Source organism: Pseudomonas sp. AC463 (genome assembly GCF_979253585.1).
The window spans coordinates 1-86,693 of the sequence record NZ_CEEDDZ010000002.1 but is presented as its reverse complement, the minus strand read 5'-3'; the positions used below and the strand labels follow the sequence as shown (position 1 = coordinate 86,693).

87 protein-coding genes, 1 tRNA gene, 3 pseudogenes and 1 riboswitch are annotated in these 86,693 nt (G+C 60.1%); of the genes and pseudogenes, 43 read left to right on the top strand and 48 right to left on the bottom strand.

All coding sequences use genetic code 11. From position 1 onward, the window contains the following. Positions 1-109: 109 nt before the first annotated feature. The 5 genes from AC0IYH_RS02540 to ltaE all read right to left on the bottom strand — a co-directional run bounded on the left by AC0IYH_RS02540 (position 110) and on the right by ltaE (position 5,735). A tRNA-Ser gene (locus tag AC0IYH_RS02540) sits at positions 110-200 on the bottom strand. A gap of 62 nt (positions 201-262) precedes the next feature. Beyond that, positions 263-451 carry a carbon storage regulator CsrA gene (gene csrA, locus AC0IYH_RS02535; protein WP_003175645.1) on the bottom strand — a complete coding sequence of 63 codons (189 nt, stop codon included), beginning with the start codon at positions 449-451 and terminating at the stop codon, positions 263-265. A gap of 175 nt (positions 452-626) precedes the next feature. After that, the gene (locus tag AC0IYH_RS02530; RefSeq protein WP_056861669.1) at positions 627-1,868 is read right to left on the bottom strand and encodes an aspartate kinase; all 1,242 of its coding nucleotides are present in this window, start codon (positions 1,866-1,868) and stop codon (positions 627-629) included. A gap of 97 nt (positions 1,869-1,965) precedes the next feature. After that, entirely contained in the window at positions 1,966-4,584 is a 2,619-nt protein-coding gene (alaS, locus tag AC0IYH_RS02525; protein ID WP_471832891.1) for an alanine--tRNA ligase, read from the bottom strand. A gap of 146 nt (positions 4,585-4,730) precedes the next feature. Then, positions 4,731-5,735, bottom strand: a complete 1,005-nt coding sequence (ltaE, locus tag AC0IYH_RS02520; RefSeq protein WP_471832890.1) for a low-specificity L-threonine aldolase — start codon at positions 5,733-5,735, stop codon at positions 4,731-4,733. Between the two features lie 183 nt (positions 5,736-5,918). Next, positions 5,919-6,088: riboswitch (FMN riboswitch) on the top strand. 96 nt (positions 6,089-6,184) lie between these two features. On the opposite strand from ltaE, the gene AC0IYH_RS02515 reads away from it, so the two are divergent. After that, positions 6,185-6,694, top strand: coding sequence for a 6,7-dimethyl-8-ribityllumazine synthase (locus tag AC0IYH_RS02515; RefSeq protein ID WP_471832889.1), 510 nt, complete (start codon positions 6,185-6,187; stop codon positions 6,692-6,694). A gap of 130 nt (positions 6,695-6,824) precedes the next feature. Here AC0IYH_RS02515 and astE read toward each other — a convergent pair whose 3' ends face one another. The 14 genes from astE to acs all read right to left on the bottom strand — a co-directional run bounded on the left by astE (position 6,825) and on the right by acs (position 23,186). Next, positions 6,825-7,829, bottom strand: coding sequence for a succinylglutamate desuccinylase (gene astE, locus AC0IYH_RS02510; RefSeq protein ID WP_116625904.1), 1,005 nt, complete (start codon positions 7,827-7,829; stop codon positions 6,825-6,827). Between the two features lie 11 nt (positions 7,830-7,840). Beyond that, complete coding sequence (locus AC0IYH_RS02505) at positions 7,841-8,131, bottom strand: hypothetical protein (RefSeq protein WP_003214319.1); 291 nt, start codon at positions 8,129-8,131, stop codon at positions 7,841-7,843. A gap of 24 nt (positions 8,132-8,155) precedes the next feature. Continuing rightward, positions 8,156-9,502 (bottom strand): N-succinylarginine dihydrolase, encoded by a 1,347-nt coding sequence (gene astB / locus AC0IYH_RS02500; RefSeq protein WP_116625903.1) that lies wholly within the window; start codon positions 9,500-9,502, stop codon positions 8,156-8,158. Positions 9,503-9,688: 186 nt separating this feature from the next. Beyond that, positions 9,689-11,158, bottom strand: a complete 1,470-nt coding sequence (gene astD, locus AC0IYH_RS02495) for a succinylglutamate-semialdehyde dehydrogenase (RefSeq protein ID WP_471833016.1) — start codon at positions 11,156-11,158, stop codon at positions 9,689-9,691. Beyond that, a complete protein-coding gene (astA, locus tag AC0IYH_RS02490) occupies positions 11,155-12,180 on the bottom strand; it encodes an arginine N-succinyltransferase (RefSeq protein WP_116625901.1) in 1,026 nt (341 codons plus the stop codon). The genes astD and astA overlap by 4 nt, the downstream gene beginning before the upstream one ends. Before the next feature lie 50 nt (positions 12,181-12,230). Beyond that, a complete protein-coding gene (gene aruF / locus AC0IYH_RS02485; protein WP_116625900.1) occupies positions 12,231-13,250 on the bottom strand; it encodes an arginine/ornithine succinyltransferase subunit alpha in 1,020 nt (339 codons plus the stop codon). Between the two features lie 197 nt (positions 13,251-13,447). Beyond that, positions 13,448-14,668: an aspartate aminotransferase family protein gene (locus AC0IYH_RS02480; RefSeq protein ID WP_471832888.1), complete on the bottom strand. Its 1,221-nt coding sequence runs from the start codon at positions 14,666-14,668 to the stop codon at positions 13,448-13,450. Positions 14,669-15,238: 570 nt separating this feature from the next. Then, positions 15,239-16,219 (bottom strand): transcriptional regulator ArgR, encoded by a 981-nt coding sequence (gene argR, locus AC0IYH_RS02475; protein ID WP_116625898.1) that lies wholly within the window; start codon positions 16,217-16,219, stop codon positions 15,239-15,241. Positions 16,220-16,451: 232 nt separating this feature from the next. Beyond that, on the bottom strand, positions 16,452-17,216 hold the full coding sequence (locus AC0IYH_RS02470; protein ID WP_003214336.1) for an ABC transporter ATP-binding protein: 765 nt from the start codon (positions 17,214-17,216) through the stop codon (positions 16,452-16,454). 27 nt (positions 17,217-17,243) lie between these two features. Next, entirely contained in the window at positions 17,244-18,356 is a 1,113-nt protein-coding gene (locus AC0IYH_RS02465; protein WP_471832887.1) for a succinylglutamate desuccinylase/aspartoacylase family protein, read from the bottom strand. A gap of 1 nt (position 18,357) precedes the next feature. Continuing rightward, positions 18,358-19,056, bottom strand: coding sequence for an ABC transporter permease (locus tag AC0IYH_RS02460; protein ID WP_116625896.1), 699 nt, complete (start codon positions 19,054-19,056; stop codon positions 18,358-18,360). Continuing rightward, positions 19,053-19,742 carry an ABC transporter permease gene (locus AC0IYH_RS02455; RefSeq protein WP_032886746.1) on the bottom strand — a complete coding sequence of 230 codons (690 nt, stop codon included), beginning with the start codon at positions 19,740-19,742 and terminating at the stop codon, positions 19,053-19,055. Before AC0IYH_RS02455 ends, AC0IYH_RS02460 begins: the two co-directional genes overlap by 4 nt. A 91-nt stretch (positions 19,743-19,833) precedes the next feature. Then, positions 19,834-20,619, bottom strand: coding sequence for an ABC transporter substrate-binding protein (locus AC0IYH_RS02450; protein ID WP_116625895.1), 786 nt, complete (start codon positions 20,617-20,619; stop codon positions 19,834-19,836). Between the two features lie 611 nt (positions 20,620-21,230). Further along, a complete protein-coding gene (gene acs, locus AC0IYH_RS02445) occupies positions 21,231-23,186 on the bottom strand; it encodes an acetate--CoA ligase (RefSeq protein WP_116625894.1) in 1,956 nt (651 codons plus the stop codon). Between the two features lie 396 nt (positions 23,187-23,582). Here acs and AC0IYH_RS02440 point away from each other — a divergent pair, with 396 nt between their 5' ends. The 3 genes from AC0IYH_RS02440 (at position 23,583) to AC0IYH_RS02430 (ending at position 27,333) form a co-directional block, all read left to right on the top strand. Next, a complete protein-coding gene (locus AC0IYH_RS02440; RefSeq protein WP_116625893.1) occupies positions 23,583-23,852 on the top strand; it encodes a DUF2790 domain-containing protein in 270 nt (89 codons plus the stop codon). Positions 23,853-24,325: 473 nt separating this feature from the next. After that, positions 24,326-25,576 carry a ribonucleotide-diphosphate reductase subunit beta gene (locus AC0IYH_RS02435; RefSeq protein WP_032879817.1) on the top strand — a complete coding sequence of 417 codons (1,251 nt, stop codon included), beginning with the start codon at positions 24,326-24,328 and terminating at the stop codon, positions 25,574-25,576. A gap of 62 nt (positions 25,577-25,638) precedes the next feature. Continuing rightward, positions 25,639-27,333, top strand: coding sequence for a P-loop ATPase, Sll1717 family (locus AC0IYH_RS02430; protein WP_471832886.1), 1,695 nt, complete (start codon positions 25,639-25,641; stop codon positions 27,331-27,333). Here AC0IYH_RS02430 and AC0IYH_RS02425 read toward each other — a convergent pair. Then, positions 27,330-28,025 carry a hypothetical protein gene (locus AC0IYH_RS02425; RefSeq protein ID WP_471832885.1) on the bottom strand — a complete coding sequence of 232 codons (696 nt, stop codon included), beginning with the start codon at positions 28,023-28,025 and terminating at the stop codon, positions 27,330-27,332. The genes AC0IYH_RS02430 and AC0IYH_RS02425 overlap by 4 nt on opposite strands. A gap of 428 nt (positions 28,026-28,453) precedes the next feature. Between AC0IYH_RS02425 and AC0IYH_RS02420 the strand changes: the two genes are divergently transcribed. The 3 genes from AC0IYH_RS02420 (at position 28,454) to AC0IYH_RS02410 (ending at position 30,514) form a co-directional block, all read left to right on the top strand. Further along, on the top strand, positions 28,454-28,984 hold the full coding sequence (locus AC0IYH_RS02420) for a BRO-N domain-containing protein (RefSeq protein WP_471832884.1): 531 nt from the start codon (positions 28,454-28,456) through the stop codon (positions 28,982-28,984). Between the two features lie 99 nt (positions 28,985-29,083). After that, positions 29,084-29,797 (top strand): HNH endonuclease, encoded by a 714-nt coding sequence (locus AC0IYH_RS02415; protein WP_471832883.1) that lies wholly within the window; start codon positions 29,084-29,086, stop codon positions 29,795-29,797. Between the two features lie 72 nt (positions 29,798-29,869). Next, positions 29,870-30,514: an HAD-IB family hydrolase gene (locus AC0IYH_RS02410; RefSeq protein ID WP_471833015.1), complete on the top strand. Its 645-nt coding sequence runs from the start codon at positions 29,870-29,872 to the stop codon at positions 30,512-30,514. 116 nt (positions 30,515-30,630) lie between these two features. On the opposite strand, the gene AC0IYH_RS02405 is transcribed toward AC0IYH_RS02410, so the two are convergent. After that, positions 30,631-31,590 (bottom strand): LysR family transcriptional regulator, encoded by a 960-nt coding sequence (locus tag AC0IYH_RS02405; protein ID WP_471832882.1) that lies wholly within the window; start codon positions 31,588-31,590, stop codon positions 30,631-30,633. 193 nt (positions 31,591-31,783) lie between these two features. Between AC0IYH_RS02405 and argH the strand changes: the two genes are divergently transcribed. The 7 genes from argH to AC0IYH_RS02370 all read left to right on the top strand — a co-directional run bounded on the left by argH (position 31,784) and on the right by AC0IYH_RS02370 (position 38,664). After that, positions 31,784-33,211 (top strand): argininosuccinate lyase, encoded by a 1,428-nt coding sequence (gene argH, locus AC0IYH_RS02400; protein WP_471832881.1) that lies wholly within the window; start codon positions 31,784-31,786, stop codon positions 33,209-33,211. A 97-nt stretch (positions 33,212-33,308) separates the two neighbouring features. Then, entirely contained in the window at positions 33,309-34,187 is an 879-nt protein-coding gene (locus tag AC0IYH_RS02395; protein ID WP_016979819.1) for an amino acid ABC transporter permease, read from the top strand. Between the two features lie 24 nt (positions 34,188-34,211). Continuing rightward, positions 34,212-34,976, top strand: a complete 765-nt coding sequence (locus AC0IYH_RS02390) for an amino acid ABC transporter ATP-binding protein (protein ID WP_116628549.1) — start codon at positions 34,212-34,214, stop codon at positions 34,974-34,976. 25 nt (positions 34,977-35,001) lie between these two features. Continuing rightward, positions 35,002-35,823: an ABC transporter substrate-binding protein gene (locus tag AC0IYH_RS02385; protein ID WP_116628550.1), complete on the top strand. Its 822-nt coding sequence runs from the start codon at positions 35,002-35,004 to the stop codon at positions 35,821-35,823. A gap of 183 nt (positions 35,824-36,006) precedes the next feature. Then, entirely contained in the window at positions 36,007-37,176 is a 1,170-nt protein-coding gene (locus AC0IYH_RS02380; RefSeq protein WP_471832880.1) for an MFS transporter, read from the top strand. A gap of 54 nt (positions 37,177-37,230) precedes the next feature. Then, positions 37,231-38,178, top strand: coding sequence for a hypothetical protein (locus tag AC0IYH_RS02375; protein WP_471832879.1), 948 nt, complete (start codon positions 37,231-37,233; stop codon positions 38,176-38,178). A 105-nt stretch (positions 38,179-38,283) separates the two neighbouring features. Continuing rightward, positions 38,284-38,664, top strand: a complete 381-nt coding sequence (locus tag AC0IYH_RS02370; protein WP_471832878.1) for a helix-turn-helix domain-containing protein — start codon at positions 38,284-38,286, stop codon at positions 38,662-38,664. Here the strand turns inward: AC0IYH_RS02370 and AC0IYH_RS02365 are convergent. From AC0IYH_RS02365 to AC0IYH_RS02355, 3 genes are all read right to left on the bottom strand, one after another. Continuing rightward, a complete protein-coding gene (locus AC0IYH_RS02365) occupies positions 38,594-39,151 on the bottom strand; it encodes an AAA family ATPase (protein ID WP_471832877.1) in 558 nt (185 codons plus the stop codon). The genes AC0IYH_RS02370 and AC0IYH_RS02365 overlap by 71 nt on opposite strands. Before the next feature lie 39 nt (positions 39,152-39,190). Then, positions 39,191-39,970, bottom strand: coding sequence for a hypothetical protein (locus AC0IYH_RS02360; RefSeq protein WP_241092265.1), 780 nt, complete (start codon positions 39,968-39,970; stop codon positions 39,191-39,193). Positions 39,971-40,077: 107 nt separating this feature from the next. Beyond that, positions 40,078-41,136 (bottom strand): MBL fold metallo-hydrolase, encoded by a 1,059-nt coding sequence (locus tag AC0IYH_RS02355; protein WP_471832876.1) that lies wholly within the window; start codon positions 41,134-41,136, stop codon positions 40,078-40,080. A 123-nt stretch (positions 41,137-41,259) separates the two neighbouring features. Between AC0IYH_RS02355 and AC0IYH_RS02350 the strand changes: the two genes are divergently transcribed. The 5 genes and pseudogenes from AC0IYH_RS02350 to AC0IYH_RS02330 all read left to right on the top strand — a co-directional run bounded on the left by AC0IYH_RS02350 (position 41,260) and on the right by AC0IYH_RS02330 (position 45,325). After that, positions 41,260-41,886 (top strand): TetR/AcrR family transcriptional regulator, encoded by a 627-nt coding sequence (locus AC0IYH_RS02350; RefSeq protein WP_122772480.1) that lies wholly within the window; start codon positions 41,260-41,262, stop codon positions 41,884-41,886. 191 nt (positions 41,887-42,077) lie between these two features. Beyond that, on the top strand, positions 42,078-43,136 hold the full coding sequence (locus AC0IYH_RS02345; RefSeq protein WP_471832875.1) for a diguanylate cyclase: 1,059 nt from the start codon (positions 42,078-42,080) through the stop codon (positions 43,134-43,136). A 263-nt stretch (positions 43,137-43,399) separates the two neighbouring features. After that, positions 43,400-44,167 (top strand): annotated as a pseudogene (locus AC0IYH_RS02340) (PAS domain-containing protein); the annotation flags it as partial. A 117-nt stretch (positions 44,168-44,284) separates the two neighbouring features. After that, positions 44,285-44,719: a methyl-accepting chemotaxis protein gene (locus tag AC0IYH_RS02335; protein WP_471833014.1), complete on the top strand. Its 435-nt coding sequence runs from the start codon at positions 44,285-44,287 to the stop codon at positions 44,717-44,719. Between the two features lie 84 nt (positions 44,720-44,803). Beyond that, positions 44,804-45,325: a DUF1003 domain-containing protein gene (locus AC0IYH_RS02330; protein ID WP_116628559.1), complete on the top strand. Its 522-nt coding sequence runs from the start codon at positions 44,804-44,806 to the stop codon at positions 45,323-45,325. A gap of 58 nt (positions 45,326-45,383) precedes the next feature. Here AC0IYH_RS02330 and AC0IYH_RS02325 read toward each other — a convergent pair whose 3' ends face one another. Next, positions 45,384-46,301: a LysR substrate-binding domain-containing protein gene (locus AC0IYH_RS02325; protein ID WP_471832874.1), complete on the bottom strand. Its 918-nt coding sequence runs from the start codon at positions 46,299-46,301 to the stop codon at positions 45,384-45,386. Positions 46,302-46,345: 44 nt separating this feature from the next. Between AC0IYH_RS02325 and AC0IYH_RS02320 the strand changes: the two genes are divergently transcribed. Then, positions 46,346-47,053: a CTP synthase C-terminal region-related (seleno)protein gene (locus AC0IYH_RS02320; RefSeq protein ID WP_471832873.1), complete on the top strand. Its 708-nt coding sequence runs from the start codon at positions 46,346-46,348 to the stop codon at positions 47,051-47,053. Continuing rightward, positions 47,050-47,373: an antibiotic biosynthesis monooxygenase family protein gene (locus AC0IYH_RS02315; protein ID WP_471832872.1), complete on the top strand. Its 324-nt coding sequence runs from the start codon at positions 47,050-47,052 to the stop codon at positions 47,371-47,373. The genes AC0IYH_RS02320 and AC0IYH_RS02315 overlap by 4 nt, the downstream gene beginning before the upstream one ends. Positions 47,374-47,388: 15 nt before the next feature. On the opposite strand, the gene AC0IYH_RS02310 is transcribed toward AC0IYH_RS02315, so the two are convergent. Continuing rightward, on the bottom strand, positions 47,389-47,712 hold the full coding sequence (locus AC0IYH_RS02310; RefSeq protein ID WP_116628563.1) for a DUF2025 family protein: 324 nt from the start codon (positions 47,710-47,712) through the stop codon (positions 47,389-47,391). 232 nt (positions 47,713-47,944) lie between these two features. On the opposite strand from AC0IYH_RS02310, the gene AC0IYH_RS02305 reads away from it, so the two are divergent. From AC0IYH_RS02305 to AC0IYH_RS02295, 3 genes are all read left to right on the top strand, one after another. Continuing rightward, a complete protein-coding gene (locus AC0IYH_RS02305) occupies positions 47,945-49,072 on the top strand; it encodes a glycerophosphodiester phosphodiesterase family protein (RefSeq protein ID WP_116628564.1) in 1,128 nt (375 codons plus the stop codon). 125 nt (positions 49,073-49,197) lie between these two features. Further along, positions 49,198-49,503 carry a PepSY domain-containing protein gene (locus tag AC0IYH_RS02300; protein ID WP_122772485.1) on the top strand — a complete coding sequence of 102 codons (306 nt, stop codon included), beginning with the start codon at positions 49,198-49,200 and terminating at the stop codon, positions 49,501-49,503. 141 nt (positions 49,504-49,644) lie between these two features. Next, positions 49,645-50,817 (top strand): GAF domain-containing sensor histidine kinase, encoded by a 1,173-nt coding sequence (locus AC0IYH_RS02295; RefSeq protein WP_116628566.1) that lies wholly within the window; start codon positions 49,645-49,647, stop codon positions 50,815-50,817. On the opposite strand, the gene AC0IYH_RS02290 is transcribed toward AC0IYH_RS02295, so the two are convergent. Continuing rightward, on the bottom strand, positions 50,818-52,446 hold the full coding sequence (locus AC0IYH_RS02290; RefSeq protein ID WP_122772487.1) for a methyl-accepting chemotaxis protein: 1,629 nt from the start codon (positions 52,444-52,446) through the stop codon (positions 50,818-50,820). A 261-nt stretch (positions 52,447-52,707) separates the two neighbouring features. On the opposite strand from AC0IYH_RS02290, the gene AC0IYH_RS02285 reads away from it, so the two are divergent. Both AC0IYH_RS02285 and AC0IYH_RS02280 read left to right on the top strand, forming a co-directional pair. Beyond that, on the top strand, positions 52,708-53,730 hold the full coding sequence (locus AC0IYH_RS02285; RefSeq protein ID WP_122772488.1) for a transporter: 1,023 nt from the start codon (positions 52,708-52,710) through the stop codon (positions 53,728-53,730). Positions 53,731-53,903: 173 nt separating this feature from the next. Further along, the gene (locus AC0IYH_RS02280) at positions 53,904-55,520 is read left to right on the top strand and encodes an inorganic phosphate transporter (protein WP_116628570.1); all 1,617 of its coding nucleotides are present in this window, start codon (positions 53,904-53,906) and stop codon (positions 55,518-55,520) included. Between the two features lie 48 nt (positions 55,521-55,568). Here AC0IYH_RS02280 and AC0IYH_RS02275 read toward each other — a convergent pair whose 3' ends face one another. The 3 genes from AC0IYH_RS02275 to AC0IYH_RS02265 are packed head-to-tail and all read right to left on the bottom strand — an operon-like array spanning position 55,569 to position 58,233. Then, positions 55,569-56,543: a 5-oxoprolinase subunit C family protein gene (locus AC0IYH_RS02275; RefSeq protein ID WP_471832871.1), complete on the bottom strand. Its 975-nt coding sequence runs from the start codon at positions 56,541-56,543 to the stop codon at positions 55,569-55,571. Then, complete coding sequence (locus AC0IYH_RS02270) at positions 56,540-57,418, bottom strand: 5-oxoprolinase subunit B family protein (protein WP_116628572.1); 879 nt, start codon at positions 57,416-57,418, stop codon at positions 56,540-56,542. Before AC0IYH_RS02270 ends, AC0IYH_RS02275 begins: the two co-directional genes overlap by 4 nt. A gap of 56 nt (positions 57,419-57,474) precedes the next feature. Continuing rightward, a complete protein-coding gene (locus AC0IYH_RS02265) occupies positions 57,475-58,233 on the bottom strand; it encodes a 5-oxoprolinase subunit PxpA (RefSeq protein ID WP_471832870.1) in 759 nt (252 codons plus the stop codon). A gap of 104 nt (positions 58,234-58,337) precedes the next feature. Here AC0IYH_RS02265 and AC0IYH_RS02260 point away from each other — a divergent pair, with 104 nt between their 5' ends. Beyond that, entirely contained in the window at positions 58,338-59,255 is a 918-nt protein-coding gene (locus AC0IYH_RS02260) for a LysR family transcriptional regulator (RefSeq protein WP_101272636.1), read from the top strand. Here AC0IYH_RS02260 and AC0IYH_RS02255 read toward each other — a convergent pair. Further along, positions 59,252-60,148: a LysR family transcriptional regulator gene (locus AC0IYH_RS02255; RefSeq protein WP_471832869.1), complete on the bottom strand. Its 897-nt coding sequence runs from the start codon at positions 60,146-60,148 to the stop codon at positions 59,252-59,254. The genes AC0IYH_RS02260 and AC0IYH_RS02255 overlap by 4 nt on opposite strands. A 108-nt stretch (positions 60,149-60,256) precedes the next feature. Between AC0IYH_RS02255 and AC0IYH_RS02250 the strand changes: the two genes are divergently transcribed. After that, positions 60,257-61,015: an SDR family NAD(P)-dependent oxidoreductase gene (locus tag AC0IYH_RS02250; protein WP_471832868.1), complete on the top strand. Its 759-nt coding sequence runs from the start codon at positions 60,257-60,259 to the stop codon at positions 61,013-61,015. Here the strand turns inward: AC0IYH_RS02250 and AC0IYH_RS02245 are convergent. Then, on the bottom strand, positions 60,914-61,426 hold the full coding sequence (locus AC0IYH_RS02245; protein WP_471832867.1) for a multidrug/biocide efflux PACE transporter: 513 nt from the start codon (positions 61,424-61,426) through the stop codon (positions 60,914-60,916). The genes AC0IYH_RS02250 and AC0IYH_RS02245 overlap by 102 nt on opposite strands. Positions 61,427-61,514: 88 nt before the next feature. On the opposite strand from AC0IYH_RS02245, the gene AC0IYH_RS02240 reads away from it, so the two are divergent. Further along, positions 61,515-62,369, top strand: coding sequence for a LysR family transcriptional regulator (locus AC0IYH_RS02240; RefSeq protein WP_116628578.1), 855 nt, complete (start codon positions 61,515-61,517; stop codon positions 62,367-62,369). A gap of 21 nt (positions 62,370-62,390) precedes the next feature. Here the strand turns inward: AC0IYH_RS02240 and AC0IYH_RS02235 are convergent, their stop codons facing one another. The 4 genes from AC0IYH_RS02235 to AC0IYH_RS02220 are packed head-to-tail and all read right to left on the bottom strand — an operon-like array spanning position 62,391 to position 64,931. Beyond that, the gene (locus AC0IYH_RS02235) at positions 62,391-63,614 is read right to left on the bottom strand and encodes an RNA polymerase sigma factor (RefSeq protein WP_471832866.1); all 1,224 of its coding nucleotides are present in this window, start codon (positions 63,612-63,614) and stop codon (positions 62,391-62,393) included. Then, positions 63,611-64,090 carry an SRPBCC family protein gene (locus tag AC0IYH_RS02230; RefSeq protein ID WP_116628580.1) on the bottom strand — a complete coding sequence of 160 codons (480 nt, stop codon included), beginning with the start codon at positions 64,088-64,090 and terminating at the stop codon, positions 63,611-63,613. The genes AC0IYH_RS02235 and AC0IYH_RS02230 overlap by 4 nt, the downstream gene beginning before the upstream one ends. 34 nt (positions 64,091-64,124) lie before the next feature. After that, positions 64,125-64,469 carry a YciI family protein gene (locus tag AC0IYH_RS02225; RefSeq protein WP_116628581.1) on the bottom strand — a complete coding sequence of 115 codons (345 nt, stop codon included), beginning with the start codon at positions 64,467-64,469 and terminating at the stop codon, positions 64,125-64,127. A gap of 42 nt (positions 64,470-64,511) precedes the next feature. Then, positions 64,512-64,931 (bottom strand): nuclear transport factor 2 family protein, encoded by a 420-nt coding sequence (locus AC0IYH_RS02220; RefSeq protein ID WP_122772500.1) that lies wholly within the window; start codon positions 64,929-64,931, stop codon positions 64,512-64,514. A gap of 147 nt (positions 64,932-65,078) precedes the next feature. Between AC0IYH_RS02220 and AC0IYH_RS02215 the strand changes: the two genes are divergently transcribed. Beyond that, positions 65,079-65,573: a GNAT family N-acetyltransferase gene (locus AC0IYH_RS02215; protein WP_116628583.1), complete on the top strand. Its 495-nt coding sequence runs from the start codon at positions 65,079-65,081 to the stop codon at positions 65,571-65,573. A 67-nt stretch (positions 65,574-65,640) separates the two neighbouring features. Here AC0IYH_RS02215 and AC0IYH_RS02210 read toward each other — a convergent pair whose 3' ends face one another. After that, entirely contained in the window at positions 65,641-66,123 is a 483-nt protein-coding gene (locus AC0IYH_RS02210) for a GyrI-like domain-containing protein (protein WP_116628584.1), read from the bottom strand. 195 nt (positions 66,124-66,318) lie between these two features. Between AC0IYH_RS02210 and alaC the strand changes: the two genes are divergently transcribed. Continuing rightward, positions 66,319-67,530, top strand: coding sequence for an alanine transaminase (gene alaC, locus AC0IYH_RS02205; RefSeq protein WP_122772501.1), 1,212 nt, complete (start codon positions 66,319-66,321; stop codon positions 67,528-67,530). A 148-nt stretch (positions 67,531-67,678) separates the two neighbouring features. On the opposite strand, the gene AC0IYH_RS02200 is transcribed toward alaC, so the two are convergent. Together AC0IYH_RS02200 and AC0IYH_RS02195 are read right to left on the bottom strand one after the other, a co-directional pair. After that, positions 67,679-69,031, bottom strand: a complete 1,353-nt coding sequence (locus AC0IYH_RS02200; protein WP_116628585.1) for a GntP family permease — start codon at positions 69,029-69,031, stop codon at positions 67,679-67,681. A gap of 84 nt (positions 69,032-69,115) precedes the next feature. Beyond that, positions 69,116-69,649 carry a gluconokinase gene (locus AC0IYH_RS02195; RefSeq protein ID WP_116628586.1) on the bottom strand — a complete coding sequence of 178 codons (534 nt, stop codon included), beginning with the start codon at positions 69,647-69,649 and terminating at the stop codon, positions 69,116-69,118. 213 nt (positions 69,650-69,862) lie between these two features. On the opposite strand from AC0IYH_RS02195, the gene gntR reads away from it, so the two are divergent. Beyond that, positions 69,863-70,894, top strand: coding sequence for an HTH-type transcriptional regulator GntR (gene gntR / locus AC0IYH_RS02190; RefSeq protein ID WP_163821343.1), 1,032 nt, complete (start codon positions 69,863-69,865; stop codon positions 70,892-70,894). 407 nt (positions 70,895-71,301) lie between these two features. Continuing rightward, positions 71,302-71,541 carry a DUF6124 family protein gene (locus AC0IYH_RS02185; protein WP_471832865.1) on the top strand — a complete coding sequence of 80 codons (240 nt, stop codon included), beginning with the start codon at positions 71,302-71,304 and terminating at the stop codon, positions 71,539-71,541. A gap of 53 nt (positions 71,542-71,594) precedes the next feature. Here AC0IYH_RS02185 and AC0IYH_RS02180 read toward each other — a convergent pair whose 3' ends face one another. Further along, entirely contained in the window at positions 71,595-72,950 is a 1,356-nt protein-coding gene (locus AC0IYH_RS02180; RefSeq protein ID WP_471832864.1) for an ATP-binding protein, read from the bottom strand. Further along, complete coding sequence (locus AC0IYH_RS02175) at positions 72,947-73,657, bottom strand: response regulator (protein ID WP_471832863.1); 711 nt, start codon at positions 73,655-73,657, stop codon at positions 72,947-72,949. Before AC0IYH_RS02175 ends, AC0IYH_RS02180 begins: the two co-directional genes overlap by 4 nt. Positions 73,658-73,827: 170 nt before the next feature. Between AC0IYH_RS02175 and AC0IYH_RS02170 the strand changes: the two genes are divergently transcribed. The 6 genes from AC0IYH_RS02170 (at position 73,828) to AC0IYH_RS02145 (ending at position 78,353) form a co-directional block, all read left to right on the top strand. After that, the gene (locus AC0IYH_RS02170) at positions 73,828-74,586 is read left to right on the top strand and encodes an MlaA family lipoprotein (protein ID WP_471832862.1); all 759 of its coding nucleotides are present in this window, start codon (positions 73,828-73,830) and stop codon (positions 74,584-74,586) included. Continuing rightward, complete coding sequence (locus AC0IYH_RS02165) at positions 74,576-74,842, top strand: hypothetical protein (RefSeq protein ID WP_116628591.1); 267 nt, start codon at positions 74,576-74,578, stop codon at positions 74,840-74,842. The genes AC0IYH_RS02170 and AC0IYH_RS02165 overlap by 11 nt, the downstream gene beginning before the upstream one ends. Before the next feature lie 62 nt (positions 74,843-74,904). Next, complete coding sequence (locus tag AC0IYH_RS02160; protein ID WP_471832861.1) at positions 74,905-75,537, top strand: glutathione S-transferase family protein; 633 nt, start codon at positions 74,905-74,907, stop codon at positions 75,535-75,537. A gap of 14 nt (positions 75,538-75,551) precedes the next feature. Then, on the top strand, positions 75,552-76,289 hold the full coding sequence (locus AC0IYH_RS02155; protein WP_471832860.1) for an NAD-dependent epimerase/dehydratase family protein: 738 nt from the start codon (positions 75,552-75,554) through the stop codon (positions 76,287-76,289). A gap of 11 nt (positions 76,290-76,300) precedes the next feature. Beyond that, on the top strand, positions 76,301-77,710 hold the full coding sequence (locus AC0IYH_RS02150) for an MFS transporter (protein WP_471832859.1): 1,410 nt from the start codon (positions 76,301-76,303) through the stop codon (positions 77,708-77,710). Between the two features lie 133 nt (positions 77,711-77,843). Further along, positions 77,844-78,353 (top strand): hypothetical protein, encoded by a 510-nt coding sequence (locus AC0IYH_RS02145; RefSeq protein ID WP_471832858.1) that lies wholly within the window; start codon positions 77,844-77,846, stop codon positions 78,351-78,353. A 152-nt stretch (positions 78,354-78,505) separates the two neighbouring features. Here the strand turns inward: AC0IYH_RS02145 and AC0IYH_RS02140 are convergent. The 3 genes and pseudogenes from AC0IYH_RS02140 to AC0IYH_RS02130 form a co-directional block, all read right to left on the bottom strand. Continuing rightward, a pseudogene (locus tag AC0IYH_RS02140) lies at positions 78,506-78,934 on the bottom strand (methyl-accepting chemotaxis protein); the annotation flags it as partial. Between the two features lie 120 nt (positions 78,935-79,054). Continuing rightward, a pseudogene (locus tag AC0IYH_RS02135) lies at positions 79,055-79,825 on the bottom strand (PAS domain-containing protein); the annotation flags it as partial. 171 nt (positions 79,826-79,996) lie between these two features. Then, positions 79,997-80,197 carry a hypothetical protein gene (locus AC0IYH_RS02130; protein WP_116628596.1) on the bottom strand — a complete coding sequence of 67 codons (201 nt, stop codon included), beginning with the start codon at positions 80,195-80,197 and terminating at the stop codon, positions 79,997-79,999. Positions 80,198-80,513: 316 nt separating this feature from the next. Between AC0IYH_RS02130 and AC0IYH_RS02125 the strand changes: the two genes are divergently transcribed. Together AC0IYH_RS02125 and AC0IYH_RS02120 are read left to right on the top strand one after the other, a co-directional pair. Then, on the top strand, positions 80,514-80,951 hold the full coding sequence (locus AC0IYH_RS02125; protein ID WP_471832857.1) for a GNAT family N-acetyltransferase: 438 nt from the start codon (positions 80,514-80,516) through the stop codon (positions 80,949-80,951). Positions 80,952-81,010: 59 nt separating this feature from the next. Further along, positions 81,011-81,829, top strand: a complete 819-nt coding sequence (locus tag AC0IYH_RS02120) for a class I SAM-dependent methyltransferase (RefSeq protein ID WP_471832856.1) — start codon at positions 81,011-81,013, stop codon at positions 81,827-81,829. Between the two features lie 71 nt (positions 81,830-81,900). Here the strand turns inward: AC0IYH_RS02120 and def are convergent, their stop codons facing one another. The 3 genes from def to AC0IYH_RS02105 all read right to left on the bottom strand — a co-directional run bounded on the left by def (position 81,901) and on the right by AC0IYH_RS02105 (position 83,749). Then, positions 81,901-82,440 carry a peptide deformylase gene (gene def, locus AC0IYH_RS02115; RefSeq protein WP_116628599.1) on the bottom strand — a complete coding sequence of 180 codons (540 nt, stop codon included), beginning with the start codon at positions 82,438-82,440 and terminating at the stop codon, positions 81,901-81,903. 3 nt (positions 82,441-82,443) lie between these two features. Next, a complete protein-coding gene (locus tag AC0IYH_RS02110) occupies positions 82,444-83,394 on the bottom strand; it encodes a YihY/virulence factor BrkB family protein (protein ID WP_471832855.1) in 951 nt (316 codons plus the stop codon). A 169-nt stretch (positions 83,395-83,563) separates the two neighbouring features. Then, a complete protein-coding gene (locus tag AC0IYH_RS02105; RefSeq protein WP_116628601.1) occupies positions 83,564-83,749 on the bottom strand; it encodes a CsbD family protein in 186 nt (61 codons plus the stop codon). 200 nt (positions 83,750-83,949) lie between these two features. Between AC0IYH_RS02105 and AC0IYH_RS02100 the strand changes: the two genes are divergently transcribed. Continuing rightward, the gene (locus tag AC0IYH_RS02100; RefSeq protein WP_116628602.1) at positions 83,950-84,327 is read left to right on the top strand and encodes a hypothetical protein; all 378 of its coding nucleotides are present in this window, start codon (positions 83,950-83,952) and stop codon (positions 84,325-84,327) included. A 55-nt stretch (positions 84,328-84,382) separates the two neighbouring features. Here the strand turns inward: AC0IYH_RS02100 and fadD1 are convergent, their stop codons facing one another. Then, positions 84,383-86,074: a long-chain-fatty-acid--CoA ligase FadD1 gene (gene fadD1, locus AC0IYH_RS02095; RefSeq protein ID WP_471832854.1), complete on the bottom strand. Its 1,692-nt coding sequence runs from the start codon at positions 86,072-86,074 to the stop codon at positions 84,383-84,385. Between the two features lie 389 nt (positions 86,075-86,463). Between fadD1 and AC0IYH_RS02090 the strand changes: the two genes are divergently transcribed. After that, positions 86,464-86,693 (top strand): helix-turn-helix domain-containing protein (locus AC0IYH_RS02090; protein ID WP_471832853.1); only part of this gene is annotated, 230 nt, incomplete at its 3' end.

The window sequence follows — 86,693 nt, the reverse complement described above, 5'->3', positions numbered from 1 at the left end:
CATTTGTTGCCGCGCATTATAGGCCGTTCAATCTCTATGTAAAGCTATTTTTTCGTTTAATTTCAACAACTTAGCGAAAAAACCAGATTGCAACGTACTAAGCAAATAATGGCGGAGAACGGGGGATTCGAACCCCCGACACCCTTTTGAGGTGTACTCCCTTAGCAGGGGAGCGCCTTCGGCCACTCGGCCAGCTCTCCGCAACACGGGGCGTATATTAACCACGTTCATCCCCGTTTGCAAACATAAAAAACGATAAAAATTAAAGGCTTGGTTCTTCGTCCTTCTCTTTCTTGATCCGCAGGTAGATTTCCTCGCGGTGGACCGCTACCTCTTTCGGAGCGTTAACCCCGATACGTACTTGATTGCCTTTGACGCCGAGCACGGTCACGGTGATTTCGCCATCACCGATAATCAGGCTTTCTGCGCACCGACGAGTCAGAATCAGCATACCTTTCTCCTCACGCATTTCAGTTCAGGAACAACAGTCTGCAAAAAAAAGGCGCTCGACCTACGACCTGACGGCCATAGCCCTAACGGCCTAAGTATTGTCGAGCACACGTAAAAGACCATGCGCCCTACAAAAAATGAAAGGCGCGGTAAACCGCGCCTTCCTGGCATTGCTATCACTCGCCCTGTCGGGCCGGAGCGTCCAGCTCAAAAGCGGTGTGCAGCGCGCGTACAGCCAGTTCCAGGTACTTCTCTTCGATCACCACCGAGACTTTGATTTCCGAGGTGGAGATCATCTGGATGTTGATGCTTTCCTTGGCCAGCGCCTCGAACATGCGGCTGGCAACGCCGGCATGGGAACGCATGCCCACACCCACGATCGACACCTTGGCAATTTTGGTATCGCCGACCACTTCACGGGCGCCAATCTCGCTCGCGGTGTTCTGCAGGATACGTTCGGCTGCATCGTACTCGTTGCGGTGCACGGTGAAGGTGAAATCGGTGGTGTTATCGTGCGAAACGTTCTGCACGATCATGTCGACTTCAATGTTCGCGCCGCTGATAGGGCCCAGGATCTTGAACGCCACGCCCGGGGTGTCTGGCACGCCACGGATCGTCAGCTTGGCTTCATCGCGGTTGAAAGCGATGCCGGAAATGATCGGCTGTTCCATGGATTCCTCTTCATCAATAGTAATGAGGGTGCCCGGACCCTCTTTGAAGCTGTGCAATACGCGCAGCGGAACGTTGTACTTGCCGGCGAACTCCACCGCGCGGATCTGCAACACCTTGGAACCGAGGCTGGCCATTTCCAGCATCTCTTCGAAGGTGATCTTGTCCAGGCGCTGAGCCACAGACACCACACGCGGGTCGGTGGTGTACACGCCGTCCACGTCGGTATAGATCTGGCATTCATCGGCCTTGAGAGCCGCTGCCAGCGCCACGCCGGTGGTGTCCGAACCGCCACGCCCGAGGGTCGTGATGTTGCCCTGCTCGTCCACACCCTGGAACCCTGCTACAACTACCACGCGACCGGCTTTCAGATCTGTGCGGATTTTCTGATCATCGATCTGCAGGATGCGCGCCTTGGTATGCGCACTGTCAGTCAGGATGCGCACCTGGCTACCAGTGTAGGACACGGCCGGCACGCCACGCTTGTTCAGGGCCATGGCCAACAGGGCAATGGTCACCTGCTCGCCGGTGGACACAATCACATCCAGCTCACGCGGCAGCGGTTGCTGGTCGCCACTGATTGCCTTGGCCAGATCGATCAGGCGATTGGTCTCGCCGCTCATGGCCGACAGCACCACCACCAGGTCGTCGCCGGCATCGCGGAATTTCTTAACCTTGTCGGCCACCTGCTCGATTCTTTCGACAGAGCCGACCGAGGTGCCTCCAAATTTCTGTACGATCAAAGCCATTTCTAAGCCGCCTCAGCCCGTAAAGGGGCGCCCAATAAACAAATCTTCAAGCAGCCAGGCGAGCCCATGACTAGACCATGGGCTCATCCACAGCGCCTTAAATGCCCGCCTCGACAAACGGTACGGTCAGGGCCAGGGCCGCGTCCAGGGCACCGGCGTCTACACCACCGCCTTGTGCCATGTCCGGACGACCACCGCCCTTCCCGCCCACTGCCGCGGCGGCTTGCTTCATCAAATCACCGGCCTTGAGTTGGCCAGTCAGGTCCTTGGTTACACCGGCAACCAGAACGACCTTATCCTCATGGACACTGCCGAGCAGGATCACTGCGCGGCCGAGCTTGTTCTTCAACTGATCGACCAGGGCCAACAGCGCCTTGCCGTCCTGACCGTCCAGGCGTGCGGCCAGGACTTTCACGTCCTTGACGTCCACCGCAGCAGCCGACAGATCGTCGCCTGCCGCGCTGGCTGCCTTGGCTTGCAACTGCTCCAACTGTTTCTCCAGCGCGCGGTTGCGCTCCAGCACAGCGGACAGCTTGTCGATCAGGTTGTCGCGGCTGCCCTTGACCAGGCTGGCCGCTTCCTTGAGTTGTTCTTCGGCTGCATTGAGGTAGTCCAGGGCCGCAGCACCGGTCACTGCCTCGATACGGCGCACACCGGAGGCCACGCCACCTTCGCTGATGATCTTCAGCAGGGCAATGTCGCCGGTACGGTTGGCGTGGATACCGCCACACAGTTCTACCGAGAAATCGCCACCCATGCTCAGCACGCGCACGCTGTCACCGTACTTCTCGCCGAACAGCGCCATGGCGCCCTTGGCCTTGGCGGTCTCGATGTCGGTTTCTTCGGTTTGCACCGGGGTGTTCTTGCGGATTTCGGCGTTGACGATATCTTCCAGGGCCTTGATCTGCGCAGGCTTGATCGCTTCAAAGTGGCTGAAGTCGAAACGCAGGCGCTGGCTGTCGACCAACGAACCCTTCTGCTGGACGTGCTCGCCGAGTACCTGACGCAGCGCAGCGTGCAGCAAGTGCGTGGCCGAGTGGTTCAGCGCAGTCGCGTTACGCACGTCGGCATCGACCTGGGTGTCAACCGGCGCACCGACGGTCAGGTTGCCCAGCACCAGCACACCGTGGTGCAGGAACGCGCCGCCGGTCTTGGTGGTGTCGCGCACTTCAAAACGGCCGGAGGTCGAGCTCAGGAAGCCACAGTCGCCGATCTGGCCACCGGACTCGGCGTAGAACGGCGTCTGGTCCAGGACCACAACCGCCTCGTCGCCTTCGTTCAACACGTCGACCGACTTGCCGTCTTTATAGAGGGCGACGATCTTGGCCGAGCCCACGGTGGCACTGTAACCAATGAATTCGGTCGGTACGTCGACCTTGACCAGGGTGTTGTAGTCCAGGCCAAAGGAGCTGGCGGAACGCGCACGCACGCGCTGGGCTTCCATCTCACGTTCGAAACCGGCCTCATCGATGGTGAGCTCACGCTCACGGGCGATGTCGGCGGTCAGGTCCATCGGGAAGCCGTAGGTGTCGTACAGCTTGAACACCACATCACCCGGCACCACGGTGCCTTTAAGTTCGGCCAGGTCCTGCTCCAGAATCTTCAGGCCGTGTTCCAGGGTCTTGGAGAATTGCTCCTCCTCGGCCTTGAGCACGCGCTCGATGTTGCCTTGCTGCTGCTTGAGTTCCGGGAAGGCTTCGCCCATCTCGGCAACCAGTGCGGCCACAATCTTGTAGAAAAAGCTGCCGGTGGCGCCCAGCTTGTTACCGTGACGGCAGGCGCGACGGATGATGCGACGCAGCACGTAGCCACGGCCTTCGTTGGACGGCAGTACGCCGTCGGCAATCAGGAAGCCGCAGGCACGGATGTGGTCCGACACCACCTTGAGCGAAGACTGGCTTTCATTGGCGCAGCCAATGGCCGCCGCCGAGGCGCTCAGCAGGTTGGTGAACAGGTCGATTTCGTAGTTGGAGTGCACGTGCTGCATCACCGCACTGATCCGCTCCAGGCCCATGCCGGTATCCACCGACGGCGCCGGCAGCGGATGCAACACGCCGTCGGCGGTGCGGTTGAACTGCATGAACACGTTGTTCCAGATCTCGATGTAACGGTCGCCGTCTTCTTCCGGCGAGCCCGGCGGGCCACCCCAGATGTCGGCGCCGTGATCGTAGAAAATTTCGGTGCACGGGCCGCACGGGCCGGTATCGCCCATGGTCCAGAAGTTGTCGGAGGCGTACGGCGCGCCCTTGTTGTCGCCGATGCGGATCATGCGCTCGGCGGGCACACCGATTTGTTGGGTCCAGATGTCATACGCTTCGTCGTCCGTCGCATAGACGGTGACCCAGAGTTTTTCCTTCGGCAGCTTCAACACGCCGGTCAGGAAGGTCCAGGCGAAGGTAATCGCGTCTTTCTTGAAATAGTCACCGAAGCTGAAGTTACCCAGCATTTCGAAGAAGGTGTGGTGGCGTGCGGTGTAACCGACGTTTTCCAGGTCGCTGTTCTTACCGCCGGCGCGTACGCACTTCTGGCTGCTGGTGGCGCGGGTGTACGCGCGCTTTTCCTGGCCCAGGAAGCAGTCCTTGAACTGGTTCATGCCCGCGTTAGTGAACAGCAGGGTTGGGTCATTGCCCGGGATCAAGGAGCTGGAGGCGACACGGGTGTGCCCTTGCTCCTCGAAGAAGCGAAGGAAGGCTTCACGGATTTCTGCGCTTTTCATTAGGTTCTTCCACGGAGGCTGCGGCCAAAGGCCAGTGCGCAACATCATCAGACGGAGCGACGGCAAAGGGCCGCATTATATCGGCCCTTTGCCGGTGGTACAGCGTGTTTATGCGATAGAGACAGTCAATTAGACGGTCTGCACGGTCATTTTCGGGAAAAGTCGACGAATGTCTGCACGACTTGCTCGATCTGCGCACGGCTCACATCCAAATGCGTGACCATGCGCAGGCGTGGCGCGGCGCTCAGCTTGATCCCGCGTTCGGCGGCAAAGGCCTTCAAGGCCTGGGCCCGGTCGCCGACCTGCACGTAGACCATGTTGGTCTGCATTGGCTCCACGCTGTAGCCGGCCTTGCGCAATTCATCGCCCAGCCATTGAGCGTTGGCGTGGTCGTCGGCCAGGCGCTGCACCTGGTGATCCAGCGCATACAGCCCCGCCGCCGCCAGCGAGCCGGCCTGGCGCATACCGCCGCCGACCATCTTGCGCAAACGCCGCGCCTTGGCGATCAACGCCTTGGAGCCGCACAGCACCGAGCCGATCGGCGCGCCGAGGCCCTTGGACAGGCACACCGACACCGAATCGAAATGCTGGGCAATCTCCCGCGCATCCACCCCCAGCTTGACTGCAGCGTTGTAGAGCCGCGCGCCGTCCAAGTGCAGGGCCAGGCCATGCTCACGGGTAAACGCGCGCGCCTTGGCCAGGTAGTCCAATGGCAGCACCTTGCCCTGCATGGTGTTTTCCAACGCGAGCAAGCGGGTGCGGGCGAAGTGGAAATCATCCGGCTTGATCGCCTCAAGCACTTGATTCAGGTCGAGCGAACCGTCCGCCTGCACTTCCAGCGGCTGCGGCTGGATCGAGCCCAGCACCGCCGCCCCGCCACCTTCGTATTTGTAGGTGTGGGCCTGCTGGCCGACGATGTATTCCTCGCCCCGCTCACAGTGAGCCATCAACGCCAGAAGGTTGCTCATGGTGCCGGTGGGCACGAACAACGCCGCGGCGAACCCCAGGCGCTTGGCCAGTTCGGCCTCCAGGTGGTTAACGCTGGGGTCTTCGCCGTAGACGTCATCGCCGCTGGCGGCAGTGGCCATGGCGTCGAGCATGCCGGGGGTGGGTTGGGTCACGGTGTCGCTGCGCAGGTCTATGGCGGTCATGCGGGGGGCCTTTAATCATTGTTGGCGTATAAACGATTACTGCGGGCAAACCCGCGGAATATCAAGCCCCACCTGCATTCAATCGAATACCAACCAAACAAACCGATATAGGTTATCGATACGGCGCTCGTGCAGTTTTTGAAAAACCATGTTAAAAACTCTCCGCCGCCAGGGTTCTGGCGGCAACGTTCTCAGGGCGGGGTGCAATTCCCCACCGGCGGTAATTGCACGCAATGTGTATAGCCCGCGAGCGCTTGGCGCCTCGAACTGCTCACGCAGGACGGCGACAAGGTCAGCAGACCCGGTGTGATCCCGGGGCCGACGGTCATAGTCCGGATGAAGAGAGAACGGGATTGGCACCTAAGGGCCGCACACCCCGTGTGTTTGCGTACCCTTAAATCCCATTCGATTCATAACGCCCTGTTTTTTTCTTAAACAGGAGTCAGAACATGCAACCCACCGCAATCGACAGCAAAAGCAAAAACCACCACGGCGAGCGCGTCGCGTTTATCCAGGCCTGCTGGCACAAGGATATTGTCGACCAATCCCGCAAAGGCTTCCTCGCCGAAATGCTCGCCCAGGGCTACCAGGAATCGGACATCGATTTCTTCGAAGTCGGCGGCGCCTTTGAAATGCCCCTGCACGCCAAACTGCTGGCCAAGACCGGCCGTTACGCCGGTATCGTCGCTGCCGCGCTGGTGGTGGACGGCGGCATCTACCGTCACGAATTCGTCGCCCAATCGGTGGTCAGCGGCCTGATGCAGGTGCAGCTGGAAACTGAAGTACCGGTGTTCTCGGTGTCCCTGACCCCGCACCACTTCCACGCCGGCAGCGAGCACCATGCGTTCTTCCATGACCACTTTGTGCACAAGGGCCAGGAAGCTGCGCGCACCTGCGCCGACACCCTGCACAAAGTCCGCGCGATCCGCCGCAGCGAGCCACGCGCGGTAGCGGTCTAAGCAACAACTCAAAACCAATGTGGGAGGGGGCTTGCCCCCGATAGCGGTGTGTCAGCTACAGATAAGCTGGCTGACACACTGCTATCGGGGGCAAGCCCCCTCCCACATTTGACCGTGTGAATCTCGGGGTCTATGCCAGGCCAGCGTCCGTGGTTGGCACAATCAGTATCCCGGCCCGTAAGCCATTCTTCACCTTCGGGTTGGGGAAGATGATGCGCGCGCCCTCCTCCTCGATCACCCAGCGGGTCTTGGCCACATCTTCGGCCAGCAGATAGCCCTGCGCCAACGGCGAGAAGTTTTCCACGTCTGCCGGCAGGTGCATCAGGAAGGCATCGCTGTGCTTGATGACTTCACGGGACACGGCAAACAGTTGCAAGCCTTCCAGGCTCTCGGTGGCCGGCTCGCTGCCCTCGATGATCTGCTTGAGGCGGGTTTCCAGGCGGGACACGTCCACGCCCTGGTTCTGCCCGAACGGCCGCGCCTTGCCCAGCTCCAACGTGAAGGCTTCGGCCTGCAGTTGCTCGTAGGTAAACGCGGTGAAAGTAATCGAGGTTTTGTTCTGCAGCAGCACGGCCTGCATGCCGGCGGCGTTCAGGCGTGCCAGTTCGTGGCGTGAGTGCTGGCGCCCTTCTTTCCACGGGTACAAGGCAAACTGCTCGATCTTCGAGCCGCGAATGGCGGTGTGCAGGTCGTAATGCAGACGCGAACGGTCGGGCTGGCTGAAGAAGCTGCGTGCCAGTTGCTCAAGCTCGGCGGCGCGCATGGCTTCGGGGCCGATGTTTTGTTCATGCCGGCCGTTGAACAGCCGGTTGACGTCCAGCTCAAGGTAACGCTCGCCGCGGCGCATGGCCTCGGGGTTACCGAACAGGAACAGAATTCGGGCGCGGGGTTTGATCTCCCCACGGGCAATGCCATGCAACAGGCGGTCGAGCAGTTCGATCGGCGCGGTTTCGTTGCCATGGATGCCGGACGACAGCAGCAGGTCGCTGCCGTTGTCCAAGGCCTGCGGCGGGCGCACTTCCAGCGCGCCCTCGCTGAGCCAGCGCATCTGCACGCCGTCGACAGTCAGTTGAATTTTTTGCGCCGGTTCACGACCGGCGAGGGTCAGTTCAAGCAGTTTGCCGAGGGCGAGCATAAGCAGCTTCCTTAGTGGTTGCAGCCTGGGCCGTGGACGTGATCGTCGTCGTCACCTTCAACGTCGGCCGGTTCCATTTCCAGTTGCAGGCTCATCAGGTTGGTGGCCAATGGGCGCATCAGCAGGTTGGCGTACTCGGCGTCGCCTTCTTCCACGTCCACGCCGATCAGCAATTGGCCACGGCCGTCGTGCTGGATCCAGATTTCCTTGCCCTGCCAGACCACGGCGACGCGGGTGCAGGAAGTTTCCAGCTGGGTGCCGTCGGTGTCTTCAAGAATCAGTTTCAGGGTGTCGGTGGTCATAAAATAACTCTCAGCCGTATGGCGTTAATTAATCTGGAAAGGATAAACCGAGCCCAGTTTAAGGATTTGCGTCAGTTCATCCAATGCCGTCCGGCACTCCAGCAACAATTGCGGGTCAGCCAGGTCGGTTTCGCGCAGGCTGTCGCGGTAGTGCTTGTCGACCCACTGGGTCAAGGTGTCGTACAACGGCGCGGTCATGATAACGCCTGGGTTTACCGCCGCCAGCTCGGTTTCGTTCAAGGCAACACGCAGGCGCAGGCACGCCGGGCCGCCGCCGTTCTGCATGCTTTGCTTGAGGTCGAAGACTTTCACTTCGCGGATCAACCCACCGGCAGCCGTGAGGTTTTGCAGGTACTGCCACACGCGCTCATTGGCGCGGCATTCTTCCGGCACGATCAGCAGCATCGAGCCGTCAGGGCGCGTCAGCAACTGGCTGTTGAACAGGTAGGAACGCACCGCGTCTTCGACACTGACCTGGGCGCGCGGCACGCACACCGACTGGAAATTACCGCCCAGCTTGCCCAACTTGGCCTGCAGCTCGCCGAGCATCTGCTCGGTATGGAGGAAAGCGTCTTCGTGATAGAACAGCACCTCGCCATTGCCCACGGCGATGACGTCGTTGTGGAACACACCGGCATCGATCACTGCCGGGTTCTGCTGGGCGTAGACCACGCCGTCGTCCTTCAAACCGTGCAGGCGCGCGACGGCCTGGGAGGCTTCGAGGGTCTGGCGCGCCGGGTATTTCTGCGGCGCGGCGTAACGCGGGTCGAACGCGCTGCGGCCGAACACGAAAAACTCCACGCCCGCCTCACCGTACTCACGGCAGAAACGCGTGTGGTTGGCCGCGCCTTCGTCGCCGAACTGCGCCACCGCCGGCAACGCGGCGTGGTGGGCAAAGTGTTTGTCGTCGGCGAACATCGCCCCCAGCACGCGGCTGGTGGTCGGGTGTTCGATGCTGCGGTGGTATTTGCAGTTGAGGTTGGCGGCGGTGAAGTGCACGCGGCCGTCAAAGGTGTCGGCGCTCGGGCTGACAGTGGCGGCGTTGGCCACCCACATGCTCGATGCCGAGCAGCTGGCGACCAGCAAAGGCATGGCCTGCTTGGCGGCTTGCTGGATGACTTGGGCATCACTGCCGCTGAAACCGAGGCTGCGCAAGGCCGCTACATCAGGACGTTCCTGGGGCGCCAATACGCCTTGCACAAAGCCCATATCCATCAGGGCCTTCATTTTCTGCAGGCCCTGCAACGCCGCTTCCTTGGGGTTGGAATGCTGCTGGCTGTTGCTCTGGGACGCGACGTTGCCGAAGGACAAACCGCCGTAGTTATGGGTCGGCCCCACTAGACCGTCAAAATTGACTTCATAGGATTTCATCGGCGAGGCTCCACGAACATCTGTTTTTATAGGCTTCAAAAGTCTGCAACACACCACAAATCCAATGTGGGAGGAGGCTTGCCTCCGATAGCAGTCTGCCAGTTAATCAATAGGTGACTGACACAGCGCCATCGGGGGCAAGTCGAATCGTCGCACCGCCCCTCCCAGATTAAATCACTGTCACCTTCACTTCAGCGTAATACCGGGCGTCAGTGTGGCCGGAACCACCAGGCTCGGGGTTTCCAGCGAGGCCACCGGATACGCACAATAATCCGCCGCGTAATACGCACTCGCGCGATGGTTGCCCGAGGCCCCTACCCCGCCAAATGGCGCGGTGCTGGCGGCGCCGGTCAGCTGTTTGTTCCAGTTGACGATGCCGGCGCGGCTTTCCAGCCAGAACTGCTGGAAACGCGCTTCGGAGTCCGACAGCAAGCCGGCGGCCAGGCCATATTGAGTGTTGTTGGCCTCGGCAATCGCGCCGGCAAAATCAGCGTAGCGGATCACTTGCAGCAGCGGGCCGAACAGTTCTTCGTCTTCGCGCTCGGTCACGCCGGTCACGTCGATGATGCCCGGGGTCAGCAGTGCGGCCTGGTCCTGGGGTTGAGTCATTTCCAGCAGCGCCACCGCGCCATTGGCCAGCATCAGTTCCTGGGCGTCCATCAAGGCTTTGGCCGCCGCCAGGGAAATCACCGAGCCCATGAACGGCGCCGGTTGCTGGTCGAATGGACCCACTGCAATCGTCGCGCTCACCGCCACCAGACGCGCGAGCAGCGCATCACCCCAGGCGCCTTCCGGCACCAGCAGGCGACGGGCACAGGTGCAGCGCTGGCCGGCCGAGATAAACGCCGATTGAATAATGGTGTAGACCGCCGCATCCACGTCGGCCACTTCGTCCACGACCAGCGGGTTGTTGCCGCCCATTTCCAGGGCCAGGATCTTGTCCGGGCGCCCCGAGAACTGCTGGTGCAGGTGATTGCCGGTACGGCTGGAGCCGGTAAAGAACAAGCCATCGATGCCCGGGTTGGCCGCCAGCGCGATACCGGTTTCCCGCGCGCCTTGCAGCAGGTTCAGCACGCCCGCCGGCAAACCGGCTTCGATCCAGCATTGCACGGTCAGCTCGGCGACTTTGGGGGTCAGCTCGCTCGGCTTGAACAGCACGGTGTTCCCCGCCAACAAGGCCGGGACAATATGCCCGTTGGGCAAATGGCCAGGGAAGTTGTACGGGCCAAACACCGCCACCACCCCGTGGGGCTTGTGGCGCAGCACGGCAGTGGCGTCGCCCAGTGGGCCGCTCTTTTCGCCGGTACGCTCACGGTAGCTTTGCACCGAGATGGCAATCTTGTTGGCCATGCTGGTGACTTCGGTAGCCGATTCCCACAGTGGCTTACCGGTTTCCTCACCAATGCAACGGGCGATTTCGTCGGCGCGGCTTTTCAGGGTGTTGGCAAAGGTTTCCAGCACGCTGATGCGTTCCTCGAGCGGGCGTCGGGCCCAGTCCGGAAACGCCTGACGCGCAGCCTGCACGGCGGACTCGACCTGCTCGACAGTGGCGCCATTGCCGGCCCACAACACCTGCTGGGTCACCGGGTTGCGCGATTCAAACAGTTCACCCTGGCCAGCCAGCCAGCTACCTGCGATATACAGCGAATTCATTATTTCGACTCCCGGGCAGCAGACAACGGTACGGCACGCACTTGATCACCGACCACCAGTTGCAGGCGCTTGGCGGTCTGTGGATCGACCACCAGAGTGCCTGCCGCCAGTCGGGCCGGCGCGGCAGTGATGCGGCAGTCTTCGCGCTTGCGGTTATGGATCAGGAACGGCGTGGCGTCGTCCCCCGGTGTGCCGATGGCCAACACCAGCGACTGGCTGTCACGCACCGCACGGATCTTGCTGGTTTCACACTCTACCGCCGGGCCGGCGTCGAAGATGTCGACATAACCCTGGTAGCTGAAGCCTTCGCTCTTGAGCATGCTCAGCGCCGGCTCGGTGTCGGGGTGAACCTTGCCGATCACGTTGCGCGCGTCCTCGGACAGGAAGCAGCTGTACAACGGAAATTTCGGCATCAGCTCGGCGATAAACGCCTTGTTGCCCACACCCGTGAGGTAGTCGGCCTGGCTGAACTCCATCTTGAAGAAGTGCCGGCCCAGGCTTTCCCAGAACGGCGAACGCCCGGCCTCGTTGGACACGCCGCGCATCTCGGCAATGATCTTGTTGCCGAACAGCTGCGGGAACTCGGCGATAAACAGCATGCGCGCCTTGGCCAGCATGCGGCCGTTGAGGCCGGTGCGGTAATCGGCGTGCAGGAACAACGAACACAGCTCGGAATTGCCGGTGAGGTCGTTGGCCAAAAACAGCGTCGGAATCTCGCGGTAGATATTCAGCTCCTGGGAGGCGCTGACGGTCAGCCCAACCCGGAAGTTGTACCAGGGCTCGCGCAGGCCAACGGCGCCGGCGATGGCGGAAATGCCCACCACGCGGCCCTCGTCGTTTTCCAGCACGAACAGGTAGTCGGCATCCCCGCGCCCGGCGTCGCCGCGAAAGGTTTTTTCGGCCCAGCCAACCCGGTGAGTCAGGCGCTCTTCGTTGGCCGGCAAGGTGGTGAGGCCGGTGCCGGTGCTGCGCGCCAGATCAATCAGGGCCGGTAAATCGCTGCTGCGTACGGGACGAACGATCATGCTATCTCCTCAGACGGGCCGCCTTGCAGCCACCCGCGACACTCAATTCTTTAAACCGCTACCAAACGCACGCTTGCGCCTTCGCCTACACCCAGCGCTTCGGCGGCGGCCAGGTCCAGGGTTACCGGTTTACCCGGCGCGTAGTCCAGTTCCAGCATCACCGCGCGGTAATCCTGCAACTGGCCATTGCTGACCAGGTACTGGCGCCCTGCCCCTTTGATCATCTCGCCGATCTTCACCGGCACCACGCGGCTCTGGGCAATCGAGCGAATGCCCGAGACCCGTGCGTGCAGCGTCGGGCCACCGTCGAAGATGTCGATGTAATGGTCGGTCTCGAAGCCTTCGCGCATGAGGATGTCGAAGGTGATCTGCGCACGCGGGTGCACCTGGCCCATCGCCTCTTGGGCTTCGTCCGGCAGCAGCGGCACGTAGATCGGGTAATGCGGCATCAGCTCGGCGAGGAAGGTGCGGCTTTTCAGCCCACACAGGCGCTCGGCGGCGGCGTAATTGAGGTCGAAGAAGTTGCGACCGATGGCGTCCCAGAACGGCGAATCACCGTTCTCGTCGCTGTAGCCGACAATCTCGGTTACCACCGAGTCGGCAAAGCGCTCGGGGTGGCCGGCGACAAACAGCAGGCGGCCACGGGAATTGAGCTCCGACCATGGCGACCCGACCAGCTCGGGCACCACGTAGAAACTGGTGAGCAGGCTGTTGCCGGTGAGGTCGTGGCACTGGGAAAGCACGTGAATCTTGTTGTGGATCTTCAGTTCGCGGGAAGCGTGCACGAAGGTTTCGTTACGGAAGCTGTAGAACGGCTCCGAGTAACCCGCCGAGGCGACGATGGCCGAGCAGCCGGCGAGCTTGCCGGTCTCGGTGTCTTCGAGCACGAAGAAATAGCTTTCTTCACCGTTGAAACTGACCTCGGCCGCGAAGGACGCTTCGCTGGCGGCGATCTTGTCGCTCAGGCGTTCCACATCATCCGGCAAGGAGGTGACACCAATCGGGCTGTCCGCAGCCAGACGCTGTACCTCGCCCAGATCAGCCATTTGCGCGGGGCGCATCACCAGCATGGTGTCACTCCTTAACTCGAAAACTCATAGGAAAAAATACCGGACAGGCCTCAAAACAACACCTATCCCCTTGTAGAGCACATTCCAATGTGGGAGGGGGCTTGCCCCCGATCGCAGTCTGTCAGTTGATAAATCAGGTGACTGATCCACCGCTATCGGGGGCAAGCCCCCTCCCACATTTGATCCCGGCTAGCCGATCAGGCTTGGGTCAGGGTCTTCACGGCACGCTCAAAACGGTCCAGACCTTCCTGGATATCCGCCTCTTCCACCACCAGACTCGGCGCAAAACGCACCACGTCCGGGCCGGCTTGCAGGATCATCAGGTTTTCTTTTTCGGCTGCGTTGAACACGTCCTTGGCACGGCCTTTGAACGCGTCGCTCAGCACGCAACCGATCAGCAGGCCCATGCCACGCACTTCGGTGAAGATGCCGTATTGCTTGCCGATCTGCTCCAGGCGCGCCTTGAACTGGTCGTGCTTGGCGTTGACGCCGGCCAGCACCTCGGGGGTGTTGATCACGTCGATCACAGCTTCAGCCACCGCGCACGCCAGCGGGTTGCCGCCGTAGGTGGTGCCGTGGGTGCCGACCACCAGGTGCTTGGCCAGCGCTTCAGTGGTGAGCATCGCCGCGATCGGGAAACCGCCGCCCAGGCTCTTGGCGCTGGTGAGGATATCCGGCACCACGCCGTAATGCTGGTAGGCAAACAGGTGGCCGCTGCGACCCATGCCGGTTTGCACTTCGTCGAACACCAGCAGCGCGTTGTTGGCGTCGCACAGCTCGCGGGCACCTTGCAGGTAGGCCAGTTCGGCCGGCAGCACGCCGCCTTCGCCCTGGATCGGCTCCAGCACCACGGCGCAGGTCTTGTCCGACACGGCGGCTTTCAGCGCTTGCAGGTCGTTATAAGGGACGTGGGTGATGCCGGTGATTTTAGGCCCGAAACCATCGGAGTACTTCGACTGGCCACCGACGTTGACGGTGAACAGGGTACGGCCGTGGAAGCTGTTCAGCGCGGCGATGATCTCGTACTTCTCGGTACCAAAGCGGTCGAACGCCACGCGACGGGCCAGCTTGAACGCGGCCTCGTTGGCTTCGGCGCCGGAGTTGCAGAAGAACACACGCTCGGCAAACGTGGCGTCGATCAGCTTATGCGCCAGGCGCAGGGCCGGCTCATTGGTGAAGACGTTGGACACGTGCCACAGCTTGTTGGCCTGTTCGGTCAGTGCGCCGACCAGCGCCGGGTGGGCGTGGCCCAATACGTTGACCGCGATGCCGCCGGCAAAGTCGATCAGCTCGCGACCCGCCTGGTCCCATACGCGCGAACCTTCGCCGCGCACAGGAATAAAGGCGGCAGGTGCATAGTTGGGCACCATCACCTGGTCGAAATCGGCACGTTGCACCGGGGCTTGCTCAACGGACATCGGAGTCTCCTGAAGAGGAACGCCTGCCTGGAACTGGCGGGCGATGCAGGGATTGTAAGGACAGTTTTGAGTGCGGCCTTGCCGCCAAGCGACAACTTCTTATAGCGCCAACCCGCGATTTTCGCGGGTTTACGCCAATGCGACAAATACCGTCGCAATGGCGCAGTTTAAACGCTGGCGCGGGGTTTGCGGCATCGGCACGCGGATTTGTCTCGGCCCTGGCAAAAACCATCTATGCACCGCCTGCGTCCTGCCCGGTCTTGGTCCCCTTGGCTGTCATTCCCGTTGGAATCCAAGCCATGAGCAATCCCTCTCCAAGCCGTCGCGACACGCTACCGACCCTGAACCTGCGCATGCCGCGCGTCACCTTCCTGGCGTTCAGGGGCGACAGCAGCACCACCAGCGTCGAGGCGTTCCTCAATAGCTACTCCAGATTGCGGCAACTGCGTATTCACAAGGCCGGGCTGGAGAATATCCCGCAGGCGGTTTTCCCATCAGCGAGATGCCCGACCTCACCCGGCCGCTGGCCGATATCGATATACCGCCCCTGCTCGCGATTGACTGGGAGGACTAACCGCGCTCGGACGGCACCGACGACAACTCGAACGGGCTGCTGCTGCGCCGTTGGTTGCGGTCTTCGCGGGGAGTGGCGCCAAAGAAGTTGCGGTAGGCGCTGGAGAAGTGCGGCCCCGAGGAGAAGCCGCAGGACAGGCCGATCTGGATGATCGACTTGCTGGTTTGCATCAACATCTGGCGGGCCTTGTTCAGGCGCAATTCCAGGTAGTACTGGCTGGGGACGCGGTTGAGGTATTGCTTGAAGATCCGTTCCAGTTGTCGTCGCGACACGCACACGTGCTGGGCGATTTCATCGGTGGTCAGCGGTTCTTCGATATTGGCCTCCATCAGCAGCACCGCCTGGGTGAGCTTCGGATGGCTGGAACCCAAGCGGTTTTGCAGCGGGATGCGCTGGCGCTCGCCGCCTTCGCGGATGCGCTCTACCACCAGTTCTTCGGAGACTGCACCGGCCAGTTCGGCGCCGTGGTCGCGGGCCAGCACGGCCAGCAACAGGTCGAGCACCGACATACCGCCGCAGGCGGTCAGGCGGTCACGGTCCCAGTCGAACAAATGGCTGGTGGCGATTACCTTGGGGAAGCGCTCGGCAAAGTCGTCCTGCCAGCGCCAGTGCACGGCGGCGCGGTAGCCGTCGAGCAGGCCGAGCTGGGCCAGCGGATACACACCGGCCGACAGGCCGCCGATCACACACCCGGCGCGCACCAATTGCTTGAGCGCGGTGCTGAGTTGGGAGGCGATCGCCGTGGGCGGCTCGTCTGCGAGCAGGAACAGTTTCTGGAAGCCTTCGAGCTTGCCGGCCCATGGCTCGCCGGGCAACGTCCATGCACCTTCGGTAGCCGGCTCCGCGAGCAGGAACGACAGCTCGTAGACCACGTCCGGATGCACCCGCTGAGCAACGCGCAAGGCCTCCTCAGCCAGCGCAAGCGTCAGTGCTTTTGTGCTGGGCCAAATGAGAAAACCAATTTTGTGGGCGGTCATGGAGTGCTATCCGAAGCGAAGAACGGTGATGAAGACAAAGGCCAATGCTAGCCCGTAAACCAACACAAAGCTTAAAAACGATAAAGATCCACTATGGAGATCTAATGTGGGAGGGGGCTTGCCCCCGATGGCGGTGTATCAGCCAGTACATGTGAACCTGATTCACCGCTATCGGGGGCAAGCCCCCTCCCACATAAAGCAAAAAGCCAAAAGCAGCTCAAGCAGGTAAAGGCTATTTCAAGCTGCCGGAGAGGAACTGCTGCAAACGCTCGGACTGCGGGTTCACCAGCACTTCACGCGGGTTGCCACGTTCTTCAACAATGCCTTTGTGCAAAAACACCAACTGGTTCGACACTTCACGGGCAAAGCCCATTTCGTGGGTCACCACCACCATGGTGCGGCCTTCCTGGGCCAGGTCCTGCATCACCTTGAGCACTTCGCCGACCAGTTCCGGGTCGAGCGCCGAGGTGGGTTCGTCAAACAGCATCACCTCCGGTTCCATCGCCAGGGCGCGGGCGATGGCCACGCGCTGCTGCTCGCCGCCGGACATGTGGCCGGGGAACGCATCCTTACGATGGCCCACGCCAACCTTGGCCAGGTAGTGCTCGGCCTTTTCACGCGCGTCTTTTTTCGACATGCCCAGCACGTGCACCGGAGCTTCCATCACGTTTTCCAGCGCGGTCATGTGCGACCACAGGTTGAAATGCTGGAACACCATGGACAGACGCGAACGCATGCGCTGCAGCTGTTTAGGGTCGGCAGCCTTCATGGCGCCGTCCTTGTTGGCCACCAGTTTCAGCTCTTCGTTATTGAGCAAAATCTTGCCGGCGTGGGGTTGCTCCAACAGGTTGATGCAGCGCAAAAAGGTACTTTTGCCCGAACCGCTGGAACCGATGATGCTGATCACATCACCGGCCGCGGCGGCCAGGGATACACCTTTGAGCACTTCATGACTGCCATAGCGTTTATGCAGGTCTTGGACTTCAAGTTTGTACATGCGGTCGGTTCTCACAAAAACAGGTGGTCAGTCGTTGAGCAAGCGCCCGTGACGCAGCGCTTCGCGCCCCGCCACCTTGGCCAGCCAGAAACCCGCTTGGGCATAACGTAGCCGTTCAACGGCAAACAACACCCCCGAGGTGCCCGCGCAGATGGTGCTCACGCGGTCTTCCAGGGGGTCAATCACTTCAAAAATCGCTTCGCCGGTGTCCACCCAGTCACCGGCTTTACGCAAGTAACTGATCACCCCGGCGTGGGGCGCAAACAACAACTCGGTGCCTTCGAACGGCACGCCTTCGCAGGGTTCGTGCTGCGGCGCCGGCCATTCGCCGGTGATCAGCCCCTGCTCGGCGAGGAACGCCAGGATGCCTTCGGCGTGGAAGATCGCTTCGTCACGGCCGGTGTCGGCCTGGCCGCCCAGCTCCAGGGTGGTCGCCAGGCACGCCAGCGGGATCTGCGCCTCGGGGAATGCCCGGGCCAGACGCAACCACGGCAACGAGCAGGCTTCGTCAAACGAACTGCCGCCGGAGTCTTCCGCCAGCAGGCCGACTTTCACATTCAAATGCGCCGACAGCGAACGCCACTGCGGCCAGTGCTGGGGCAGCGCATACATATGCAGCGCGGCTTCAGCATCACAATGCAGGTCGAGGACCACATCGGCGGTGCACGCGTGGCTCAGCAGGATGCGTTGCATGCCTTGCAGCTGGCTGGCGGGCTCGGGCAGTGCGTTGAGTGCGTCGCTCATGGCCTGGCGAATCAGGCGCACGTTAGCGTGGGGGTCATCGCCGAGTTTGCCTTGCAACTGCGCAGACACCGGCTCGCTCAGCTCAACGAAATCACGGTTGAAATTCTTGCCGCTGCCGACCTCGAAACGCCCCTGGTGGCTGCCTTGCAGCAACTGGCCGAGGCCCATCGGGTTGGCCACCGGCACCAGCTCGATCACGCCGTTGAGGGCGCCTTGTTGCTCCAGTTCGGTGAGGCGTTTTTTCAGCTCCCACGCGGCGCGCATCCCCGGCAATTCGTCGGCGTGCAGGCTGGCCTGGATATAGGCCTTGCGCTCGCCTTTGCCGAAACGGAACACGCTCAGCTGGCGTTCACAGCCCAGGTGCCCCCAGGGCAACAGGTGGTCGATACGTTCCATCTCAGTGCTTCCGTGGAGCCAGGTAGCTCAGCCAGCGGCGCTCGGCCAACTTGAACAGGCGCACCAGGATGAAGGTCAGGCACAGGTAGAACACGCCGGCGGTGATATAGGCTTCGAACGGCAGGTAGAACTGTGCGTTCACGGTGCGCGCGGCGCCGGTGATGTCGATCAGGGTGACGATGGAGGCCAGGCTGGTGGTCTGCAACATCATGATCACTTCGTTGCTGTACTGCGGCAGCGCGCGGCGCAGGGCCGACGGCAGCAGGATGCGGCGGTACAGCTTGTAACGCGACATGCCCATGGCCTTGGCCGCTTCGATCTCGCCGTTCGGCGTGGCCTTGAGGCTGCCGGCGATGATTTCGGCGGTGTAGGCGCTGGTGTTGATCGCAAAGGCCAGGCACGCGCAGAAGGTGGCGCTGGACAGCAGTGGCCACATAAAGCTTTCGCGCACGGCTTCGAATTGCGCCAGCCCGTAGTAGATCAGGAACAGCTGCACCAGCATCGGCGTGCCACGGATCACGTAGGTGTAGAGCCACGCCACGCCATTGATGATCGGCTGCTTGGACACACGCATCAGGCCCAGGGGCAAAGCGGCAAGCAAGCCGAAGAACAGCGAAATGGCCAGCAGTTTCAGGGTGGTCAGCAGGCCGCCAAGGTACAGCGGCATGGCCTCCCAGATGACGTTGTAGTCGAAGATCATAGATCAGCCGCCCTTACGCCTACCGAGTAGCGCTTCTCAAGATAGCGCAGGGCCAGCAACGACACGCTGGTGATCACCAGGTACATCGCCGCCACTGCGAGGAAGAAGGTAAAAGGCTCGCGGGTGGCATCTGCCGCCTGCTTGGCCTTGAACATCATGTCTTGCAGGCCCACCACCGAAATCAGCGCGGTGGCCTTGGTGAGTACCAGCCAGTTGTTGGTAAACCCGGGGATCGCCAGCCGGATCATCTGCGGCACCATCACCCGGAAAAACACCTGGAAACTGCTCATGCCATACGCAAGGCCGGCTTCGGCCTGGCCCTTGGGAATGGCCATGAAGGCGCCGCGGAAAGTTTCCGACAGGTAGGCGCCAAAGATGAAACCCAGGGTGCCAATACCGGCAGCCAAGGGGTTCAAGTCGATATAGTCGTCATAGCCGAGCATCGGCGCGACGCGGTTAAGCAGGTCCTGACCGCCGTAGAAAATCAGCAGAATCAGCACCAGGTCGGGGATCCCGCGGATCACCGTGGAGTACAAGTCACCCAGCCAGGCCAACCAGCGCACCGGCGACAGGCGTAACGCGACCCCGATCAGACCCAGAACAATGGCCAAGGCCATGGACGACAAGGCGAGCTGAAGCGTCAACCATGCGCCATCGAGGATGACGGCCCCGTAGCCTTTCAACATGATTCAGGTCCTCGAAAAGGGGGATGAAAAAATGGCGCAAACCTCAGGAATTCTGTTGCTTGCGCCATTTCGGACAGACAGCTAAGACGATTTACTTGGTTTCAGGACCGTAAATGTCGAAGTTGAAGTACTTTTTCTCGATTTCTTTGTATTTGCCGTTGGCACGGATCGCGGCAATGGCTGCGTTGATGCGGTCCAGGTTTTCCTTGTCGCCTTTACGTACAGCGATGCCGATGCCGTCGCCGAAGTATTTGGCGTCGGTGAAGGCCGGGCCGGTGAACGCGTAGCCTTTACCGGCTGGGGTGTCGAGGAAACCTTCCTGCAGCAGGGTGGCGTCGGCCACGGTGCCGTCGAGGCGACCGGCTTCTACGTCCAGGTAGATTTCGTTCTGCGAGCTGTAAGGCACGATGGTGGCGCCTTTGGCCGCCAACACTTCCTTGGCGAAACGGTCGTGGATCGAACCACGCTGCACGCCGATTTTCTTGCCTTTGAGTTCGTCCAGGCTGTCGGTCACCGCAACGCCTTCCTTCAACACCAGGCGCGCTGGGGTCAGGTAGTAGCGGTTGGTGAAGTCCACGGACTTCTTGCGGTCTTCGGTGATGGACATGGACGACAGGATCGCGTCGATCTTGCGCACTTTGAGCGCAGGGATCAGGCCGTCGAACTCTTGCTCAACCCAGGTACATTTAACCTGCATCTCTTCGCACAGGGCGTTGCCGATGTCGTAGTCAAAGCCGACGATGCTGCCATCCGGCGCCTTCGAGGCAAACGGCGGGTAAGCCGCTTCGATACCAATTTTCAACGGCTTGCCTTCAGCGAAAGCCTGCATGGACAGCACGGACAGCGCCAGGGCGCCCAACAGCACGAGTTTCTTCATCTTGGGACTCCATCGGTATAGGGCAAAACAGCAGTATGAGCCATGGCCCACGATGCGACGTAAAGGAACCGAATTGCGGTGCTGCGTCCTACGCCAGTTCAACACCGGAGACGACGAGCGAGTGATCGGCATTCTAACGACAGGCCGGAAGCCGATATTTCCTCAATGCGACAACTATTTACAGAAGCACCGAGAAAGCGGTTTCAGCACATTGACAGCCCCTGAATTTTATGCAGAGACAAAAGATATTAAACCTGTTGATGCTGCAAATTGCGGGCCTATTATTCGCAAACCCTTCTAGCACGGCAAGTCTGGCGTTTAATCTTCTTTCGGCGGGTGTCTGGAATGCGGCTTTAAGGGGCGCAGGCGTAGCACTTTGCCTCATGTTTGGGCGCGGGGTTACACATTTAGGTTCAGCGGTAACATTCGGAAACGGCCTACTGCATAAACCGATATTTATTGGGCTGAAGGTGATGCACAACCTGGAATGCAATCCAAATGTGGGAGGGGGCTTGCCCCCTCCCACATTTTTGATCTCCATTGGTTTCAATACTTCATAAAAAAGCCCCACCTGGCTTACACCAGACAGGGCTCTGTCCTACCAACCTGCCTTACGCCACATTCATCGTCTTGTGCGTCTCAATCAAATGCGCCACCACACCCGGGTCTGCCAGCGTCGAGATATCCCCCAACCCGTCATACTCAGCCGTAGCAATCTTGCGCAAAATCCGCCGCATGATTTTCCCCGAGCGCGTCTTCGGCAAGCCCGGTGCCCACTGGATCACGTCCGGCGAAGCAATCGGCCCGATTTCCTTGCGCACCCAGTTTTTCAGCTCCAGGCGCAGCGCTTCGTTCGGCTCTTCGCCATTCTTGAGCGTGACATACACATAGATGCCCTGCCCCTTGATGTCATGCGGCACGCCGACCACCGCCGCTTCCGCGACTTTAGGGTGAGCGACCATCGCGCTTTCAATCTCGGCGGTGCCCATGCGGTGGCCGGACACGTTCAGCACGTCATCCACACGCCCGGTGATCCAGTAGTAGCCGTCCTCGTCACGGCGCGCGCCGTCGCCGGTGAAGTACATGCCCCGGAAGGTCTTGAAGTAGGTGTCGACGAAACGGTCATGGTCACCATACAGCGTGCGCGCCTGGCCTGGCCATGAATCGAGGATCACCAGGTTGCCTTCGGCGACGCCCTCGATCAGGTTACCGAGGTTATCCACCAGCGCCGGCACCACGCCAAAGAACGGGCGTGCCGCCGAACCCGGCTTGAGCGCATGCGCGCCCGGCAACGGGCTCATCATGTTGCCGCCGGTTTCGGTCTGCCACCAGGTGTCGACGATCGGGCAACGGGATTGGCCAACGTTCTTGTAGTACCAGTCCCAGGCTTCCGGGTTGATTGGCTCGCCTACCGAACCGAGCAAACGCAGGCTGCTGCCATCGGCGCCTTCTACAGCAGCGGTGCCGGAAGCCATCATCGCGCGGATCGCGGTCGGGGCGGTGTAGAGGATATTGACCTTGTGCTTGTCGACGATCTTCGCCACCCGCGTGATATCCGGGTAGTTCGGCACGCCTTCGAACAGCAGCGTGGTCGCGCCATTCGCCAACGGGCCGTAGACGATATAGGTGTGGCCAGTGACCCAACCGACGTCGGCGGTGCACCAGTAGATTTCACCCGGGCGGTAGTCGAAAACGCGCTCGTGGGTCAGGGCTGCGTAGAGCAGATAGCCGCCGGTGGTGTGCTGCACACCTTTAGGCTTGCCGGTGGAACCGGAGGTATAAAGGATGAACAGCGCTTCTTCAGCGCCCATCTCTTTGGGCGCACACACGGTGCCGGCCACTTTCATCAGGTCTTCGTACCAGATGTCGCGATGCTGGTTCCACTTGATCGCGCCATTGGTGCGCTTGCACACGATGACTTTCTGAATGCTGTTGGTTTCCGGGTTGGTCAGCGCGTCGTCGACGTTGGCCTTCAGCGGAATTTTCTTACCGGCACGGATGCCTTCGTCGGCAGTGATCACCACCTTCGACTTACAGTCGATGATGCGACCGGCCAGGGCTTCCGGCGAAAAGCCGCCGAATACAACGGAGTGGATCGCACCGATGCGGGTACACGCCAGCATGGCGACCACGGCTTCGGGGATCATCGGCATATAGATAGTCACCACGTCGCCGCGGTGCACATCCTGGCCACGCAGGGCGTTGGCGAACTTGCAGACTTCTTCATGCAGCTCGCGGTAGGTGATGGTGCGGCTTTCGGAAGGGTCATCGCCTTCCCAGATGATCGCCGCCTGGTCGCCGCGCTCGGCGAGGTGACGGTCCAGGCAGTTGTAGGAAACGTTCAGGGTGCCATCGGCAAACCATTTGATATCGACATGGTGATCGTCGAACGAGGTCTGCTTCACCGCGGTGAAAGGCTTGACCCAGTCAAGGCGCTTGGCTTGCTCACGCCAGAAGCCATCGGGGTTGACCACCGACTGCTGGTACATGGCCTTGTAGGTCGCCTCGTCGGTCAGCGTGTTGGCTGCTACTTCGGGGCGAACGGGGTACAGGGAAGCCGCACTCATCTTTCTTACCTCGGTGACAATAGTTGTTTTTGTATGCCCTGTTGTAGCCGGGGCAGCCCCATAGAACCATTCGACGATGGTAGTAACAAGCCCCTACAAATTGCCCTGCTATCCCCGTTCGCCGCTCTGGCCCGCGCCCCGTGGCGCTTTGCGGCTTTGTGAAAAAACCTTTACCACGGGATTGTTACAAAAACCGCCAATAGTGTTTATCAAAAGCACGGGTATATGAATATAACTCGCAGGCCTAAAATCAACTCCGCCAACAAGGCACTGTGATTAACAACGCAACAGCCCCCACGAAGGCATCGTTAATCCGAACTAACCAACCCTAAGTTACACACGTGGCCTCACAAGGGCCCCGTGACCCCTTTCGCCCAAAAGAAGGTAAGTAAACAAATGAAAGCTCTCGTAGTTATGGCCCTCAGCAGCTTGTGCGCCACCGCCGCCCTGGCCGACGAGGCCCCGACCGAGCTGGCCGGCCAGAATGCCCCGATAGTTGAGGACTACACCTATAGCACCCACTTGGACGTTGCCAAAGTAGTGTCCATGAGCAATATCCCGGAAGTTTGCGAAGTTGTACCGGTGAAGATGGAATATGAAGACTCACAAGGTCAGCGCCATATTCTTAATTACCATGTCATGGGCAATGGTTGCTCTAACGGGTAATTAACTTTCCCTGCTGGATTCTTACTCGCCGCAAGAAATCGTTCTTGCGGCAAAGAGCCGGCCCTCCCTCCCCTCGTCGCCCCCTCGAAAAAAATCCTGCCGCTCGTCCCCTCAACCAACCCCAACAAACTCGCGCCTTGGCCCGAAAAGCAGGCTTTTTGTCTGCGATCCGAGACCATCCGCCGCAACACAAAGCCGAATTTTTCCCTATAATGCGCGGGTAAATCGGGCCTGCAATATCCCTTTACACAGGGATGAAGAGCCAGACCTGAGGCCTCCGCTGGAGCATGCACCTAGCGCTCCGCACCTCAAGCCTCACGCAGAACCCGTAACCCAATTCCGTTTATTTGCCTGCGCGAGCTGCTGCAACAAACGATTCCTTAAGATCCACCGCGGCCTTTGGGCCGTGTGAACACCCAACCATCCGGTTTCACACGGGCACCTTTGAGCCCTCACGCAGGAGACGACACGTCATGCTGAGCTGGGACGAATTCGACAAAGAAGAAGAAGGCGAAGTAGCCGCTAAAGGCGCCAACGCCGGCCACGCCACCGAAGCCAACATGGACCGCCTCGACGGCGCCGGCGCTGCCGCCGCCATCGAAGCCCGCGCCGTCACCGCCAGTGACTCCGCCGCCATCGTGCGCGCCAAGGCTGCCTTGGACAAACTCGACGTCGCCGAAGGCCTCGCCGAACTCGAAGGCTCCGCCGCCCGCGTCGCCGTTGACGAAAAGCGCATGATCAACTGCCGCGCCGACCTCAACCAACTCGTGCCTTTCAAGTACGACTGGGCCTGGCAAAAATACCTCGACGGCTGCGCCAACCACTGGATGCCGCAGGAGGTCAACATGACCGCCGACATCGCCCTGTGGAAGAACCCCGAAGGCCTCACCGACGACGAACGCCGCATCGTTATGCGCAACCTCGGTTTCTTCTCCACTGCGGATTCATTGGTCGCGAACAACCTGGTCCTGGCCGTGTACCGCCTGATCACCAACCCCGAGTGCCGCCAGTACATCCTGCGCCAGGCCTTCGAAGAAGCGATCCACACTCACGCCTACCAGTACTGCATCGAATCCCTGGCCATGGATGAAGGCGAAATCTTCAACATGTACCACGAGATTCCATCGGTCGCCAAAAAGGCCGCCTGGGGCCTCAAGTACACCCGATCAATCTCCGATCCGAAGTTTGAAACCGGCACCGTCGAGACTGATAAAGAGTTGCTGCGCAACCTGGTCGCCTACTACTGCGTGCTGGAAGGCATCTTCTTCTACTGCGGCTTCACCCAGATTTTGTCCATGGGCCGCCGCAACAAAATGACCGGCGTGGCGGAACAGTTCCAGTACATCCTGCGCGATGAGTCGATGCACCTGAACTTCGGTATCGATGTGATCAACCAGATCAAAATCGAAAACCCACACTTGTGGGATGCCGAGATGAAGGAAGAAGCGACCCAGATGATTCTGCAAGGGACTCAGTTGGAGATTGAATATGCTCGCGATACCATGCCGCGTGGGGTGTTGGGCATGAATGCGGCGATGATGGAGGATTATCTGAAGTTCATCGCTAACCGTCGTTTGTCGCAGATTGGCTTGAAAGAAGAATACCCAGGGACCACTAACCCGTTCCCGTGGATGAGTGAAATCATGGACTTGAAGAAAGAGAAAAACTTCTTCGAAACCCGTGTGATTGAGTACCAGACTGGCGGGGCGCTGAGCTGGGATTGATGGCAATCCGACCTCATGCTATAAAAAGCTCCGCATTGCGGAGCTTTTTTTTGGAGGATGTAATGGGCAACGGAAAGAAACCCGCTCTCCCGCTTTTTAAGTACAAGAAGCATATGTCTGTCGGCGCTATGAGCGCAGAGGATGACTATCGTTTTCTCCAAGATTGCTTTCTAGATACAGGAGACTTTGAAGTACTTACAGACATTTATAATCCTAAATGCATAGTACTCGGCAGAACAGGTGCAGGAAAAAGCGCTCTCCTAGAAAAAATCAAGCAAAAAGAAGAGCACGTTATTGAGCTCCTTCCAGAAGAATTGTCAATTAGCTATATTTCAAACTCCAATATCTTATCGTTTTTTGAAACCATCGGGGTAAATTTAGATCTATTCTATCAGCTTCTATGGCGACATGTACTTTCAGTGGAGCTAATAAAGAATAAGTTTAAAATAACCAACGAGTACTCAAATAGAACTTTCTCCGAGCGCCTTTCTGAGATATTTCGAAGGGATCAAAAAAAAGAAAAAGCCATTAACTATCTTAGGCAGTGGGGTGATAAATTTTGGCTGGAAACGGATACAAGAATTAAAGAACTTACGACAAAACTGGAGAACGAGCTAAAAGGTGACATCGATCTATCAAACTTAGGAATTCCAATCACCGCTTCAGGAGCAGAAAGGCTGACAAGAGAGTCGAAGCAAGAAATCTGTAACCGCGCGCAGGCTGTAGTAAACAAGGTACAAGTACAAGATCTCAACAACGTCATAAATCTGCTAGCTCAAGATATTTTTACCGACCCTCAGCAAAAATTCTTCATCGTCATCGACAAACTAGACGACAATTGGGTCGAAGATGAAATGCGATACAGATTAATAAGAGCATTAATCGAGACCATCAAAACTTTTAGAAGAGTTACCCCAGTTAAAATCATAATCGCACTACGACTAGATCTACTTGGAAGAGTTTTCGACAAAACTAGAGATGCAGGCTTTCAAGAAGAGAAATATGAAGATATTTTACTTAGAATTAAATGGAGCAAAGATCAAATAGAAGAAATGCTAGACAAACGAACAGCACTAATGATTCGACAAGCATATACTCATGAAAAGGTAAACTCGACAGATATACTTCCCCCACACGTAGGAAGCGATACTTCTCTAGACTTCATATTGGACAGAACGCTTATGCGACCTCGAGACGCGATACTATTCATGAATGAATGTTTAGAGCAAGCTCAAGGCCAACCAAAAATAACTGCAAAAATAATCAGAGATGCCGAAATAACTTACTCTAAAAAAAGATTTAACTCTCTATGCCACGAATGGTTTGCTGACTTCCCACTACTGGGAAATTACTGCGAAATTTTGAAAAAGAAAAAAGACGGCTTCAAACACTCAGAAATAACCAGAGACCAAATAGAAGAGATTGCAATCGAGCTAGCAATAAATGAAAAATCACCAAATGATCGAATGGCTGTACTCGCACGATCACTAATACAAGACAATACCATCTCCAGATCAACTTTCTTAAATCAACTGCTTAGAAACCTTTACAAGGTAGGTATTTTAGGTGTGAAGCGCGATAGCTTTTCTTCTACTATTTGGAGCCAGAACAATGATCCTGAAATATCAGAAAGCGAAGTAAAGAGATCTTCTTTTTTTCATGTCCACCCAATGCTATGGAGATACTTAGGGATAAATGGCGAAAACTCAAAGAAAACATACACCCCCTCCAAGTCAGGCCCCTCAAACCTAACTTAATCGCTAGTCCCTTTAGCCAAATAACGCAGTTTGCCATCAACCAATACTTCTCTATACCCATCAACCAACTTTTTCAATTCCGCCTCTGACAAACCTAAGAACTCTTTAATCACTAAAACAACATACTGTCCGCGCTCAATTATTGCCACTATCAAATCTTGATCCACCTCATTTATAGCAACCTCCGGATTCATCATTGCCAAAGATTCAAAATCAGACTTTAACATCGGTAACATCCCCAAAACTGATGCCAGCTTTTCAGCTTGCGTTGCCGGCAGAACATATAGAGCGCCGAGCACGTATTGAACATCAACCCTTATGTCTTGGCGGACTACGAGAGAGGAAAATTTGAAATGCTCATATGGTCTATATTGACCCAACCGGGCAGCACGATGCCTTTCGATCACGCCTACAGCGCAAGCTATACGTTTCAAAATAAGTTCCAACACCTGACGATGATATGCAACAAAACAAGCTGCATTACGTGCCCGCTCATACCTTCTTTTAACCGCATCGTCCAACGCAACACTCAAGGCGACGACGACTGCTAAAAAGGTCGCGACGGACGAAATGTCCACCTTAGTGTCAAACACCCATGGGGCATTATGAAAAAAACCAAATATCACCAACACTATCAATATCAGCACCAGTGTTAAAAAAACCCATCCACCAGTTAGATCCTTAATATTCATCCCCCCTCCCCTAGTATAATTATATTTAAAAACCCGCAGGCTCCTGATGTTCACACAGATTGCAATGCTATAGAAGAGCCCCAGATATTCCTACCAACAGATAACGATAATCCTTGAGCTTGACCTACGCTCATATGCCCCATAAGCTTGAACGTCAGGTGCCTAAGAAACGCCTCAAGTAGCGGCCTGACCGCTCCCGAAAGATGTGGTTTTTTTGCGCCTACGGTTTTTTCGTGGGTGTAGGAAAAACTCTGCTATGTCGGGAGTGGGCGAATACAAGACCCGAAAGGGGAATATGTCCGGCCTTCTACTTGGGGTTTCTTAACTCCCGGCGCCTTAGCCCTAAGAAAGCTATCAAGTAGAGGTAATGGAAATGCCTGTATCTGTTTGTGTCACCTCACAAGCGCTCCTCCTCGCGGAGGTGTGCCATGTCTGACCCTCTTTATCCCATCGTTTTTACTCGTTTAAACCTCCCTTTACACGCCCTCCTCCTGGAAAACCAACCCTGGTTTTGCGCTCGCGATCTTGGGCGTTTGATGGGCTGGTTCCTGGATGAGCGAACCACTCGCAAGCTCGATGAAGACCAACGAAAAACGGTAAAACTGCTGTTCCACGGTCAGCCGCAAGAAATGCTGATGATCAGCGAATCCGGGGCTTATGCACTGCTGGTTTATCACTACACGCCAGGGAACCGCCTGCTGCGCAGTTGGCTCACTCATGAGGTCGTACCTACTTTACGGGATGAGCGCCAGTCCCGGACGGTGGATCGCCCACTGTTGAGCATGCTGGACTGGCCAGAGATGTCGTTGAACCTGCTGCATTGGCAGGATGAAGGCTGGATACGGCTCCGGGATATGCCGTATTTGTTGGTGAATCGAACTTATCGAAGGGACTCAACAAGAACGCCATGGTGGCGAAAGCTAACTCATGCTTTCCGAATGAAGCAGCGAATTAGCTAACTCGGACTACCGTCAAATCCCACCATTCCGTAGGAAATTTCGTAGACGCCATAATGGCTACTCAGTATCGTCCGAGGGTTTTCTACCCTCGGCGGCTGTATGGATATTACGAAAGACAAAACGGACTGGGACGACGCAGAGCTAGCAGCGGCGGTCGAGGCATACTTGAAGATGTTGGCCTGGGAAAAAAGCGGCCAACCTTTTAACAAAGCCCTCGAAAACCGTCTTCTGCGCGAAGGCCCGGTGGCAGGTCGAGCGAAGGGCTCCATCGAATTTCGCATGCAAAATATCTCCACTGTGCTCGTCCGTATGGGCTGGGACCGCATTGAGGGCTATAAGCCTGCGAAGAACGTGGGCACAGGCGTTGAGCAACGCATCCGCCAAGCGCTCGCCGCGCAGGGTGTATTCGAATCCGAGGACGCTGCCCAGACCGCAGATGAGCGAACGCTTATTCGCCGTGCCGCCAAACTGCAGCAACAGGCTTTCCCTAAGTTACCGGATGGCATTGCGCAGCCCCAGAAAGTATCGACCGTCAGCACCACCTTTGTTCGCGACCCGAAGGTACGCGCCTGGGTACTAAAAGAAGCCAACGGCATCTGCGAAGGCTGCGGCTCAAACGCGCCGTTCGAGGTCGATGGTTTGCCATTTCTTGAAGTACATCACGTCAAGCACCTCGCCCAGAAGGGTTCGGATCGCATCACCAATGCTGTAGCCTTGTGCCCCAATTGCCATCAGCGTTGTCACCGGTCGAGTGACCGGGATGCTTTCACCGAGGGGCTTTACGCCAAAGTCGGAAGATTGGCACGGGAGTAAACTCCTGCTGTCACACCTGATGCACGCTTAAAAAATACTAGATAGGACCGAGGCCAACCCGTGAACCCAGACATGCTCGAAGCCGGCCCCATCGACGCCAAAGTACTCTCCGTCTTTGACTTCGACGGCACCCTGACCCATCACGACAGTTTCGTGCCCTTCCTCAAATTCGCCTTTGGTCCCGCCGAGTTCTACGGGCGAATAGTCAAGCTGGCCGTGCCTGGGCTGCGCTTTTTGTTGCAGCAGATCAGTAGGGATGAGTTGAAGGCGCAGTTGATTCGCACCTTTATGACCGGGGTGGAGAAGGCGTGGGTGCAGCAGAAGGCCGAGGAGTATTGCCAGCGCAATTGGGCGCGGTTGATGCGCCCGGCGGGGGTGTTGTCGGTGGAGCAGGAGTTGGGCTCGGGCGCGGTGGTTACGCTGTGTTCGGCGTCGCCGGCGTTGGTGTTGCAGCCGTTTGCGGACCGGCTGGGGATCAAGTTGATTGGCACTGAGCTTGAGGTGGTCGACGGGGTGTTGACGGGCAAGCTCACCGGGAATAATTGCCGCTGTGAGAACAAGGTGCTGCGGCTTGAGGCGGTGTATGGGGATTTGGGCGAGTATCGGCTGCGGGCTTGGGGCGATACGCGGGGGGATCGGGAGTTGTTGGCGGCGGCGCAGGATGCGCATTTTCGGCATTTTCATGCGAAGAAGAAGCGGGCTCGGTTGCAGCGGTGATGCGTGTAGATGGGGTAGGCGCATGGACCCAGGCGATCCCATCGGAGCCTCGCTGAAGCTCGACACCTCCCACATTTGATCTTTGTGGCCTAGGGGAATGGGGGTTGGCGGGAGTTTTATGTCGTGGCTTTGAGGTCTACGCCGAGCGCGGCGGCGAAGGCTTTTACCATCGGGCTTCTTGGGGCGTTGTGACGCAGGATCAGGTTGAATACGGTGCTCAGGTGAACCTGCTCCGGGCACAGTGCGCGCAGGCGCCCTTCCCTTACCAGCGGTGCGGCGTAGTGTTCCGGCAGGAAGCCGAGGAAGCGGCCGGTGAGGACCAGGATGGCGACGGCTTCAACCTGTGAGGCCGAGGCGGATTGGCTGTCGTAGGTGACGAAGTTGGCTTTGTCGCGGTGGATCGCGTACCGATGGTTGACCACTTCGTATTGGCGCAGCACGTCTGGCGAGATGTCGCTCGCATTGAACAGTGGATGTCCTACGGCGCAGTAGGCGTGGGCTTTTTCTTCGTAGAGGGGGAAGTAGTCGAATTCTTCGCGGCGTTGGTACACCGGCACGATGCCGACGATCAGTCGCCCTTCCACCACGCCGCGTTCAACTTCGTCCAATTGCGAGGCGTGCAGGCGCAATCTGATTTTTGGCGATTCACTATGTAATTTCCCCAGCGCGGCAACTAGCGGGGAATTAACGTCGGACACGGTGTTATCAATAACCCCCACACTAAGGTCGCCGATCAGTTCGTTTTGCGCCGAACTAAGCTTGTCGCGAAAACTGTCTACCGAGGTAAATAACTCGATGGACGCCTGATACACCAACTTGCCCTCTTCGGTCAGGCCAAAGCCTTCCCGTCCCCGTGTACACAGGCGCATGCCGATGCGAATTTCGAGGTCGGAGATCTGTTTGCTGATGGCCGCCAGGCCCACGTTCAGCTCGTTTTGCGCGGCACTGAAGCCGCCGGCTTCGACCACGGCCATGAACACGCGGAGCAATTTGAAGTCCAGCCCGCTCAGTTGCAAGGGCGGTCTTGTGCCGGGTTTTGGCGGCAGGTTTCCAGAAGTGGAAAGTGGAGTTTCCATAATACGCGTTGACCTCAAGTGCCATATTCAACAGGCTTCAACCCAGTCCTTGAACATAGCCAGGCGGCGATAATGAACATAAACAACCGCCCTTGGCAACCTTGAATACGGCGCGTCAGACGCTGGTTCAGTCTAGTTGAAAACTTATTTTTACTGCCTCCGACTCTTCTAAAAACAAGCGTGAGGAATACCGATGTCCCAGCCCACCGACCGCCTTTGGGGTGCTCGTTTCAAGACCGGCCCGTCTGCTGCATTGGCCGCGTTGTCGCGTTGCCCTGAGCGCTATTTTCGCCTCACGCCCTACGACCTGGCCGGCTCCCGTGCCCATGCCCGCGAGTTGCAGCGCGCCGGTTTGCTGGACGAGTCGGAGACCCTGCGCACCCTCGAAGCCCTCGACCATATCGGCGATGATTTCGCCGCCGGCCGCCTGCATCCCACCCTGGATGACGAGGACGTACACACCTTTATCGAACGCGTACTGACCGAGCGCCTGGGCGCCTTGGGTGGCAAGCTGCGCGCCGGGCGTTCGCGCAACGATCAGACGGCCAACGACCTGCGCCTTTTCCTACGTGACCATGCGCGCACCATCGCCACCGAGGTGCTGGGTTTGCAGCAGGCGTTGGTGGAACAGGCCGAGCAACATGTGGAAAGCATCTGCCCCGGCTTTACCCACTTGCAGCAGGCGCAACCGATTGTGTTCGCCCACCACTTGCTGGCTCATGCACAGTCGATGCTGCGTGATGTGCAGCGCCTGGTGGATTGGGATGCGCGTACGGCGTTGTCGCCACTCGGTGCAGCGGCCATGGCCGGTTCGGCGATTGCGCGACAGCCGGAGCATTCGGCCAAGGAAATGGGCTACACCGGGCCGTGCGAAAACTCGATCGACGCCGTAGCCAGCCGCGACCATGTGGCCGAGTTTCTGTTTGTGGCGGGCATGCTCGGGGTGAATATTTCGCGGCTGTCGGAAGAGTTTTGCCTGTGGTCGTCGCGCCAATTTCGCTGGGTGGTGCTGGACGATGCCTACGCCACCGGCAGCTCGATCATGCCGCAGAAAAAGAACCCGGACATTGCCGAACTGGCGCGGGGCAAGGCTGGGCGTTTGATCGGCAACCTGACCGGGTTGATGTCGACGCTCAAGTCGTTGCCGCTGTCGTACAACCGCGATTTGAGTGAAGACAAGCACAGCGTGTTGGACAGCGTCGACACCTTGCTGCTGGTGTTGCCGGCGATGGCCGGGATGGTCGCGACCATGCAGGTGCAGGTGCAAGAACTGCGGCGCCAGGCACCGATGGGTTTTACCTTGGCGACCGAGGTGGCGGATTGGTTGGCGACCCGTGGTGTGCCGTTCAAGGAAGCCCATGAGATTACCGGCGCGTTGGTGCAGGCCTGTGAGAAGCACGAGATTGAGTTGTGGGAAGCCTCGCCGGCGATGTTGGCGGAGGTAGATGCTCGGCTGCTGCCTGAAGTGCGCGACTGCTTGACCCTGGAAGCGGCGATTGCGGCGCGCAGTGGGTGGGGTGGGACGGCGCCGGAGCGGGTTCGCGAGCAGATTGGGCGGTTGAAGGTGGCATTGGCTGAACAGCAGAAATGGGCTGAGAGTTATCAGGGTTTCAGGATTTAAATCTGTGGTGAGTGGGCTGGCGCTATCGCAGGCAAGCCAGCTCCCACATTTGGATCGCGTGTATCAGTTAGAGCGTCATTAGTTTTGGAGTAACACCATGAACCAAACCCCGGCGGAGCGCTTGGAAGCCGAGCGCAAGTTGTCCGAGAACCAGTTCGATATCACGCAGTACGAGCATGTGCCGCGGCGTTATTACGGGCGGATGTTTTTTGCCACGCTGATCGTGATCGTGTTGGCCGCGCTGTTGCGCGCGTTTGCCAATGGCCAGATCGAATGGTCCTACATTGGGCAGTTCCTTACGTCTGAGGCCATCCTCTGGGGCCTGGTGAATACCATCGTCATGTCGATCCTGGCGATGGCGCTGGGGGTGGTGATCGGGGTGATCACGGCGATCATGCGCATGTCGGCCAACCCGATCCTGCGCTACGTGGCCATCACCTACACCTGGTTGTTCCGGGGTACGCCGCTGATTTTGCAGCTGCTGTTGTGGTTCAACCTGGCGCTGATTTTCCCGGTGATCGCGATTCCCGGCCTGTTCAGCATCGACACGGTCGACCTGATGACCCCGTTCGTCGCCGCCCTGCTCGGCCTGAGCATCAACCAGGGTGCCTACACCGCCGAGGTGGTGCGCGCCGGCCTGCTGTCGGTAGACACCGGCCAGTACGAGGCCGCCAAGTCCATCGGCATGCCGAGCCTGCAGGCGCTGCGTAGGATCATTCTTCCGCAGGCCATGCGCGTGATCATTCCGCCTGTAGGCAACGAGTTCATCAGCATGGTGAAAATGACCAGCCTGGCCAGTGTGATCCAGTACTCCGAGCTGCTGCACAACGCGCAAAACATCTACTACGCCAACGCCCGGGTCATGGAGCTGCTGATTGTCGCCGGCATCTGGTACCTGGCGGTGGTGACTGTTCTTTCATTTGGTCAAAGCCGCCTTGAGCGTCGTTTTGCCCGCGGCGCCGGCAAGCGTTCGTAAGTTTGGGTTGAGGAGATTTGCCCCATGAGAAGCATCGTCAAGGCCGTCAACCTGAACAAGTATTACGACCAGTACCACGCGCTGCGTGACATCAATATTGAGGTCGAGCAAGGCGAGGTCATGTGCATCATCGGCCCGTCCGGGTCGGGTAAAAGCACCCTGCTGCGCTGCGTCAACCAGCTGGAAAAAATCGACAAGGGCGGCCTGTGGGTCGACGGCGAGCTGGTGGGTTACCGCGTGGTCGGCAACAAGCTGCATGAAATGAACGAAGCGCAGATCGCCCGCCAGCGCCTGGCCACCGGCATGGTGTTCCAGCGCTTCAATTTGTTCCCGCATATGACTGTGTTGCAAAACATCATCGAAGGCCCGGTCCAGGTGCTCAAGCGCTCGCCCAAGGAAGCCATCGAAGATGCGTTGGAACTGCTGGCCCGCGTCGGCCTGGCAGACAAGCGCAATGCCTACCCGGTGGAGTTGTCCGGCGGCCAGCAACAGCGTGTGGCAATTGCCCGTGCGCTGGCGATGCGCCCGAAGTTGATGCTGTTTGACGAACCCACATCAGCTCTCGACCCGGAGCTGGTAGGAGAAGTGCTGTCGGTGATGCGCGATTTGGCCACCACCGGCATGACCATGATCGTGGTCACCCATGAGTTGGGCTTCGCCCGCGAAGTATCCAACCGCATGGTGTTTATGGATGCCGGCCAGATTGTGGAAGCCGGCAGCCCTGAAGAAATTCTAATAAGCCCACAAAACCCACGTACCCAAAGCTTTATTTCTGCCGTTCGCACTTAACTAAAAAACAAACGAGAACGCCCCCATGAAAAAATTGTTTATCCCCACGTTGCTCGCAGGCCTGATGGCCTCCTCCGCTGTTTTCGCGGCATTGCCGGCGGCAATCAAGGACAAGGGTGAGATCAGCGCGGCCATCGTGCCGAACTACCCGCCGATGGACTTCAAGGACCCAGCCACCAACAAGCTCACCGGCTTTGACTTCGACCTGGGCAATGCCCTGGCCGAGCGGCTGGGCGTGAAGATCAAGTGGCAGGAAACCGGCTTCGAGCAAATGCTCAGCGGCCTGACCACCAAGCGCGTGGACATCGTGCTGTCGGGCATGTCCGACACCGCCGAGCGCCAGAAGTCCGTGACCTTTATCGACTACTTCACCAGCGGCCCACAGCTGTACACGCTGGCCAAGCGTGAAGAGATCAAGGAATTGACTGACCTGTGCGGTAAAAAAGTCGGCACCAGCCGCCGGACTACCTGGCCGTCGGAAATTGCCGCGTGGAGCAAGGAAAACTGCGAAGCCGCAGGTAAGCCGGCGATCGTGGTGATCGGTACCGAAGGCTCGGCGGATGCCCGCGCGCAGTTGCAGCAGAACCGTCTGGATGCAGCGATGCAGGGCAGCGAAACGATTCCTTACCTGATGTCGCTGGACAAGGGTAAGTACAAGCCGGTTGGGCTGGCGATTTCCAAGCAGTTCACGGGGCTGGGGATTGAGAAGAGCAACACAGAGCTGGTCACGGCGATCAGTGAAGCGTTGCAGGGCATGATTGATGATGGGACGTACGGCAAGATTTTGCAGAAGTGGGAGCTGGAGCAGGGTGCGGTTGAGAAAATCAGCATCAATGCCGGCCAATGATTCGGGCTTGGTAAATGTGGGAGGGGGCTTGCCCCCGATAACGGTGTATCAGTACCGGATGTTTGTCTGACACTCCGCTATCGGGAGCAAGTCGAATCGTCGCACCGCCCCTCTCACATTTGAACTGTGTTCACATTTGAATTGTGTTGATTTGGAAAAACGATAAGGACGCTCGCCCCCACCGTGACCACCTACTCCCTGGTAATCCGCCGCCTGATGATCTGCTCGCTGACCATCGTCATCAGCCGAGCCATGACCAGCCCATTGATGACCTTGCTGCTGAGTAAGCGCCTGGGCCTCAACCAACAGGACATCGGCTTGCTGATGGGCATCGCGGTATTCACCGCCACCCTGATGGGCCTGTACGGCGGCTACGTTATCGACCGCATGGAAAAGCGCAAACTGCTGATCCTGGCCATGCTCTCCAGCTCCATCGGTTTTCTGTTACTGACCTTTGCCACCAACCTCTACCTCACCACCTTGACCCTGGTGATCACCGAGTCGGCGTCGGCGCTGTTCCTGATCGGCTCCAAGGCGATCATCAGCGAGAACCTGCCGGTGGACCAGCGCGCCAAGGTGTTTTCCCTGCGCTACACCCTCACCAATATCGGCTACGCCACAGGCCCAATGGTCGGTGTGGTGATCGCCGGGCAGATGCCGCTGCTGCCGTTCATGCTATCCAGCGCCATCGCGTTTATCAGCGTGTTCCTGATGATCGGCATCCCGCCCACCCAGCGCGATGAAAGTACCAAGCCCTTGAGCTTTTTGACCACCCTGAAGACCCTGCGCAACGACCGCAGCCTGGTGCTGTTCACCGGCGGCAGCCTGTTGAGCACCATCGTGCATGGCCGCTACACCTTGTATCTGTCGCAATTTTTGTTGGTGATTCACAACTCGGATGACGCGCTGAAGATTCTTTCCGCCGTGCTGGCGTGCAACGCGATCACGGTGATGTTGCTGCAATACCAGATCGGCCGGTTCCTCAAGCGTGAGCAATTGCGTTACTGGATCTTGCTGGGCACCGCGCTGTTCATCGCGGGCCTGATCGGGTTCAGCCAGGCCGACAGCCTGTTGTCGTGGTGCGTGGCGATGTTCGTGTTTACCTTGGGCGAGATGATTATCTTCCCGTCCGAATTCCTGTTTATCGACACCCTCGCCCCCGAGGCGCTGCGGGGCAGTTACTACGGCGCACAGAACCTGGCGGCCTTTGGCGGCGCCCTGAGCCCGGTGATCTGCGGTTACCTGCTGATCAACTCGGCGCCGAACACCATGTTTTTTGCGTTGGCCGGTTTGACCGCGGTGGGCGGCACCCTGTGCTTCCTGAGTGGGCGACGGGTTGCAGGTTCTTGCTGATATTTGCGCAGGTTCCGGCTATTAATAGCGAAACTTCTCACGGACCCGAGCCCCATGAAATTCGACACGGCCTACAGCCTGAGTCTCGATGACAAGCTGTCGATCTATGACGTACGAGACCTGAATTTCGACGAAACGGCTACCTACGATTCCGACCAGGACAGCTTCCTGTGCCCCAACGACGCATGCCGTGCGGCGTCCGGCACGGGTAACACGTTGAGCACCTTCAACGCGAAGAACGTCAACTATCAGCGCACGCCGCATTTCAAGAACAAGACCAGCACCGGCCATATCGACGGTTGCCGCTATGCCAGTACCCATAAGCCTGCCGCCGGTGAAAGTGACTACGAGCGCGAGGACAATTTCCCATCGGAGTTTGTGCTCACGCGACGTGAGTACCCCGCCAAAACAGCCGCCGCCGGTAACGACGCAACCGTCCCACAAGCTCCAGCGAAAGCGCCTTCGAACCGTGCCGCCACACCCCACAACCACAGCGACACCACCCCGGAAAAAACCAGCGTGTTTGCCCACCCGGTGGAATGCTATGTGTCGAACATCGACAACAAGGACACGCTCAAGGGCATGCCGCTGAAGATCGGCGACCATACCGCGACCTACTGGACGTTTTTCAAGAAGATCGAATACCTGCAAGACAACAAGGGCCTGATCTACTGGGGCAAGATCAAGGCGATCAAGGATTACACCAGCAGCTTTCGCATCGACTTCGAAAAGAAAGTGTGGCTCGACAAGAAGCCCTACTCGGTCAACGTCTACCTGAATAAAAAACTCATCGACACCTACCGTAAACGCACCGCATTCCTGGAGCAGATCAAGGCTGCGGTAGATAGTGAACGGCCGTTGTATTGCTTCTTCTACGGGGTAACGCCGGAGCTGAAACAGGTGCCCAGCAAAAAGAATCCAGAGCAGACCTTCGGCGTGTTCAGCGCGAATATCGAGAACCTCGACCACCTGATTATTCGGGAGGCGCCGGGGGTGGAATAACGATGGACTGAAAAACCATCAAAAAATCCAGTTGATGAACGGTCAAAACAACTGTACAAAAACACAGTATAGTTTGCCTTCCCCGTCGAATCCTGGAGAAACCCCATGTCCTCTCTGGCAATGCGCTCTTTCGTAGATCAGCAGATCGTCCTGCACCAATTCACCGCCAAACACAGCGTACAGGCCCGCGCGATGCTGGGTTGGAGCCGCGAAGAGCTGGCCCGCCAGGCCGGCGTGACGGTGGAGGCCCTGCAACAGTTTGAAAGCCACGGCGACGTGGGGGATGAGACCCAACTGGCCGTGGCGTTTCGCCTGGAGGCCGAGGGGTTGGTGTTCTTCCCGGGGTTTGCACCAGGGTGGGGGATGAGTGTGCGCAGGTTTGACACCCAACCCACCGAACCCGTCGCACAAACCATTATGTCTCGGCTCCTGGGCTCAACAGCGGCATCAATTGATTCATCAACGCCTCAACCGAATGGTGCGTAGAGTCCAGCCGGATCACCGGGCACGTCAGCGCTTTCAACCAGGTTTCATGCCGGCGCAGGCTGCGTAGGCTGTGGTTGCCATCGTCGTAACGTGCGGCCCAGGCCAGGAAGGCGATGCTGTTTGCATGGCGGCTGCCACCTTCCAGAATCTGATTGCCATAGCGTTGCACTTCCCGCAGGCGCAGGCGGTGCAGCCGGATGTCGGGGGCAAGACGCAGAAATACCACGTGGGTGAAGTTCGCGATCATCGGGTCGCCCCAGCCACACAGTGAACCGGAGAGCACCCAGCCTTCAAGGCCGGCGGTCTGTTCTTGCAGGAGGCGGATGCGCTCCTCCTTTGGCCGTGCGACGCTGAAAGGCGTTTGAATCTGTTGCCAGTAGAAGTAGTCGGAGTCGAAATAGGCGATGTTCAGGCGCTTGGCCAAGGCCATGCCCAGGGTTGTGGTGCCGGCACCCGCCGCACCGAGGATATGAATTCTGTAGGCCATGGCGTTTCTCCACACAGGGGCGGCCCCTACACTGACGGCTCACACACCTGGATATTCGTGGCGCCGGGCGTTATCTCTTGCCGTTGCACCGCGGCTTCGGCACAGCAGGTTACGATATTCCCGCACCAGTGCCGCCAGCGAATCCCCCGCCCAGCGCGCGCCGTAGAACCATAGCGTGGCGCCCTCCTCAAGGTGCTCGCCCAGGCCTGGGTAACCGCTCCAGCACGCCGCATGAAACGCAGCCGTACGGCTGTCGGACACCAAGGCGTCCAGCCGATAGTCGCTGATGTGTTCATCGATTTCATTACGGGTATGCAGGTTGAACTGCAGGCGGGTATCGCACCACTGCGCAGGCACGGGCACCAATTGCGCGCCGGCCTGCCGCAAGGTGATCAGCGCTTGCAGGAAGGCCGCGCGGTGTTCGATAGGTTCGCGCCGATTGCCCTGCACAAGCAGTTCAGCGAACCCCACACGCCTGCCGGCCAGTGCCTGGTCGGGGGAGTGGATGCTGTTGTTCTGCACCAGCGGTACTTCCACCTTGACCTCGCCCGACGGGTCGACTCCGCTCAAGGCCACCAATGACAGCGACGGATCACGCAGGGGTTTGAGCGGCAGAGCCGGGGCGTCATAACCGGGAATCGGCACGCCGGCCTTGGCGTGAAGATCCGCGCGCGGATCGGTACCAAAGTTGATACCGCGCAGGCCCGCATCATCGCTGGGAGGTTGCGCCCGCGTTGCCGGCTCCTGGAGCGCCGCCGGCGGATGCTCCGAGGGACAGGGCAGGCCCGCGAGCCAAAGCTTCTTACATTTAATGTCCATCAGAGCGCCCCCCGAAACATGAAATTTCGCGGATCATCGCACCCTTGATGGTCGCCTGTCGCAGCTTCGAAACAGCTTGAAACTTCCTTTTTCGCCGACCTCTGCCGTCAGCTCACAAGACGCTCTTGCGCCCCCTGGGTTTCAACTTCCAGCCACCACGCATACCCGCGCTCAGGCTGGTTCAAACTGAACGCCTGGCCCATCGGCGGTGTGGTGATCGACACATTGCGCTCCCAGGCCAGGGCCATGATGCGGTCAAAGGGTTCGTGCCAGGCATGGAACGCCAGGTCGAACGTGCCGTTGTGAATCGGCAGCAGCCAGCGCCCCCTGAGGTCGAGATGCGCTTGCAGGGTTTGTTCGGGCTGCATGTGCACGTGCGGCCAGTCGACGTTGTAAGCGCCGGTTTCCATCAGTGTCAGGTCGAACGGGCCGTACTGTTCGCCGATGCGTTTGAAGCCGTCGAAGTAGCCGGTGTCGCCGCTGAAAAAGATCCGGCGCGCGCCGTCGATCATCACCCAGGAACACCACAGGGTCTGGTTGCCATCAAACAGGCCGCGCCCGGAAAAATGCTGCGCAGGCGTGGCGACAAACCGGATGCCATCCACGTCGGTGCCCTGCCACCAATCCAGTTGCCGTACCTTGTCGGTATCTACGCCCCATTTGATCAACAGGTCGCCCACGCCCAGCGGCGCCAGAAAGTAGCGGGTCTTGGCGGCCAATTGGATGACAGCGTTACGGTCAAGGTGGTCGTAATGATTGTGGGAAAGAATCACCGCCTCCAGGGGCGGCAGCTCTTCAAGGCTGATGGGCGGCTGGTGGAAGCGCTTGGGACCGGCCCAACTGAAGGGCGAGGCGCGTTCGGCAAACACCGGGTCGGTGACCCAGAACTTGCCGCGCATTTTCAGCAACACGGTGGAATGCCCGAGGCGGAACACGCTGTGATCGGGCGCGGCAAACAATTGTTCCCGCGTGAGAGGTTGCACGGGAATATTGCCCACCGGCCGCGTGCTTCGCGGCTTGTTGAACAACATGTTCCAGAAAATACGCAAGGTCTTGCCAAAGCCGCCGTGCTGCACCGGGGCATCATTGCTGAAATGCTCCTGGCCCTGTTCGGCAGGCTTGAGCGCCGCAGGCGACGGCTTGAGACGGGATGAGATGGTGGCCATTACAGAGTGACTCCTACGGTCCGCTCATAAATTACACTGCACAGTGTAGTTTCAAGATTGCAACAAAATCCGGAACAAGTAAACTACCCAGTGTAATTTTCCCTGAAGAGCCGAACGCCACCCATGACTGCCCCTCAACGCCTCACCGACCGTAAACGCGAAGCCATCGTGGCTGCGGCTATCGCCGAGTTTCGGGCGAACGGGTTCGAGGTCACCAGCATGGACAAGATCGCCGCCACCGCCGGCGTTTCCAAGCGCACGGTGTACAACCACTTCCCCAGCAAGGAAGAGCTGTTCGCCGAAATACTCCACCAACTCTGGGCCAGCACCGTCGCGCAGCTTGATATTGGCTACGCCAGTGACCGCCCGTTACGCGAACAATTGCGCGGGTTGCTGGAAGCGAAGATGAAGATGATGTCGGACGCAAACTTCCTCGACCTCGCCAGGGTTGCCATCGCCGCCACCATCCATTCACCCGAGCGCGCGCAGGACATGGTCAACCGCCTGAGCCAGCGTGAAGAAGGCTTTACCCAATGGGTTCGCGCCGCCCAGGCAGACGGCCGCTTATCCTGCAGCGACCCGGCATTTGCCGCTCATCAGATACAAAGCCTGCTCAAGGCTTTCGCGTTCTGGCCACAGATCACCCTCGGCCAGCCCATCCTCGATGCCACCCAGCAGGCCAGTGTGATCGAGTCGGCCATCGACCTATTCCTGGCGGGCTACGAAGTCACCGCACGGCGCCAGCCGTAAAAGCCGTTGTGTGAGCGACATTCCGAGTCGTTTTTGACGCATTCGCCCTCTGTTTTGCGCAAATGGCCTGGAAGGACACTGATTATTCCCACGTGAATAACTGACAATATTCACCGGCATTATCCGATCAACGGTTAATCCAGCGAACGCGCACGGCCGTATCTGTAAAAAAGCAGCAGAATCAGGAATCTATGGAAAACAGACAAGGCAAAGGGCTTTCGTTTGCCAGGCGTATCTACAGGCCACGGATCATCGGCACAGCCATGTGCTGTCTGAGTGTGATCGCGGCCCTGTACCCGCTGGCCATGCCTGGCTGGATCTGGGCATTGCTGCTGGCCAATGGTTTTGTCTGGCCGCACCTGGCGTATCAGCTGGCAACCCGCGCCAAATTCCCCTACGACGCCGAGCAACGCAACCTGGTATTCGACGCCCTGTTCAGCGGCTTCTGGGCGGCGACACTGCAGTTCACGCCCCTGACCACCGTGACCCTGCTGTCGATGGTCGCCATGAACAATGTCGCCGCCGGCGGCAAACGCTTGTTGATACGCGGGGCCGTGGCACAGGCAGTCGGCGTGGCACTGGCGGGGTTGCTGTTCGGGCTGCAGTTCAATCCCAGTGTCAGCCTGGTTCAGGTCTACGCCTGCCTGCCGATGCTGACCCTCTACCCCATGGCCATTGGCATGGTCTGCTATCAGTTGGCGATCAAACTCTCGGAACACAAACGTGCCCTCAGTGCTTTGAGCCGCATCGACAGCCTGACCGGCCTGCTCAACCACGGCTCCTGGAAAGACCTGCTGCACCTCAAGTTTCACAAATGCCACCAACAGCAAAGCCACGCCACCATCGCGCTGATCGATATCGACCACTTCAAACAGATCAATGACTCACACGGCCACATCGTCGGTGACGCGGTGCTGCGTCAACTGAGCCTGGAACTGCGGCGCAACCTGAGGGAAAACGACCTGGCCGGGCGTTACGGGGGCGATGAGTTCTGCGTGATTCTTCCGAAAATGCCCTTGAAGCAGGCCGCGCAGGTCATGGAGCGCATGCGCGAAACCTTCAGTAATTACCGCAACCCGCAGATCCCGGAGCTGCGCGTAAGCCTCAGCATCGGCCTGGCGGATTTCCAGCCGTCCTTCACCGACGCGGCCATGTGGCTGAATGCGGCGGACCGCGCGCTGTATGCCGCCAAGGACACCGGGCGTAATCGGGTGAATATCAGCGACGAACTGATCGCCCATTCCGCCTGAAATTGTCCTACGACACCCTGTCTGAATTTTCCGCGCAGCGGGCAAATCAGCATCATAATGCCACCACTCGTCACCTACCCAGAAAAGGTCCTGCCCCTCAGGCGAACTTCTTGTCAGGCTGATCACTCTTAACCCGTTGTTCCAACCCGCTGTCAGCACATGGAGGCTGACAATGAGCACGTCAACCGTACCGCAAATGCCGTACGGGGGCAGGCGCATATACATGGATACTCCCTGCCGCTTGCTTGCCCGAGCCCCCGAACATGCTATTCAACGCCCACAAAAAAACCATCAGTACCCTGCAACACACCCTGGCCCAACAGACCAGCCTGCTGGACGCCATCGAGCGCTCCATGGCGGTGATCGAATTCGACCTGCAAGGCAACGTGCTGCGGGCCAATGACAACTTTCTCAATTGCATGCATTACCGCGCCGATCAGGTGGTGGGCCAGCCCCACCGGATGTTCTGCACGCCCGCCTTCGCCCGTAGCGCCGAGTACAACCAACTGTGGTCGAACCTGCGCAACGGCCAATTCCAATCGGGTACGTTCGAACGGGTAGCGGGTAATGGTCAGTCGGTATGGCTGGAAGCGAGCTACAACCCGGTGCGCGATGACGCAGGCCACGTGATCAAGGTCGTGAAGTACGCCATGGACGTCACGCCGCGCCTGCAAGCCGAGAGCGAATCTAACGCCAAGCTGGCAGCTATTGGCCGCGCAATGGCAGTGATCGAGTTCAACCTCGACGGCACCATCATCACGGCGAACGCGAACTTTTTGCAGCGCATGGGCTACAGCCTGGCGCAGATCCAGGGCAAGCATCATCGCCTGTTCTGTACACCCGAGCTGGCCAAGAGCACGGCCTACAGTGATTTCTGGCAGCGCCTGAACCAGGGCGAGCTGTTCAGTGGCCAATTCGAGCGTGTGGATAAAAATGGCCAGGCCGTGTGGCTCGAAGCCAACTACAACCCGGTTTACGACGCGAGCGGACGCCTGTGCAAGGTGGTCAAGTTTGCCTCGGATATCACCGCACAGGTGCAACAGCATGCGGCCGATGCGGCCAGCGCTGCCCAGGCGTATCACATTTCCCTGAATACCCGGGACATCGCCGAAAAAGGCGCCGACGTGATCCAGCAAAGCGCCAACGGCATGCGCGAAATTGCTGCCGATATCGACGGTTCCTCGCAACTGATCGCCAAGCTTGGCGAGCGTTCGCAGCAGATCACCACCATCGTCAACACCATTCGTGGCATCGCCGACCAGACCAATTTGCTGGCACTGAATGCGGCCATTGAGGCGGCGCGCGCGGGAGAGCAAGGGCGCGGGTTTGCCGTGGTGGCCGATGAAGTCCGGCAACTGGCCGCCCGCACCAGTGGCTCGACGGCGGAAATTTCCAGCATGATCGCGAAGATCCAGGACGAAACCCGCCAGGCCATCGACAGCATGGACGGCACCCGCGACCGCGCCGCGCAGGGCGTGGACCTGGCCAACCGCGCCGGTACAGTGATCCTGCAGATTCGCGAAGGCACCAGCGAAGCCGTGCAGGCAGTGAGTGCGTTTGCCAACGAGCGTGCCGGCCGATAAGTAGGCCCCGGGTTATTCATGTGTAAGACAGGTCGCCAGGACTATAGTGATTCACTGTCTTAACGTTAATGACCCGAGCCCACCATGACCCCAGACAAGCCCGAAGCCGCCCCCGTCGACCACTTGCGTTTCCACCGTGGCCACGCCCACCTGGCGCCGACCTTCGGCAATGACACCTTTGCCCTCAAGGCTGAAGCCTTTGCACGCTTCTTTGGCACACCGACGTTTCTCGGCGCGCAAACCGCGATCGTGATTTTGTGGGTGGTGCTGAACATGACCGGCATCACGCATTTCGACGTGTACCCGTTCATCTTGCTCAACCTGGCCTTCAGCCTGCAATCGGCCTACGCCGCGCCGTTGATCCTGCTGGCCCAAACCCGCCAGGCCGCGCGGGACAAAGCCCAATCGGACGCCGATGCGCAGCACCGCGAAGCGTTGGCCGTGGCCAACACCGAGCGCCAGGCCCAGGCGGCGCAAACCACCAAACAGCTGCTGGAACTGCTGGAGCAGAACACCCGGCTCACGGAAATGACCAAGCAACTGACAGAACACATCGAAACCCTCACATGCGAAATGCATGAGCACTACGTACGAAAAACTCAATAACAACGCAGGACCCATGTGGGAGGGGGCTTGCCCCCTCCCACATGGGTTTTGTGTTGTCTTAAAGCCTCGTTCGTAAGTGCCGGCCCAGCTCTTCAAACAGCGTGACCACCGAGCGCAGCGCCCGGCAATCCGGCCGCGTCAGCAACCACAGCGCCGTGTCGTGCCCTGCCAATGCGGGGCCCAGTGGTTGCAACGTCCCGTCCAACAGAAAATCCGGCAACGCCGCCACACCCAACCCTGCCCGCACCAACTCAGTCACCGACAACATGCTGTTGCAGCGATAACTGGGGCGCACGCCGGGCAAGTGTTCACGGCGCCAGGCGACGGTGGGGTGGTCGGGCAGAAAATCGTCCGGGGCAATCCAGGCCAGGTCGGCCAACTCAGCATCTGGGTGGCGGCGAACATACTCACTACTGGCGCAGACCTGGTACGACACAGTGCCCAGGCAGCGTCCTACGAGATGTTCCGGCGGCGCCGTGGTCAGGCGCAGGGCGATGTCCGCATCGCGGCGGCTGAGGTTGGCAAAATCATTCGACGTGCTCAGTTCCAGGGTCAGCGCCGGGTACGCCGGCATGAAGTGCGCCAGGGCCGGCAGGAGCAAGCCCTGCAACACCGAATCGGTGCAGGTGAGGCGCACCGTGCCGCTGATCACCTCACCGCCCTGCTCCACTCCAACCCGCGCGGCTTCCAGTGCCTGCTCCGCCTGTTCTGCCTGCTGCGCCAGGGTGCTGGCCAAGCCGGTGGGCAGGTAGCCCGCGCGGCTTTTTTCAAACAGCGTCTGGCCGAGCGCCGCCTCCAGGCGCCGCACCGCACGGAACACTGTGGAGACGTCCACCCGCAACAACGCCGCCGCCCGCGCCAGGGTGCCTCCGCGCACCAGTGCGAGGATCAACGACAGGTCGGGATAATCGATTTGATAGTGCGCCACTGCATTGATCCTATGCTTAAACGCCAATATTGATTGCGCGAACGCCAATCTATAGTGCCCGCCAGGACACAACAAGCCATGGGATGCCTTTGATGAACGCCACTGCGCTGCACCTCGCCCTGATCGGCGACTACAACCCCGATGTAACCGCGCACCAGGCGATTCCCATTGCCGTGCAACAGGCCGCCGACCACCTCGCCCTGAAGGTTCACCTGCACTGGCTCGACACCGACACCCTCACACCCGCCACCGAGCTGCACGGCTTCGACGGTTTCTGGTGCGTGCCCGCCAGCCCCTACCGCGACACCGAGGGCGCCCTGCGCGCCATCCGTTTTGCCCGCGAGCAACGGCGACCTTTCCTCGGTACCTGCGGCGGGTTTCAACACGCGATGCTGGAATATGCCCGCAATGTATTGAGTTGGGCCGACGCCGAACACGGCGAACTCGCCCCGCAGGCCACGCGCGCAATCATCACCCCCCTGAGTTGCTCCCTGGTGGAAGCGACCGGCACCCTGCGTTTAGTGCCTTACACGCGCATCGCCGACGCCTACGGCACCTTGGACCTGCACGAAGGTTATCGCTGCAGCTACGGCGTCAACCCGCAGTTCCAGGAGGCGCTGCTGGCGGGTGACCTGATCCCCAGCGGCCACGACGCGGCGGGCGAGCTGCGCGCAGCGGAATTGCTGGACCATCCGTTTTTCGTCACCACCTTGTTCCAACCCGAACGCGCCGCGCTCAAGGGCATTACCCCGCCCCTGGTGATCGCCCTGCTCAAGGCCTGCCAGGAGCAATCGCTGTGATCGCGCGCACACCTGCCCCGCCTTACTACGCGGTGATTTTCAGCTCCCTGCGCACCGAGGGCGACCAAGGCTACGGCGAGGCCGCCACCCGCATGCTCGAACTGGCGCGCGAGCAACCGGGGTTTCTCGGGGTCGAATCGGCGCGCGAGGATGGTCTGGGCATCACCGTGTCGTACTGGAGCAGCGAGGCCGCGATCCTGGCCTGGAAACAGCAGGCCGAGCACCGTGCGGTGCGCGAGCAAGGGCGCGCCAGCTGGTATTCGGCGTTTCAGACGCGGGTGTGCAAGGTGGAGCGGGCTTACGCCTTCACAAGCGAGTGACCGCTCCTGTGTGGCTCAGCTCACCAAACTGCGCAACGCACTGATCTGCGGGATCTCCACCCGGCGCATATACGCGCGCAGCGGTTCGGTGATGTTGATGCGCTCGTCGATATTCTGGTCGAGCAGCAACTGAATACGCTCGCGCGACAGGGTCATGGTTTGCTCGGGGGCCGGCAGCCAGACGAATTCGGCGGTGGGGATGATGCCGTCGTCGGCCACATCCATGCCGAAGGAGTCTTCGCTGAAACGCACGATGTACTGGCCGGTCTTGCGGTTCAGGCCAACAAAACCGTGGAGTTGGTCGGCAGCCTGGCAGATAAGTGCGGACGTGATGCGCATGGTAAACCTCACTGAAAAGTCCCACAGGGACTGGAAAGATGGTTTACACGCGTGGCAGAAAGTCCTGTCCTCTAACGGAACAGCTGCGGGCAAGAGTACTGCAATGCATCGAAAAAAAACCGAGAAAATTGGCGCGTGCGCACGTTAATGTCGGTTTGGTGATAGCGCCTTTCGCAATCAATTGTTAAAAAGGAGGCCTTCTCAAAGCTACCTCCACGAAAGGACTTCGCATATGCCTGTCACGTTTACCAAGAGCGCCTTGCTGCTGGCCCTGATGCTCGGCCTCGGCCAGGCGCAGGCTGCCGACCCGATCAGCCCGGCTGAATTGGCAACAAACGAAGGCATTCCCTACCCTGCCGTGATCGCGCACCGAGGTGCGTCCTACGACGCGCCCGAGTCCACCGCCGCTGCCTACAAGGTCGCTCGCGACCTGGGCGCCGACTACCTGGAAATGGACCTGCAGCGCAGCAAGGACGGCGTCCTCTTCGCCCTGCATGACAACAACCTGCAGCGCACCACCGACGTGGCCACCAAGTTCCCCGAGCGCAAAGACGCGCCGGCCAACGAGTTCACCTGGAAAGAACTGCAAACCCTCGACGCCGGCAGCTGGTTCAACGCCGCCTACCCGGACCGTGCGCGCCCAGGCTTCGTCGGCCTGAAAATCCAGAGCCTGGACGACATCATCAAGATCGCCGAAGGCAACCCGCAGCACAAACCCGGCCTGTACATCGAAACCAAAGAGCCCAAGCAATTCCCGGGCATCGAAGCCGACCTGAAAAACAAGCTGCTGGACAAAGGCTGGTTGAGCTCCGCCGGCTCCAAGCTGGGCAAGAGCAACACCGGCGTCGGCCAGGGCAAGGGCCGCGTGGTGCTGCAAACCTTCGAAACTGCGAGCTTGAAAGAGCTGCAGAAAGAAATGCCAAACACGCCGAAAATCCTGCTGCTGTGGGTAGGCGAAGGCAGCATCGAGCCGAAATCCAAGCAGACCTTCGCCGAATCCGGCGAACCGACCAAGGCCGCCTACTACGCCAAGCAAGAGCCGAAAGACCCCGCCGAGTTCGAAAAATGGGTGGACGAAGCCAAGAGCCTCGGCGCCATCGGCACCGGCCCCTCGGCTGAGCTGACCGATCATGGCGACCAGAGCTACACCGACCTGGTGAAGCCGGAAATGAATCAGCTGACCCACGACAAGGGCCTGCTGGTGCACGTCTACACCGTGGACGAGCCGGTGGATTTCGACAAGGTGATGAAAGCCGGCGTCGACGGCATCTTCACCAACCGTGCGGCCGAACTGCTGAAGTTCTACAAACGCTGGCCGTCGTCCAGCGTGCAAGACCTGCTGAACGACCATAAGTACTGAGTGCCAGGGCTTTTTGTGGGCGAAGGGAACGAACGGCGCAACTGCTTGAACTAATTAAGCATGAATTAAGTTGCACTGAATAACCTGAGCCCACTTAAACAGCTCACCGAAAAAGGAAAAGCACCATGAAAACCTTGACCACTCTGTTCGCCGCTGCCGCCCTGACCGTTACTGCCGGCCTGGCCCAGGCTGACGTTCGCCCAGACCAGATCGAAGGTCTGCTCAAGTCCGGCGCCGTGATGCCTTTCGAGAAGCTCAACGCCGCCGCACTGGCCAAACACGCCGGCGCCACCATCAACGACACCGAGCTGGACCACAAAAACGGTGTGCTGGTGTACGAAGTCGACCTGACCGACACCGCCGGCAAGAAGTTTGAAGTCAAGCTCGACGCCAAGACCGGCGCTGTGCTGGAAGACAAGCAAGACACTTGATTTGACCCTTTAAAAAACGCGCCACCTTAGGGTGGCGCGTTTTTTTATGGCCGTTTTAATGGGCGTCGTGCGACCGCAGCGCTACTATTGGCCCATTGGCGGGGGCATAACGCTCAGCACCTGACGGATCGAGACTGCTGCATGGGCCAAAAAGCCGCCGACATCGCCACCATTGGCCGAATCAGCGCCGTACCCGCGATGCTCCAAGTCATCAACGACATGACCGGCCTGCGCTTTGCTGCCGTCGCCCGGGTAACCGACGACACCTGGACCGCGTGTGCCGTCCTCGACCAGCTGAACTTCGGCCTCGGCGTGGGCGGCGAGCTGGACCTGACCACCACAATTTGTCACGAAATTCGCGGCTCCCACGTGTCGGTAGTAATCGACAAAGCCAGCGAAGACCCGCTGTACCACGACCACCACACCCCGCGTCTCTACCAATTCGAAAGCTACATCTCGGTGCCAGTGTTCCGCACCGACGGGCGTTTCTTCGGCACCATTTGCGCCCTCGACCCCAACCCCGCCAACCTGCGCAGTAGCGCGATCCAGTCGACCATGGAGTCGTTCGCGCGGGTGCTGTCGTTGCAGATCGAAGCCGAAGAAGCCGCACAGCAGACCCACGCGCAATTGCAGGAAGAACGCGGCACTGCCGAACTGCGCGAGCAATTTATTGCCGTGCTCGGCCATGACCTGCGCAACCCGCTGCACGCCATCAATTTTGGTGCCGAGCGACTGCTGCGCAAGCACCCGGACCCGGCCACCGACACGCTGCTCAGGCATATGCTTGCCAGCGGGCGCCGCGCCGCGCAGTTGGTCGAAGACGTGCTGGATTTCGCCCGTGGCCGCATGGGCAGCGGTATCCCGCTGAACATCAGCGACTGCCAGGGTTTGCAAGCCGCATTGCAACAGGTGGTGTCGGAAGTCCAGGGCGTGCATCCGCAACGCGTCATCCACGCCGAGATCGGCGAGCTGCGAGGCGTGAGCGGCGACCGCGACCGCCTGGCGCAATTGCTCTCCAATCTGGTGGCCAACGCCATCCACCACGGCAGCCATGATGGGCCGGTGGTGGTCACGGCAAATATCGAACAAGGCCGCTTCAACCTGACCGTCAAAAACCCCGGGCAAATCAACGCGCAAGCCTTGCCGCGATTGTTCGAACCTTACTCGCGACCGGCCACGGATACGCCTCAGGCCGGCCTGGGCCTGGGCTTGTATATCGTCAAGCAGATTGCCGAGGCCCATGGCGGCGAACTGAGCGTGTCCACCGGCGAGGAGCACGGCACCGTGTTCACGTTCAGCCTGCCGACCGTTTGATCAGGCGCCCAGGCGCGCCGTCACCTCATTGAGCTCACCGGACAACCCGCGCAGGTTGTGGCTCGCCGCTTCGGTGCGCTGCACATTGTCGAGGTTGGCCGTGGCCACCTGGGTGATCTGCGTGATATTGCGCGAAATATCCTCGGCCACCGAGGTCTGCTCCTCGGCCGCCGTGGCGATCTGGCGGTTCATGTCGCGGATCGCCTCCACCGCCTGGGTGATGTGCGCCAGCATGGCGCCGGCCTGGGTGACTTTTTCCACACTGTCATCACTGCATGACTGACCGGACACAATCGCCTCGGCCGCATCCACCGCGCCGGTTTGCACCGCCTGGATAATCTGGTTGATCTCGATGATCGACGCCGCCGTGCGTTGCGCCAGGCTGCGGACTTCATCGGCCACCACGGCAAAACCACGGCCGGCTTCGCCTGCACGCGCGGCCTCGATGGCGGCATTGAGCGCCAGCAGGTTGGTCTGCTCGGCGATGCCACGAATCACTTCGAGCACTTTGCCGATGCGCACGCTGTCGGTTTCCAGGCGACGGATGATGGTGCCGGTGTTGAGGATTTCATTGCGCATCTGGCCGATGGTGGCGATGGTGACTTTCATCACCTCGCCGCCTTCGCGGGCCGAATGATCCGCTTCATCGGCAGCGCGCGAGGCACTGGCGGCGTGGCGCGCGACTTCCTGGGCGGTGGCCGACATTTCGGTCATTGCCGTGGCCACCTGGTCGGTGCGGTTGAATTGCTCATGGGTGCCGGTAGCCATCTGCCCGGCGATCGAATTCAATTCGCCGCTGGCGCTCACCAGATCGGTAGCGCTGCGTTGCAGGCGGTTGAAGGTCTCGGCCAGGAAGTCGCGCAGGGTATTGGCGGCGGCCGCCAGATGCCCCAATTCATCCTGGCGACGGCTGGCGACGCGCTCGGCGAACCGCCCATGGCTCAATTGCGTCACGTAGTCGATCAGGCCACGGATCGGCAGGATCAGGTTGCGGTTGATCAACCACAGGCTGAACAAGCCGATCAGCACACCCGACAGCAGCATGATCGCCAGGCCCACCATCACGGTGCGCTCGGCATAGGCGCTGATGGCCACGGATTTCTGGCTGCCTTGTTCACGCAGGTCAGCGACCAACGCGCTCATCTGCTCACTGGTGGCGCGGTCCACGCCCTTCACGGCGATGTCACCGGCCGTAGGATCAGCGCCTGCGGCCACGTAGGCATCACGCCCGCGCTGGTAGGCCGCGCCCAGTTGCAGGTGTTCCTGGCGCAGGGTGTCGATGCGCCGGCTCAAGGTCGGGTCGCTGCTGGTCTGGGTGACCAGGCGCGCAAGAATGCCTTGCACATCGCGCTGCCGGTCCTGGAACTGGCCCCAGTATTTCTCCATGTCCTGGGGCTGTTTGCCGCGCAACAAGACGTTTTTCCATTCCTGCACCTGCACCTTGAACTGCAGGTTGGCCTCGTCGATCAGTTGCGAGGTGAGCAATGGCCCGTCAATCAAACTGCGATAACTCTGCACCCCGTTGGAGAGGAAGTTGAAACACGCCAGGGCGATCAACAGGATCGCCAGCAGGCTGCCACCGAGCAGCGACAGGATTTGTGCTCTCAAAGAGGTTCGCAAAATATTCATCGGGGAAAAGCCTCGATACAGGTAAGTGGCGTGCACACGCCTTGACCTCCCTGTCGACAAAGGCACCGCTCATCCCTGACGGTTGTTAACGCGCTGAATCGGCCGGTTTAGAGCCTTCTTGAACGAATCCTGACAAGTGGTCAATAAAATGTCACTAAAGCGAAATAAACAAAAAATTGTCATAAAACTGTCAAACAAGCCTGTGATCATTCGCCACGCGACCTGTGAAATGTCCTACAGGCCTTTTCTCTGCGAGCCTCCATGAACCACAGCATCGACCACAGCCACCAGGACTCCGACCTGTTTGGCTTGCTTTACGGTTTCCGTTTTCGCCCCGGTGAAAAAGCCGAACAGATCGACTCGGCCACGGCCCTGCGGGCCTTGCAGCAACCGGCCGACCCTGAAGAATTCCTGTGGCTGCACCTGAACCTGGCCCACGCCGCGTGTGAGCGCTGGATGCAGGCGAACCTGGACCTGCCCGAGGAGTTCTTCGAAGCCCTGCACGAAGGCTCGCGTTCCACGCGTATCGAACACGTCGACTCGGCCTTGCTGGCGGTGGTCAACGACGTGGTGTTCAACTTCAGCAGCATGGTTTCGTCGGATATTTCCACGCTGTGGGTGTGCGCGCGCAGCCGCTTGTTGATCAGCGCGCGCCTGCAACCCTTGCACTCGGTGGATAAATTGCGCTCGTCGGTAAAAGCCGGTGAACACTTTCGCTCGCCGCTGGAGCTGCTGGTGCACCTGCTGCGTGACCAGGGCGAAGTGCTGACGCAGATCGTGCGCAAGACCAGCATCAGCGTCGACCATATCGAAGACCAGTTATTGTCCTCGCGCCTGTCTACCAACCGCGCCGAGCTGGGTGCCGCACGCCGGGTGCTGGTGCGCCTGCAACGCCTGCTCGCGCTGGAGCCCGGCTCGCTGTTGCGCCTGCTCAACCGCCCGCCACAATGGCTGCAAAAGGAAGACGTGAAGGAATTGCGCAAGTCCACCGAGGAGTTTGCGCTGATCATCAACGACCTGACGGCCCTGGGTGAGCGCATCAAGCTGTTGCAGGAAGAGATCGCCGCCAACCTCAACGAGCAAAGCAACCGCACGCTGTTCACCCTTACCGTGGTGACGGTGCTGGCGCTGCCGATCAACATCATTGCCGGTTTTTTTGGCATGAACGTCGGTGGAGTGCCGCTTTCACAGGACCCGGAGGGGTTTTGGATTCTGGTGGCGTTGGTGGCGACGTTTACCCTGATTGCCGGGCGCTGGGCGTTCCGCAAACGCAGAGATTACTGAATCTGAAATGCACTTCAAATGTGGGAGGGGGCTTGCCCCCTCCCACATTTGATTTATGCAGGCTGTTAGACCGACGGCCAACTCGATTCCTGTAAACACTGATCCACGGCAGCATCTCTGTAACATCTTGCAATGATCATGAAAGGCATCCTCCCCACACTGGATGCTCCGGCATGGCCACCCCTTCCCTGACTGCTTCCTCCCACGCGTCACCCGCGGCCCCCAAACCCCGGCTGGACAAGAAACCCAGCCTGATCACGGTAATCATGTTTTTCGCCATCCTCGCCATGGGCCTGTTGTTTACCGCCTACAGCCTGATGCACGACATGCACGAACTGGGCACGGTGGTCACCACCTGGACGCCCTTCCTGCTGCTGGGTGTGGCACTGCTGATCGCCCTGGGTTTCGAGTTCGTCAACGGTTTCCACGACACCGCCAACGCGGTCGCGACGGTGATCTATACCAACTCGCTGCCGCCGCATTTTGCGGTGGTGTGGTCGGGCTTTTTCAACTTCCTCGGCGTGCTGCTGTCCAGCGGCGCCGTGGCGTTCGGCATCATTGCGCTGCTGCCGGTAGAGCTGATTTTGCAGGTCGGTTCATCGGCCGGTTTCGCGATGATCTTCGCCCTGCTGATCGCCGCCATCCTGTGGAACCTCGGCACCTGGTGGCTGGGCTTGCCGGCGTCGTCTTCCCACACGCTGATCGGCTCGATCATCGGCGTGGGCGTGGCGAATGCCTTGATGCACGGGCGTGACGGCACCAGTGGGGTGGACTGGAGCCAGGCGATCAAGATCGGTTACGCGCTGCTGCTGTCGCCGCTGATCGGCTTCGCCTTCGCCGCCTTGCTGTTGCTGGCCCTGCGCGCCTTCGTGAAAAACCGCGCGCTGTACAAGGCGCCAAAGGGCGACACCCCGCCGCCGTGGTGGATTCGCGGCATGCTGATCGCCACCTGCACCGGCGTGTCCTTCGCCCATGGTTCCAACGATGGCCAGAAGGGCATGGGCCTGATCATGCTGATTCTGGTCGGCACCCTGCCGATGGCCTACGCGCTGAACCGTACCATGCCGGCCGAGCAGTCGTTGCAGTTCGCCGCCGTGGCCGAAGTGACCCAGGCGGCGCTGGTGAAAAGCGCGCCGCAACCGCTGGCAGGCGACCCGCGCCCGATCCTCTCGACCTACGTGCGCACCAAGGAAGCCACGCCGGAACTGGTGCCGGCCCTCGCCGCCCTGGCCGGGCATATCGGTGACGAAGTAAAAGGCTACGGCTCCCTGGCCAAAGTCCCCGTCGAAGCCGTCGGCAACGTGCGTAACGACATGTACCTGACCAGCGAAACCATTCGCTTGATGGACAAGGGCAAAGTCGGCAATTTCGACGCCGACACCCAGGGCAAACTGAAACTGTTCAAGGACCAGATCGACGCGTCCACGCGCTTTATTCCACTGTGGGTCAAGATCGCCGTGGCCATCGCGCTGGGGCTGGGCACCATGGTCGGCTGGAAGCGCATCGTGGTGACGGTGGGCGAGAAGATCGGCAAGACCCACCTGACTTACGCCCAAGGCGCGTCGGCGGAAATGGTGGCGATGCTGACCATCGGCGCGGCGGATATGTATGGCTTGCCGGTGTCGACCACTCATGTGTTGTCGTCCGGTGTGGCGGGGACCATGGTGGCAAATGGGGGTGGGTTGCAGATGCGCACGATCCGTAATCTGGCGATGGCGTGGGTGTTGACGTTGCCGGCGGCGATTCTCCTGTCAGGCAGTTTGTACTGGCTGTTCACCCAAATCTTCTGACACAACACTGTAAAAAATGTGGGAGGGGGCGAGCCCCCTCCCACATTTTTAGCCTGTGAACAAACTAGCCATCGCCTTGAGCCGCTTCTTGTAGATACGCCGCGCCTCCAGCGCCTCCTCCAACGTCACCGCAACAAACCCCGCACGCTGGTTCGGCTGCATCTGCCCGATCAAATCCAGGTCCGCGCTGATCACCGTACCAATCATCGCGTACCCTCCCCCCGACACCGCATCGCGATGCAGCACAATCGGCTCCAACCCCGCCGGTACCTGGATCGAACCGATGGGGTAGCAACTGTCGACGATATTCGACGGATCCGAACCTGCGCCAAACGGCTGCTCCCGCGGCTGAAAGCTCAACGCGCTGCCGCCCTTGAAGCGATAGCCGATGCGGTCCGCCTCGGAGCCCACGGTCCAGGGTTCGGCAAAAAAGCTGCTTTTGGCTGCATCCGTCAGGCGCTCGTAATACAGCCCCGGCACCACGCGCAGGGTCACGTCGCCACCGACGGAGCGGCGCAGCGCCATGGGCAAACTGTTGCCCGCACGGCCCTGGCCGCTGGCTGCGCCGATGGGCAATTCATCGCCCTCCTGCAAGCGCCGCCCATGAAACCCACCGAGCGCACCGAGGGTGTAGGTGGACCGGCTGCCAAGCACCAGCGGCACATCAATGCCACCGGCGACCGCGAGGTAGGTGCGCGCACCCGCGTGGGGAAATTCAAAGCGCAGTACCTGCCCGGCGCGCACCTGGAACGCGGTGTCCTGATGCACCACTTCACCGTCCAGGCGCGGCGACATCAACGCGCCGCTGAGGGCTACCAGCGCGTCCTGCTGGAACTCCAGTTCCGGCCCGATCAAGGTGCATTCCAGGCCCGCCGCGCCGATGGGGTTGCCCACCAGATGGTTGGCCGCACTCAACGCGTACTGGTCCAGCGCGCCGGAGGGCGGAATGCCCAGGTGGTAATAACCTTCGCGGCCAAGGTCTTGCACGGAGGTGGCGAGGCCGGGTTTGAGGACCTTAATCATGCCAGCGCCTCCTGCAGGGTTTTCGGGTAGCCGATGGGGTCGGCGAGAAACGCGTCGAGGGAAAATTCCACCGGGCGGATGCGCAGGTCGAAATGGCCCGCGTCCACGTCGGCAACAGCCCTGTCGTAGGCGTCGCGGTCGATGGGTTTGAACTGCACGATGTCACCGGGGCGGAAGAACACCATGTGTTCCTTGAGGTACGCCAACTGCTGCGCCGGGTCGTAGATCGGCGCCGGGGTCACGCCAAACATCTGGTAACCACCGGCACCGCGCACCGAGTAGATGCAGCCAAAGCAGCCGCCATGGCCGAGGGTGAGTTTCGGCGTGTCGGTGCGCGGGCGCAGGTATTTGGGCACCTGCAACTGCCGCGCGCGCTCGACCATCTGGAACATGAACGGCAGCCCCGCCACAAACCCGACCATCGACACAAACCACGGCGCGCCACTGTGGGCGGCGATAAACGCGTCCACGTCGGCCAGGCCATTGATGCGCGCGGCGTATTCCAGGTCGGTGCCGGTCGGGTCCTGGTGGCGGTCGCGAAAACGCATCAGGGTTTCGTGGGTCCAGGGGTCGTTGTAGAGCACCGGGATTTCGATGATGCGCGTGTGCAAGGTGCGTTCGGCCACGGCCTGGGCTTCGGCGGTTTGCACGGCGTCGAGCAGCACATGGGGCGCGATGCGGTCGGGGTCGAAGCGGATCTGGAACGACGCGTTGGCCAGGCATACGTCCAGCACACCGTCCAGGGCCAGGCGTTCCACCGCGCGGGTCACCGCCATGCCGGTGAAAAAGGCCTCCAGGGACATGCTGTCGCTGACCTCGGCAAACAGGTGTTCATCGCCGCCGAAGCTGTAGCGGATGGGGGACGTTTGAGCCATGTCTGTTCCTCTTGGAATCGTTATAGAAAGGCAGGCAAAAAAGTAAGGGGCAGTTCTTATTCTGGTGTTTTTACCGCGATACCCGCCCGGTCCAGGGCTTCGCGGGTGGCTTCGACCAACTCCAGCGCACCGGGGGTGTCGCTGTGCAGGCAGATGGAATCGAATTCGATAAACAGGTCTTCGCCTTCCACGGTACGCACCAACCCGGTCTGACACGCACGTAGGACCCGCGCCGCGACGGTAGCAGGATCGAGTGCGCGCACAGTGCGGGTAAACACGATGGAGCCGGTCAGATCGTACTCACGGTCGGCATAAAACTCGCGTACCACCGGTTGGCCCAACTCCTTGGCTACGCGCCAGATTACCGAGTTGGGCATGCAGTACAGCAACAGCGTCGGCTCGATGATTTGCAGGTTCTGCACCAGCAGCCGCGCGGCTTCTTCGTCGCGGGCCAGGTGCATGTAGAGTGCGCCGTGGGGCTTGATATGTTGCAGGCTTAGGCCTTGGGCGCGGGCGATTTCACGCAGGGCGCCGAGCTGGTAGAGCATGTCGTCTACCAGTTCCTGGGCCGGTGCATTGATGTGCCGACGGCCGAAACCCACCAGGTCACGAAAGCCCGGGTGCGCGCCGATGGCCACGCCCAGTTGCTTGGCGCGCTCCACGGTGCGGCGCATGGTGCCGGGGTCGCCGGCGTGGAAGCCGGTGGCGATATTGGCCGAGCTGATGTAGGCCATCAGCTCCGCGTCGACGCCATCGCCGATGGTCCAGGGGCCGAAGCCTTCGCCCATGTCCGAGTTGAAATCCACTGCCTGCATCGCGGTTGCTCCAGCCAAGTTGATGCTGGAAAAGTAGGCTTCCGCTTGACCCCTTGGGAAGATCTATTATCAGATGGCCCATCTTCTGAAAAACAGATAAAGCCATGTCCCTGACTTTGCGCCAAGTTCGCTACTTCGTCGCCACTGCCGAAATCGGCCAGATCTCCCAGGCGGCGATCCACCTGAACATTTCCCAGTCGGCGGTGACCACGGCGATCAAGGAGCTGGAAGCCATGCTCGGCGTGCAGCTGTTTGTGCGTTCGGCCCAGGGCATGAACCTGACCGACGCCGGGCGGCATTTTCTCAACCGCGCCTACGTGATCGTGCGCAGCGTCGACGACGCGCTCAACAGCCCGCTGCCCGACTACCGCGCCAGCGGCGTGTTGCGCCTGGCGGCCAGCTACACGGTGTTGGGGTATTTCCTGCCCCACCACTTGCAACGCATGGAGCACTGGCACCCGGACGTGACCATCGAGGTGTTCGAGCAGGAGCGCCAGGCCATCGAACAGGGCCTGCTCGACGGCCAGTTCGACATGGCCGTGGTGCTCACCGCCAACCTCACCCACCCGGATATCGTCTCGGAAATCCTCTTCAACTCGGAACGCCGCTTGTGGCTGCCCAGCCATCACCCACTGTGCGAACGCGGCGCCGTGAGCCTGGCGGACGTGGCGCAGGAACCCTACATCCTGCTTACCGTGGACGAGGCCGAACACAGCGCCATGCGCTACTGGGAACAGGCCGGGCAGACGCCCCAGGTGCGGCTGCGCACCAGTTCGGTGGAGGCGGTGCGCAGCATGGTCGCCAATGGCAGCGGCGTGGCGATCCTCTCCGACCTGGTGCACCGGCCCTGGTCCCTGGAGGGCAAGCGCATCGAGACCTTGACCGTGACCGACCCGGTGACACCCATGAGCGTCGGCCTCGCCTGGCACCGCGAGCGCGCGTTCACCCCGGCGATGCAGGCGGTGCGCGACTACTTCCACGATGCGTTCCTGGCCCCGCAACAGTTGTCGGCGCGGCGTTAAAGATGGGTTTGCAGGGTAGCGGCCAGCCAATCCATAAACACCCGGACCCGCAACGGCAAATGCCGCTGCCCCGCGTAGAGCAACGACACATCCAGCGCGGGTGCCTGAAAATCCGCCAGCACCGCCACCAACTCGCCGCTGGCCAGCAAGCTTCGAACCCCCGGCAGCGGCACCTGAGTGATACCGAAACCACCCAGGCACGCGGCCTGGTAGGCGTCGGTACTGTTGACCGTCACGCGCCCGGCCATTGCGACGTAATGCACCTTGTTGCCTTGCAGGTATTCAAACCCGGAGGAACGCGCACCCAACGGCCGCACGTAGTGCACCAGTTGATGCTGCGCCAGGTCGGCTAGGGTCTGGGGCACGCCATAACGTTGCAGGTACGCCGGGCTCGCGCAGTTGACCACCGGCATGCTGCAGACCTTGCGGGCCACCACGCTTTGGTCCGGCTGGGCGCCGACGCGCAACACACAATCAAAGCCTTCGGCGATCAGATCCACCTGGCGGTCCGAGCTGCTGATTTCCATCTCGATCAGCGGGTGGCGCGCCATGAACGCCGGCAGGTGCGGCAGGACCATGCCGCGCGCCATCACGTTCGGCATGTCCACCCGAATACGCCCGGCCAATTGGGTTTCATCCTGGCGGAACAAGCCTTCGAGTTCCTCCATGTGCGCCAGCAAATCCTTGCTGCGCTCATATAAAACCCGGCCGTCCTGGGTCGCCTGCACCTTGCGCGTGGTGCGCTGCAACAGGCGCGCGCCCAGCAACTCCTCCAGCGCCTGCACGTGCTCGGATACGGTGGAGCGCGGCAGGCCCAGGCTCTCGCCGGCTTGGGTGAAACTCGACAATTCGGTGACGCGCACGAAGGTGCGCAGCAGTTCAAGTTTGTTCATGGGATTGTTCGCCTTATCCGGCCAGTGATTCCGCTTTCACTGTGTTTATCACGTTATGGCCGGACAAATACACTCAGTCCCACGATCACATCAGAAGAGGACTGCACCATGACCCGTAAAATCGCACTGATCACCGGCGCCAGCCGTGGCCTGGGTAAAAGCGCCGCGCTGCACCTGGCGGCACAGGGCGTCGACATCATCGGCACCTACCACAGCAAGGCCGACGAGGCGCAGGCCGTTGTCGCACAGATCGAACAACTGGGCGGCCGCGCCGCGATGCTCAAGCTGGACGTAAGCCAGAGTGCGACCTTCAGCGATTTCGTCGGCGAAGTGGCCGGCGTACTCAAGGATGTATTCGCACAGGATCAGTTGGATTTTCTGGTCAACAACGCCGGCATCGGCGTGCATGCAAGCTTTGCCGAGACCACCGAAGCGCAGTTCGACCAACTGGTGGCGATCCAATTCAAGGGGCCATTCTTCCTGACCCAGCAGCTGCTGCCGCTGATCCGCGACGGCGGGCGCATCCTCAATATCTCCAGCGGCCTGGCGCGTTTCAGCCTGCCTGGCTACGCCGCCTATGCCGCGATGAAAGGCGCGATGGAAGTGCTGACCCGCTACCAGGCCAAGGAGCTGGGTGGGCGCGGCATCAGCGTCAACATCCTCGCCCCCGGCGCGATTGAAACCGACTTCGGCGGCGGCGCCGTGCGCGACAATGCCAACCTCAACGCCATGGTCGCCAACAACACCGCCCTGGGCCGGGCCGGCTTACCGGACGATATCGGCGGCGCGATTGCGGCGTTGCTGGCCGACGGCAGCCACTGGATCACCGGGCAGCGCATCGAGGCCTCGGGCGGCATGTTTCTGTAGGAACCTGGCGCGCAACACGTCATACCCCCAGTGATACACATAGGTGTACGGCAGGAAAAACAGCAGTACGCCGATGTCGAGCATGAACGCCTGCAGCAGGCTGATGTTGAGCCATGCCGCAATCAGTGGCACGGCGACAATAATCAGCCCGCCTTCGAACATCAGCGCATGCAGCACCCGGGTCCACGCGCCACCGGACAGCTGCAGGAGAACTTTGAGACGGTCGAACAGGCTGTTGAAAATGATGTTCCAGGTCAACGCCAACAGGCTGAGCCCCAAGGTCACCGCGCCCATTTCCAGGGCCGGGCGACCGGTGATCCAGACCAGCAGCGGTGTGCAGATCAATAGCGCCAGGCCTTCAAAGCCCAGGGCCTGGCAAACGCGTTCAGTAATCGACTTGGTAGGGTTCATGACCCGGCTCCGTGAGTGACGATGGTTGCCATCATTACCCTTGGGGCCGATACTTCATAACCAATAACCATCGATCAAGGCGATAGTCATGGCGTCTCACGAAGTGCTGCAGGCATTTGTCCAGGCGGCTACCGAGGGCTCGTTTTCAGCGGCGGCGCGTAAGTTGGGCAAGAGCCAGTCCACCGTCAGCGCGGCCGTGGCGAGCCTGGAGATTGACCTTGATGTGGTGCTGTTCGACCGCAGCAGCCGCAAGCCGACGCTCACTCCGGCCGGCCATGTGTTGCTGCAACGCGCCGAGCAGGTGCTGGAAGCCAGCAGCCGCCTGGAGTTGGCGGCGAGCCAGTTGGCCCAGGGGTTGGAGGCGAAAGTCAGTATCGCCATGTCCGATACCTACCAGTCGGAGCGCTTCGAACTGGCGCTCAAAGCCTTTGAGCAACGCTACCCGGACCTGGAGCTGGAATGGTTGATCGCCGAGTGTGAAGACTTGATCGCCCTGGTGCAAAGCGGCCGCGCGCAGATGGCGTTTATCGAAGCCCAGGATGTTTACCCGCCGGACCTCAGCCGGGCGCCGGTGGAGGAACGCGCGGAAATCGCGCTGTTCGTCGCCCCGAGCCATCCCCTGGCCCAGCTTAAACACATCGACCAACAGGCCTTGCAGCAACACCGCGAGCTGCGCCTGGCGAGCGTCATCAACCCGAACGAAACGCGCCCCACCGGCCGTGTGTGGTCGGCGCCGAGTTTCCTGATGTTGATGGAAATGGCCCAGCTCGGTTTCGGCTGGGCGGCACTGCCGCGCTGGCTGGTGGAACGCTTTGGCAATGCCGGGCTGGTTGAACTCAACGTGCGCAGCTGGCCGCGCTCGGTGGCGGTGGATGCGCTGTGGTCGCGCCAGCACCCACCGGGGCCGGCGGGGAGCTGGATGTTGAAGCAGATGCTCGAGTGAGCCCGCCGAGGCAATGCAAAACTAAAATGTGGGGAGGTTTAGTTGGGCCAGGCGGTTCTCGAGGAAGCGTTTTTCCGGGGTTTGCTGGGTCAGCGACAGGGCTTTTTCGTACGCCTCACAGGCTTCGGCTACCCGCCCCAACTGCCGACAAAACTCCCCGCGCGCCGAATGCGCCAAGTGGTAGTCCAGCAGCTCGCCCCGCGCCAGAATGCCCTCGACCTGCTGCAAGCCTGCCAAGGGCCCATCGCGCATGGCAACCGCCACGGCGCGGTTCAACTCGATCACCGGCGACGGCACGTGCCTGAGCAACACATCGTAAAGCCCGACGATCTGCGGCCAATCCGTTTCCCCCGCGTTGGGCGCTTCGGCGTGTACCGCCGCAATTGCCGCTTGCAGGCAATAGGCACCAAAACGCCCGGTGGTCAGGGCCCGCTCCACCAGCGCGCAGCCTTCAACAATCAAGGACGCATCCCACAGCGAGCGGTCCTGTTCATCCAACAGCACCAGTTCGCCGCCCGCCGAGGTACGCGCCGCGCGGCGCGCCTCATGCAACAGCATCAGCGCCAGCAACCCCAGCACTTCCGGCTCCGGCAGCAGCTCCAGCAGCAAACGGCCGAGGCGGATGGCTTCACGGGTCAAGTCATCGCGCGTGAGGTCGGCGCCCGTGGACGCCGAATAGCCCTCGTTGAACACCAGGTAAACCACGCGCAACACACTGTCCAGACGCTCGGGCAGCTCGGCCAGGGACGGCACCTGATACGGGATTTTCGCCTCGCGGATCTTGCCCTTGGCGCGCACGATGCGTTGGGCGATGGTGGTGGGCGTGGTCAGAAATGCGCGGGCGATTTCCTCCGTGGTGAGGTCGCAGATCTCACGCAAGGTCAGCGCCGCCTGGGCATCGGGCGCCAGCGCCGGGTGGCAGCAGGTGAAGATCAGGCGCAGGCGGTCGTCTTCCACGTCTTCGTCACTCCACTCCACCGCTTCCAGCGCGTCAGCTTGGGCCTGCAACAACGGGGTAAACCGCGCCTGGCGACGCAGGCGGTCGATGGCCTTGAAGCGGCCGGTGGACACCAGCCACGCCCGAGGATTGTTCGGCACGCCGTCCTGCGGCCAGCGTTCAAGCGCAACGAAAAAAGCGTCGTGCAAGGCCTCTTCCGCCAGCGCGAAGTCACCCAGCAGGCGAATCAACGTGGCGAGCACCCGTCGCGATTCACTGCGATAAATGACCTCGACCGCTGGCCTCAATCGCGCATGCCTTCTGTCACCAGTGTCACCAGGCGGTCCAGGCTCTGGCCCCAGCCATCGTGAAAACCCATGGCTTCGTGGGCCTGTTTGTCCTCGGCACTCCAGTGCATGGCGCGAGCGGTGTAGAGGGTCTTGTTACCGTCGACTTCCTGCAAAGTCACTTCGGCGGTCATGAACGGCTTGCCCGAGGGGATCCAGCCCGGCGTAAAGGCGTCGGTAAACACCAGCCGCCGTGGCGCGACGATTTCCAGGAATACGCCCTGAGTCGGGTATTCGGCGCCATCGGGTGCGCGCATCAGGGTGCGAAACAGGCCGCCGACCCACAGGTTCATTTCGCATTCGGGGGTGGTCATGCCGTGGGGCCCCCACCATTGTTGCAGCAGGGCGGGCTCGGTCCAGGCGCGAAATACTCGGCTGCGCGGCGCGTCGATCACGCGGCTGATGGACAGTTCAAATTCGGCAGGTTGCGTAGACATGGGGTAAACCTCCTGAGTTTTATGCTTGTTGTCTTCAGAGATTCAATTCGCGCACGGGGCGCACTTCCACACTGCCGACCCGGGCGGCCGGGATGCCACCGGCCACCTGGATCGCTTCATTCAAGTCGCGGGCTTCGATCAGGTAGAACCCGGCGAGTTGTTCCTTGGTTTCGGCAAACGGCCCGTCGGTGATCGACAGCTTGCCATTGCGCATGCGCACGGTGGTGGCGGTGCTCACCGACTCCAGCGGCTCGGCGGCCAGCATGCGCCCGCTGGCCTGTACGGCCTGGGCGTAGGCGAAGCACTCCGGGTCGGCCGGGCTGTCGGGCGAGGTGTGCAGCACCTGCTCGTTGCTGTAGATCAGGCACAGGTATTTCATGGCGCTCTCCGTTTTCGGACTACTGACTATAGTTCGCGGCGGTCAAGGTTTCAGGTCGAACAGACCAGCGCCGGTTTCCATGTCAAAGGGCGCCGACCAATGCTCATGCACCACTTTCCATTGGCCGTCGATGCGCTGGTAACCGGCGGTGACGCGCATCCAGCAGGTCTTGAGTACGCCGTCCGGCCCGGTGCCACCGCAATGGGCCAGCCAGTGGGCAAAAGCGCTGTTTTCTCCGGCGACGATATGCAGCTCATGGAAATCAAACACGCCGGGGCCGGGGCAGAACTCCATGCACGCCTGCCAGTGCGCCTGGTAGGCGGCCTTGCCTTTGAATTGCAGAGCGTTAACGGCGTCGAACGCGACGATATCGTCGGCGTAAAAGCTGACAATCTTCGCGACATCCTTGGCGCTGACGGCGTGCTTCCATTGCTCGATCAGGGTATTGATGGCGGTGCTCATGGTGATACTCCTTCGGGTTGAAAAACACGGAAGACACCCTTAGTCGAATGTCCCTCAAGCAAATCGACAGCCGACTGAAAAATAATCTAGCCCCCGGCAAACCCGCTAGAATCCCCGCCTCTTTGTAGGAATTGGGATGCGCCCCCGATGGAAACCCGCCTCGTCCCCTATGAGACGCTGAGCCTTGTGCAAAAACAGCAGCTCGACACCCTGCACGTGCATCCCGAGCAACTGGCGTATTCCGGGGATATCTACTGCGCGCTGAACAGCCTGCTGGTGAACCCCAGCCCCAACGCGATCAAGGGTTTTGCGCTACTGGCCGACGAGATGCCGGTGGCGTTCCTGCTGCTAAAACGCCCGCCGTGCCTGCCCCATTGGGCGGATGAACACAGCGCTACGTTGCATGCCTTGCAGGTGGATCGCCAGCAGCAGGGGCGCGGGTTTGGCAAGGCATGCTTGCTGGCGCTGCCGGCGGTGGCGCTGCAGGCGTGGCCAGAAATCCAAGGGCTGGAGTTGTCGGTGGACGCGGACAATGTGGCGGCGATGGGGCTTTATCTGTCGGCTGGGTGGGTGGACAGCGGGGAGGCGTATAAGGGGCGGATTGGGTATGAGCGCAGGTTGCGGCTCGCACTAGGCGAGTGAGCGAAGCCTCCCCTGTGGCGAGCGGGCACGCCCGTTCGCCACAAAAAGCCTGGGTGTACCAGGTCTGTCAGCCCTTCTCACCCACCGGCAGCCAGATCTCCACCGACCCCGTGCCCTTGCGCGCATCAAAATCGGCGCTGTAACGCTCGAAATCCGCGCCCATCACCTTGTAGCCCGAGTGCGGCAACCATTCGAACATGATGCGCTCGTAGGTCTGCTCCAGCGCCTGCACCGGGCCGTAATGCGCGAACACGGCGTAGTTGAGCGGTGGAATCTCGATGAACTCGAAGTTGCCGGGTACATCGCCCTTTGACGGGACTTCGACACCGGCCATGTAGTCGAACTCGCCGTGATGGGGGTTATGGCAAACGCCATAGGTCACGCCACCGACGCGCTTCTTGATGTCCTTGCTGCAGGTGTCGAACAACTCCCACAGCTTGGGAATATCGCCGACAGTGGCCTTGGAATAACGCCCTTGTACGCCGGCGATCACCAGCGCCTTGCCTGCTTCCATGCGTGGCTCTAACGGTTGTTTTGTTTGCTGATCCATACGAACAGTCTCCTTCTTATAGGGAACAAACCCGCATCGAGTATAGGGGCATATCCGCGCAGTACTCCACGTGGAAAATTTCCCTACGCATCTGGACAACTAGCCATCATCGACCGTATTGTCTGCCCCGCAGGCCACCGCAGTGGCCGACGTCGCTCGGACGGTTCCGGGCGCTTACGTACTCTCGAGGCAACAATGGCAGACCAAGGTTCGCCGCGCCGCTTTGCGCGCATAGATCGACTCCCCCCGTATGTTTTCAATATCACTGCCGAGCTGAAGATGGCTGCGCGTCGGCGCGGCGAAGACATCATCGACTTGAGCATGGGTAACCCCGACGGCGCCACGCCTCCCCACATCGTGGAGAAAATGGTCACCGTCGCACAGCGTGAAGACACCCACGGCTACTCCACTTCCAAAGGAATCCCACGCCTGCGCCGGGCGATCTCGCGCTGGTACAAGGACCGCTATGAAGTGGACATCGACCCCGAGTCGGAAGCCATCGTCACCATCGGTTCCAAGGAAGGCCTGGCGCACTTGATGCTGGCCACCCTGGACCAGGGCGACACCGTGCTGGTGCCGAACCCGAGCTACCCGATCCACATCTACGGTGCCGTGATTGCCGGCGCCCAGGTGCGCTCGGTGCCGCTGATTCCCGGCGTGGACTTTTTCGCCGAGCTGGAACGCGCGATTCGCGGTTCGATCCCCAAGCCGAAGATGATGATCCTCGGCTTCCCGTCCAACCCCACCGCGCAGTGCGTGGAGCTGGATTTCTTCGAACGGGTGATCGCCCTGGCCAAGCAGTACGACGTGCTGGTGGTGCATGACCTGGCCTACGCCGACATCGTCTACGACGGCTGGAAAGCCCCGTCGATCATGCAGGTGCCGGGCGCCAAGGACATTGCGGTGGAGTTTTTCACCCTGTCCAAGAGCTACAACATGGCCGGCTGGCGCATCGGTTTCATGGTCGGTAACCCGGAACTGGTCAACGCCCTGGCGCGCATCAAGAGCTACCACGACTACGGCACCTTCACCCCGCTGCAAGTGGCGGCGATTGCCGCGCTGGAAGGCGACCAACAGTGCGTGAAAGACATCGCCGAACAGTACCGCCAGCGCCGCAATGTGCTGGTCAAGGGCCTGCATGAGTTGGGCTGGATGGTCGAGAACCCGAAGGCGTCGATGTATGTGTGGGCCAAGATTCCCGAGCAGTACGCGGCCATGGGCTCGCTGGAGTTTGCCAAGAAGCTGCTGCTGGAAGCCAAGGTGTGTGTGTCACCGGGGATCGGCTTTGGCGAGTATGGGGACGATCACGTGCGCTTTGCGCTGATCGAGAACCAGGACCGGATTCGCCAGGCGGTGCGCGGGATTCGCGGGATGTTCAGGGCGGATGGGCTGGTGCAGAAAGCTTAACTGTCTAAATGCGGTCAAAAATGTGGGAGGGGGCTTGCCCCCGATTGCTGAGTATCAGTCACTGCATATGGTGACTGATCCACTGCTATCGGGGGCAAGCCCCCTCCCACATTTGATTGGGTGACCCCACGGAATGCTGCGGTGTGGCTTACACCACCAACGACAGCAACATGATGAAGATCAACGCCACCACCGACAGGATGGTTTCCATCGCCGTCCAGGTCTTGAAGGTTTCGGCCACGGTCATGTTGAAGTACTGCTTCACCAGCCAGAAGCCCGCATCGTTGACGTGGGACAGGATCAACGAACCCGCGCCCGTCGCCAGTACCAGCAGCTCGCGGTTAACCCCAGGGATCATGCCGACCACCGGCACCACAATGCCCGCGCCGGTAATGGTTGCCACGGTAGCGGAACCTGTGGCCACACGAATCACCGCCGCCACCAGCCAGGCCAGCAAAATCGGGTTGATCTGCGCGGTCACCGCCATATGGCCGATCACGTCACCCACGCCGCTGGTCACCAGCATCTGCTTGAAGCCACCACCGGCGCCGATGATCAGGATGATCGCAGCGGTCGGCGCCAGGCTGGCGTCGAGCAGCTTGAGGATCTGCTTGGAATGGATGCCCTGGCGAGTGCCAAAGGTGTACAGCGACAGCAGCAACGCCAGCAGCAGCGCAGTGATCGGGTGGCCGATCATGTCCATCCAGTTACGCACCACATTGCCTTCGGCAAACGCGATGTCGGCGAAGGTTTTCAGCAGCATCAGGAACACCGGCAGCAGCACGGTGATCAGGGTGACGCTGAAGCTCGGCAGGTTCTTGTTCTCCGGCTCGCGGGCAAGTTGATCGACCAGTTCCTGGGACGGGTTGCCCGGGATGTACTTGGCGATAAACGTACCGAAAATCGGGCCGGCGATGATGGCGGTCGGCAGCGCAACGATCAGGCCATACAGGATGGTCTTGCCGATGTCCGCGCCAAACACGCCGATGGCCAGCAGCGGGCCCGGGTGCGGTGGCACCAGGCCGTGCACCGCCGACAGGCCGGCGAGCAGCGGGATGCCGATCTTGATCAGCGACACGCCGGTGCGGCGCGCGACGATAAACACCAGCGGGATCAGCAGCACAAAGCCGATCTCGAAGAACAGCGGGATGCCCACCAGGAAGGCGGCGAACATCATCGCCCACTGGACCTTTTCCTTGCCGAAGGCGCGGATCAGGGTTTGGGCGATCTGATCGGCGCCGCCAGATTCGGCCATCATTTTGCCGAGCATCGTGCCCAGCGCGAGGATGATGCCGACAAAGCCGAGCACGCCGCCGAAACCGTCCTGGAACGCCTTGATGATCTTGTCCACGGGCATGCCCGAGGTCAGGCCGAGGAAACCGGCCGCGATGATCAGTGCAACGAACGGGTGCACCTTGAACTTGGTGATCAGAACGATCAACCCGATGATTGTGACTACTGCGTCTAGCAGCAGGTACGACTCGTGGGACATGCCAAACATGGGGGGTCTCTCCTGTTTGTTGTTGTTATTAAAGCGGGTGTTGAATTTCCTGCCGGGGATAGCGCTATCTTTTCCGGCAAAAAATTATTCGGTTCGTTCAAAGCCGTGCTGCAGCCACCAGGCGTTGGTCTGCTCGGCCAGGTCCTCGACGCTGTCTTCGCTGGCGTTGAGAGCCAGGGTCAGCGGCTCGCCCTTGGGCGATTCAAGGGTGGCGAACTGGCTGTCGATCAGGCTTGCCGGCATGAAATGGCCGGGGCGATGGGACACGCGGTCGGCGGCCACGGCACGGGTCAGCTCCAGGAAGACAAAACCCAGGCCCGGCGCGGCTTCGCGCAGGTGGTCGCGGTATTTTTTCTTCAGGGCCGAACAGGTGAGCACCGGATGCTCGCCCGCTTTCAGCGAGCGGCGCAGCTCATCGCAGAGGATGTCGAGCCAGCCGGCGCGGTCGTCGTCGTTGAGGGGGTGGCCGGCGCTCATCTTTTCGATATTGGCGGCAGGGTGAAAGCTGTCGCCTTCAATGGCGGTGGCGCCGTTCAGGCGGCACAGGGCCTCGCTGACGCTGGACTTGCCACAGCCGGAAACACCCATGATGACCAGGGCGGTAACAGGTTGACTCATGAAACACCTCAGGACGCAGATAGCGCTACCTTTGCACGCTGTAAGGCTAGTGCAAAAACAGGCTTTTCCCGCGCCGTCTTGTCTTTTTTTATGGAGTGACGCGTGCATCCGCTCCAAGCAGTTGAACCGGATCAGGCAACCCTAAGTTCAATAATTTGCAGCCCTTTGGAGACAGCGCTACCTTAGTGCCTCGATTTTTGTTTGGCAAGCCGCCTGATGACCTCCAAGAACGATAAAAAATTACGCACCACCGGTCGCCCGACCTTGAATGAAGTAGCCCGCCTGGCCGGCGTCAGCCCGATTACCGCCTCCCGCGCATTGCGGGGCATCAGCACCGTGGCCACCGAGCTGGTGGAAAAAGTGCAACAGGCCGCCGCCGAACTCAACTATGTAGTCAACCCCGCCGCCCGCGCCCTGGCCTCGGCCCAGAGCCATTCGGTGGTGGTGCTGGTGCCGTCGCTGTCCAACTTGCTGTTTATCGAAACCCTCGAAGCCATCCACCAGGTACTGCGGCCCAAGGGCTTTGAAGTGCTGATCGGCAACTTCCACTATTCCCGCGACGAAGAAGAAAACCTGCTGCGCAACTACATGGCCTACCAGCCACGGGGCTTGCTGCTGACCGGGTTTGATCGAACCGAAAGCGCCCGACGGATGGTCGAGGCCAGCAATGTGCCCTGCGTCTACATGATGGACCTGGACCCCAATGCTGGCGTGAACTGCGTGGGTTTCTCGCAACTGGCGGCGGGTGAAACGGCGGCGGCGCATCTGCTGTCCCGTGGCTACACACGCCTGGCCTATATCGGCGCTCAGCTGGACCAGCGCACCTTGCTGCGTGGCGAAGGTTTCCGCCGCGCCCTGCAACAAGCCGGCCGGTACGACCCGGCGCTGGAACTGCTGACGCCGCGCCCGTCCTCCGTTGGTTTGGGCGGCGAACTGTTTCTGCAACTGCTGGCCGCTCACCCGGATGTGGATGCGATCTTCTTCGGCAACGACGACCTGGCCCAGGGCGCGCTGCTGGAGGCCATGCGCCACGGCATCAAAGTGCCCGAGCGCGTGGCTGTGCTGGGCTTCAACGACTTGCCGGCCTCGTCGTTCATGGTGCCGCGACTGAGCAGTATCAGTACGCCGCGTGAAGCGATTGGCCGGCGTGCGGCCGAGCATCTGTTGACGATCATGGCGGGCAACAAGATCGCCAAGCCGGTGGTGGATATGGGGTTTGAATTGCAGGTACGCGAAAGCACCTGAGCCCTTGACGGTCAAACACAATCAAACTGTGGGAGGGGCTTGCCCCCTCCCACATTTTACTGTGCTCACTGGGAAGAATTGGGGTGATGTAGGACGCCTGTAGGACACGACTGACATTGCGGTAAGCGCCTTGCCCGATTGCCTACGCTTACGTCAGAATCCGCCGGCTTGTGCGTCTGGGCGGGGTTCTCTAAGGTTTGCCGGTCGCTGAATTTCTCGGTGATCGGGTTTAGTAGCCTGACTTTTGGTCACTCCTGGTGCGCAAGCCTTTTCAGTCATTATGGCGGCTGTGCGTAGGGCACCTTCGGGTGCGCCGGCTTTGAGTGTCCACCGGTCTACTAACCTGCGTACAGTTGCCACCCCTCGTTTAGTAGCGAAGAGGCAGCAGCCCAATCCAGGATGCTCCAATGATCAAAGCAACAGATACGCCGCCAACCACCCTCTTCACCATCATCCCCGATGTCGCCACCGAAACCCTGCTGATCAACAGCTACGAAACTGTATGTTCCGTCAGCACCCTGCTGCTCGACCTGTCCGACGACCTCACCGGCAAACACCGCGATGTGGCCCTGGCCATTCATCAATTGAGTGAGCTGAGCGTGTTGCTGGTGGGCAAGGCCATGGACCAGCACACCCCGCGCTGCTGACGGAACTCCACAAGGTCCGGTGTGCTGTCTGTTCGATGGGACGCCGGATCAGCTCAATTCAACGGCAACACCACCTGCACCTTCAGCCCGCCAGTGGCGCGGTTGTGTAACGTCAGCGAGCCGCCGTGCTCCAACACCGTCGCCCGAGCACTGGGTAGGCCCAAACCCACGCCGCCGGTGTTTTTATTGCGTGAACCCTCGATACGGAAGAACGGCGCAAACACCTGCTCCTGATACTCGCCAGCAATGCCCGGCCCGCGGTCAACGACCTGGACCTGGACGTAATCACCGTCGGCTTTCAGGCGAACACCCGCTTCGCCGCCGTATTTGATGGCGTTATCCACCAGATTGCTGAACGCCCGTTTAAGGCCGATAGGGCGGCCGCCATACACCAGCCTGGCGGGGCCTTCGTAGGTCACCTCGATGCCTGCATCCTTGCAGTCATCGACCACCGTCAGCAGCAGCTCTGCAAGATCGAATGCAGTGGCCGGTTCAAGCCTGGCGTCATCCCGGAAGAACTCCAGCGCGCTGTTGACCATGGCCTGCATTTCATCAACATCGCGGAACAATCGGCTCTGCTGCTGCGCATCCTCAACGAATTCACCGCGCAGCCGCATGCGGGTCAGCGGTGCGCGCAAGTCGTGGGAGATCGCAGCAAGCATTTGCGTGCGGTCATTCAGAAAGTGCTGGATCTGCGCCTGCATGGCATTGAAGGCCAGGATCGCCTGGCGGATTTCGTGAGGGCCCACCACCGGAATGGGCGGTGCACGAAAATCCTTGCCAAACCGCCGCGCGCCCTGGGCAAAGCGTTCAAGCGGCGTCGCCAGATGGCGGGTCGCGATCAATGCCACAACGACCGTCGACAACAGTGCCAGCACGATCACCAGCAGATTGCGTTTGAACGGGTCCAGCCCCCATTTGCGGGTAGGCACCGAGAACTGCACCCAAGACCCATCCGCCAATTGAATCACCAACGTATAGGGCCTCTCGACCTGTTCGGCGCCCCAATCGGCAGGCTCGTAAGCTTCGATGGCGGCGGCAGGCATTTCCAGCAAATCGCGCAGCAATTGCTGGCCATCGTTGAAACCCGGGTCGTTGATGACGGGTAAATGTGCATCTGCATGGCGAGGCAACCACTGAACGTTGAAGACCTTGTCGGTGGCCGCGCCGGTGAGCGTGGGCCGCTGATCAACAGGTGCTGCGTTGATAATCCGAGTGATGCTCGCGACCCTTTCCATCAAGCCGGTTTCAAGAATGGGCGGTCTGGCCCAGACACCGGACACCAGGCTGAAAACGCTGTAGAGCCCCAGTGACGTCAACATCGCCGCCATGGTGGTCAGGGCGATCCAGCGGGCTACGGTGTCGTGGGGGCGATGGTAGCGGGCGCGCAGCCTGGCTAACAGATTCATCGTTTCACCACGCTGGGGCTGAACAGATACCCCCCGTTGCGGATGGTCCGAATCATCGGCTCAGCGTGAATGTCGGCTTCGAGCTTGCGGCGCAGTCGGCTGACTTGCACATCGATGCTGCGATCAAAGGCGTCATACGACTCACCCCGGGCCAGATCGAGCAATTGTTGGCGGGTCAGGATGCGGCGCGGGTGTTCGGCAAATACCAGCAACAACTCGAACTCCCCCGTCGACAGGGGAATCATGACTTTTTCCGGCGAGCGTAATTCGCGCCGCGTGATGTCCAGCTGCCAGCCTGCGAACTCAAGGAGGGTGCGTGATGCGTCCGGCGCAGGCGCGACAGTGTCTGCGGTACGCCTGAGCACCGCGCGTACCCGGGCCAATAACTCCCGTGCATCGAACGGTTTGGTCAGGTAATCATCGGCCCCCAGCTCCAGGCCCACCACCCGGTCGCTCAGTTCACCCATGGCCGTGAGCATGATCACGGCGATGCTGTGCCTGGCACGCAGCTGCTGGCAAAGCACCAGGCCGCTGTCACCGGGAAGCATGACGTCGAGGATGATCAGGTCCGGCAACCGCCGCTCCAGCGCTCGCCACAGCGACGGACCGTCGGTGGCGACGGCCACGCTGTAGCCGTGCTGTTCGAGGAACTTCTGCAGCAGGGCGAGGACTTCAATATCGTCATCGACCAGTAATAGATGGCTCACGGTGGGCTCGCTGGCGCAATGGATTCGCAAGTGCGTATCTAAAATCATTCCTGGCGCGGCGTCATATATTTCAACTCGGTAATAAAGCGACGAGCACGCAATAAAGCGGAAATCTCCAGGCAAAAAAACCCAGGCAGGATCGCCACCAATCCTTGCCGAGATGACCCAGCATGCTAACCCTCAAACGCGCTACGCCCGTTGTACGCTCCACCCTTGCCGGTTTTGTTGTTGTAATCGCCAGTGGCTGCGCTAGCGCGCCGACACCCTGTGACCGGCTCGGCGATACGGTTCATGACCCGGCAGAACCGGTCAATCGCGGCATCTTCGCCTTCAATCGCACGGTGGACGATTACGCCCTGGCACCGGTCGCACGCGGTTACCGGCATTTGCCTGAGTTCTTTCAGACGGGCGTGCACAACTTTGTCGCCAACTTCGGCGAACCCAAGGTGTTTATCAATGACCTGCTGCAGGGCAACGGTGAGCGCTCCGTCACCACCTTCGGCCGCTTCGTGATCAACACCACTGTGGGTATCGTCGGCTTGATCGATGTGTCCGGCAAGATGGGCATCGAGCGGCACAAGGCGGATTTCGGCCAGACCTTTGGCGTGTGGAATATCGCCAACGGACCTATCGTCGAATTGCCGTTGCTGGGCACGGGCAACCTGCGCGATGCCACCGGCAAAGTCCTGAGCTTTGCAATCAGCCCCCTGGGCAGCAACAGCGATACCGTCCAGACCCTGGGCACGGTCAGTACCGTAGGCGGCGTCATCGATGGCCGCGCCGAAGCCTTGCCGTTTACCGAGCAACTGCGCCAACAGCCGGATTACTACCTGGCACTGCGCGACACCACCGCCCAGCGACGGGCTGATTTCGTCCTGGAAGGGAAGGCAGGCCGGGCTTGCGTCAAAGGTGAGCCAGATGGTGAATAGAAACCAGGCGCTGGTGCTGCACCGAAGAACGCGGATGGCCAGCCCGGCGCTGCTGCATTGTCGGGAAATCGAACTGTCGGTGGAGCAGGATGGCCGCCACGTCACCCTCAGCCGTTACGTGGAGTTGTACGGCGATAAAGACAGCGCCTGGTGCTCGGTGCAGCACCATCGAATTCCCTTGGCCAGCATGATTCGCTGGATGATCAGCCATGGGGAGCGGACCGCAGGTGTGCCAGACGAACCGCCTGCTGCGTAATGGGTTTCATCGTGTTGCCAGCACCTGCTAGATTGGCTGCTCTCACCTGCCAGGGAAGCACCATGGGACACTCACTGAAAATCTTGGGTCGCACGTCCTCCATCAACGTGCGAAAAGTACTGTGGACATGCCAGGAGCTGGGCATCGACTACACCCGCGAAGACTGGGGTATCGGCTACACCCCCACGCAATCCCCTGAATTTCTTGCGCTGAACCCCAACGCCCAGATCCCGGTATTGATCGACGACCACGGCGTGTTATGGGAATCCAACACCATCTGCCGCTACCTCGTCGGCCTCTACCAACGCACCGACCTGCTGCCCGCCGAACCTGCACCGCGGGCGCGGGTGGAGCAGTGGATGGACTGGCAAGCCACCGAACTCAATCCGTCCTGGGGTTATGCCTTCCAGGCGCTGGTGCGCAACAGCCCGGATCACCAGGACCCGCAACGCCTTGCAGCCGGCGTACAGGCCTGGAACGACAAGATGGGCCTGCTCGAACAGCAGCTGGCAAAAACCGGCGCCTATGTGACCGGAGATGAATTCACCCTCGCCGACATCCTTATCGGCCTCTCGGTACACCGCTGGCAGATGACCCCCATGGCGCATCCGCCCTACCCCGCCATTGCCGCGTATTACCAACGCCTCGGCCAACGCCAGGGTTTCAAGACCTTCGCCCTCGACGGCCATAACTAAACAAGGACTTCACCGTGAAAGGACTCCACGTACTGCTTACCGGCGCCTGCGGCAGAATCGGCAAGACGTTTTTCCAGGCCTCGCAAGACCGCTACCGCTTCACCCTCACCGACCGCGTTGCGCCGGATTTCGACCTGGGCGAACACCGCTTCGTGCACGCCGACCTCAGCGATAAAACCAGCCTCGCGGCCCTGCTCGACGGCGTCGATGTGATCGTGCACCTGTCGGGCATCCCCCACGCCAGCGCCGCGTTCGACGAATTGCTGCCGAACAATATCCTCGCCACCACCTACCTGTTCGAAGCCGCCGTGGCTGCCGGGGTAAAGCGCCTGGTGTTCGCCAGCAGCGCGCAAACCATCGAAGGCTACCCGGTGGATCGCCAGATCACCCCCGGCATGCCGGTAATGCCCGCCAACCTGTATGGCGTAAGCAAATGCTACGGCGAGGCGCTGTGTGGCTACTACGCGGCGAAAACCCCGCTGTCGACCATTGCCCTGCGCATCGGCGCCTTCGAGTTCCCCGAAACCCACGAACTCAACAACGCCCGCGACCTCAGCGCCTGGCTCAGCCCACGCGACGCCGTACAGTTGCTGCAACGCTCGGTGGAGGCCGAGGGCGTGAAACACCTGATCGCCCATGGCATTTCCAATAACCGCTTCAAGCGCCTGGACTTGAGCGAAACCACGCGGGTGTTGGGTTACCATCCCGTGGATGATGCGTTCCAGGAATTCGAAATCCCCATCACTTACTGAGTTTTCTCGCCATGCCTGCACTCTCTGCCACGGACGGTATCGACCCGATCCGTGCCGCCCACATCAGCGCGCGCATCGACCGCCTGCCCGCCGTCGCCACTGTCTGGCGGCTGGTGGCGTTGCTGTCGATCGGTGGTTTTTTCGAGCTGTATGACCTGTTCCAGACCGCCTATATCAGCCCCGGCCTGATCAGCGACGGAATCTTCCACACCGGCAAAGACGGCGTGTTCGGCTTCTCCGACCAGGCGGCGTTTGCTTCAGCCACCTTCCTTGGCCTGTTCCTCGGCGCCAGCTTGCTCAGCCCGATTGCCGATCGCTTCGGGCGCCGCGCGATCTTCACCTTTGCGCTGATCTGGTACACCGTCGCCACGGTGCTGATGGGCATTCAGACCTCGGCGATGGGCATCATCTGCATGCGCTTTCTGGTGGGCATTGGCCTGGGGATCGAGCTGGTGACCATCGACGCCTACCTGTCGGAACTGGTACCCAAGCGCATGCGCAGTTCGGCGTTTGCCTTTGCGTTTTTTATCCAGTTCCTGTCGGTGCCGGCCGTGGCGCTGATGTCATGGTGGCTGGTGCCCCAGGCGCCATTCGGGGTTTCCGGCTGGCGCTGGGTGGTGCTCAGCAGCGCGGTGTTTGCGCTGTTTATCTGGCAATTGCGTAAACGCCTGCCGGAATCCCCGCGCTGGCTCGCGCAAAAAGGCCGCTTTGACGAAGCCGGGCAGATCATGGACAGCCTCGAAGCGCGCTGCCAGAAAGACCACGGCAAGCCACTGGATGAGCCGGAACCGCAAGCCGTCAGCGTGCAGGGCAGCGGGCGCTTTGCCGATATCTGGCAACCGCCGTACCGGCGCCGGGCATTGATGCTGATTGTGTTCCATGTGTTCCAGGCCATCGGCTTCTTCGGCTTTGGCAACTGGTTGCCGGCGCTGCTCTCCGGCCAGGGCGTGAGCGTGACGCACAGCTTGCTCTACGCGTTTATCATCACCCTCGCCTACCCGCTGGGGCCGTTGCTGTTCGTGAAGGTGGCCAACCGTTTTGAGAACAAGTGGCAGATCGTCGGCTCGGCAATGGGCGCGGTGATTTTCGGCAGCCTGTTCGCCCTGCAAACCACGGCGGTGGGCCTGGTGATCTGCGGCGTGATGATCACCTTCTGCAACGCCTGGCTGAGCTTCAGTTATCACTCGTACCAGAGCGAACTGTTCCCGACCAATATTCGCGCGCGGGCGGTGGGTTTCTGTTATTCGTTCAGTCGCTTGTCCACGGTGTTCAGCAGCCTGCTGATCGGTTTTATCCTCGAACACCTGGGCACCCCGGGCGTGCTGGCGTTTATTGCAAGCAGCATGTTGATCGTGATGATCACCATCAGTTGGTTCGGGCCGCGTACCCGCAACCTGGCGCTGGAAAACATCGCCCACTGACGGCAATGCCTGGCCGCCGGCGCGACAATGTTTGCCGCGCCGGCCAGGCAATCCCCAATAAAACCGGGGGTCTGGCACCCGGCACGTTAATTGCTCCAGCTGTGGCACCGTACATTTTCACAGGTGACCGATCATGCTGGTTAACAATAACGTCCAAGCCGTGTCGACCGTTGAACAGATCAAGCGGCCCGACATGGACCCCGCCAACGCTGCCGCCAGCGCGTTGTACAGCGGCGCCCTGCAGGCGGCGGCGCAAAGCGTGACCGTGCCGGCCGCGCAGAAGAACCTCGACAAGGCCGCCGATCGCATCGACGAAGCCTTCGCCAAGACCCGCGTGCAGTTGCAGGCCTCGACGGCGGCAACCACCCCGTCGACCGATTCGGTGCCGGCCACCACGTCCACGTCCGGCGCGCGCTCGGAATTCACCGACTACATGAGCAAATCCCCGGCCGAACGCATCCGCGAGCAGTTGCTCAAGGAACAGGGTTTGACCGAGGCGGATGTGCAGAACATGTCGCAGGAAAAACAGGACGCCATTTCCAGGCAAGTGGCGGATCGCATCAAGCAGCAACAAGAGCAGCAGGTAGCGGCGAATGCGACTGATCCGGCGCAGTCGGTGAAAGAGACCCTGGCTGCGATCTGATAAACGCTGCGGACCAAATGTGGGAGGGGGCTTGCCCCCGATGAGGGTGTGTCAGTTGATAAATTTGTAACTGCCCCACTGCCATCGGGGGCAAGCCCCCTCCCACATTGGCTCCTTCTTTCACAGGGGATTTTCGGTGTTGTTTAGATCGGCTACTGCAGCTGCAACGTCGAATTGAACTGACTGATCGCATCCACCACATGCCTGGACCCTTCCTGAATCTCCAGGATCACCTGCCCCGCCTCGTTCGCCAACTCCACCCCCAGGCCCGTGCGGCTCAAGCTCGACTGCATGCTCGACACTGCGCTCAGCGACAGGTCGTGGTTCTTGCGCACCACCTCCACAATTTCCACCGTCGCCTGGCTGGTGCGCGCGGCGAGGCTGCGCACTTCGTCGGCGACCACCGCAAAGCCGCGCCCATGCTCGCCGGCCCGCGCGGCTTCAATCGCCGCGTTGAGCGCGAGCATATTGGTCTGTTCGGCAATGCTGCGGATGGTCTGCACGATGGCGCCGATGATGTCCGACTGCTTGCTCACCGCGTCGATACTCACCGCCGCCGCGTTCAAGTCGTGGGAAATTTCCTCGATGATCTGCACGGTTTGCTGCACCACCTCCGAGCCTTTGCGCGCGCAGGCGTCGTTTTGTACCGAGGTGGCGTGGGCCGAGTCGGCAGCGGTGCGCAGGGTGCTGACCTGGTCGGTGATGTCGCTGGCGAATTTCACCACTTTGTACAGGCGCCCACTGGCGTCGAAGATCGGATTGTAGGACGCCTCCAGAAACAGCGTCTTGCCGTATTTGTTTTTGCGCTCAAAGCGGTGCGAGTGGTATTCGCCGCGGTTGAGCGAGGCCCAGAAAGCCTTGTAGGCCGGCGATTCCACCTCGCTGCGGTGGCAAAACAGGCTGTGATGCTGGCCGACGATTTCATCCAGGGAATAGCCGACGGTCTTGAGGAAGTTTTCGTTGGCGTTGAGGATCTGGCCCTGCGGGGTGAACTCGATCACCGCCATGGAACGGCTGATGGCGTCGATCAGGCTCTGGTTTTCGTGTTCATGGTGGACCCGTGCGGAAATGTCCGACGCCACTTTGATCACGCTCTGCACGTGGTTGTCGCTGTCCAGCACCGGCATGTAGCTGGCTTCCAGCCAGACTTCCTGGCCGTGTTTGTTCAAGCGCATAAAGGTGCCACTCAGGGCTTCGCCCCGTGCCAGGTCGCGCCAGAGCTTGGCGTAGGCGTCGGTATGGGTGTAGGCCTCGTCGCAGAAGATGCGGTGATGTTTGCCGCAAATATCCTCGAGCGTATAACCCATGGCGTTGCAGAAGTTGTCATTGGCATTGAGGATCACGCCATCGCGGTCGAACTCGATCATTGCCATGGAGCGGCTGATGGCGGCGAGTTTGGCGTTGGATTCGGTGAGGGCACAGGAGAAACGCTGGATTTCAAGCAAGTCGGATTTGTGGTGGAGGTTGAACATGGTCAGATCACCCTTGATTCCCGGCGCCTGGAAGGCGCATTCCATTCCGTTGTTGGATACTGCTGGCAAACCTTTTTGGGGAAATAACCATCCGAATCGCTTTAAATGCCAAGCGTCATCAACGGTTCTGAGTGAGCATAGACAGGGCTAGGCGCTATGCAAGGCCACTAGTCAGCCAGCATTTACCATGCGCTGGCGGCGGTGCAGGGCTGCAGGGATTGGCGCAGAAACCGCCTGCGGCGGGCACCAGGGTTTGCTCAAGCCGTTGCGCAAGCTACCGCGGGCATCGGCCGCGCGTTGCGCCAGCGGGTGATCGAACAGCTCTGGACCCAATACCTTGGCGTTGCGCCCGGGCTTGGGGTTGGGTGTCATCCAGGTAGTTGGCCATCAGTCGCTCAGAGCAGGTGTTTCCTGCTCTGTGCAACGGCGCGCAAAAATCTTGCAGATCGTTTGGCTCCAGGCTTGTAACTCAGTGACCGAACAGGCCTGCCTCGGACTTTTTGGTTTTCTTCTCGGCGCGTTTTTCATCGGCGGTCTTTGCCGGTTTCTTCTTCGCGGCTTTCTTTGAATCCATACCTTTGGCCATGATGCGTGCTCAACTGAAGGGGATGTAGCAGTGGGTATACCACCTATTGCCGCGCAGAAGGCGCTTATAATCCCCGGCCCTTGATTATGTTGCCCTGAGACCATGCCCGACCTTCAGATCGAACTGCTGGCAGAGCCGCTATGGCCGCTGCTGAACAAGTTTTACCGCCACCATAATTCGCCGATGAAGGCGTTCAAGGATGGGAGCCTATGGGTGGCGCGCGACGGTGAGATTGTCGCCGGGTTGTGCCTGACGCCGGTGGTGGGCGGGCAATGGTTGACCGGGGTGTTTGTCGACCCGGCCTATCGCGGCCAGGGGCTGGCGGCGCGGCTGATTGATGCTGCGGTGGCCGATGCTGAGGGCACGGTCTGGCTGCTGTGCCATCCAGACCTCGAAGGTTTATACCAGCGCATGGGGTTCAGCCAGGACACCCTGTTGCCGCAATCCCTCAGCGAACGCCTGGTGCGCTACAAGCGTAACAAGCCGATGATCGCGATGGGCTTAGAACCTTTGGTTAGGCCAACCTCGGATAATGTGTGATCGGCGGGTACAGGGCCCATGCTAGCCTCGGCAGCAAAGTGGCCCCTTACAGGATGATCATGAAAACCACGCTTGCAGCTCTGTCCCTCACCGCCCTCCTCCTTCCCACACTCAGCCAGGCCGCCGACGCGCCGATCAGCGCCAAGCAGTACGCCAGCGTGCTTGCCGGCACCTGGCGCGACCCGGCCAACAGCGCGCGCGACGGCTATCGCCACCCACAGCAGACCCTGGAATTTTTTGGCCTGGGCGCCAAGCAGACGGTGATCGAAATCACCCCGGGCGGCGGCTGGTACAGCGAACTGCTGGCACCGTTGCTCAAGGACCACGGGCATTACATCGCCGCCGTGCAGGCTGCGAGCAGCAGCGCCTATGCGCGCACCTCCGAAGAAAACCTGAAAAGCAAATTCGCCGCCGACCCCGCGCGTTATGCCAAGGCCCAAGTGGTCGAGTTCGACCCCAAGGCACCGGTATTCGGCAAACCGGCCTCGGCGGATGCGGTATTTACCTTTCGCAATGTGCATAACTGGGTCGCGGCCGATACCGCCGATGCAACGTTCAGTGCGTTCTACAAGGTACTCAAGCCGGGCGGCGTGCTGGGCGTGGAAGATCACCGCGCCAAGGCTGGCGCAGACCTGGAAGCGATCAAGGACAGCGGCTACCTGACTACCGCGCAGGTGGTGAAGCTGGCGACCGATGCCGGGTTCAAGCTGGCTGGGGAGAGTGAGGTGAATGCCAATCCGAAGGACACCAAGGATTACCCGGGTGGGGTGTGGACGCTGCCGCCGAGTTTGAAGCTGGGGGATCAGGACAAGGCCAGGTATGTGGCGATTGGCGAGTCGGATCGGATGACATTGCGGTTCGTCAAACCCACCAAATAACCCAGAGTTGAAATGCAACCAAATGTGGGAGGGGCGGTGCGACGATTCGACTTGCCCCCTCCCACATTTGGTTATTCGTCAGCGTTCGGATCCATGTCGGGAAACATCACTTCGATAAACCCAAACTTGGTGAAGTCGGTAATCCGTGACGGGTACAACCGCCCGATCAAATGGTCACATTCATGCTGCACCACCCGCGCATGGAAACCGTCGGCAACCCGTACGATCGGCTCGCCCTTGGGGTCGAAACCCTCGTAACGAATCTGCTGGTAACGATCCACTGCACCGCGCAATCCAGGCACGGAGAGGCAACCTTCGTAGCCCTCTTCGAGCACCGGGCTCAGTGGCGTAATCAGCGGGTTGATCAGGATGGTCTGTGGCACCGGTGGCGCGTCCGGGTAGCGTTCGCTGGCCTCGAAACCGAAGATCACCAGTTGCAGGTCCACGCCAATCTGCGGCGCGGCCAGGCCGACGCCGCCCACGTGTTCCATGGTCTGGAACATGTCATCGATCAATTGCCACAGCTCGGGGCTGTCGAACATTTCCGGCGGAACCGGGGGCGCGATGCGCAGCAGGCGCTCGTCGCCCATTTTCAGGATTTCACGGATCATCGATCAGACTTCGTCGGTAGTGGGCTTGGAATGGTCCCGGCCGAGGCCTGAGACGTGCTGTTTTTCATCAATGTGGCCCGGCTCGTCGAACTCCTTCTCACCGGGGTCTTTGCCCTCGGCGGACATGTGTTCGATCACCGCATTCATTTCTGCGCCCAGCAACAGCACGGCGGCGGAAATATAGAAGTACAGGAGCAGGACGATGATCGCACCGATACTGCCATACATGGCGTTGTAGTCGGCGAAGGTTTTGACGTAATAGCCAAACCCCAGGGACGCCACGATCCACACCACCACCGCCAGCACCGAGCCCGGGGTGATAAAGCGGAATTTCTGCTCCACGTCCGGCATCACGTAGTACATGAGGGCCACGGCGAACATCAGCAGAATCACGATCAACGGCCAGCGCAGGATGGTCCACAGGGTGACCACGAATTCCTGCATGCCGATCTGCCCGGCCAGCCACTCCATCACCTGCGGGCCGAGTACCATCAGCGCGGCAGCGGCCAGCAGCATGCCGGCGATGCCGACGGTGTAGAGGATCGACAGCGGGAAACGCTTCCAGATCGGCCGGCCTTCGACCACGTCATAGGCGGCGTTCATGGCGCTCATCATCAGGCGCACGCCGGCCGAAGCGGTCCACAGCGCGATCACGATACCCACCGAGAGCAAACCACCCTTGGACTGCTGCAACTGGTCGATCACCGGGTTGACCTGCTCCAGCGCCTGGGGCGGCAGTACCAGCTCCGACTGCAGGCGCAGCCAGGTGAAAAAGTCCGGCAGGTGCAGGAAACCGATCAGGGCGATAAGGAACAGCAGGAAGGGAAACAAGGAAAACAGCATCTGGTAGGCCAGTGCCGAGGCGTAGGTGGGCATCTCGTCGTCGACGAATTCCTTGACGGTGCGCACCAGCACCTTATGGAGCTTGAGGCCATCGAGAACCGGAAAAATCATAGCGTCTCCTTTCGCCGCAAAAAGGTTGAGTTCGTGGGCGACTCAGGGGCCGTTTTCTACATCAAAGTAGCCCATTTGGCGACTTTGAAACAATTTCGAAAGTTTAGTTGCAACAACTCATACAAAAACGGCCATCCGTGGATGGCCGTCAGGCTGCGCGATAGCCGTGTTACTTGGTGGCTTTCTTTACCGCATCTTTGGTATCGCCGACCGCTTTCTGTACTTCGCCTTTCTTTTCCTGGATCACACCTTCAGCGCGCAGCTTGTCGTTGCCGGTCACTTTGCCGACGCCTTGCTTGATGTTACCGACTGCTTCGTTGGCGACGCCTTTTGCCTTGTCTGATGTGCTGCTCATGGTATTTCTCCGAAAGAACAATCAAAGGTTTTTGGTCATTACCTAGAGATTGACCCGGAGCCGTTCGGCAGAGTTTCAATTATTTTGCCCCCGCATTTCATCGCGAACCGCAGGTTTGGCTTTATGTTTTGCAGCCAACCCACGAGAATGCCCGGCACATTCAGGCTATAACGCTGAATAACAGATCCCGTAGGAAGGTTATGAAACTCAATAAAGCACAGGCCATCGCCCGCAGAAACACCGAACTGGGCGGTGCCGTACTCGGCGTCAACAACTGCCACTTCACCGACCTGGACCGCAAACGCAACATCTGGTGGTTCGACCTGCCGGTGGTGCGCATTGGCGTGGGCCAGTACGAGTGGATTCACTTGCTGATGCACAACGCCGACACCGACCAACTGCTGCACCTGAAGGTGCCGACGGTGTTCCTGCGTGAGCACATTGAAGGGTTGGTGGTGCGCAACGCAGGCAAACGCAAGCCGGAGATTACCCTGGAGCTGAGCGCGGATAAGGATTCGTTCTTGAAGGATGTGCGCCCTACCGGGGCTGGCATCAACTTCGCGCAATTCGCCCTGTAAAAACACGGTCGAAAAAATGTGGGAGGGGGCTTGCCCGCTCCCACATTGGATTGCGTTATTTTTTGAGGCCGAGTTTCTTCAGTTCTTCGTCGCGCAACTCACGGCGCAAAATCTTGCCCACGTTAGTCGTCGGCAACGCATCGCGGAATTCCACGGCCTTGGGCACCTTGTAGGCGGTGACGTTGGCACGCATATGCTCCATCACCTGTTCCTTGGTGAGGGTCGCGCCCGGCTTGACCACGATGAACAGCTTGATGATCTCGCCGGATTTTTCGTCCGGTACGCCGATGGCCGCGCATTGCAGCACGCCCGGCAGGCCCGCCAGCACGTCTTCCAGCTCGTTGGGGTACACGTTGAAGCCGGAGACCAGGATCATGTCCTTCTTGCGGTCGACAATGCGCATGTAGCCGTCCGGCTGGATGATCGCGATGTCGCCGGTCTTCAGCCAGCCTTCGCTGTCGAGCATCTCGTCGGTGGCGTCCTGGCGCTGCCAGTAGCCCTTCATCACCTGCGGGCCCTTGACGCACAGCTCGCCGGTTTCACCCAGCGCCAGCTCGGTGCCGTCGTCGGCGATGACCTTGCACACGGTGGACGGCACCGGAATGCCGATGGTGCCGATCTGGATATGCTGGATCGGGTTCACCGTGGCCACCGGGCTGGTTTCGGTCATGCCGTAACCTTCGCAGATGCCGCAACCGGTCACGGCCTTCCAGCGTTCGGCGGCCGCCAGTTGCAGGGCCATGCCGCCCGACAGGGTGACTTTCAGCGCGGAAAAATCCAGCTTGCGGAACGCTTCGTTGTTGCACAGCGCAACAAACAAGGTGTTGAGGCCGACAAAGCCGCTGAACTTCCACTTCGACAGTTCCTTGACCATCGCCGGCAAGTCACGCGGGTTGCTGATCAGGATGTTGTGGTTGCCGATCAGCATCATCGCCATGCAGTGAAAGGTGAACGCGTAGATGTGGTACAGCGGCAGCGGCGTGATCAGGATCTCGCAGCCTTCGTTGAGGTTGGAGCCCATCAGCGCCTTGCACTGCAGCATGTTGGCGACCAGGTTGCGGTGGGTGAGCATCGCGCCCTTGGCCACGCCGGTGGTGCCGCCGGTGTATTGCAGCACGGCCACATCGCTGCTGGCGGGGCTGACGTCGTTGACCGGTTGCCCGTGCCCCTTGGCAAGCACATCGTTGAATTTGACGGCCTTGGGCAGGTGATAGGCCGGGACCATTTTCTTCACGTACTTGATGACGCTGTTGATCAGCAGGCGCTTGAGCGGCGGCAACAGGTCGGCGACCTCGGTGACGATCACATGCTTGACGGCGGTCTTGGGCACGACCTTTTCCGCCAGGTGGGCCATGTTGGCCAGGCAGACCAGGGCCTTGGCACCGGAGTCGTTGAATTGGTGTTCCATTTCCCGCGCGGTGTACAGCGGGTTGGTGTTGACCACGATCAGGCCGGCACGGATGGCGCCGAACACTGCAACCGGGTACTGGAGGACGTTGGGCAGTTGCACGGCGACGCGGTCGCCAGGCTTCAAATCGGTGTGCTGTTGCAGGTACGCGGCGAAGGCGCCGGACAATTCGTACAGCTCACCGTAGGTGAGTGTCTTGCCCAGGTTGCTGAAAGCCGGCTTGTTGGCGAAGCGCTGGCAGGATTGCTTCAATACCGCCTGAATATTCGGATACTCGTCTGGATTGATTTGTGCAGCAATCCCGGCGGGGTACTTATCCTTCCAAAAGTCTTCGTTCATGGAAGCCCACTCCTCAGCGACGTCAGCGACGCGAATTCATCATCGCATTTGATGCGATTATTATTGGTGTATGTTTTTTTTAGGTGAATCTGGCGCTTTCAAGCAGGCCGAGACGTCACAAAGCGCGCCGAGAGTAGCAGCTTTGCCAAGGGCCGCCTAGAGCCTAAAGAGGGCCCTACAGTCATAAACACGACTGTCCTACAATATTTAGTCACACTTTAATCACCGTGGATTTTCCCCAGCAAAACGCTCTGGAACAGGCCCTACAGAACAAATAAAGAACAAATGTGGGAGGGGGCTTGCCCCGGTACAAACCGGGGACATCGTTTACATTTCTAACCGGGGACATGGTTTACAGGTTAATACGCATGATCAGGAGGTAACTGATCATGCCCTGGAACCAAGAGTCCCCCATGAATCAAAGAATCAAGCTGGTCGCCGACTGGCTTTCTGGTAACTACACCAAAATCCAGTTGGCACGCCGCTTTAACGTTAGCCGGCCTACCGTCGACAAGTGGATTGCCCGGCACAACGGCGACTTGAAGTCCTTATCCGAACTGTCCCGGCGACCTCACAACAGCCCAAATAAAACCGACGACGAAATCTTGGCCCGTGTGGT

What these genes read in the sequence shown, in the direction of transcription:
- csrA (WP_003175645.1), bottom strand. Translation starts at nt 451, where the DNA reads ATGCTGATTCTGACTCGTCGGTGCGCAGAAAGCCTGATTATCGGTGAT.
- AC0IYH_RS02530 (WP_056861669.1), bottom strand. Translation starts at nt 1,868, where the DNA reads ATGGCTTTGATCGTACAGAAATTTGGAGGCACCTCGGTCGGCTCTGTC.
- alaS (WP_471832891.1), bottom strand. Translation starts at nt 4,584, where the DNA reads ATGAAAAGCGCAGAAATCCGTGAAGCCTTCCTTCGCTTCTTCGAGGAG.
- ltaE (WP_471832890.1), bottom strand. Translation starts at nt 5,735, where the DNA reads ATGACCGCCATAGACCTGCGCAGCGACACCGTGACCCAACCCACCCCC.
- AC0IYH_RS02515 (WP_471832889.1), top strand. Translation starts at nt 6,185, where the DNA reads ATGCAACCCACCGCAATCGACAGCAAAAGCAAAAACCACCACGGCGAG.
- astE (WP_116625904.1), bottom strand. Translation starts at nt 7,829, where the DNA reads ATGCTCGCCCTCGGCAAACTGCTTGAACTGACCCTCGCCGGTCGTGAA.
- AC0IYH_RS02505 (WP_003214319.1), bottom strand. Translation starts at nt 8,131, where the DNA reads ATGACCACCGACACCCTGAAACTGATTCTTGAAGACACCGACGGCACC.
- astB (WP_116625903.1), bottom strand. Translation starts at nt 9,502, where the DNA reads ATGAAATCCTATGAAGTCAATTTTGACGGTCTAGTGGGGCCGACCCAT.
- astA (WP_116625901.1), bottom strand. Translation starts at nt 12,180, where the DNA reads ATGATCGTTCGTCCCGTACGCAGCAGCGATTTACCGGCCCTGATTGAT.
- aruF (WP_116625900.1), bottom strand. Translation starts at nt 13,250, where the DNA reads ATGCTGGTGATGCGCCCCGCGCAAATGGCTGATCTGGGCGAGGTACAG.
- AC0IYH_RS02480 (WP_471832888.1), bottom strand. Translation starts at nt 14,668, where the DNA reads ATGTCCGTTGAGCAAGCCCCGGTGCAACGTGCCGATTTCGACCAGGTG.
- argR (WP_116625898.1), bottom strand. Translation starts at nt 16,219, where the DNA reads ATGACCGCCCACAAAATTGGTTTTCTCATTTGGCCCAGCACAAAAGCA.
- AC0IYH_RS02470 (WP_003214336.1), bottom strand. Translation starts at nt 17,216, where the DNA reads ATGTACAAACTTGAAGTCCAAGACCTGCATAAACGCTATGGCAGTCAT.
- AC0IYH_RS02465 (WP_471832887.1), bottom strand. Translation starts at nt 18,356, where the DNA reads ATGGAACGTATCGACCACCTGTTGCCCTGGGGGCACCTGGGCTGTGAA.
- AC0IYH_RS02460 (WP_116625896.1), bottom strand. Translation starts at nt 19,056, where the DNA reads ATGATCTTCGACTACAACGTCATCTGGGAGGCCATGCCGCTGTACCTT.
- AC0IYH_RS02455 (WP_032886746.1), bottom strand. Translation starts at nt 19,742, where the DNA reads ATGTTGAAAGGCTACGGGGCCGTCATCCTCGATGGCGCATGGTTGACG.
- AC0IYH_RS02450 (WP_116625895.1), bottom strand. Translation starts at nt 20,619, where the DNA reads ATGAAGAAACTCGTGCTGTTGGGCGCCCTGGCGCTGTCCGTGCTGTCC.
- acs (WP_116625894.1), bottom strand. Translation starts at nt 23,186, where the DNA reads ATGAGTGCGGCTTCCCTGTACCCCGTTCGCCCCGAAGTAGCAGCCAAC.
- AC0IYH_RS02440 (WP_116625893.1), top strand. Translation starts at nt 23,583, where the DNA reads ATGAAAGCTCTCGTAGTTATGGCCCTCAGCAGCTTGTGCGCCACCGCC.
- AC0IYH_RS02435 (WP_032879817.1), top strand. Translation starts at nt 24,326, where the DNA reads ATGCTGAGCTGGGACGAATTCGACAAAGAAGAAGAAGGCGAAGTAGCC.
- AC0IYH_RS02430 (WP_471832886.1), top strand. Translation starts at nt 25,639, where the DNA reads ATGGGCAACGGAAAGAAACCCGCTCTCCCGCTTTTTAAGTACAAGAAG.
- AC0IYH_RS02425 (WP_471832885.1), bottom strand. Translation starts at nt 28,025, where the DNA reads ATGAATATTAAGGATCTAACTGGTGGATGGGTTTTTTTAACACTGGTG.
- AC0IYH_RS02420 (WP_471832884.1), top strand. Translation starts at nt 28,454, where the DNA reads ATGTCTGACCCTCTTTATCCCATCGTTTTTACTCGTTTAAACCTCCCT.
- AC0IYH_RS02415 (WP_471832883.1), top strand. Translation starts at nt 29,084, where the DNA reads ATGGATATTACGAAAGACAAAACGGACTGGGACGACGCAGAGCTAGCA.
- AC0IYH_RS02410 (WP_471833015.1), top strand. Translation starts at nt 29,870, where the DNA reads ATGCTCGAAGCCGGCCCCATCGACGCCAAAGTACTCTCCGTCTTTGAC.
- AC0IYH_RS02405 (WP_471832882.1), bottom strand. Translation starts at nt 31,590, where the DNA reads ATGGAAACTCCACTTTCCACTTCTGGAAACCTGCCGCCAAAACCCGGC.
- argH (WP_471832881.1), top strand. Translation starts at nt 31,784, where the DNA reads ATGTCCCAGCCCACCGACCGCCTTTGGGGTGCTCGTTTCAAGACCGGC.
- AC0IYH_RS02395 (WP_016979819.1), top strand. Translation starts at nt 33,309, where the DNA reads ATGAACCAAACCCCGGCGGAGCGCTTGGAAGCCGAGCGCAAGTTGTCC.
- AC0IYH_RS02390 (WP_116628549.1), top strand. Translation starts at nt 34,212, where the DNA reads ATGAGAAGCATCGTCAAGGCCGTCAACCTGAACAAGTATTACGACCAG.
- AC0IYH_RS02385 (WP_116628550.1), top strand. Translation starts at nt 35,002, where the DNA reads ATGAAAAAATTGTTTATCCCCACGTTGCTCGCAGGCCTGATGGCCTCC.
- AC0IYH_RS02375 (WP_471832879.1), top strand. Translation starts at nt 37,231, where the DNA reads ATGAAATTCGACACGGCCTACAGCCTGAGTCTCGATGACAAGCTGTCG.
- AC0IYH_RS02370 (WP_471832878.1), top strand. Translation starts at nt 38,284, where the DNA reads ATGTCCTCTCTGGCAATGCGCTCTTTCGTAGATCAGCAGATCGTCCTG.
- AC0IYH_RS02365 (WP_471832877.1), bottom strand. Translation starts at nt 39,151, where the DNA reads ATGGCCTACAGAATTCATATCCTCGGTGCGGCGGGTGCCGGCACCACA.
- AC0IYH_RS02360 (WP_241092265.1), bottom strand. Translation starts at nt 39,970, where the DNA reads ATGGACATTAAATGTAAGAAGCTTTGGCTCGCGGGCCTGCCCTGTCCC.
- AC0IYH_RS02355 (WP_471832876.1), bottom strand. Translation starts at nt 41,136, where the DNA reads ATGGCCACCATCTCATCCCGTCTCAAGCCGTCGCCTGCGGCGCTCAAG.
- AC0IYH_RS02350 (WP_122772480.1), top strand. Translation starts at nt 41,260, where the DNA reads ATGACTGCCCCTCAACGCCTCACCGACCGTAAACGCGAAGCCATCGTG.
- AC0IYH_RS02345 (WP_471832875.1), top strand. Translation starts at nt 42,078, where the DNA reads ATGGAAAACAGACAAGGCAAAGGGCTTTCGTTTGCCAGGCGTATCTAC.
- AC0IYH_RS02335 (WP_471833014.1), top strand. Translation starts at nt 44,285, where the DNA reads ATGCGCGAAATTGCTGCCGATATCGACGGTTCCTCGCAACTGATCGCC.
- AC0IYH_RS02330 (WP_116628559.1), top strand. Translation starts at nt 44,804, where the DNA reads ATGACCCCAGACAAGCCCGAAGCCGCCCCCGTCGACCACTTGCGTTTC.
- AC0IYH_RS02320 (WP_471832873.1), top strand. Translation starts at nt 46,346, where the DNA reads ATGAACGCCACTGCGCTGCACCTCGCCCTGATCGGCGACTACAACCCC.
- AC0IYH_RS02310 (WP_116628563.1), bottom strand. Translation starts at nt 47,712, where the DNA reads ATGCGCATCACGTCCGCACTTATCTGCCAGGCTGCCGACCAACTCCAC.
- AC0IYH_RS02305 (WP_116628564.1), top strand. Translation starts at nt 47,945, where the DNA reads ATGCCTGTCACGTTTACCAAGAGCGCCTTGCTGCTGGCCCTGATGCTC.
- AC0IYH_RS02300 (WP_122772485.1), top strand. Translation starts at nt 49,198, where the DNA reads ATGAAAACCTTGACCACTCTGTTCGCCGCTGCCGCCCTGACCGTTACT.
- AC0IYH_RS02295 (WP_116628566.1), top strand. Translation starts at nt 49,645, where the DNA reads ATGGGCCAAAAAGCCGCCGACATCGCCACCATTGGCCGAATCAGCGCC.
- AC0IYH_RS02290 (WP_122772487.1), bottom strand. Translation starts at nt 52,446, where the DNA reads ATGAATATTTTGCGAACCTCTTTGAGAGCACAAATCCTGTCGCTGCTC.
- AC0IYH_RS02285 (WP_122772488.1), top strand. Translation starts at nt 52,708, where the DNA reads ATGAACCACAGCATCGACCACAGCCACCAGGACTCCGACCTGTTTGGC.
- AC0IYH_RS02280 (WP_116628570.1), top strand. Translation starts at nt 53,904, where the DNA reads ATGGCCACCCCTTCCCTGACTGCTTCCTCCCACGCGTCACCCGCGGCC.
- AC0IYH_RS02275 (WP_471832871.1), bottom strand. Translation starts at nt 56,543, where the DNA reads ATGATTAAGGTCCTCAAACCCGGCCTCGCCACCTCCGTGCAAGACCTT.
- AC0IYH_RS02270 (WP_116628572.1), bottom strand. Translation starts at nt 57,418, where the DNA reads ATGGCTCAAACGTCCCCCATCCGCTACAGCTTCGGCGGCGATGAACAC.
- AC0IYH_RS02265 (WP_471832870.1), bottom strand. Translation starts at nt 58,233, where the DNA reads ATGCAGGCAGTGGATTTCAACTCGGACATGGGCGAAGGCTTCGGCCCC.
- AC0IYH_RS02260 (WP_101272636.1), top strand. Translation starts at nt 58,338, where the DNA reads ATGTCCCTGACTTTGCGCCAAGTTCGCTACTTCGTCGCCACTGCCGAA.
- AC0IYH_RS02255 (WP_471832869.1), bottom strand. Translation starts at nt 60,148, where the DNA reads ATGAACAAACTTGAACTGCTGCGCACCTTCGTGCGCGTCACCGAATTG.
- AC0IYH_RS02250 (WP_471832868.1), top strand. Translation starts at nt 60,257, where the DNA reads ATGACCCGTAAAATCGCACTGATCACCGGCGCCAGCCGTGGCCTGGGT.
- AC0IYH_RS02245 (WP_471832867.1), bottom strand. Translation starts at nt 61,426, where the DNA reads ATGAACCCTACCAAGTCGATTACTGAACGCGTTTGCCAGGCCCTGGGC.
- AC0IYH_RS02240 (WP_116628578.1), top strand. Translation starts at nt 61,515, where the DNA reads ATGGCGTCTCACGAAGTGCTGCAGGCATTTGTCCAGGCGGCTACCGAG.
- AC0IYH_RS02230 (WP_116628580.1), bottom strand. Translation starts at nt 64,090, where the DNA reads ATGTCTACGCAACCTGCCGAATTTGAACTGTCCATCAGCCGCGTGATC.
- AC0IYH_RS02225 (WP_116628581.1), bottom strand. Translation starts at nt 64,469, where the DNA reads ATGAAATACCTGTGCCTGATCTACAGCAACGAGCAGGTGCTGCACACC.
- AC0IYH_RS02220 (WP_122772500.1), bottom strand. Translation starts at nt 64,931, where the DNA reads ATGAGCACCGCCATCAATACCCTGATCGAGCAATGGAAGCACGCCGTC.
- AC0IYH_RS02215 (WP_116628583.1), top strand. Translation starts at nt 65,079, where the DNA reads ATGGAAACCCGCCTCGTCCCCTATGAGACGCTGAGCCTTGTGCAAAAA.
- AC0IYH_RS02210 (WP_116628584.1), bottom strand. Translation starts at nt 66,123, where the DNA reads ATGGATCAGCAAACAAAACAACCGTTAGAGCCACGCATGGAAGCAGGC.
- alaC (WP_122772501.1), top strand. Translation starts at nt 66,319, where the DNA reads ATGGCAGACCAAGGTTCGCCGCGCCGCTTTGCGCGCATAGATCGACTC.
- AC0IYH_RS02200 (WP_116628585.1), bottom strand. Translation starts at nt 69,031, where the DNA reads ATGTTTGGCATGTCCCACGAGTCGTACCTGCTGCTAGACGCAGTAGTC.
- AC0IYH_RS02195 (WP_116628586.1), bottom strand. Translation starts at nt 69,649, where the DNA reads ATGAGTCAACCTGTTACCGCCCTGGTCATCATGGGTGTTTCCGGCTGT.
- AC0IYH_RS02185 (WP_471832865.1), top strand. Translation starts at nt 71,302, where the DNA reads ATGATCAAAGCAACAGATACGCCGCCAACCACCCTCTTCACCATCATC.
- AC0IYH_RS02180 (WP_471832864.1), bottom strand. Translation starts at nt 72,950, where the DNA reads ATGAATCTGTTAGCCAGGCTGCGCGCCCGCTACCATCGCCCCCACGAC.
- AC0IYH_RS02170 (WP_471832862.1), top strand. Translation starts at nt 73,828, where the DNA reads ATGCTAACCCTCAAACGCGCTACGCCCGTTGTACGCTCCACCCTTGCC.
- AC0IYH_RS02165 (WP_116628591.1), top strand. Translation starts at nt 74,576, where the DNA reads ATGGTGAATAGAAACCAGGCGCTGGTGCTGCACCGAAGAACGCGGATG.
- AC0IYH_RS02160 (WP_471832861.1), top strand. Translation starts at nt 74,905, where the DNA reads ATGGGACACTCACTGAAAATCTTGGGTCGCACGTCCTCCATCAACGTG.
- AC0IYH_RS02150 (WP_471832859.1), top strand. Translation starts at nt 76,301, where the DNA reads ATGCCTGCACTCTCTGCCACGGACGGTATCGACCCGATCCGTGCCGCC.
- AC0IYH_RS02145 (WP_471832858.1), top strand. Translation starts at nt 77,844, where the DNA reads ATGCTGGTTAACAATAACGTCCAAGCCGTGTCGACCGTTGAACAGATC.
- AC0IYH_RS02130 (WP_116628596.1), bottom strand. Translation starts at nt 80,197, where the DNA reads ATGACACCCAACCCCAAGCCCGGGCGCAACGCCAAGGTATTGGGTCCA.
- AC0IYH_RS02125 (WP_471832857.1), top strand. Translation starts at nt 80,514, where the DNA reads ATGCCCGACCTTCAGATCGAACTGCTGGCAGAGCCGCTATGGCCGCTG.
- AC0IYH_RS02120 (WP_471832856.1), top strand. Translation starts at nt 81,011, where the DNA reads ATGAAAACCACGCTTGCAGCTCTGTCCCTCACCGCCCTCCTCCTTCCC.
- def (WP_116628599.1), bottom strand. Translation starts at nt 82,440, where the DNA reads ATGATCCGTGAAATCCTGAAAATGGGCGACGAGCGCCTGCTGCGCATC.
- AC0IYH_RS02110 (WP_471832855.1), bottom strand. Translation starts at nt 83,394, where the DNA reads ATGATTTTTCCGGTTCTCGATGGCCTCAAGCTCCATAAGGTGCTGGTG.
- AC0IYH_RS02105 (WP_116628601.1), bottom strand. Translation starts at nt 83,749, where the DNA reads ATGAGCAGCACATCAGACAAGGCAAAAGGCGTCGCCAACGAAGCAGTC.
- AC0IYH_RS02100 (WP_116628602.1), top strand. Translation starts at nt 83,950, where the DNA reads ATGAAACTCAATAAAGCACAGGCCATCGCCCGCAGAAACACCGAACTG.
- fadD1 (WP_471832854.1), bottom strand. Translation starts at nt 86,074, where the DNA reads ATGAACGAAGACTTTTGGAAGGATAAGTACCCCGCCGGGATTGCTGCA.